Genomic DNA, 115,343 nt, shown 5'->3' with positions numbered 1-115,343 from the left:
ATTCTCAGCGATTCCTTTTTCTGCACTGCAGCGGGCAGAATTGCCGTGTGACAGCGCTGCAACACCGCAGAACTGCCAGTGCCCCTAAATCACTGCAAAAATCCTTGATTTTGCACCGCCGCATTGATGAAAGCGGCTGCTGGCATCGGAACGACAACCGCCTCAACTCCTACATCTAGAAGCGTTCCAAAATGATGTCTTTTAATATTATTTACAATCACTTAACGCCCTGTGGATAGATTCTTTTTTGTAAATGCCTGAGTCAAGATCGAAGTTCAGTTGCTCGTTTGAGCGCCAAATTGCTAGGTTCTGTGAGCGATTCACTTCGCCTTGGGGGGGACAGACGCCGACACACTATGGCTAGGCCATAAGAGGCGACTGCATTGGCTGCACAACGATGTGGCCTTGTGGTTGTCTGAGTGTTTACCTGTTCCAACATATCTGCGCTTGCGCATTCTAATACACTCAACCGGGGAAAAGGGACCCCCGGACCAGTTGAGTTTTGCGGAATTTGTAGCGGATCGACCCCTTTGGTGATGTGACTATGGGACAAATTATCGACCGGGCTTAGCTCGGCAAGACTAGACGTTTGAAGGAATACGGGGACAAATGACCGACGAAAAATGGGGCGACATTCGGCAAGATATTTTGAAGACGGTGGGCCAGAACAATTTTAAGACCTGGATAGAGCCCGTCGATTTTTCTGATTTGAAAGGTGGCGTCGCGACGTTTCACGTGCCGACCAACTTTATTGGAAACTACGTTTCACAGAACTACGGCGACCTGATCATGCATCAGTTTAATCAGGCTGGCGCCTCAGTTCAGAGAGTGCAATTCAAAGTTGCTTCGACCCCACACCGCGCAGCACCAACACCCGCTGCCGCACCACAGACCCCTGTGCGTCAAGACAACACCGCCTCGGCAACCGAGACCGAAATGACCGGTGCGCCGTTGGATGCGCGTTTCACCTTTGACAGCTTTGTCGTCGGCAAACCCAACGAACTGGCAAATGCCGCCGCGCGTCGTGTGGCCGAAGGCGGGCCAGTGACGTTTAATCCACTGTTCTTGTATGGTGGCGTGGGCTTGGGCAAAACCCACCTCATGCACGCCATCGCTTGGGAGCTTCAGGCCCAACGCCCTGACCTGAATGTGCTCTACCTTTCCGCTGAACAGTTTATGTATCGGTTTGTTCAAGCTCTGCGAGACCGTAAGATGATGGACTTCAAGGAATTGTTCCGTTCTGTCGACGTGCTGATGGTCGACGATGTACAGTTCATCGCAGGCAAAGACAGCACGCAGGAGGAGTTCTTTCACACCTTCAACGCACTGGTCGATCAGAACAAACAAATCATCATTTCCGCGGATCGCGCGCCCGGTGAAATCAAAGACTTGGAAGACCGCATCAAAAGCCGCTTGCAATGTGGTCTGGTCGTGGATCTGCACCCAACCGACTATGAACTGCGTCTGGGTATCTTGCAGAACAAAGTGGACACCTATCGTCAACAGTACCCGGAGCTACAGCTCGCTGACGGCGTTCTGGAGTTCCTTGCACATCGCATTTCCACCAACGTGCGTGTGCTTGAAGGGGCGCTGACCCGCCTGTTTGCCTTCGCATCATTGGTCGGACGCGAAATCACTATGGAACTGACACAGGATTGCCTGTCGGACGTTCTGCGCGCATCTGAGCGTAAGATTTCAGTTGAAGAAATTCAGCGCAAAGTCGCAGAGCACTACAACATTCGCTTGTCTGACATGATCGGCCCAAAACGTGTGCGCACTTTTGCACGTCCACGTCAGGTGGCGATGTATCTCTGCAAACAGCTGACCTCGCGCAGCCTGCCCGAGATTGGCCGCCGCTTTGGTGGACGGGACCACACCACGGTGATGCATGGCGTGAGACGCATTGAAGAACTGCGCAGCTCTGATGGTCAGATTGCAGAAGATCTGGAGATGCTGCGCCGCGCGCTTGAAGCCTAAAACAGGTAAGGCACGGGGCAAAATCGCAAAAATCGTGACCAAAACGCCGCGTCGCACGGATGCGGTGTTTTCAATTGGGCGCTTGGCGCTTGACGCTCCTTGCGAAGTAATCGACAAACCTATGAAAAGACTTGTGCTGGTGCGGCGAATGGCTAACGTGGCTGTCCCGGCTATCGGAGGGTGATGGGATGAAAATCAGTATCGAACGCGCCGTGCTGCTCAAAGCGGTCAGCCAAGCGCAATCCGTTGTGGAACGCCGCAACACCATTCCAATCCTCGCCAATGTGCTGATTGAAGCCGAAGGTGACACGGTTCAGTTTCGAGCCACAGACCTCGACATTGAAGTCGTCGATAAGGCCAACGCCATGGTCGAGCGTGCCGGAGCCACCACCGTGGCCGCCACAACACTACATGAGATTGTGCGAAAGCTGCCAGATGGTGCGCTGGTCACATTGACAGACGACAGCACCGCAGGGCGTTTGACCGTCGAAGCGGGCCGCTCAAACTTCTCGCTGGCCACCCTGCCACGCGAAGACTTTCCGGTGATGGCCTCCTCCGAATACTCGTCAAATTTCGCAGCTCCGGCCCCGGCCTTGCGCCGGCTGTTTGACAAGTCCAAGTTTGCGATCTCCACTGAGGAAACCCGCTACTATCTGAATGGCGTCTATCTGCATGTGTCAGATGGAGAGGACGGCAAAGTTCTGCGTGCGGTGGCCACCGATGGGCACCGTTTGGCGCGCATTGACACCGACCTGCCAGAGGGCGCCGCAGATATGCCCGGCGTGATTGTCCCCCGTAAGACCGTGGGCGAGCTGCGCAAGCTTCTGGATGATGATGAGATGGAAATCGCCGTTTCGGTGAGTGAGACCAAAGTGCGCTTTGCGACCCCAGACATCACACTGACCTCCAAAGTGATCGACGGCACCTTCCCTGACTACACACGTGTTATTCCACAAGGCAACACCCGCAAGCTGGAAGTGGACGCCGCAGAATTCGCCAAAGCGGTGGACCGTGTGGCCACAGTGTCATCAGAACGCTCGCGCGCTGTAAAGCTGCAGCTGGATGAAGACCGCTTGGTCTTGTCAGTGAATTCCCCCGATAGCGGTGCCGCCGAAGAAGAAGTGGTTGTGGCATATAATGACGAGCGTCTTGAGATTGGCTTTAACGCCAAATATCTGCTGGAGATCGCCAGTCAGGTGGACCGCGAAAACGCGGTGTTTATGTTCAACTCTGCAGGTGACCCGACATTGATGCGCGAAGGCAGCGACACCAGTGCTGTGTATGTTGTCATGCCGATGCGGGTCTGATCGGCTGTCGCCGATGCCTGCGGCGCAGGTATTTTGCCCAGTAAGAAGACGGGCGCATGTCTGAGCTGTTTCTAGAGTCTTTGAGCTTGTCACATTTCAGGTCCCACATACGGGGATCGCTGACATGTGATGGGCGCCCTGTTGCCTTGTTTGGACCCAATGGCGCGGGCAAGACCAATGTCCTTGAAGCTGTGTCGTTGTTCTCGCCCGGCCGTGGAATTCGCCGCGCCAGTGCAGAAGATATGACACGTCGCCCTGAAGCGATTGGATGGAAACTGTCGGGCCTGCTGCACTCCGGGCAGACGGCCTATGAAATCGACATCCGCTCTGAGGCGGGGGCTGCGCGTCAAGTGCACATCGACAGCAAGGCGGCGGCACAGGTGCAGCTTGGGCGTTTGGCCCGGGTGTTGTGGTTGGTCCCGGCAATGGATCGGCTGTGGATTGAAGGTGCCGAAGGACGGCGGCGATTTCTGGATCGCATGACGCTGAGCTTTTATCCCGAACATGCTGAGGCATCTCTGACCTATGAAAAGGCCATGCGCGAGCGCAATCGCTTGCTCAAGGAGCAGATCAGCGACAGCCATTGGTATGGCGCGCTGGAGCGGCAGATGGCGGAGCACGGAGCGCGCATTCACAAGGCGCGCGAAACCACTGTCGAACGACTTTTGGATGCGCAGGCTGCCGCCGAAACCGCCTTTCCCGTGGCGGAACTGGAGCTGATGCAAACGGAAGGCAGCATGCCAAATACCGAGAGTGACCTGCTCGAAGCTTTGGCCGAGAGCCGGTTTCGCGATATTGCCGCCGGGCGCAGCCTTGTGGGCCCACATCGCACCGATATGATTGGCACCTTTCGCGCCAAAGGCATCCCGGCCAAAGACTGCTCCACCGGCGAGCAAAAGGCGCTGTTGGTGTCTTTGATCCTCGCCAATGCGCGCGCGCTCAAAGAGGATCTGGGAGCGGCGCCGATCCTGCTGCTGGATGAGGTTGCCGCACATCTTGATCCAGACCGCCGCGCCGCGCTTTATGATGAGATTTGTGCGCTTGGGGCGCAAGCTTGGATGACTGGCACTGAGGCCAGCCTGTTTGATGCCATTGGCACGCGCGCGCAATATGTCGAAGTGACCGAGGAAAGCGGCATTTCCGCGCTGTCGGCGCGGGGCTAAGCCCCTTTTCTTCAATCGCAAAAATCCGCCTCATTTGCGTGACATCCCCGGCCAAACCCGATATAAAATTCGGAAATGAAAAAGGGCGACATGAATGTCTGACAACGCGCAGAACACCGAGCAATATGGCGCGGATTCCATTAAAGTTCTCAAAGGCTTAGAAGCGGTCCGGAAACGTCCGGGCATGTACATCGGTGACACCGATGACGGGTCTGGTCTGCATCATATGGTGTACGAGGTCGTAGACAACGGTATTGACGAGGCCCTGGCCAACCACGCCGACCACGTGCGCGTGAAAATTCACGCCGACAGTTCCGTGTCTGTTTTTGACAACGGCCGCGGTATTCCGGTCGATATTCACCCCGAAGAGGGCGTGTCTGCGGCCGAGGTCATCATGACCCAACTGCATGCCGGCGGCAAGTTTGACAGCAACTCCTACAAAGTGTCCGGCGGTCTGCATGGTGTGGGTGTGTCGGTTGTGAACGCCCTGTCTGTCTGGCTGGAGCTGCGAATCTGGCGCAACGGCAAAGAGCACTATGCCAAGTTTGAGCACGGCGATTGCACCGAGCATTTGCGTGTGGTGCAAGAGTGCCCCGAAGATGAGACCGGCACCGAGGTGCGGTTCATGGCCTCCACCGAGACGTTTTCCAATCTCGAATACTCGTTTGAGACACTGGAAAAACGCCTGCGTGAGCTTGCCTTCCTGAACTCTGGCGTGCGCATTATTCTTGAGGATGAGCGCCCCGCAGAGGCCTTGCGCACCGAGCTTTTCTACGACGGTGGTGTGAACGAATTTGTGAAATACATCGACCGTCATAAGACCCCTCTGATGGAGGCGCCGATCTATGTGAAAGGCGAAAAAGATGACATCGGGGTCGAGGTTGGCATGTGGTGGAACGACAGTTACCACGAAAATGTGCTGCCATTTACCAACAACATCCCACAGCGCGACGGCGGCACACATATTGCTGGTTTCCGGGGTGCGCTGACCCGTGCGTTGCAGAAATACGCACAGGAGAGTGGTGTTGCCAAAAAGGAGAAGATCACCTTCACCGGGGATGATGCGCGCGAGGGTTTGACCTGTGTGCTTTCGGTGAAAGTGCCCGATCCAAAGTTCTCCTCTCAGACCAAAGACAAGCTGGTGAGTTCAGAGGTGCGTCCGGCGGTCGAAAGCCTGATGAACGAAAAACTGACCGAGTGGTTTGGCGAGAACCCACAGACCGCCAAAATGATTGTCTCCAAGATTCTCGAAGCCGCTCATGCGCGCGAAGCAGCGCGCAAAGCACGTGAATTGACCCGCCGCAAAACCGCGATGGATGTGAATTTCTTGGCAGGCAAACTCAAAGACTGTGCCGAGAAAGACCCGTCCAAAACCGAAGTCTTCTTGGTGGAGGGGGATTCCGCTGGAGGATCCGCTCAGACAGGGCGCAACCGGATGACACAGGCCATTTTGCCCCTGCGTGGTAAAATCCTGAACGTGGAGCGTGCCCGTTTCGACCGGATGCTGGGCTCCCAAGAGATCGGCAACCTTGTGATGGCGCTTGGCACCGGCATTGGCCGCGACGAGTTCAACCTCGACAAGTTGCGCTACCACAAAGTGGTGATCATGACTGATGCGGACGTCGATGGCGCCCACATCCGTACCCTGCTGTTGACATTCTTCTATCGTCAGATGCCTGAACTGATCGAAATGGGGCACCTCTATATTGCACAGCCACCACTGTACAAAGTGGCGCGCGGCAAGTCTGAGGTCTATCTGAAGGATCAGGCGGCTCTGGATGATTACCTGATCAATCAGGGCATCGATGGCGCGGTGCTGAAACTGGGCAACGGCATGGAAATGACCGGTCAGGATCTGGCGCGTGTTGTGAACGAAGCACGCCAGCTGAAGCAGGTTCTGGACGCCTTCCCGACCCATTACCCGCGCCACATTCTGGAACAAGCCGCCATTGCCGGTGCCTTTGTGCCCGGCGCAGTGGACAGCGACCTGCAAGGCGTGGCCGACAAGGTTGCGGCGCGCCTGAACCTGATTGCGCTAGAATATGAGCAAGGCTGGGCCGGTCGCATCACGCAAGACCACGGCATTCGTTTGGCGCGTATTCTGCGCGGTGTTGAGGAAGTGCGCACATTGGATGGCCCCATGCTGCGCTCTGGCGAAGCGCGCAAATCAGGCAGCTTTACCGAGAGCCTGCAAGAGGTCTACGGCGAGACCGCCACCTTGATCCGCAAAGACCGCACGCAGCTCATCCATGGCCCGCTCGATCTGTTGACCGCCATCCTGTCAGAAGGCGAAAAGGGGCTGTCACTTCAGCGCTACAAAGGTTTGGGCGAAATGAACCCAGATCAGCTTTGGGAAACCACCTTGGACCCAGATGCCCGCACGCTTTTGCAGGTGAAGGTCGAAGACATGGCCGGCGCCGATGATCTCTTCACCAAGCTCATGGGGGATGTTGTCGAACCGCGTCGCGACTTTATTCAGAAAAACGCGCTCAGCGTGGAAAATCTCGACTTCTAGGGACAACACCGAATTGAAGACCTCAAAAGCCCGGTCCGTTTTGGCCGGGCTTTTTGCTGGCAGCTCTCAAAAATCAAACGTCATCTGCAAATGTGCCGTGCGGCCAGTGATGGCCTCCACGGTTTTGGCCAGACGTGCCTCCGCCTTCACAACCACTTCGGCTGCGGCCCGGGCATCTTCGCCTGCATCATGGTGGTGAAACTCAAGCCCCAGCGCCGATTTGAGATGCGCCAACCCATGCCCGCCATTGCCCTTAAATTCCGGCCAAGCTTTGCGCGCAATCTTCACACTGTCCGCCCAAATCAGGCGCGACGAGGGCAACCCCGCCACCTGACAGGCTGCGTTGATCGCCTTCTCATCAAACCCACTGTGTTGCACAATCAACTGTCCCGACAACAATGGCTCCAAGACCCGCCAGGCTTGCGAAAATGTGGGCGCGCCCCGCACCGTTGATGCGCTGATCCCAGTGAGCTCTGTGTTGAACGGAGCAAACGCTTCTTGCGGATCAATGAAGGTCGCAAAGGTCTCCATGGTGTCATCCATCCGCACGCAGGCCAGACCAATCTGGCTGATGCTGCTACGGTTGGCGTTGGCGGTTTCCACATCCAGCGCGATGAACCGGAACAATCCGGTCGGCAAAGGGGCGTCAGGCAGAAACATTTTGGCCTCCAAGTGCAGGCAGGCCATTGAAGAAAGCAGTTGTCGTCATGAGATCCTTGGCGTCAGTCGAGTGTTCAATTTAGGCGAAGACTGCCACAGATAACAGAGACAAACCGCGGGCATTTGGCGGCCTGAGAGACGATCACGTCAAACATATTGACCGTTGCCTCACCGCTTGGGATACATCCTGCGTGACACAGCTCTCCACATTCCATAGCGGCATTGCGCTGCGTCTGTTCTCAGCGTTTCTGATGACCGCCATGTCCGCAGTGGTACACGCCGCCGCTGACAGCGCGTCATTGGCGCAACTGGTCTTTTTTCGCTCGGCGGTCGCCCTGTTGCCCATTGTGCTCTACATGCTTTGGCAAAGTGATTTCCCGCGCGCGCTCACCACCAAACACCCCGGCCTGCATGTCACCCGCAGCCTATTTGGCGTGTTCTCAATGGCCATGTCGTTCCTGTCGCTGACTTATTTGTCGGTTTCAAACGCACAGGCACTGGCCTATTTGACTCCAGTTTTGGTTCTCCCTCTGGCCGCCATCCTGTTGGGGGAGCGCCTGACCCGGATCACCTTTGTCGCGATTGGTCTTGGGTTTGGCGGAGCAATGCTTTTGATGTGGGATGCGCTGTCCGTGCCAACCGAGCTGGGCTATATCGGCGTCGCTGCCGGGTTGGCCTATGCGGGCACCATGGCCTTTGTCCGCGTCCACACAAAAACCATGACCAAAACCGAAAGTGCCACAACAATCGCGTTTTACTTCGCCGTTGTGGCGGCTTTTGTGGGTTTGGTCTGCTTGCCATTCAACTGGCAACCACTGGATCTGGCCACACTCTCTTGGTTGATACTTGCAGGTCTCATCGGCGGTGTTGGCCACATCGTGTCAAACGAAGCTGTGGCCCGTGCCCCTGTCAGCACCCTGGCCCCGTTTGACTACACCGGGCTGATTTGGGCCCTGGGTTTTGATGTGATCCTCTTTGCGGTCTGGCCCGGTGCTTTGGGTCTCTGGGGTATCTGCGCCATCACCAGCGCGGCGTTGATCGTGGCCTTTTCGGGCGCACCAAGACGCCCCCCCAAAAAGGAAAAAAGCCGCCTCAAATCCTGAGACGGCTTTTCTCGTTTCATTCTCTGTTGCTTAGGCTGGAGCGGCCACGGCTGCGGCCTTTTCCCGGCGCTCTTGGCCGGCAAAAAAGACCAGATAGAACACCGGCGCTGCAATCAACGTCAGCACCGTCGCAAAAGCCAGCCCCCCCATGATGGTGATCGCCATCGACACAAAGAACGCATCACTCAACAGCGGTGCCATCCCAAGAATCGTGGTCACCGCCGCCAGCAGAACCGGACGCAAACGCGACACGCTCGCCGTGACAATCGCCTCACGCAGCGGCAGACCCTCTTTGCGCACAAAGTCGATCTCCTCCACCAAAACAATGCCGTTCTTGATCAACATGCCTGACAAGCTGAGCAAACCCAGCAGCGCGGTAAAGGTGAACGGCATATCGGTGGCCAACAGACCAAGCGCCACGCCGTTGACCGACATCGGCACCAGCAACCAGATGATGATTGGCTGACGCACTGCATTAAACAGCAGCACCGAAATCAGCACCATGATCAACAGGCTAAGCGGCAACTGCGCACCAAGACTGGCCTGCGCGTCACCGGAGGTCTCAAGCTCGCCGCCCCATTCCATCGTATAGCCGACCGGAATTGGCATCGCCTCAATCGCAGCGGTCACCTCTGCTTGCACCTGCGCGGCCGTCAGATTGGGGTTAATGTCCGCCCCCACGGAGATCGTTGCGACGCGATCCCGGCGGTGCAACAGCGTGTTTTGCGTTTCATGCACAAACCCATCCACCATCTGTTCGACAGGCAGAAAGCTGTTGGCCGTTGAGGAATAGACCAGTTGATCAAGCAAGCCGTATTCACCCTCTGCCGGGCGACGAATGATGATCGGAATCAAACGCTCGTTTTCACGGAACACCCCAGTTGGGCTGCCATCTGTCGAGAACTGCAGCATCGCTGCCAAGTCCTCACGGTTGACCCCCGCCGTCTGCGCTCTCTCCGTGGCATACAGCGGTTTGATCACCACTTCTTGCTCACGCCAATCTGTGCGCACACTGATGATGTTATCAGAGGCTTCTTTCAGCAAACGCTCTGTCTGAGACGCAAGCTGGCGCAGCACCACCGGATCAACACCGGAAAGCCGCACTTGGATCGGATCGCCACCGCCGGGGCCAAAGACCAGCCGTTTGGTGCGAAACTCCCCTTCCGGCAACTGCGCCGCAGCAAAGGCCTCTAGGTCAGCCTGAAGCGGCGGAATGAGGTCCAAGTTTTCCGTCCGGATGATCATATGACCATAGCTGGGATTGGCTGGCTCCGCATTGTACGTCAACAAGAACCGTGTCGCACCTTGTCCCACTACGGTGGCGTAATCGACCACATCGTCGCGCTTCGCCAACCACTCTTCGATCACTTCTAAATGTGCCGAAGTTGTTGTGATTGGCGTGCCTTGTGGCAGTTTGTAGTTCACAAAGAACAGCGGCGTGTTGCTGTTTGGGAAGAACTGTTGCTTCACCATGCCAAAGCCTGCGTAACAGGCGACAGTCACGGCCAGAAGCCCCGGGATCACCAGCCACCGCATCTTCAGCGCCAACCGCAAGGTTCCTCCATACATTCGGAAGATCAAGCCGCCATACGCGTCAGCGCCATCGCCATCCCCCTGTTTAAACAGATAGTGGCCCAACAACGGGGTCACTGTAAGCGCCAGAACCCAACTCAACAGCAGCGAAATGCCAATCACGGCAAACAGCGAGAATAAGAATTCGCCGGTTGCATCTGGGCTCAACCCGATCCCGGCAAACGCCATAATCCCAATGATGGTCGCCCCCAAAAGCGGGATCTGCGTCTTGCCTGCAGCCTCATCAGCGGCATCCCGTGAGGTTTTTCCGCGATGCATGGAAATTTGCATGCCCTCCGCGACAACAATCGCGTTGTCCACCAACATGCCCATCGCAATGATCAAAGCGCCTAGAGAGATCCGCTCCATTTCAATGGAGAACATGCCCATAAATAGGAACGTGCCCACCACCGTCAGAAAAAGAGTCGTTCCCACAACCACGGCGGCACGCCACCCCATGAACACGGCCAACACAGCCACCACAATGGCCACTGACATTGCAAGGTTGACCAAGAAATCGTTGGACGCTTTGTCCACCACAAGGTGCTGTTGATAAATTGGCAGCAGCTCAACGCCCGCAGGAATGTCCCCTTGCATTGATGCCAGCTTGGCGTCGACGCGATTGCCCACTTCCACGATGTTTTCGGTGGCAATCCCTGCCACCCCCAGTGTGAAGGCCTCATCACCATTGAACCGGATGATCTGACGGGGATCACGCACACGTTCACGAACGACATTTGCCATATCGATAAGGTTCACAACGTGGCCGCTTTGCCCCAATGACAGCCCCGCAATCTCATTGACCGAGTTTGATCCGTCCGGGCGCATGATGCGGGTTTTGTATCCCTCTGCGGTGATTGAACCGGCGGAGGACACTGAGTCTGCATTGGCAATCGCATTGGCAATCGCGGTGAGCGAGATGTTTTGGTTCACCGACAAAGCCAAATCAGGTTCTACAAAAATCGCTTCTTCCGGCAGACCTTGGATTTCTACATCCGCCACCCCGTCGACCGTCAGGAACTCTCGCCGCAGGAATGTGGCCAGCTCATGCTTTTCAGCGTCCGAATATCCTTCGGCAGTCACCGCAAAAAAGATGCCAAACACATCACCAAAGGTGTCATTCACCTGAGGCGCATCGACGCCAGATGGCAAGTTACGCGCCGCATCACCGACCCGGGCCCGCAACCGCGTCCAGATATCTTTCAACTCGTCACCGCCGTAGGTCGACTTGATGTGCACATTGATCCGGGACCGGCCTGGTTGATTGGTGGAGGTGATAAAGTCGATCTCCTCCATCTTTTGGATGGCAGATTCCAACGGTTCGGAGACCTCAATCGCCACCTGCGCAGCCGTGGCCCCGGGGTAGCTGGTGGTCACAACCGCCTGTTTGATGGTGAAGGCTGGATCTTCCAGCCGCCCCAAGTTTAAGAAACTGATCGCTCCGCCAAACAGAAAGATCAGAACAATCAACCAAGTGTAAATTGGTCGATCAATCGACCCGCGCGCAATATTGGGCATTGTTTTCGACCTCAGTTTCCAAAGCCAACAAAGCGGCGCACTGTCTGACCGTCAGTCAGCGTGCCTCCACCCGTCAACACCACTTCGTCACCATCGTTTAGACCAGATGTGACACGCAGCTTTCCAGCCAATGCAGGTTCGGTGGCGACGGGAACCCATGTAACCGCCCCCTCTGTGCCGCCAACCGGATCAAAGCGCATCACGCCGATGGCGCCAGCGTCGTTGATCACAATCGCCGTGGCTGGCAACAAAATGCCCGTTGAAGGTTCTGATGCCTTGACCGAAACGGTGACCGACGACCCCGGAAGGATCACACGGTCTTCTGGCGGCGCCATCCAAAAGGTGATCCGAAAGGTCTGACCAATACTGGATGTCTCAGCATCAAATTCACGCACCTTCAGCACATGCTCTTCATCACTGCCCGGGAACTTGGCCGTGATGGTCACGTTTGGATCCCGATCCGCCCGCTGAAACAGGATTTCTGGCACATCGACTTCGATGTGCAATTCGCTCAAATCATGAATACGCACCACAGGTGTACCGCTGGAAACCGTGGAGAAAATCTCGACGTTTCGGCTGGACACCAGCGCATCAAACGGCGCAGTCAACGTGGCATGGTGCAGTGACCATTCCGCGTTACGCACTGCGATCTCTGCCAAAGACGCCGCGGTCTCCGCATCATCTAAAGTCACTTGGCTGACTGTGTTGCCGCGCAGCTTCTCCAACCGAAGCACCGTGCGATCCGCCTGGCCTTTTTGCAGACGCGCCTGATCCAATTGGAGCTCAAAAATCTCCTGATCAAGCTCGGCGATTGTATCGCCTTTCTTGATGTCATTGCCTTCAGTTACCCCAAACGCAATGATCTGTCCGGCCACTTGAAAGGCGAGATCAACGCTTTGCCGTGCTTTCACCTGTCCAAAAAACTGTCGCGAAAAAGCAACCGGGGCTTCTGTCACCTGCATCAGCTTAACCGGCTTGATGCTTGTGCCCTCAGTTTGCGCCGCAGCGGCGACGGCAAAGGTCATCATCGCCGCAAATGCACCAAAAAATCCAGCTCGTTTCATATTTACTCGTCCTCCATCAACCCGGCCTCTACGGCACCGGGCATGGCTTTGATTGCCAGATTGGCAAATTGGGGAATCTCTTCGGCATTCATGCCAGAAAAGCATCGAAATCGTGTGACCACTTCTGACATCACATACTCTCGCGCGGCTTCGCCTTCCGGGGTCAACTCCAAAAGCCAAGCACGTCGATCTAGGGGATCACGGGTGCGGCTAACAATGCCGCGGGTTTCCAAAACATCCGCAACAGGTGTCACCGCGGATGGCACACAAAACGTGTCATCAGCCAAAGCGCCCATACGTTTGGGCCGATCCAAAAACACCAACATCCGCTTCTCCATTTTGGAAAGCGGTGGATCAATATTGACATCTTCCAGCTCAGCTTCGATCTGGTTGAACAGTGCAAACACACCAATAATGGCTTTGAACTCTGGCGGCAGGTCCGTATTCGCAAACAGATCTTCAGACACAAGCGACTCCCTAAATTACTTCATCTTTAGAAACATCCATTTATAGAAGCATTTCGACACTGCAAGAGTTGACTGGAAAAAAATACGTCCAAGTGCAGGTAAAAATTTAACTTTTGCCCGCCCCACAGCCAATCGAGACCGATCCGATTTCGTTTAAAACCAGTGTTTATGATCTTTTTTCTTCGAATCTGACCAAAGCTTCCGCAAGGTCTTACCTATAAACTCTCGGCACAAATCTTTAATTAACGGCGGAGCGTTACGAGTCTCTTCTGAACTTAGAGAGTTGCGGCACCAATGACGGCAGTTTCCAATCATCAGCTCTTGCGTTGCAAAGACATCGAACGTGAAGAGTGCGATCTCCTGACGCAATACGCCAATGAGCGCCTGGCTGCCTTGTGGCGCCGGGTCGCGATCTATGCTTTGGGGTGGCTGCTGATCGTCGGACACACATCGTTGTTGTTTGGCACTTTGGCCACGGCCATCTTGTTGTTTGGGGAAGCCGTCGATTGTTTTGTGCTACGCCAAGTTCAACCCCGCCTGAATCGCGGTGATGACCTTGGGAAAGTGCGGCGTCTGGCTTACTTCTCCGGCATCCTTCAGGGTCTATCGATGGTGGGGACCTCAGTCTTCTATGTCCTGACCTTTGGAGAAGACAGCTCGATACTCGGCATTACGGCCGTGCTTGCGATGGGCGTCGTGAATGCCGCTTTGATACTGCCCACCAATCCTACCATAGCGATTTTCAAGCTTGTTCTTTTTGTCAGCACACCTGTGACTTTGCTGGTCTACAAACAAATCCGGTATAGCGCCACATCGGAGATCCAATACCCCGAGCTGATGGTGGTGCTCAGCATGGGTTTCATGTCGTTCTCGTTTGCCAAAGCGGCCCTTGAAAATTTCAGGCGAAATCGAGAGCTCAAACGCAGCCAGGTGGATTTATGCCTGGCGAACAAGAAGCTTGAGTCCCAGCAGAGGGAGCTGCAAAAACTCTCGATGGTGGCGCGCAAAACCAGCGATGCAGTCATATTGATGGACGCCGAACAAAACATCGAATGGGTCAACGACTCGTTCAGCAACCTGACGCAGATATCGGCAGACTGGGCGCTCGGACGCCCGTTCCATGAATTGTTGGCCTTGTCCAATGGCTGGAAAGGGTTTCAGGCATTGGTGGAAGAAGCTCTAAAACAGGGCGAGGCGCAGCGCGCCGAACTGCGCAACGAGGAGCCCAATGGCACTGTGCGTTGGGCTGATGTGCATCTGGTGCCCGTAAAGAGCGACGAAGGTATCGTCGATTTCTTTGTGACCATCGGCCGTGACACCTCTGCGATCAAAGAACACAGTGAAACCATGAAAGCAGCGCGGCTCTCAGCCGAAGACGCTGCAAAAACCAAAGCCGATTTTCTGGCCAGCATGAGCCATGAGATCCGCACGCCATTGACCGGTATCATTGGTATGGCGGATTTGTTGTCCGAAACTGAGCAAACGCCGGATCAAGTTGATTTCACGCAAACCATCTTGGGCTCTTCTCGCAGCCTGCTGACCATTTTGAACGACATTCTTGATCTGTCCAAAATGGAAGCTGGAAAGTTGGAAATAAATGCGACCGCGTTTGACACGCGTGCTTGCTTTGACGACACCATCCGCCTCCTGCAGCCGGCAGCCTTGGACAAAGGACTGTCACTCAACCTCACCTTTGATGCGCAGCTTTCGGATCAGCTGGTGGCCGACGATATCCGCCTACGTCAGATTCTCACCAACATCATTGGCAACGCCACAAAATTCACAGAACACGGGTCAATTGATGTTGATGTGTGGTGTACGCAAAAACAGCAAAAAGCCGGGGAGGCCCAGACACTTCTGCATTTTAGCGTGGAGGACACAGGTATCGGCATCCCCGAGAACAAGCTGTCGACCATTTTTGACGGGTTCTCACAGGCCGAAACATCCACCACGCGCCGGTTCGGGGGAACGGGACTGGGACTAACCATCTGTCAGGTGCTTGCACAAATGATGGGTGGCGGCATTGAGGTGGAGTCCACCTACGGAGCAGGGTCACGGTTCACGGTGTCTCTCCCTGTTGACGTGCCTGATAAAGACACGGTGGCTGCGGGCACCGGCGACCAAAATGGCGCGCCTGAGTACGACGCCATTGATCTTGTGGGGCTGGATGTTTTGGTCGCAGAGGACAATAAGACAAACCGGCTGTTGATCCGAAAATTCCTGGAACCGCTGCCTATTTCATTGCGGTTTGCCAATGATGGCTATGACGCGGTCGAAGCCACAATGACGACCCCGCCCGATGTAATTTTCATGGACATGTCCATGCCGAACATGAGCGGCATCGAAGCAACAGAGGCCATCCGTGCCAGCGACGTTGTACAACCTGCCATCATTGCTTTGACTGCCAATGCGTTTGAAAGCGAACGGCAGCTCTGCCTTGCCGCTGGTATGGATGATTTTCTGACCAAGCCAATCCGTCGGGCGGATCTGGTGATCAGTTTGCAGAAACAGGCCGCACGACGCATCCGTCAGACGTCGGCGGAAAAGTCTGCGCTGGAGGCCTGAAAGCGTCTCACCACAGGTCAGAGCCACGCCGTCATAAAGCCATCTGAGCGAGAGCTGAGCGCGTCTAACAACCCATGATCCGCACCGGGGTCAGGTTTTCAAAACAGTGTTGCAGAGTAAAACGGCGGAGATTCCCACCGTCCCCATCGTGGGAATGGGACTGAGTTGCTCACGTCCTCACCTGTTTCAGGATTGTCGTAAGAGGTCTTCGCAAAACAGCCACCAGCGCGAAAAGAAAAAAGGCGATGTGCCATCACACACCGCCTCATATTTCGTCGCGAACTGTCTAATTGCGGGCCGCTTACCGTACCAAGAACTCCGCATGTAATGCGCCCGCAGCCTTTATGCTCTTCAGGATGTCGATCATGTCTCGCGGCGCGACACCCAGCGCATTCAAGCCCTCAATCACCTCGCTTAACGAGGTGCCAGATGGCACCTCAGCCAATGCAATGCCGGGGTCTTCATCAATCTCCGCATCGGTGCGTGGCACCACCACGGTCTCACCATCGGCGAAGGGGTTGGGCTGCACGACCAGAGGCGTTTCGGTCACACGAAGGGTCAATCCACCTTGGGAGACTGCAACGCGCGAAATCCGTACATCTTCCCCCATCACGATGGTGCCGGACCGCTGATCCACCACCACCCGCGCTTTGCGTTCTGGCTGCACAGTGATGTTCTCGATCTGGCTCAAAGCATGCGCAGGAGAGATTTGATTGGTGCTGTCGATATCAACCTGCACCGTGCCTGCATCCAACATCAACGCAACACGGCGGCCGTAGCTGCGGTTGATCGCCTGTTCAATGCGGCCAGCTGTTGTGAAGTCCGGTTCCCGCAACGCCAGACGCATATTGGTCAGCGATGAAAAATCAAATTCGATCTCTCGTTCTACGCGGGCTCCAGACGGGATCACACCCGACGTGGGCACACCCTTGACGACGCCGCCGGCGTCCCCTTCGGCGGCCACGCCCCCTGCGATCACTGTGCCCTGCGCGACTGCGTAGATCTCACCATCTGCGGCGTTCATCGGTGTCATCACCAACGTTCCGCCCAACAGGCTTTTGGCATCGCCAATTGCCGAAATGGTCACATCTACCGTGCCACCAGCACGGGCAAAGGGCGGCAAGGTCGCTGTTACAAAGACCGCCGCCACATTTTTGGGACGCATCTGTTCGCCGGTGATGTTCACACCCAGACGTTCCAGAATATTGCCCATAATTTCTTCGGTGAAAGGCGCGTTGCGCAACCCATCACCAGTGCCGTTCAGGCCAACCACCAAACCGTAGCCGACCAGATCGTTTCCTCGTACACCGTCAAATTCCACAAGATCTTTGATCCGGATTTGACTTGCTGAGGCCATCGCGGGCAACAGCAGCAGGAGGCATAGCATTCTTGCTAAGCTCATAAATTTCATCATCTTACATAGTTCGCCAATGTGAGTTGCGAGAGCCGTGCAGTGATCGTGTAGACCATTTCTAGCTGCACCTGCACGGCTTGCAGCTGCCCGGCCACCTCTGTCTCATCGACACCCAGAAGATCGCTTTGCGTCATCAAAAGCGCGCTACGTTGTGCCGCATTGTTGGTGACCGCACTGTCAATGCGCTCTTGGTTAAAACCGACATCTGCACGCGTTTCGATCAGCGCATCTTGATCAAGGAGCAAGCGCTCACCAGCAACCGCAATCAGATCTTTCTTTTGCTCAAGATCAAACCCAAGACCCGGATCGATCGCCATGGCAGCCAATGCAGAATCGCGCATGGCCTCCCGAATTTCCGGGTCATCAGCGCGAACGTCGAAATTTGCCACTTCGTTGTCACTCAAGCGAAACGGCGCCAGATCGGTGTTGCTTCCCAAGTAAGCGTTGGTCTCAAAACCGCCGCCTGGGGACATGAAATAATCATCAACGGCCGCCACAACATCTGCAACCGTGGTCAATCCCAGCACAGCCGCCGAAAGTTGTGTCATCATGTCTTGGGAGGAAATCAGGGCCGCACCATCGGTCGCAGTCCCCGCAAATACGGTGCGATCACCGGCACGCGTATTCAAGGCATTGACGATGGCATCAAAGTCATTGGCCGCATTCTGTGAAACACTGTTCACCGAAGCAGACAGCCCCGAATTCACTGCGGAAAACAAGTCACGTCCCAAACCACCGGCGGTGTCCTGCACTTGTTGCAACACGGCCTGCCCGACATCTGTGAAGAATTCGGCATCGGTGGTCGCAACTTCATAGCCTTGCAACACGGTCAGTTCGCGCTCCACGCCCGCCAGAAGGTTGAAATCGCCTTTTAGTGATTGGGCCACATCTGATTTGCGCCCCGAGCTGAGCTCATAGGCCAGTCTATCAAGGTTGTTTCGAACCTCGGTGTTGCGGCGCGACATCATCATGTGCTGCGCCATGTCTCCAATTGACGTGATCGGCATGTTTAGATCCTCAACAGGGCTTGCATCATTTCATCAGCGGCTTGAATCAGGCGTGCATTGGCCGCATAGGCCTGCTCCACCAACATCAAACGTTGCAATTCTTGGTCGGTGTCCACGCCATCCAACAGCTCCAGCTCTTCGATGCTGACAAGCTGCGCGGTGGCAAAAGTCAGGTCCTGATCGCTTTGAACGCGGTCACTTGCGACGTTGGACAGAAATTTGCCGCTCAACTCACTCATCGACACGGCTTTGGTGCCAAAATTACCGGAAACCGGAACCACCTGCGCTTGCATGGTGTCGAGCAACCGGTTCAGCTGAGTGGCATCACCGGAATCGCCCGGAGCGGCCGCTCCAAGCCCATCGCGCAAACGCCATGTTTCGGCGGCACCATCAAGTGACACGGAGTTGTGCAACTCCAGTCGGCCAGCAAGACCGGTTTCATCAGCCGCGTTGAAGGCCAAGCCCGCATCTGTGAACAATCCAGCGTCGCCAACAGCCAACGTCGGATCCGCCGCCGGATCTTGGAACCGTTCAACCAGGTTGCGCGCTGCAGAGTCCAAATCGGCCTGCGCATCAACGCCATATTCATCGCGGATGGCAAATTGTGCACCAATGGCACCACCGGCGAGCGCGCCTTTTTCAGAGTCAATTCGAACCGCATATCCATTGATTGTGAGGCCAGACAACATGCCGTTGCCTGCGGTCATATGAGGCATCACAGTCCCGGCTTCGGTGAATTCGATTTCCGAAGCTTTCCCATCCAACAGAACGGCGCCTGACGTTGTTACAATCGCAACACCGCCACGATCCCGTGCAATGGTGCGGATGGGAACCATCTCACCAATTTGATCCAGCAAAGCATGCCGCGCATCTTTCAATGCGGCGGTTTCCAAACCTTGGTTGATCGCAAGAGAAATCTTGCGATTGATCTCTTGCGTCTGTCCCAACATGTTATTGAGACCATCAACCATATTGGAAATCGTACTGTCCGCTTCCGACCGCATGGTCTGAATGCCATCAGATGCCGTTTTGAAGGCATCCACGATCCGTTCAGCATCCAAAGACGCGTTCTTGAGGCGAATGTCACTGTCCGGTGCACCGGTTGCCGCAGCAAGGGTGCTTTCAAAGCTCGCCATAACACCAGACAGGCTCTTTGAGTCTTCTGGCGTGCCGACCAACCGCTCCAACCGACTGTAAAAGTCGCTGGTCCCGGTTGCCAACTGTTGTCCGGCATCCGCCAGACGACGTTCCGCGATTGTCACCGGGTTCACGTTGCGGGTTACGCCGTTGACCGAGACCCCGCCCGAATACCCGTATAGGCTGGCCGACTGACCCAAAGTCCGACGCCCATAGCCTTCCGTGGTGGCGTTGGAGATGTTGGATGACAACACCTCCGCACTTCGTGCCGAAGCCGTTAGTCCGCTCATCGCATTGGATAGCGCGCTTCCGATACTCATAGCTTTTCCTTTCGGGCCTTAGGCCTCGGTCCTATTATCAGCGCTTGATGTTGGTGGTTTCCTGCAGCATCTCATCCACGGTCTGAATGACCTTGGCGTTGGTGCTGTAGGCGCGCTGTGTCTGGATCATATCGGTGAGTTCCGCCGCAACATCGGTTGCCGATTCTTCGCGGACATAAGAGAGAAGTTCACCAGATGGCCCTGTGCCAGCATCCCACATAAAATAGGGTCCGCTCTCGTTGGAAGGGACATACGTTTGGAAATCAAGCGAGATGCCGAGGCCGTTCGGGTTCGGCACATCTACCAGCGGGATCTGCGCAATTGTCCGTGTGATGCCTGTGTTGAAAAAGGCGTGTACGTAACCGTTGCCATCCACCTCAATTGACGTCATGGAGCCAACCGGCGCACCATCTTTGTCAATTTTAAGCGGTGCGTAGGCGTCGCCAAGCTGGCTCATACCGCCTTCTTCACCAAGGATACCAAGGTTGATTTCCATCGGTCCGCCCGCGACGTTCAAGATCGCTGACCCATCTGTCGCGTTGTAGGCGCCACCCACGTTTGTCACGACGTTGTTCAACAGACCCCCTGTCGTCCGACCATCGTCAAACGTCAGCGTGTAGTCGCCAATCACCGCGCCACCAGACGCAGAATCGCGGATCACAACGTTCCATTCATTGGACGCACCAGCACCCGGAACAGTTGGCGTAAATTCAATGTTCAGTGTTTCAGCTTGGCCAAGGTTGCCGTAGTACTCAATGCTGAGCGTTTCCACATCACCTGCGGCACCTGCCACAGTCGAAGTCGCTGGAAGGTTCACACCCAAGTCCACCGACGTGGTTGGGGACCCAACCAACTGCGTGGTCAAAAGACGGATCGGCTCCAACGCGGTGTCGGTGTCACGCGCCACGTTTGGAATTGTCCCATCTGGGTTAGCTGGCCAACCCATCAGTCCGAGCCCCCCGCCTGAAACCAAATATCCATCTTCATCAGGACGGAACGACCCAGTGGTCGCCAACATCATTTGAGGGTTCTGCGACCCAGCTTTGACAGCGTTGATGGACGTAACCGGAATAAATCCGCGACCCCGCACCGCCAAATCGGTCGGGTTAGTGGTAGGCGTGAGCGACCCACCTTCGCTGATCAAGCGAAAGCTTCGGGCCTGAACACCACCAGCGGAATATTTCCCGCCGGAGGAGCCTGTGATCATAGACTGAAAATCCGTTTCAACGCGACGGTAGCCATAGGTGGCAGAGTTCGCGATGTTGTCGGAAATGGTCGCCAGTCGGGTGGCATTGGAGGAGAGCCCGGCCACACCGGCATTGAGCGAGGAGGAAATCGACATGATACGCCTTTCTGCTGTAACAATCTGTTCGAACAAACTGTTACGACGTGGGCGCTTAACAGCCTCCTAACGGTTAAAATTTTTCCCAATTCTCATCGATCTGACCTCAGCAATATGATCTCCAAACGGTTGTTTCTAAGGTCACGCGGGATATTTGACACCATTTCCCGGTCCGCGTGTCCTGTCACCCGCGCAATCCGATCCGTCTCCAACCCGTAGATTTCCAACAGCTGACGCATGGTATCCGCGCGATTCGCAGACAAAGGCCATGCTTGTGTTTCACGCACGGTGATCAATTCAGAGCGCACATGACCTTCGACCGCCACACGATTGCTCACCAAATTGGACACTTCCGACATCAGTTCTGCCAAATCCAGAAGTATCGGCATCGGATCCGCAGCGCCTTCTACAAAGAGACGGGCCGTTTCGGAGTCAAAGATCTCAATCACCAAGCCTTCATCGGTCACTCGCGTGACCACGTGTTTCATCAAGTTGTCAGACAGGAGGCTTTCACCCCCACCGCCAATCAGGAGGTCTTTGATTTCTGCGAGACCCTCTTCCAGACCATCGTCTGTTCCTTGGCCGGGCTGCTGAAATTCGACAGGCTCTGGCTGACCTTTCAACGAAGTGGGCAAACCACCTGCTCCCGAATAGGCCAGAATCTGCTCTTCCAACACGCTGTCGCCACCAAACATTGCGCTGCCGCCGCCGGAAATTTTGTTCAACGGAACCGTCGGGTTGAAGAACTCCGCGATTCCTAACCGTTGCTGTTCTGTTGTGGCATTGATCAGCCACATCAAAAGAAAGAACGCCATCATTGCTGTCACAAAGTCAGCATAGGCGATCTTCCACGCCCCACCATGATGCCCACCACCCGCGATCACTTTCTTGCGTTTAATGATCACCGGCGCGTTGGAATTATCTGCCATCGCACGTCACCCTTTTTTCACCCTAGGATGAGACTTACCGCGCAGCTGTTACCCTGACCTTAACATATGGTATTTTAAGGATTTTGCCCGCAGGATCACCGGGCGATCACGTCTCATCCTGCAGCATTTTGGTTAACGCAGACATAAAGCTGCGCCGGTCCATTGCTGCCGGAAACGGTGGGCCAATCTCAACCTTGATGACTCCTGGATATTTGACAAATGTGCCGTGTGGCCAGCAGGCGCCACTGTTGATACGCACCGGCACCGCCGCCACATTTGCCAATTGATAGAGCACCCCAACCCCCGCCTGCATCTGACCAGCATCCGCAACTCGCCGTGTGCCGCTTGGAAAGATCACCAATGAGCGCCCGTCTTTCACAGCAGCCGCACCGGCGCGAAACCCGGCGCGCATCGCATCTCCCGTGGCGCTGCTTTCCACCGGCACATGGCCAAGCTTTCGCATCACAGGCCCAAACACCGGATAGGTGAATATCGGCTTTTTGGCATACATCACCGGTCGACCCAGTAAGACCTGATAGAACAACGTCTCCCACGTGCTTTCATGCTGAGACGCGATCAAAACCGGTTCATCTGGCATGTGGTGCTGCCCCGAAACGGTGTATCTGATTCCGCAGACAACGCGCAGAAGCCACAGCTGCACCCACAAATAGCGGTCGGTGATGGCATAGACCACGTCGCGCGACAACAAGATCGCTGGCCAGAGCACTAGGAACGGCACCACTGCCAGACCGGCCAGCGCATAAAACGTCAGACTTCGGATCACAAGAACCGGATAACTGCGGCTTAGCCTCTTCATTCTGTGTCTCTTGGCCCGTTTCTGTCTGTAAACGCGCGCGCCCTCACCGGGCCTGCGCACTTGATTTTGCCCAACGTCATTTGCGCTGTAGTCAGCGAGTCCCGCTTGGGCTACTCTACCGGTATCGAGCGGCCAAAATGGCTAAGCGGATTTAATTTTTTGAAGTGTTGTTTTAGCGCATGAGGAACAGGTTGCGAACACGCGCACGAAAGCTCCGCTCGGTCGGTTCCACCCTTTTAGTGTCAGCATTGCTCGTTGCAACTGGCCTCGTGCCAGCTGAGGCTTTTGAGGTCTCCTTCAAAACCAATGGTGGTGATGAAACCTTACAGGAGCGGCTCAGCGGCGCCTCACTTCTTACAGCTGCGAAAGAAGACGGCACAACAGGCGGACAAGACATCGTTGCCGCCGCCCAGTCTGACTACAAACGCATGGTCAGCGTTCTTTATGGTCAGGGCTATTTCAGTCCCGAAATTTCCATTCGCGTGAACGGACAGGAAGCCGCCGATATCTCCCCCTTTGCGGAGATCAAAACCGTGTCACAGGTGGTGGTGGACATCACACCCGGGCGACGGTTTTTGTTTGGCAAAACACAGATTGCACCGCTTGCGCCAGAAACGGAGATACCCGAAGAGTTTGCCCCAAAGGCCCCAGCCAAGTTGAGCGCCATCGAAGACGCGGCGCGCGCCGGCATTGATGGATGGCGCAACCAAGGCCACGCAAAGGCAAATGTAGCTGACCAATCCATCACTGCGGATCATCGCAATGCTGCCCTGAACGTAGATGTTGAACTGAACCCCGGCCCCAAACTGACCTTTGGCGAATTGAAGTACCGCGACCAATCCAAAGTGCGCCCGGAGCGGGTTGCTGAAATCGCGGATCTGCCCACGGGCACCGAGTTTTCTCCACAAACCGTCAGCCAAGTGTCCGCCCGACTGCGGCGGACAGAAACCTTCCGCACGGTGGATTTGCGCGAAGCAGCCGAGCCCAACCCCGATGGGTCTTTGGATATGGAGCTGGCTCTGGTGGACAATGCCCCTCGCCGCTTTGGCTTTGGGGCAGAACTGGAAAGCCGTGATGGCCTCAGCTTGTCAGCCTTCTGGATGCATCGAAATCTACGCGGTGGTGCGGAGAACCTCCGCTTTGACGCCTCCGTCGAAAACCTCGGAGCGCAAACCAGCGGTGTGAACTATCGCTTCGGCACGCTCTATACCCGTCCAGCAACTTTCAGTTCCAACACAGCGCTGATCATCGGGGCAGAACTGAAACAAGAAGACGAAGACCTCTATTTCCTGCGCCAGCTTGGGGGAACCATTGGCTTCAAACGCATCCACTCGGACCGCTTTGAAACCAGCCTGTCTTTGGCCGGGTTCATTTCTGACGTCGACGACAACTTTGGCGAACGGCACTTCAAAGCCATCGGCCTGACCAGCACCACCAAACTGGACCGGCGCGACAACATCTCCAACCCGACGCGTGGCTACTATGTTGAGGCAACAGCCTTCCCCTATGCGGGCGGCGGTGACGCGCAAAGCGCACTGTATCTTGAGGGTGACCTCCGCGGTTATCGTGGCTTTGGCAACGACAACGGTGTGATCGCCGCCGGACGATTCCAAGTGGGCAGCATCATCGGCCCCTCTCTGAGTTCAACCCCGCCAGACCTGCTGTTTTACACTGGCGGCGGTGGCACCGTGCGTGGCCAGCCTTATCAATCCAACTTTGTGAATGTGAACGGCATCGACAGCGGCGGTCTGTCCTATCTTGCGCTCTCCGGTGAACTGCGTGTGAAAATCAACGATCTGTTTTCAACAGTCGCCTTCTATGACGCAGGCTTTGTTGGCGAGACCGCCGATTTTACCAGTGACGGAAATTGGCACGCAGGCGCTGGTCTTGGTGTGCGCTACAACACCGGCTTCGGTCCGCTGCGCTTGGATTTGGGCTTGCCCGTTTCCGGCAGCACCGGAGAAGGGGTCCAGCTCTATATCGGCATAGGACACACTTACTGATGCGCTGGGGTCTGATCCTTATTTTGGCACTGCTGCCGTTTGCCGCCACTGCCCAAGACGCGGAGGATGCCAGCGACGAAGACAAAGGCAGGCTGACCCGCTTTCTGGAAAGCTCTCTGTCCGGTGCCGGACGCGAGGTTGAGGTGATCGGCCTGCGCGGCGCCATCAGCGCCAACGCCACCATAGAGTCCCTGCGCATTTCCGATGCAGACGGACTTTGGCTCACCGTCAACGGCGTCACACTGAACTGGAACCGCCTCGCGGTGCTGCGTGGCAACATCAATGTCAACGAACTCAGCGCCAAGGAAATCATCTTAGCGCGCACGCCCAAAACCGAACCCGCCCCAACAACGGTGGAAGCAAAACCCTTTGCACTGCCGGAGCTACCAGTCAGCATCAACATCCAATCGCTTAAGGCTGATCTGATTTCTCTAGGTGCACCGATACTGGGCGAACAAGTTGATCTGTCCTTAAACGCCCGCCTCATTTTGGAAAGTGGCGCAGGCGAGACCCTGTTCAACGCTGCGCGTATCAACGGCCCTGCTGGTCGCTTTGCCCTCGATGGGGCCTATTCCAACGAGACCGGCCAGCTGCGCGTCGACCTCCAGGTGCATGAAGACCCCGGTGGACTGGTGGCCACGTTGGCCAAACTGCCCGGCGCGCCTCAGGTTGGCTTGACGGTTCTGGGCGAAGGCCCACTTGATGACTTCACGGCCGATCTGCGTCTGACCAGCGACGGCGAAGTGCGACTGGGGGGGACCGTGGAGCTGTCATCAGAGCCCGGCCCAACTGAGGAAGTCGATCCCACCCAAGTGATCCGCGCAGACATCAGCGGCAACATGGCGCCCCTGTTTGCCCCTGAGTATCAGGATTTCTTCGGCGACAGCATCGCGCTGAACACCCTGCTGCGCCGCTTTGGCGACGGGCGCACGGAACTGGAAAACCTCGCTCTGAGCTCCAGTGCTCTAAACATGAACGGCAGCTTGGCACTCACTGCAAGCAACCTGCCGGACCGTTTTGCACTGGACATCGACCTACGTGATCAGGATGGCGACCCGGTGCTTTTGCCAGTCAGCGGTCCCAAAAACTATATCCAAAGCGCCGCCCTTCGCGCCCAGTTTGATGCCACAGCTGGCGATGCTTGGTCCCTTGCCGGGGACATCATTGGCATCGACTCTGAGGCGGTCAAACTGGCCCAACTTTCCCTTGATGGTGCCGGCACCATTGCCTCCGCGCCGCAGCAGGCTGTGACCGCTCAATTGGCGCTTGATATGCAAGGGTTGGCGCTGACCGATCCAACGCTGTCGCAAACCGTGGGCGACACTGGCAGCTTTGTCGCCACCATCGACTGGCAAGAAGGCGCGGGTGTCAAAATCACCGATCTCCTGCTGCAAGCCGCCCAATTGGTGGCCAAAGGCGATCTGCATATCACCGGCACTGGTCAGGACATGAATGTCGCCGCAACCGCCGCTTTGGATGTGCCCGATCTTTCGCCTTTCGCAGGTCTCGCCAACCGCGCCATTTCCGGTGCACTCACCGCCAAGCTGACAGGGGACATTGCCCCCTTGAGTGGTGGTTTTGATCTTGAGATGACCGCATCCGGCCAAGACCTCACCATCGATGATCCCCGCGCCGACACCTTGCTGGCGGGCCAAAGCGCTGTGGACCTCTCCGCCAAACGTGACGACACTGGCCTGACCCTGCGCACGGGCAAAGTCACCACCGATCATCTCACCGCATCAGGCTCAGGCACGCTTGCCAGCGAAAACAGCGATCTGCGCTTTGAGGCGGCGCTGGATGAGGTGGCCCTGCTGGTGGATATCGACGGTTTAAGCGGCCCTGCCACTGTCAGCGGCACAGCCAAACAAACCGGCGCAGATTGGGCCTTTGATGTGGACGCCACCGCACCCGCAGACACAACCGCAAGCGTTCAGGCCACCTTGCCACAACAGGGCAACAGCACGGCCAATGTCGACCTCACCATGGGCCAAGTCGAAGTGTTCGTGCCCTCTCTGCCGGGGGCCGTGCAAGTACAGGCCACCGCCGAGCAAGTCACCGACGGCTGGCAAGTGGGTTTTGATGCCACGGGTCCCGTCAACACCTCGGCCACTGGCAAGGGTCTGATAGATCCCACTGGCACCGCCAACAATCTGACCCTCGCAGGCGCGGTGCCTTTGGCCGCAGCCAACCCGTTCCTCACCCCAAACTCCATGCAGGGCACCGCCAACTTTGACCTGAAAGTGCAAGGCGCGCTCAAACCCGAGGATGTGTCCGGGACCGTGTCCCTGAGTGATGGCCGGTTTGCCATGCCAGATCTGCGCATCGCCTTAGAAAACATCGGTGGCAGCGTGACCTTAGCCAGCAACGCCGCCCAACTCGCCATCACAAGCCAATTCTCCGGTGGCGGCGACATCGGTGTAAACGGCTCTGTCAATCTGGCGCCACCATTTTCAGGCAACATCCCCGTCACCCTACGGGGCATCCAGTATCAACAGGGCCAGCTGTTCAAAACCATCGTGGACGGTGACATCACCCTCTCCGGACCACTCACCGGCGGCGGCAATATCGCGGGCGACATCCGCGTGGGGCGCACCGATGTCCATGTCAGCCCCGTGGCGCTTGCCGGCGCTGGACCGGTGCCAGACATCAACCACATCAACGAACCCTCCGGCGTCCACAGGACCCGGGACCGCGCCGGATTGGTGGCACGCGAGGCAAAATCCGGCGGCGCAGCCCCCCCTTTTGGTCTGGATGTCACGATTTCTATCGTAGAACGCATTGCGGTGCGCGGCCTTGGCATAAATGCCGACTTCAACGGTGGCATGAAGATCACCGGGAACACCAATTCACCAGAACCCAATGGCGAGCTGGATCTCATTCGCGGGCGCTTGGATTTCCTTGCCAAGACCTTTGAAATCGACGAAGGCCGCATCTCTATGCTGGGGGATTTTGTGCCCACCATGCGGGTTGTCGCCATATCCGAGCAACCCGATGCCACAATCTACGTGATCCTTGACGGCCGGCTTGATGACCCACAGATCGTTTTGGAAAGCGACCCGGAACTGCCCGAGGACGAGGTGCTCTCCCAATTGCTGTTTGGCCGCGACCTCTCCAGCATCTCCGCGCTTCAGGCGGCACAACTGGCGCGCGCGCTGGCCAGCCTATCCGGGCAAGGGCCCAGCGGGCCGCGTCTTGGTGAAAACTCAGGTCTGGATGATCTTGGTCTAACCTTTGACGAATCCGGCACACCGGGCTTACGCGCTGGCAAATACATCAATGAAAACGTCTACACCGAAATTGGGGTGGACAGCGAAGGCCAAAGCTCGATCAGCCTCAATCTGGACGTCACCGACAATTTGACCGTCAAAGGCAAGGTTGGCTCTGATGACGACAGCGGCATTGGACTGTTCTTTCAACGCGACTACTGACCGGGCTCCGCGACACGCACACTGCGCAGGCACATCTCGCGCAACAGCATCCGCGTGTCTTCGGTCAAAGGGTCACCCAGTGCACGCTGCCATTTTAAGGTGTTCCGAATGGCCCCACCAATGAACCCACCGATCACCCCAACATTTCCCTCTGCGGCCCAACCTGCGTCTTGCAGCCCCCGCACCAGTTCCGCAATAAAGTCTGTTGTCCGCTGGAAACTGTCGAGCACCTCAGAACCCGGCAACAATGGCACGTTGGACAGGTACTCAAACAACACCGCCCGATCTGCATCTTCCCAAATGAATTCAATGTGGTTGTCTATATAGAGCGCCAACCGCTCCGGCGCGGTCAGGCTGGGATCATCACCTTCAACCAAAGCGACTTCGATATCGCGTGCCAGTTTGTCATACACTGCCCGGATCAAAACCTCTTTGTTTTCAAAGTGGTTGTAGAGCGATCCGGTCGCCACGCCTGCGCGCTGCGCAATCTTTGACATAGAGGCCTGTGTGCCATGTGCTACCAACATTGCCGCCGTGGCCCTAAGGATTTTCTCACGCATCCATCTTTTGCCTTGCTGCCTATCTTTGCTGCAGAGTGAACATCGGTTCAGCCCGCCCGAACTCTACGCATTCTGCCCCCGCCAAACAAGCGGTCTGATATTTTCCTTTGAAATCATTAGCAGTTTGGGTTTTGTCGGCCCATGACGGATTTCATCGAAACGCCCCTGACAGGTGGCAACATCAATACGGTTGTTCGCGTTGGCAACACCGTGCGACGCCACATGTCGCGCCACAGCCTCACCCATCACAGGCTGCTGTCTCACCTGCACGCCAATGGGTTTGGCGCCGCACCACAGGTCTTAGGTATTGATTCTAAAGGGCGTGAGACGTTGACCTTCATCGAGGGTCAGACCACGTTCCCCTCAGATATGTGGCAAAGCAACGCTGCGCTTGTGGCGTCCGCCCAGATGCTGCGCGGCTTCCATGATGCCACCGCAGGGTTTGACACCAAAGGTGCCTCTTGGGCGCTTGTCCATCCCGACATCTCTCAACACGAGGTCATCTGCCACAACGACTTTGCGCCTTATAACATGGTGTTCACCCAAGGCGTGCCAACCGCCATTTTGGACTTTGACCTCTGCGGCCCGGGTCCCCGCCTGCGTGATCTGGCCTATTTGGCCTATTGGATGGCACCTCTATCCTTTGCCGATGAAACGCTGGCACCCGTCACACGCACACAAGCCGCACAGGACTACCCCCGCCTGCGCGCACTCTGTGCGGCCTATGGTGAAACGGACATGCAAAATCTTCTGACTTGGGTGCACACGGTGCTCCAACACATGGGAGACTTTGCGGCTATGGAGCACGTTTTGGGCAAAGACATTGCGAAACGGCTGGTCACGGAAGGGCATCTCACACATTGGCAAACGGAAGCCGCAGCGTTTGAAACTGCTTTGCCCCAACTGCGCATCGATTTGAATTAATCCCACAGGTCCGTGGACAGATATTTCAGCCCGCTGTCACAAATCACCACCGCCACAACGCCGCCTTTTTCGGGCCCGGCCAACAGTTCCAGCGCAGCTGCCACATTGGCCCCGGCGGAAAACCCACCAAAAATCCCCTCCTCCCGCGCCAAAGCCCGTGCGATGTCACGTGAGACCTCGCCGGTCACCGACAGATAACCATCCACAGGGGTGTCCCTCAGAAAATCTAAGGTTGCCATACTGTAGCCGCCGCCTTGGATTGGGTGATCTGCATGTGTCACGTCTTTGCCAGACAACGCCGCCGCACCCTCTGGCTCCACGACATAGCCGCGCACCTGCGCTTTTTTGGCCCGCAGCCCAGCCACAGTGCCTCCAAAGGTGCCGCCTGATCCGGCGAAATCCGCAAAGGCCGTCACCGTGCCCGCGCTGTCTGCCCAAATCTCCGCAGCCGTGGTCTCAAAATGCGCCTGCGCGTTGCCCACATGGTGAAACTGATCTGCGCGAAACGCACCGCGCTCTGCCACAATCTGCTGCGCCACCCGATCAACCTCAGCCAAATCCGCGCCTGACACCTGCCCCGGCACAGATCCCGCAATCTGATCCACCAAAATCACCTCTGCGCCCAGCGCTATCATCATCCGCGCCCGCTCCACCGAATTGCCGCGACTCATCACCGCCACAAACGGATAGCCTTTTTGCCCACAAACGATGGCCAAACCCGTGCCCATATTACCGCTGGTTAATTCCACCACTGTCTGGCCCGGGTGCAGCGCGCCTTGCGTTTCGGCCAGTTCAATAATGCCAAGCGCCGCACGGTCTTTCTTAGAAAACCCAGGGTTCAGATAGTCCAATTTGGCCAGAATCCGCCCGTCCAGACCGCGCGCGGCGACCATGCGGTCAAGCCAGACCGCTGGTGTTCCACCGATCACATCCAAAATGGAGTGTCCCGTCATAAATCGCTCCTTGGTTTTGAACCCGTCCCAAATACCTTGAGGGTGACTTGTCCTGTGACAAAGGGACAACGCCTCAACACCGTGTGCTAGAGACGTCCCATCCAACAGGTGCGTGGATCAACATCGCAATCCGGTCCCAAGAGACGTTGAAACCCCATGCGCCCCCAGAAAGCGATCCCGCCTGTGTTGCCCGGATTGGCTCCGATGTGCACGGGCCCAACGCCAACACCCCGCGCCGCGTCCATCCAATGATCAAACAGCCGCCGTCCCAACCCGCAGCCGCGCGCCTCTGATGTAAGGTTCATGTGCATATGCGCTGGAAACGCCTCGGCCACATAGGCCGGCGCTGATTGGGGATGATGGATAAAGTGACAACGACTTTCATCTTTCGTCCATGCATCACGCCGCGTGGGATCCGGGTCTTGGTACTGAGCGCGCAACGCGGGCCACCAATCAGCTTCCATCTGCGCCTCAAAACGGCGCGTGTCCGCAACCCCACAAACATAGCCAACCACTTGCGCGCCGAGCGTGGCCACAAATGCCAACTCCGGTGCCAATGCAACATAGGGCGCGGTGTAGATATGGCCGAGCATTTTGGGATCTTGGTAGAGTGCCGTGGCATCGCCGCCGGACAAACCTGTCTTCAGCACAATATCGTATAGCGCATCCTGATCAGCGTCACACGCCGCGCGGATGTCGATCTCTGTCTCTGCTGTGGGTATCTGCGGCATGCGGTGTCCTTTGTGTGTCACCGCCACAGTGGCAAGCTATGGTTGCCTAAGCAACCACCGCCGCGCGCACCCGGTCTCTTACACCGAGCAACAAACCCACACCTGCGCCAAGCCCAAAGGCCACCAAACCTCCCAGCTCAATGCGGCTATCGGCCAACAGGCCATTGGAGGCAAACCAAAACAATCCGCACATCTGAACTACAGCGAACATCAGCAGCACGAAGCCGGGTGTCGGATCCTTCAGAGCTAGATTTCTCGAAACAATCTGTGCCCCCACTCCTGCCGGGAGCGCGATCATCATCGCAACATACAAAGCGTACAGCATAACAAATCTCGTAGTGTTCGGTGGCGGGAGGTCTCTCTTTGACCTCTCGGAGGTACAGCTGCACAAGGGCCGCTGCCTCGTATCTTAAATGGGGTCTCTGCTTTAGGGCTTCAACCGTCCATTTGTTAAACTTCTATCTAACCAGCTGGATTTTGCCTTGGTCCGGAACCGGTCAGTTTTGGGGCGGTGATCTCAGCGGGCTTGAATTTAGTTCGATATCGCACTATATGATCCGATATCGAACCAAATGGAGCACCCAAAAATGACCTTGTCTCGCAGAAAGTCGCTGGCCATCATTGGCGGGGGGGTCATCACCGCCGCCACAGCCGCCGCAGGATTTGCGGTCACCCGATCACCACGCGTTGCACTGCATCCATGGGATCTGGCCGGCACGTACGTAGATCCGCGCCAAAACGCACTCTCTTTTGCTTTGTTGGCGCCAAATCCTCACAACCGACAGCCGTGGCTTGTAGATCTCTCCACAGACAACGAAGTCACCCTCTTTGCGGACCAGCAAAAACTCTTGCCCGAAACCGACCCTTTCAATCGACAAATCACCATTGGCCTTGGCTGCTTTCTGGAAGTCATGCGCATGGCCGCCTTGCAAGATGGCTATCGCGTCGATCTTTCGGTGTTTCCGGATGGCGAAGACCCCAATCGTCTTGACACCCGCCCGGTTGCTCACGCGCGCTTTGTCAAAGATAGCGCACGCGCAGCTGACCCGTTGTTTGGCCACGTGCATGCGCGCCGATCCGTCAAAGAGCCGTTTGACACAAATCACCCGATTGACGCCGCCATCCTCGACCAACTGGCCCGGCACATCCGCGGGGACACTCTGTTTGGCGGCTCCACTGACCCGGCGGACGTCGCCGCATTTCGCAGCTTGTCCCATGAAGCTCTGCGCATAGAAATCGAAACCCCACGCACCTACCAAGAAAGTGTCGATCTCTTCCGAATTGGCCACCGCGAGGTTGATGCCAACCCGGACGGCATAGACTTCACCGGGCCCCTGTTTGAAACCTTACGCCTTGCCGGGCTGTTCTCACGTGAGACCGCAACCGACACGTCCTCCGTGGCCTACACCTCCGGCTTGGACGCCGTGTTTGCCAACACAGACACCGCCATGGGCCATGTCTGGCTGGTGTCACCGACAAACCACCGCCACGATCAGATCGAGATCGGCCGCAACTGGGTGCGTCTCAATCTGGCGACAACCGCTCTTGGCCTCGGGATGCAACCACTCAGCCAAGCCTTGCAGGAATACCCCGAAATGGCAGCGCTCTATGCCGACATCCACAACCGCCTTGCACCAGACGGGGGCACGGTTCAAATGTTTGCGCGTATCGGATACGGTCCGGAGGTGGCACCCAGTCCACGCTGGCCGCTGGAGGCAAAGATTGCCAAAACCTGAACAAACGATCCCGACCGTTTTTCGATTTTTTAATGAAGTCGGGATCATCCACCAACTCTCCAGCCGCCTGTTTGAGGCCCGCCTGCCGGATGGCTTTCTGATCTCCCACTTTACCGTGCTCAACCACCTGACACGCATGGGAGACAGACGCACACCTTTGGAGATCGCAAACGCCCTGCAAGTGCCCAAAACATCGCTGACACATACCCTATCCGGATTGAAAAAGGCGGGTTTGATCACCTTTGAACCAAACCCCAAAGATGCCCGATCCAAATGTGTCCTGATTACAGAGGCGGGAACTCACTTCCGCCAAGACGCCATTGCCGCGCTCGGCCCCGATTTGGTGGCCCTGCTCGAACATGTGGCCTTTGACAACATCCAAGCGGCTTTGCCTCTGCTCGAACAGGTCCGCAGCTATCTGGACAAACAACGCGACGGCTGATTTGGCCGCGCACCCCAGGTGCACAAAACCTAGTCCCGCCGAATAATCCCGGTGATCGCCGCCGCACCCAGCGCCGTCACCAACCAGCCGCAAAGCGACAAAACCCAGCGTGCCCACCAAGCGATGAAGCCCCAGTCGGTCTGTCCTTCAACACCGCGTGTGGTCGAAGGCGCCCAAGCCCCTTCTTGCCCAAGGTTAATAATTGGGATCACAATATCCGCAGCATAAGCGAAGCGATTAAAGGTCTCATAATCCTGACCAGCCGCTCCCTTACGAGACCAGACTTCCGCTGGGTTGGTCACACATACCTCCGCCTCTTCGTCAGACTTCTCATCAACGCAGCGCGGCAACTCAGCCACCGACCGCCAGTCATGAGACATCAGAATCACACCAGAATTGGGTGCGAAATATCCGCTCTCATAAGCACGGTGAAACACAAAGGTCGCCACACTCAGCAAAAGTGCCAGGATCACCACAGACCGCTGCGGGAAATACCCATAACCAACCGTGATATCGACAACCTTGTCCCAGCACCAAAGCACAGTCCGCACCAGCCAGTGAAACGGCAGACCGCCCTCACCTCCGTTGAACGCTTCCGAATCCGGCTTTAACAGACGTCGACGTTCCTGAGCGCCGCGCCGTTCTTTGGCCACGAGGGCGACACGTGCTTGTGCTTCATGTCCCATATCGCGCAACACTTTGGCCAAATGTGACAAAGGTTGCGGCGAAAACTCTCCATCTCGAGCCACAGACTTATCTGCCCATTCCATCCGCTTCTTCATCTGGCCAACTCGGGCCAAATGCTCGTAAACAAAACCATCAAGGTTATACGTCGCAGCGCGAGTCCACGTTTTGAGCTCCCAGCTATCAAGCTTGTCGTTGAGTGTGTCGCAAATTGCTCCGCTGAACGAAACGTTTCCCTTCGCAGAATCCACTTTCCAATGGATGCTTTGGGCTTTCACACGGCCTGCCTCAAAAGCGGCTCGGTCTGTTTGCTCGTTTGGCCGGCTCAACCCCTCGAGACGACAATCGACGATTTCAAGTTTGCCACTGATATCGGCGCCGGAAAGCCGAATTCCGCCAATCACCTGAGTTTCGCTCCCGATCAAAATGTTCCCAGACACCTCCAAGCTCTGAGCATTCAGGCCCCAACCGCTGCGATCCATTTGCACCTGAGCGCTGGAAATGTGAGCGTTCTTGATCCAAAGGTTGCCAACTTTTGCTCCTTCGAAATTGACTTCGCCTTTCGCCAAGAATGACTCTGTCAAAAAAACTGGACCGTTAACGACACAGCTCTGGCCATGCAATGCCACCCCTGTCTCGTTGAGAAACTGCCCACCGCTCGCTGCAAACTGGCCATTGATATTTGCCCCAATCAACTTCAAGCCATTGTGGCATTCAAAGGCTGGCCGATTGACAGACGAGGTGAGGTATATCCCTCCGCTAACGGTTGCCCCGGTCAGGTTTGCGCCCGAACGCAGCAGACTGCCCCGCAGATTCAACTGCACCATGGTGGCCTGTACGGCTTCAAAGACCTCATCCAACACACATTCCGAAAGCAGGATCACTCCGCGCGTCTCACACATGCTCAAATCAAGCTTTTCTTTGATGTAGGCCCCTTTTAGTTGGACCCCGAGTTCATCCACCCGACACACATCACAGCCCCCCAAAATCAGATAGCGCAACAGCTCCGCTTGGACTGACACCTTCGGCGAAGGCTTTTCTGGCCGATCACCGTTCAAAGTGGTGGGCCGACCTGCCTTACAATTCTCAATCAGCAGCCATTCCACATTGCTGATCTCGCCCGCGTCACGCATTTTTTTGATCTGCGCAAAAGAGGTTATCCGGCTCATCGCACCCGCCTTGGTTGTTCGGCCCCAACCATGCGACAGCATTTGCCACCGCTCAAGTCATACCTTCCGCGCCAAAGCGTCTTTTGTCTCTGGGGGCTCTGGGGGCGTCGCATCGATGATGTGAGGCGGGCCAAGCCCGCAATCCCTAACGCCAGTCCAACACCACCTTGCCGGATTTGCCCGATTTCATCGCCGCAAACCCCGTTTTGAAATCCCCAACCGGCAGTTCATGGGTGATCACACGCGACACATCCAACCCGTTCTGCAGCATGGCAATCATCTTGTACCAGGTCTCAAACATCTCCCGGCCATAGACGCCTTTGATGGTGATCGCCTTAAACACAATCCGGCTCCAGTCCACCGGCGATTTGCCCGGAGGAATGCCCAAAAGCGCAATCTTGCCGCCCATCACCAAGGCCTCCACCATCTGATCCAGCGCCGCTTGGTTGCCGCTCATCTCCAGCCCCACATCAAAGCCTTCCTTCAGGCCCAGCGCGTGCATGACATCGTGCAAATCTTCGCTGGCCACATTCACCGCCCGCGCGTTGGGCACCACATGCTCTGCCAAAGCCAACCGATCCGGGTTGATATCAGTGATCACCACATGCCGCGCGCCCGCGTGCTTGCACACCGCCGCCGCCATGATCCCAATCGGCCCAGCGCCTGTGATCAGCACATCCTCTCCCAGCAAATCAAAGCTCAGCGCGGTGTGCACCGCATTGCCCAACGGGTCCAAAATTGCGCCGATCTCATCGGGGATTTCATTCGGCAATGGCACAACGTTGAACGCCGGAAGCCGCAAATATTGCGCAAACGCGCCTTGGATGTTCACCCCAATGCCGCGCGTGCCCGGGTCCAGATGAAATTTCCCGGCCCGCGCCTGTCGGCTCTCATGGCCAATGACATGCCCTTCTCCAGAGCAGCGCTGCCCAATCGAAAGCCCATCCACATTGCGGCCGATCTCGACAATCTCTCCGGCAAACTCATGCCCGGTGATCATCGGCACCGGCACCGTCGCGCTGGCCCAATCGTCCCAGTTCCAGATGTGGATGTCTGTGCCGCAAATCCCGGTCTTGTTGACCTTGATCAGCACCTCGTCGGCGCCAATCTCCGGCACCGGCGCCTGCACCATCCACAGCCCTTCCTCAGGTTTGGATTTTTCAAGCGCCGTCATTGTGTTGGGTTTTGTCATGAAATCACGCCCAGCGCTTTGCCAACTTTGCCAAAGGCCGCCAGCGCCCGATCCAACTCATCACGTGTCAGCGCTGCATTCATCTGAGTGCGAATGCGCGCCTGTCCACGGGGCACCACCGGAAAGAAGAAGCCTGACACATAGACCCCCTCTTCAAATAACCCCGCCGCCATATCCTGCGCCAATTGCGCCTCACCCAGCATCACCGGAATGATCGGATGCTCACCCGGCAGTATGTCAAAGCCAAGCGTCTCCAACCCCGCCCGCCAATAGGCCGCATTCTCAAACAACCGCGCCCGCATCTCTGCGCCCTCTTCAACCAGCCGGATCGCTTCGATCCCGGCGGCCACAATGCTGGGCGGCAGCGAATTGGAGAACAGATAGGGCCGCGCCCGCTGCCGCAGCAGGTCGATCACTGGCTGCGGCCCCGCGATGTAACCGCCAATCGCCCCCCCAAGGGCTTTGCCCAATGTCCCGGTGAGAATATCAACGTCCACGCCAAAATGATCCGGCGTGCCCGCGCCGTTTGGCCCCATAAACCCGGTGGCATGGCAATCATCCACCATCACCACGGCGTCATACTGCTTCGCCAACCGCGTGATCTCCGGCAGGTTCGCCAGATAGCCGTCCATGGAAAACACCCCATCGGTGGCAATCATAATGTGCCGCGCGCCTTCGTTGCGCGCATGCTGCAGCATCGCCTCCAGGTCACCCATATCGTTGTTGGCATACCGATAGCGTTTCGCCTTGCACAGCCGGATACCATCAATGATCGACGCGTGGTTCAGACTGTCAGACACAATCGCGTCTTCCGCCGTCAACAGCGGCTCAAACAGGCCTCCGTTGGCATCAAAACAGGCCGCAAACAGGATCGAATCGTCCTTGCCCAGAAACGCCGCCAGCGTTTTCTCAAGCTCCCGGTGAATGTCCTGTGTGCCGCAGATAAACCGCACAGACGCCATGCCAAACCCGCGCGGCTCCATCGCACCTTTAGCCGCATCAATCAGCGCCGGATTATCCGCCAGTCCCAGATAGTTGTTGGCGCACAGGTTGATGACCTCACGATCCCCCACCGCAATCTCCCCGCCCTGAGGCGAGGTGATCATGCGTTCCTTTTTCATCAGCCCTTCGGCCTCAATCGTGGTCAGCGTGTCACGGATATTGGACAGGAATGCATCAGACATCAGGGAATCTCCATTATGATAGACATGCATCTACCATAACGGATATACCTCCGTGAAGAGGGAATTTCCTCTATCATAGCGGAATTTTGAACTAAGAGACCATTCGCTCCCACCCCATCAAAAAAATCTTTCGTTTGGGTCTGGGAAACCGCACTTTTCGCGAAGCACTGACCTCGCATACTCTCCCCTAGAGTGTAGTCACTCAAGAATTTTGACGTTTTCCATAAATCGATTAAACGAGACCAAAATCATGTATGTTAATTCGTTCGGCGCAGCTTTTGTTTGCGTTTCAATCGGCCTTTCCAATGCTGTCTTTGCCGCTGACCTCCCAATTGAAAAAATTGGCAATCTTGGAGCCTGCAACGACGGCCAACGTCACATTACCTTTGAAGAGGCGTCTACTGGCAAAAAACGCTCAACCGACCCTAATGATCCCGGGTATGTTGGAGATCCGGGCATTTGCAGCCACCTTGCAACTTGGGACATTGCCAGACTGGCGGGTGGTGGTTCCATGGGCGGGCCTGGCTACCAGTGCTCAACTTTTCAGGACGACAGCCGCGGCATGGGCGCGGCGCTTTGCACGAAAATTGACATCGCACTCACAGATGTAAAAGTCGTGGACAACAATAGTGGAGACTGTGCGGAAGGCCAACGGCTTCTAACCTATAATGAGGCCCAAGATTTACTCAAAAAAGGAAACGGACTTTGCGATATGTTGGCAAACAATGCCGTAGCGCGTTTACACGGCGAAAAGTCAGATGCGTCTCTCTCCGGCAAAGACCATAACTGTCATTTTCAGGAAGCTTCAACACAAACGTCTCTTGGGTTCGGAGCCGCGCTCTGCGTAAACCTCAACTAAGATGTCTGGCAAACACTTGAGACGATGTGTGAGGACAGACGTCTCAAGTGTTATGATGCCTACTTGTCCAGTTTACCCCAGCGGCGCGCAGTTATCTCAAGCATTCTTCACAATCAAAAACACCCGCGCAGCCTCGGACGCCTCAATGCTGTGCGCCACATCCGCCGCATAGCGCGCGGTGTCACCCTCCGCCAACGTCTGCACCGCAGCCCCGCTGCTGACCTTCACCGCGCCCTCAAGCACGGTCAACTGTTCGGTGGCCCCGCGTTTGTGCGGCGCACTCTTCAGGCTGCCCCCCGCTTCAAAGGCAATGTCATAGACCTCATGACCCCCAACATCCTCTGGCGGCGACAAGATCCGAATGAGACAAAGATGTCCCATATTGTCAAAGCGCGGCACATCACTGGCGCGTAAAACTTCCACCTTATCGGTGGCCTCTGCATCCAGCAGCCCGGCAAAATCCACCTGAAGCGCACGGGTTAGATTCCACAAGGTCGCAATCGTCGGGCTGCTTTCACCACGCTCAATCTGGCTCACCATAGAGCGGCTGACACCAGACAGCTTGGCGACAGCATCCAGCGACAGCCCTTGGCTGCGGCGCGCCTCACGCAGGCGCGTGGGCAAAAGATCGAGGATGGGCAAGTCGTTATCCATGCTCCACAAATGCGGTGATCCTCCGTGCTTTGTCAATCAGGACACCTGTGTCATTCTCCGTAGGACTACGGGAACACACACTGTGACGCGCCGTTCCTGCTGACTCCGCCATGCTGCGCCTGCATACTACCCCCAACACGATTTCATGAGGAGACGACACATGTCGGACATCGTAATTCTCGGCGGCGCACGCACCGCCATTGGCACCTTTGGCGGCTCTTTGGCTAACACCGCCCCGATTGATCTGGGCGCAACCGTTGCCAAAGCGGCCATGGAAACCGCAGGTGTCGAAGGCGGCCAAATCGGCCAAGTTGTCTTTGGACACGTGATCAATACTGAGCCGCGCGACATGTATATGTCGCGTGTTGCGGCAATGCAGGCCGGCATTCCAGACACAACGCCTGCGATGAACGTGAACCGCCTCTGCGGCTCCGGCGCGCAGGCCATTGTGTCGGCCACCCAATCCCTGATGCTGGGTGATGCGGATTTCGCCCTCGCTGGTGGTGCGGAAAACATGTCCCGCTCGCCTTACATCATGCAGTCCCAGCGCTGGGGCCAGAAGATGGGCGACGTGAAAACGCTGGACATGATGCTTGGCGCGCTGAACTGCCCGTTTGGCACCGGCCACATGGGTGTCACCGCTGAGAATGTCGCGGATGAGCACAACGTGACCCGCGAAGATATGGATGCCTTTGCACTGGCCAGCCAAGAGCGCGCCGCGGCTGCCATCGAGGCCGGATATTTTGATGATCAAATCGTGCCGATTGATGTCAAAGTGAAACGGGACATGGTGCCATTTGCGCGTGACGAGCACCCAACCGCCTCCACCATGGAAAGCCTGGGCAAGCTGCGCACCGTATTTAAGAAAGACGGTCGCGTCACGGCTGGCAATGCGTCCGGCATCAACGACGGTGCTGGCGCCATTGTTCTGGCCCGCGCAGAAGCCGCAGAGAAAGCAGGCCTGACACCGAAGTTCCGCGTGTTGGGATATGCGCACGCTGGCGTCCGTCCGGAGGTCATGGGCATTGGCCCGGTGCCTGCGGTACAGAATCTGCTTACCAAAACCGGTCTGTCGATCACCGATTTTGACGTGATTGAATCCAACGAAGCTTTCGCCGCCCAAGCGATTGCCGTGAACAAGGGCCTTGGTCTGGACCCCGCCAAAGTCAATCCAAACGGCGGCGCCATTGCACTTGGCCACCCTGTGGGTGCAACCGGCGCGATCATCACCGTGAAGGCGATGTATGAACTGGATCGCACGGGTGGCTCCAAAGGTCTGATCACCATGTGCATCGGCGGCGGTCAGGGCATCGCAATCGCAATCGAGCGCATCTAAATCGCGCACAAATACGTGCAAAAGACATCAGTGCGACCAAAGGTTAACGCCTTGGCCGCACTGTTTTGCGCCACCTCCGCAAAACAGTCGTGATACCGACGCAATACCGACGTTGCCAAATTTGGTTAATCCACCCAGAACGTCACCCGATCAGAGCGCCCCTTAGCGTCGATCACCGTGACTGTTGCGCTGCCCTTTCCATCCATAGGTAAGATCACATCCGTCGCCCGCGCGTCTGTGATCACCGGCGCGCCATTGGCCAGAAAGGTCAGCGGTAGAACGGCGTTTTTGACTTTGATCGTCACGCCATCTTCAACACCAGACAGCCGCGCGCCTTCTGGCGGAAACGCCAATTCCAAGGCATCTTTCGGGGCTGCAAAGACTGCATTTCGGCCCCGAAATCTCTTAAGTGGTTCAGGCAGTTGACCGTTGCCAACCATCAGCGTTTCAGGCGGTGGTGGCGGCAAAACATCAAGCTTTGGCTTCAGCCGTTGAAACACCTCAAACAGCACCGGCGCTGCAACCTCAGCGCCAAATGCGCCGGGCACCGGCGTGCCATCTGGCCGCCCAATCCAAACCCCTGCAACGTGCTTACCGTCAAAGCCAATCGCCCACGTGTCGCGATGCCCATAAGACGTTCCGGTCTTATACGCCAACCCATTGCGCGGAGCCCCTTTTGGTGGCGCAATCCCTGACAGGATATGTCCCAAATGCCACGCCGCTGATCGACTGATAACCTGCTGTCTTACATCGACTTTTTCTCCCATCCGCCAATGTAGCGGCCGTTCCACTCCGCCTTGCGGGATCATCGCATAGAGCGTCACCAGTTCTTCCAGAGACACCCCCACTCCGCCCAACGCAACCGCCAACCCAGCCGCACCGCCGGGCACATCCGGCGCCATGCCAGCCCGTCGCATTGCCGCCATCAAATTGGCCGGTCCAAGCTCCTCAGTGAGCATCACAACCGGAATATTCAACGATTGTTCCAACGCGTCTCTAACCCTCAATTCACCTCGGAATCGCCCATCAAAGTTTTGCGGCACATACCGTCCAAACCGCACTGGCGTATCGGAAATCAAGCTCTCTGGATGAACCAAGCCTTGGTCAAAAGAAAGACCGTAAACCAACGGCTTAAGCGTTGACCCGGGTGAACGTTTTGCCTGCGTCATGTCAATGAAACCGTGCCGATCATCCGCGGCCGAGAAGCCCGCAGATCCCACTGAGGCGAGAATCTCACCGGTCTGGTGGTCCGCAACGACAACCGCCACAGACAGCCGCCTCCCCAACCCGCGCACCACGTCCACGGACAAGCGCTCCAATGCCTTTTGCACGTCTAAGTCCACAGTCAACTTGTGCCATACAGCTCCGGGCGCAGCGCGCACCGCACGATCTGACAAATGTGGTGCCAGCGCCGGAAATCCCTGACGCGCGCCCGGAAGAGGTGTCATCTGTGCTGACAAGACCTCTTCTGGGGTTAAAACTCCCTGCTTTTCAGCAACATACAACACCCGGTCTCGTGCAATCTCTGCCGCTTTCGGGTGCCGATCTGGCCGTCGCGCATTTGGGCTCTGGGGCAATGCCACCAACAACGCCGCCTCCGCCGAGGTCAATCGATGCGGCTCCTTACCAAACCATGACAACGTCGCCGCGCGGACCCCCTCGAGATTCCCGCCAAACGGCGCATGTGTCAGATAAATCTGCAGAATCTCTTGTTTGGACAACCGGCGTTCCAACGCCAAGGCCACGCGGATTTGGCGCAGCTTACCTTGCCATGCCCCTGTCCCAGAATCCTCCAAAAGGCGTGCCGCCTGCATCGTCAGCGTGGAGCCCCCAGACACCACTCGCCCGTGCAAAATCGCTTGACCTGCAGCACGGACAAAGGCTCTTAAATCAATACCTTTGTGCCGCCAAAACCGTCTATCCTCATAGGCCACCAGCATGTTGATGTATCGTGCCTCAACAGCATCCTGCCCCGCCCCCAAACGCCATAGTCCGTTATCAACCGTATAGGCGCGCAACAAACGTCCGTCTCGATCGACCACCTCCACGGACGTGTCAGCCATCAATACTGGCAGCTCAGTGCGGTCTACCCATCGATCCAGCCAATCTCTTCCGGCAGCAGCCACAAGTAGGCCACCAACCAAAAGAAAGAGCCAAATCCGCACCTTACTCGCCTACGACAAGACGCGTAGCCGAGGTATTGGCGCGATATTGCGGGCGATACATGTCCTCCACGGACGCAGCGGGGTGGTGATAGTCTCCAGGGCTCACAGCCCGCACCATATAGGCAAGCTGAAACGATTTATCGGAGCGCCAATCCACTGCCGCCAAAAAACGGTCAGCGCGGAACTCACTATGATCAGCAGTGGTCAAGTTAAGCCAGTCCAAAGCCTGTACGTCCCCGCTGCCCAATAAGTTTGGATTGTCGATCTCAAATCCAGCTGGAAGGGGGTCATTGACCATAAGGCGCGCGCCAACTGCGCTACTTGGATCGACCGTCAAAACCGCAACCAAACGCGTTCCCGCCGTAACCGAACCCGCATCAACCAATTGACCTTCCAACGTGTAATATTCACGCGTCAGTCGGTATCCGTAGCCACTTTCCACAATTGGGAATAGCGGCACACCAACCGTGGTCACGGTAATTCTGTCCGGTGAGTTCCCCTCGTTGCGCAGGGCGATATCCTCAGCAAAATCGCGATCCGAAAATTGTTGTAGAAGCGGGCCGTCAAGCGCCCTCCCATTCAGGCTCAAGTTGTTGCGCGTGTCATCCTCAATCAACGCATGCGCCGCCATCAATGACCACGCAGACTCCTGTGTCGATAGGACCCGATCTGGTCCCGACACGCGCTGCAACAGCGTCTCGACGTCCAAGGCTTCACTTCCGGCCTCAAGAGCGAGCGCCAATGCACCTGCCGTATCCCGCAGAGAGGTGCCGTAATCCGCGCGCCACAACGGCTTTTCGTCGGCCTCAAGCGCCGTGATCTTACGCGCTGCGATGCGGAACATGTCATCAGCCCGCGTTTGGTCGCCATAGAGCGCCAAAGCCGCACCGAGTTGCGCTGCAGCCAACGGTGTCGCGAACGCCTCGCCTTTGGTATCTGCATAGTACCGCAGATCACCCATCGCGGCAGCCCCCTCACGGGCCAAGACCAAAAGCGCATATGCTAAATCCTCACCGCCATTGTCAAAGTCCGGCGCATAATTCACTCGATTGCGCAGATTGTTCATGGCCTGCTTAAACGCCACCTCCGGCACCAAATGCCCTTGCACCCTCGCACGGGACAGAAAGTCGCTCACGTAGGCATCCAGCCAAAAATCCCCGGACGCGGCACGCCATAACCCAAAAGCTCCGTTGCTGGACTGACGGGTCAACACCCGGTCTATGGATTCTGCAATACGTTGATCAATGTCCCCAGCTGGCACGATATCCAATGCCTCTGCGACCTCCTCAAAATACAACAGAGGCAGCGTTTGCGATGTCACTTGCTCCGTGCAGCCGTAGGGATAGCGATCCAAGGCTTGCAACAATCCCGGCGCATCAAAACGGGCCAGAGCCCCAGAAGAAACCACAAGCTCTGCTGTGCCCGGGCGCAGGTCTGCAAACATATCTGCGACAAGGGTGAGCTGCTCGCCAACACCAAGCGACACCTGTCGTGTTTCACTGATCTCCGGGTCGTTCAACCGCACGGGCAACGTAAGTGTTTTCACTAACTGTTTGCCATCAGGCGTGGTCAGAGCGATGCGCAGACTGTGATCGCCTATGTCATCCGCAACAATGGGAATAGAAAAACGGGCCGAGCCCAACTCTTCCAGATCCAAACCGGATGGAACACTGGCTGCGTCGATTGTTACACCTTGTGCCGCCACATCCAAACCCATCCGACCAGCGGACCCGTCGGCATGCACAAATTCCAACAGCAGGCGGCTTTCATCCCCTGGCGCCAAGAAACGAGGCACGCTTGCGGTGACCACCACTGGATCGCGGACCAAGACCTCAGCTTCGGCTTGACCGACAGCAGATGGCGACCACGCTACAGCCATCAAACGCACCGATCCGTTGAACTCTGGTAAATCAAAGCGCACCTGAGCAGTGCCATCCTCAGACACGGCAATTGGTCCTTGAAAGTAGGCCACGAGCTCTTCCGTAGGGGGCGGTGAGTCAAACCCAACACCAGCGTTGGCATCCCCCCCCGAGCGCAATGTGCCCATGTCGCCTGACAAACCGTTGATCAAACGCCCATATATGTCGCGAATTTCCATCCCGAGCCTACGCTGGCCAAAGTAGTGATCGGAGGGATCAGGACTGTCAAAGCGGGTCAGGTTGAGAATGCCGACGTCCACAGCGGCGAGCGTAACAAAAGCTGTTTCGCCCGAGGCGATTCCCTCCACTTGGATGCCAATATCCAAAGAGCCTCTTGGATCCGTAGTGACAGGAGCATCAAACGCCACCTCAAGCTGCTTTGCGCTTGGGTCGACTTGCGCATAACGCACACCCAGTGCGCGGCTTGGGTTTTGCCCTGCCTCTACATCGCTAGGCCGGATCACTGAAGCGGTCACATAGGCCCCAGCACCCCAATCGTCGGTGACCTCCAATTCAATGAGATTTTCACCTGCAATCACATCAACGGCTTTCATCGAAATCAGGCGATTGGACATCACAGAAATCAGCGCTTTTCCGGCAAACCGAGGCACCAAACGCAATTGCGCAAGATCGCCACTGCGATAGATCTCCGAGTTCAGTGACAGCTCAACGGTATCTGGCGTTTCGGTAGCATCGGCAGGAGCATACCACCCCGCAAAAAACTCCACGGCACTTGAAACATAGGCCCCGCCTTCTTGCGTCACAACAATCTCATACCGCCCCCAATCAACATCTGCGCCCAGTGTCAAAACGTCACCTGACAAGGTGGCTGCGCCCTGCGCAACAGCTTTGCGGCTTGTTGTTGGCTCCCACTCCCAACGCCCGCCCAGTTGATACCATTGATACCGGGTCTCAACCCGGTTCACCGTCCAGCGCACAGGCATGTTGGCAGCCGTCAAATCTGGGTTCAGTCCAACAACTTCAAAGTCCACACGACTGCCTTCACTCACAACGTCGCCTTTAAAGAGTGGCTTTATCCCAATGAGTGGCGTCTTCGCGGCTACCGGGTGGCTGATTTTCCGCTCGACAGGCCGCCCAGACCCTTCCAGCACCCGAACGGTCACCTCTGCCGACAAAGGACGCCCCTGCGCATCTTGATCTGGCAGCGGGACAAAGAGATCCGCATGCCCATCGCGGTCCGTTACCTCACCATAAAAATACTCGGTTTTCCCATAGAATGGCGTGTCGTAGCGACCAAAACGGAAGCCATCAAAACCGATAATGTCATCTCTCACCTGTAGCGTCACCTGACCTTCGGCGTTCAGATTTGCCGCAGGCGCGCCAAACAAATACCGAGCATCCAGAGCCAGAGTCGTTTCCGCATCCGGATCAAAAGGTGTCTCAGGCGCTGTCAGCTCAAAGTCGATTCGCTCCGGCAAGAAATCTTCAACGAGCACTTTGGCAGTCGCCAGCGCTGGCGCATCCAAGTCTGACTTAAAATCAATCGTCCAGCGCCCTCTGGGAACTGTCGCCCCCAAAGGCAGCTCAAAAACATGGCCTCCTGCTGCGCCATCAACCGACGCAATTCGGCTGTACTCCACGCCATCGGGCCGCGTCAAAATCGCTGTAATCGGCAATCCGGGTAGAGCTTGCGCGAACGCGCCTCGCGCAAGCGCGGTGGCGAAGATTGTTTCACCTGCCCGATAAGCGCCTCGGTCAGTGGTGACAAACACATCCACAGGCGGAGCAGCTGGACGCCCTTCCACACCGCGGTCCGACAAATCAAAGGCGGGATCTGTTAACGATAGGAAAGAAAAATCATCATCAGATTGGACCATCACAAGCGCAGGTGCGGATGATCCTTGGCCCCGGCTCAACCCAGCGTCGAACATGGCGTAGCCTTCGCCATTGGTCTCCAATTCTCCAAGCACGCGATTGGCCCGCGAAAGCAAAGTCACCTTGGCATCACCCCAAGCAGAAGCATCTGCGAGGTGACGTACAAAAACATGCAGCCCGTCCGTACCTGATAGCGTGGTGACACCCACATCTGACAGCAAGAACCATTGCGTTGCGGAAGTTTCATCGTATTTGTCAGCCCCAGGCACATCCGCAGTCAGCGCATACACCCCTGCCGGTTGACCCTGCACAATCTCCGCCATCGGCAGGCGCGTTGTCATGGTTTGGTTTAGTGCGTTCTCAACCTGGCCAGAACCAGTCCAGATTGTTTCCGCAACATCCTGAGCGAAGTCGTCGATCTGCCAATAACTCAACGGTTGCCCAAAATAGCTGTCTTGTATGGCGCGCAATAGATTTCGGTCATTCACTCGCTGTAGCGTAAGGGTGATCTCATCCAGATTGACCGTTTCAACGGGTACGCCGACGTCAGAATTTCTGGGCAGAACATAAGCTCGGCCCGCAAAAGCAACCTTAGGACTCCGGTCACGGACGTAGGCTCGCACAGTTGTGTCTTTGATCAACGTCTCACCACTTTGAGCAGGCAAGCCTTCCCTAAAGGTTACTTCAATCTGTTGGCCGTGGGTCAGGCCCTCAACACAGATTTGCTGCTCTTCCACCTGGATGGCCAAACGGCTGTCCGCCACCTTCACAAACGGCGCATAGTCTTGGCCAACTTTGATAAGTGGCTCGTTGAACTCAGCACAAAACCGCGGTGCTTCCAAATCACTTGAGACCTGATGATCTGAAACACGGAAACCATATTTGGCAATTGCATCTGAGAGCCGTGTCGTCACTTCGTCACGTTGAGACATTGTCTCTGCCAAACGCAAACTCTTGAGAACCGATTTGCCACGCTCTTGCGTTTCAAGTTGATCCGACAGGAGAAGCAACGCGTTCACACGAGCGTTTGCTGAATCCGAGCGTAGATAGGCGTTAATAGCACTGAGGAAAGCTCGTTCGCGATACGTACGTGTCTCAGAAGCTTTCTCGCTTTTTAATTCAGCGTTGAGTCGAGCATATTCTGCCCATAGGTCGCTTCGCTCCGACTTACCAAGCGCACCGCCGGTCCAACGCATCGCGCTTAGCAGGTTGCCCTCGCTCCGGCGATCCTTTGCAGCCGCTACCATTTCTTCAACCGTCCAAGGCCCACCCGCATGATAGCGTCCAATATTTGCAGCCAGATCCTTTGCACGTTCGAGCTCGGTGGTTCTTAGAAACGACAGTTCTGCGGCACGCTCAAAGGCGGCATCGACCATCAAAGCAGGTGGGGTCATCACTTCAGCGGACAAAGCCCCGTCATATGGTTGTTTGTCGCTAATTGCAGATTTGGGAAAACAAGCTTTTGATTTTTGGTTGAAAGTGAAAGCCACGCAGTTTGATCTGCTCAAACAATTCGAAACACAGGCCTCATAGGTGGTATCAAAAATGTTCTGCAGATCGGATCCGTAGAAATCCACGTCACGGCTGACAACGATTCTGCGATCAGGGATATAGCTGTCTTGAGCACTGGCAAAACTACCAGTCACGACAAGCGCACATGCGGCGAAAATCCGAAACATTTTATTCTCCCTCAACCAATACCTTGATGGTGCCACGGCCCGGCTGAGCAATGCAATGCTGATAACTCACTGCGCGAGTTAAGCAGATATTCATCGACTCTAAGCAATATGCCTGAGAAGATTATGACCACTGGGGATCCGCGAATGTCGCTGGCGCAGAAACTTGCTGACGAACGGCGGGCTCGCTTAGCTGCCGAGCGGTTGTTGGAGCTAAAAAAGCACGAGCTTTATGCGGCGAACCGCAAGCTCGGCAAACATGCTGCAAAACTATCGAACGAAATTGTCGAGGCCCGCGCTGAATTTCAAACAGTCATCAAGGAAAACAAGAAATACCGCACCGACTTAGAATCAGCCAAGGATCGGGCTGACCAGGCGGAGCGGCGTCTTTGGCACTCCATTGCCACTATCCGCGATGGTTTTGCTTTTTTCGATGACCAAGGCAAAATGATCGCTGCCAATCCAACGTATCTGGCGATCTTTGAAGGTGCTGATCACATCAAGCCTGGCATCAGTTACAAAGAAATCATGGAGTTTGCGGCTCACGAAGGGCTGTTTATTCTCGAAGATACATCGCCTGATGACTGGTGTGCCATGATGGAGCAACGCTGGACTGTCGACGAACCGGAACCCGTCATTGTTCAGCTTTGGAACGAAGAATTTCTGAAACTCGTCGACCAATGTGACAAAGGCAAAGACCGAACAAGTCTGGCATTGAACATAACCGAATCCGTGCAACGTGAAGCGGAGCTTCATCAAGCCAAACAAGAGGCGGAGGCAGCGAGCCAGGCGAAATCCGCGTTCCTTGCCAACATGAGCCATGAATTGCGCACACCTATGAATGGGGTGGTGGGCATGGCAAATCTCTTGATGGACACTTCGCTGAGCGACGAACAGCGCTTGTTCGCCTCGACAATCAAGAACTCTGGCGAAGCCTTGTTGTCCATTATCAACGATGTTTTGGACTACTCCAAACTGGGTGCCGAGAACGTTGACCTGCGCGCAGAGAGCTTTGACTTTGAACGGTGCATTCACGAGGTCATGACCTTGCATCAGGTCTCTGCCCGCGAGAAAGGGGTGGAGCTGTTGGTGGACTACGACCTGTTCTTGCCCACCATGTTCGTCGGGGACGTGGGGCGCTTGCGTCAAATCTTAACGCACTTGGTCGGAAACGGAATAAAATTCACCCACTGCGGTCATGTGTTGGTTCAGGTTGTCGGCGTGATCACAAATGACGGATCGCAAGCGGTGGTACATGTCACTGTCCAAGACACTGGAATCGGTATTCCGCCTGATCAAATCGACCATGTATTTGGTGAATTCCACCAAGTTGACACCAGTCAAAATCGTGAATTCGAGGGCACAGGCTTGGGGCTGGCGCTGACAAAGCAATTGGTCAATTTGATGTCCGGGGAGCTTTGGGTGGATTCTATTGAGGCTGAAGGCACATCTTTCGGGTTCCGCCTAACGCTGCCTATCGAAGAAAATTGCGACCAACTCCCCATTCCGTTGCCAAACAAAGTTCAGCACGTGCTTGTGGCCTCGGACATGGAGGCCAACAGTGATCTCCTTAAGAAGCAATTGGAGCAGATGGGGGCAAACGTGACGTTGTGCACAGAGCAATCCCAAGTAATGTTGCTGGCACCTCATGTCGATTTGATCCTTGCCGATCATTCGCAATCAGGTATCGACGCCATTCAGCTGCACACGGACTTACAAACAGCGTCTCTTCAGACACCTATTCTCGCACTGACCAGCGAAGTGCAGGACTTTGCGGGACTGGAACCCCCCTCTATTGCTGCCGTACTTCAAAAGCCTGGATCTCGCGCTGAACTGAGTGTGGCAATCGCTAAGGCAGCGGCCACAAACCCCAACGCCCCTGAGATTGGTGGGCAACAGAAACGCCGCATGCGCGTACTGTCCGCCGAGGATAACAAGACCAACCGGCTGGTTCTAGAAAAGTTGCTGAAACCGCTCGATATCGAATTGCAATTCGCACACGATGGGGTCGAAGCAGTCGAGAAATTCAAAACCTATGCACCTGACTTGGTTTTCATGGACATTTCCATGCCGCGTATGGACGGCACGCAAGCCACACAGGAAATCCGGGAAATGGAAGCTAAAATCGGAAAACACACACCAATTGTTGCTCTCACAGCTTTGGCAAACGAGGGCGATGAAGAACATGTCCTCAGCCATGGTTTGGACCGCTACCTCACCAAGCCTCTGAGGAAATCTGAGATTTTCAAGGTGATCTCAGAAACCCATACACAAGAGACAGTAGATCCGTTTGAGACTCAGTCTGATGGAGTGTGAACCTAATTTACTTTTCCGGGTAGTCGCGTAAAAACACCCAGCGATCCCCATCCGAGAGATCCGGGTCAAACCGGTAACCGCCATAGTCGAAGTCTTTGATACCATCAGGGTGCGACAGTCGGTTGTCGATCACAAACCGCGCCATAGAACCACGCGCTTTTTTGGCGAAGAACGAAACAATCTTGGCTTGCCCGTTTCGCTCCTCCATGAAAACTGGCGTGACCACGCGCAGTTTCAAAGCCTTCAGGTCAACCGCGCCAAAGTACTCCTGGCTGGCACAGTTGATCAAAGTATCGGATTGCAGTGTTTCAGCCTGCCTGTTGAGTGCGTGTGACAGTGCTGAACGCCAATAGTCATACAGGTTACCCCCCCGCCGGGTTTTTAGGCGGCTGCCCATTTCCAAACGGTAAGGCTGGATCAAGTCCAAAGGGCGCAGAACGCCATATAGGCCGGACAGAATGCGCAAATGCTCCTGTGCCCATGCCATTTCGTCTGTAGCCAAACTGCCTGCATCCAATCCGATGTAGGTATCACCCGCAAACGCATGCACCGCCGGACGGGTGGCGTCAGGTTCAGGCGCGTCTGCAAAAGCCCGGAACCGATCTCTGTTCAGCCGTGCCAAATCCGGGCTGAGATCCATCAGCTTGCGCAAATCACCAAGTGTTAGGTTGCGCGCCGTTTTTGCCAAACGAACCGCATCTTCCTGAAAATCCGGCGAGGTGGTTGGTCCAGAAACGGCCTCCCAATTCAGGCGTTTTGCTGGGGAAATGACAACAAGCATCTATGCGCTCCCTTTGGTTAAATCCCGGTCTACTCGGACTGCTGCAGAACGTCCAGAAAAGCCGCGCCAAATCGGTCGGCCCGGCGTTCTCCCAATAGCCGCACCATGTCTTGTTCCGTACGCGGTTTTTGACTGGCCACTTTTGCCAAAAGCGCTGCAGAGCAACTCATGGGCTTACCAATGCCGTCCGGCCCGCGCATCAGTTCAGACTGTGCCTCCAAAAGAAGATCGTACAAGCCAGCATCTTGTCGACCCGCAATCTTGCGACGGCTTGGGTGCAATTGCTCTGCTTCCCCGTTGATCACTTCCAAAAATGCATCGCCATAATTGGCCAGTTTCTTGGCTCCGACGCCGTTGATACGCGCCATTTCGTCCAAATTGGCAGGACGGTTCTCCGCCATTTCCGCCAAGGTACGATCAGGAAAAATCACGTATGCTGGTACTTTCGCCGTTTCGGCCAAGCTGCGCCGCTTGGCTTTCAAAGCAGACATCAAAGGGGTGTTCTCTTCGCTGACCAACGTCTTGGCAGCTGGACGACGGGATGTGGTACGAATGGTGTCACGTCGCAATTGAACCGTTTCTTCATCACGCAATACAGGGCGCGCTCGGTCCGTCATACTCAGAGCCCCGTGGCGTTCTGGATTTGGACGCACCAAATCGTGGCCCATCATTTGTCGAAACACAGCCTGCCACTCGCGTTTGTCATACTCACCACCCACACCAAAGGTGGGCAGCGCATCATGGCCGCGCTCGCGCACTTTGTCGGTCTCCTGACCCAACAAGATATCAATCAAATGCCCAGTCCCAAACCACTCACCGGTGCGCAAAATAGCGGACAGCGCTTTTCGGACTGCAACCGTGCCGTCAAACACGTCTGGTGGATTGTCGCACAGATCACATCTACCGCACGTGACATCCTCTTCACCGAAGTATTTCAGCAACTGAGCGCGGCGACATTTCAACGCCTCTGCCAACCCCAACAGAGCATTCAAACGCGCATGATCAGCCGCACGGCGGTCAGGCGGCGCCAACCCTTCATCAATTTGCGATCTCCGCAGACGTATGTCATCCGGACCAAACAAAGTCAGCGTTTCAGCAGGCGCACCGTCACGTCCGGCACGACCAATTTCTTGATAGTAGGCTTCGATGGATTTGGGTAAATCCGCATGGGCCACCCAGCGGATATCCGGCTTATCTACGCCCATACCAAACGCAACAGTCGCGACCACAATAAGTCCGTCTTCACGTTGAAAGCTTGCTTCGGTGTTGCGTCGTTCCTGAGAGTCCATGCCACCGTGATAGTGCAGCGCTTGATGTCCCTCTTCGCGCAGCGCCTTGGCCAGTGTTTCCGTTTTGGCGCGAGTGCCGCAATAGACAATTCCAGACTGCCCTTTGCGCGCGGCGGCAAACTGCAAAATTTGGCGTCTTGGATTGTCCTTTGCCGCAAATGCCAAATGTAAATTTGGTCGATCAAACCCATGCAAAAACACTTTGGGCGCGTGGCCGCCAAACAATCGTTCTACAATTTCGTCTCTGGTTTCTGCATCCGCTGTCGCAGTAAAAGCCGCAATCGGAACGTTTAATGCGTTCTGAAGCTCTCCAATACGCAAATAGTCTGGTCGGAAATCATGCCCCCATTGGCTGACGCAGTGCGCCTCATCGACAGCTATGAGGCCAACATTGATTTGTCGCAAAATGCCAATCGCGGCGCCAGACGCCAGCCGTTCAGGGGCAATGTAGAGGAGCTTTAAGCGGCCTGAATCTAACGCTTCCCAAACTTGAGCAGTCTCTTCTTCGGTGTTTCCGGAAGTCAGCGCACCCGCCTCTACACCAGCTTCGCGCAATGCACGCACCTGATCGCGCATCAAAGCAATCAGAGGGGAGATGACAACCGTCACCCCCTCGCGCAACAAAGCAGGCAACTGAAAACACAGAGATTTGCCACCACCCGTTGGCATGATGGCCAGTACGTTTTCTCCGTCAGCGACCGCGCTGACAATTTCTTCTTGCCCCGGTCGAAACGCATCAAAGCCAAAAACGTCACTCAGAACGGTGCTCGCGACCTGCATTTCTCACCTTGCGTGTTGGATTGGTCTGCTCCGCGCCAATGTCCCACAGGCAACCTGCAGCCTCAACCCAGAAGGTTCAATTTAGCCCAAGAGGATGGCTGGCAAAATATAGTCACGTAAAGAAATGATGATCACGAACACCACGAGCGGCGCGAGATCCAGCGGGCGCGTGTCAGGCAACACTCGGCGCACAGGTTCGTAAACCGGTTCAAGTAAGCGATTCAGACCCGCCCAGATTTGCGCAACAATGGGCTGCCGCAGATTCAGAACCTGAAAATTGATCAGCCAGCTCATGATGATATGCGCCAGCATGAAAAAGAAGGCGATGTCCAAGATCAACTTTAGCGGGCCGTAAATTGCCATCATGAGAGGCTCCTTTGATGCGATTGGCTCACAGTTAAGCACCACAAGCAAAAAGCACAAGCCTGACGCAGGAAACACGGTTGACGAACCCTTTCGCGCATCGTTGAAGGGCCCTCAAAGGAGACCACCATGTATCCAGTCATGCGTATGATCAAAGAGATGATCAAATACCGGAACGCGCCATCTTTACCAGTTACTGGCACACACATTTCGGAGCACCGATGCTGGCCCTCTGATATTGACCTTTGGATGGAACTCAACAACGGGCGCACACTCACACTCTTTGATCTGGGCCGCATACCTCTAGCCAACCGGATCGGTCTCGTTAGTGTGTTGCGCAAAGAAAAGTGGAGCTTAACCATGGCGGGGGCTTCCGTGCGCTATCGCCGTCGCATCCGCACCTTCGAAAAAATCGAGATGCGCAGCAGAGCCGTTTTCTGGGACGACAAGTTCGTTTACCTTGAACAATCGATGTGGAAACTCAACGGCGAATGCGCCAACCATGCACTATACCGCTCTGCTATCACTGACAAAAATGGCATCGTTTCACCAGCGCGCGTCATGAAAGCAATGGATCTTGAAATACCCTCTCCACAAGCGCCTGAATGGGTCAATGCGTGGATTGAAGCTGAGACCGAAAGGCCTTGGCCACCAATGCAGGAATAGCTTGCTAAGTTTGCAACTTCCCGTCTATCTGTTTGGAAAGTCCGGGGGGATGCGGATGTCAGAAATTTCTACGCGCAAGCGTATTTGGGGTTGGTTCTTCTTTGACTGGGCGAGCCAGCCTTATCATACGCTGCTTGTCACATTTATCTTCGGCCCGTTTTTTGCGGCGATCGCCGGGGAGCACTTTCTAGCGTCAGGTCAAACGCAAGAAGCCGCCAAGGCCAGTGCGCAGGCGTTATGGGCCTGGAATATGGGTTTGGCCGGGCTTGTGATAGGTATCGGTGCGCCGTTTCTAGGTGCCTTGGCCGACACCCGCGGGCGCAAACGGCCGTGGATTCTAGGTTTCTCTGTTCTCTATCTGATCGGTTCAGGTGCGCTTTGGTTCGCAGCTCCAGATGGATCAAATCTGTATTTGACACTTTTGTTCTTCTCGATTGGGTTTATCGGCGCGGAATATGCTCTGATTTTCACCAACTCCCAACTGCCAGATTTGGGAACAGAAGAAGAGATCGGGCAAATTTCTGGCTCTGGATTTGCTTTCGGCTACTTTGGCGGTCTTTTGGCACTGATCCTCGTATTGGTTTTCTTTGCAGAACAAGGAGATGGCCGCACGGTTGCAGGGCTGTCTCCTGGATTCGGCCTGCTTGACCCAGAAGCTCGAGAAGGCACGCGCGCTGTAGGACCCTTTACGGCCATATGGTTTGCCATTTTTATGATCCCTTACTTTAGGTGGGTACACGAACCTTTGGTCGCGAAGGCGCGCGGGACCGTGCGCGACGCGCTTGACACACTCAAGAAATCTATCGGAAACCTGTCACACAGGCGCAGCCTGCTCAATCTTCTGATTGGGTCAATGTTGTATCGGGATGCACTCAACGGCATCTACGCATTTGGCGGAATATATGCCTTTAGCGTACTTGATTGGACCGTTCCCCAAGTTGGGCTTTTTGGCATCATTGGCGCGGCTTCAGCCACATTCTGTTGTTGGATTGGCGGCAAAATTGACAGCCGCATTGGACCAAAACCGGTCGTAATATTCGCAATTTGGATGTTGATTTTGTTGTGTTTGGTTCTGGTCAACATGTCCCGAGACGCCTTGTTTGGCGTAGCATTGCCACAAGGAAGTAAGCTGCCCGACATAGTCATGCTGATAGCTGGGGTATTCATTGGAGGCATGGGCGGGGTACTGCAAGCGGCGAGCAGATCTCTAATGGTGCGTCACACTGATCCGGAAGTCCCGACCGAAAGCTTTGGACTTTATGGGTTGTCCGGTCGCGCCACAGCGTTCATCGCTCCAATTCTTATCGGAATTGCCACCACAACCACCGGATCGGCGCGATTGGGCGTTTCTCCTGTTATCGCTCTTTTCCTATTGGGGCTGATCCTGCTACGCTGGGTCAACCCAAAGGGAGATCGCGAAACATGGGGCAGCGCTTCTTAGTCTTGTTTGCAATGATTGGGCTTGCGTCATGTCAAACAGACGCACCTCAGAAAACTGTTGCTTTATCCACTCAACAAGAAGTCCCAGCCACAATGCAGGGCGTCAAAGCAAAGCAGTTGTTTGGCTCCAAGCCAGCAGCCTCTCTGCAAACAAGCGCCTCTCACGGTGGCTATGCAAAAGGCTGCCTTGCAGGTGGAGAGATGTTGGCGGAAAGCGGCCCTACATGGCAGGCGATGCGCCTCTCACGCAATAGAAATTGGGGACACCCGACCACTGTTGACTACATCCAAGACCTGTCTCGCAAAGCCGCGCAGCAACCAGGCTGGAGTGGGCTCTACATCGGAGACATCAGCCAACCCCGAGGCGGCCCGATGCTGTCTGGCCATCGCAGCCACCAGTTAGGTCTAGATGTCGATATATGGATGCGTCCTGCAGACAATCTTGGACTAAGCACGTCACAACGTGAAAACATTTCATCAATTTCTATGCGCCGTAACAACGGCGCCTACGTCAATTCGAGTTGGACAAAACAGCACCACAACATTTTAAAAGCCGCGGCAAGCGATCCGCGAGTGGCCCGCATTTTTGTGTTCCCAGGTGCAAAGGTGCAAATGTGCAACGACGAAACAGGGAACCGCGCTTGGTTAAACAAGATACGGCCTTGGTGGGGCCACCACTATCACTTCCACGTTCGCCTGAACTGTCCTGAAGGCGCGCAAGACTGTGTAGATCAAGCCCCGCCACCAGCAGGAGACGGCTGCAAAGACGCAGAAAAATGGGTTCAAGATATCCTGTTTCCGCCACCACCTGACCCAAACGCGCCGCCACCTAAACCCCGCCGAGACCTCCAAATGACGGATCTACCACGCCAATGCGTCGCCGTTTTACAATCCCCCTGATTGCCTGCGCTACCTTGTTAGGTATTCATACTCTTTGGGCAAATACCGCAAAGACCGACAGATATGCTGCGCAACATCTGGCGACATACCGATGGCAGATAGCAGAGGGGTGGTTTGGTGGGTTTTCTGGATTGGAGATCAGCAGAGACGGACACAGTTTACTAAGTGTCTCTGACCGCGGCCAGTTTGTGCAAGCAGAGCTTGTGAGAGAAAATGGCGTGATTACAAATGTCGAGCAAATCCGCCACGCGCGCGTTTTGCTGTCTGATGGCCGTTTCGCCAAACGCGCAGGCCTTAGAGACACCGAAGGCATCACTCTTTTGCCAGACGGGTCGATTGCTGTCGTGTTTGAAGGCGACCATAGGCTTGAGAGATTTGCCAAGCCAGGAAGCACACCCTCTCCGATGCCATGGCACCGAGATTTCGACCAGATGGCACTCAACGCAGGATTTGAAGCGTTGGCCTCAACCGATGCTGGAACCATATATGCTTTGCCAGAGAAGGCCATCAGCCGCGAAAATGTCATCCAAGTATTTGTTTTGGAGGGGAGTACGTGGCGCAAGGCATTTAACCTGAAACGCGATAAACAGTTTCAGCCAGTTGGTGCCGACTTTGGTCCCGATGGGCGCCTTTATGTGCTGGAACGTGGCTTTAATGGCTTTGGGTTTCGTACCCGGGCGCGCAGTTTTGTCCTCACCGATAACGGCGTATCCGACGAAAAACTGTTGTTCCAAAAGGCGATAGCAGTGCACGATAACCTTGAAGGCCTGTCGGTCTGGAGAGACCCAAACGGGCGCATTCGACTAACCATGATTTCTGACGACAATTTCCGTTTGATACAACGTACCGAAATTGTTGAATATGTGCTGAATCAATAAGCCTTGCCTTAACGCGCAACCACTTGTAGACGCCTTCCGTCCCGTGAGTCGCGCGGGGCCAAGTCGCCGCTACCTTGTTAAAACGGGCTCAAACAAATGAAAACGACCTATATTCCTGGCATTATTGCCATGGCTGCCATTGTGGTAGCTTCAAACATCCTTGTTCAGTTCCTGTTTGGAAATTGGCTGACATGGGGTGCTTTCACCTATCCGCTAGCCTTCCTTGTCACTGACGTAATGAATCGAGTGTATGGCGTAGCTGCTGCACGCCGTGTTGTGTTGGCTGGCTTCATCGTTGGTGTGATCTGTTCCTTCATCGGTACTAAGATCATGCTGCAAGGCGATGGCTTCACCTATCCTGCCGTTACTTTGCGTATTGCAATCGGCTCTGGACTGGCTTTCTTAACTGCGCAACTGCTTGATGTGACGATCTTTGACCGACTGCGCGATGGCGCTTGGTGGCGCGCGCCGTTGGCTTCGACGTTGATCGGCTCTTCGGTGGATACCGCGATCTTCTTCACCATTGCCTTCAGTGGCGCACTTAGCTTTGTGGAACCTGGCAATGACGTCAGCTGGGCTGGCGAAATGCTGCCTCTTTTGGGGGCAGGACCGGTTGTACCCTTGTGGGTAAGCCTTGGTGTGGCGGACTGGATGGTAAAACTGGCGCTTGCATTGCTTGCTCTTGTACCATTCCGCATCATCGTGGGGTCTTTGGCCCCCCGCACCACATGATTTTGTTTGACATATCTTTCGTCTGTGGCAGGCTGAAGGTACGCGAAACAATTGAAAGGAGGTGCCCATTGTCTAGAGAAGCTATGGAGAACGAGGTCGGAACAGCTAGGAGGACGTGCAGCTGAGGCAGCCCTTGGCTGACATCAAATCCGAGTTGGTGTGTACCTAACCGGCGCACCTCCAATCATCTCGAAGGGCTGTTTCACCGCGTGAGACAGCCCTTTTCGTTGCGCCGTTCCTGCGCAAAGAGACACCAAAATGTCACGTCGGTATTGCGTCTGTATCGCGGCTGTATTGCGGAGGTGGCGTTTTTGCGGTGAAACCTTATCAAAATCGACACCAGCGCCCCTTTTAGGCGACGTGTTTGACAGCGTAAAACGCCCCGGATGGCGAGAGAAGCGACATGTTGCGTGTAAACGAAGACATCACCCTTGAAGACTGGGAACTGACCGAGCAATTCATGCGCGCAAGTGGCCCCGGCGGGCAGAATGTGAACAAAGTTTCCTCCGCGGTCGAACTGCGGTTTGAAGCCGCGCGGTCCCCAGCACTTTCCCCGGCTGTGAAAGCGCGTCTGAAACGTCTGGCAGGACGACGTTGGACCAAAGACGGCGCGGTGGTTTTGCAGTGTGATGAAACCCGCAGCCAGGCCCGCAACCGAGATCTCGCGCGAGAGCGGCTGGTTCTATTGATCCGACAAGCGCTCGTTGCGCCCAAACGTCGGATCAAAACCAAACCCACCTACGGCAGTCAGCAGCGTCGCTTAAAGTCCAAAAAGGTGCGCGGCGAAGTCAAAGCCATGCGCGGCAAAATTGGGCGCGAGGACTGAGACAAAGGGTTGCGACCAGCCTCGTGAGCGCGCAGACATGCACCGGAGCGGATTGAGGGAGCAATGCATGTCAGACGTATTGGCGCGGCGCGCGCGGCTGTTAGGGCCGCAAATGACCACCTTTTACAGAGAGCCCGTGCATCTGGTACGCGGCAAAGGCGTGCACGTATGGGATGCGGACGGGCGCCAATATCTGGATTGTTACAACAACGTGCCACATGTCGGTCATTGCCATCCACGTGTGGTCGAGGCGATCGCAACGCAAGCCGCCACGTTAAACACCCACACCCGATATGTTCATGACGGCATATTGGACTATGGTGAGGCGCTGACCGCAAGATTTGATCATAATTTGGACAGTATGGTCATGGTCTGCTCAGGCTCTGAGGCCAACGACGTCGCCCTGCGCATGGCGCAGGCGGTCACGGGCAAAACCGGTGTGATCACCACGGACAACACGTACCATGGAAACACCGCTGCTGTGAGCCAATTGAACAGTGCCAAAATCCCAATTGGTGGGTTTCAGGCGCATGTCCAGCGCGCGCCGGCACCTGACAATTTGATGCCACCAAGTGGCACGCGTGCGGGACAGGCTGCGGCCTTCACGGAAGGTGTCAAACAGGCCATTTCTGCTTTGGAGGCAAATGGCGCGGGTGTCTCTGCGCTGATTGTGTGCCCCTATTTTGCCAATGAAGGCTTCCCAACCGTGGAGGCAGGTTTCTTAGATGAGGCAATCGCATTGGTGCACGCCGCCGGCGGGCTGGTGATTGCAGATGAGGTCCAGCCGGGGTTTGGTCGGATTGGCAGCCATTGGTGGGGACACCAGAAACTGGCGTTTGCGCCAGACATTGTGACGCTTGGAAAGCCCATGGCCAACGGGCATCCGGTGGCCGCTGCGATCACACAGCCCGAAATTTTGGCGTGTTTCCAAGAGGGCTTCAAATATTTCAACACCTTTGGTGGAAACCCGGTCAGCGCTGCGGCGGCGATGGCGGTATTGAATGTGATTGAAGACGAAGCGTTGGTTTCAAATGCGCAAGAGGTTGGTGCCTATGCGCTAAACCTTCTCAGTGAAATTCAAGCAAGATTTGATGTTGTGGCCGATGTGCGCGGGTCAGGGCTGTTCTTCGGGGCGGAGCTGTGGCGAGACGGCGCACCCGCAACCACATTGTGTGACGCGCTTGTTGAAGAGATGCGTCAGCGCGGTGTGTTGCTGCATACAGAAGGTCGATTTGACAATACGCTTAAGATCCGCCCGCCCTGTGTGTTCAGCCGACAAGATGCGGATCGGTTGATTGAGACGCTAGATACAGCCCTTGGAGCAGTGGTATGACCGATGCGCAGGCCTTAGCGGCGGCACAGGCGGCATTGGCCCACTGGGGCGTCACCATGACGCCCCGTTTGATCAAGAATCGCGAGAATATAGTGTTTGACGCCCAGGGGCCCGACGGGCAACGGGCGGCATTGCGATTGCATCGCCCCGGATATCAGAGCGACAACGCCATTCGCTCCGAGCTATGGTGGGCCGAAGCCTTGGGGGCGGCAGGCATGGTGGTGCCGCAACCGATCCGCACGGCGTCAGGGGACGTTTTGGCCACGGGCGGCGCACGTGTCGCATCTTTGGTCACGTGGCTTGAAGGGAAACCCTTGGGCGAAAGCGGCATACCATTGGCGATGCCAGCACACGAACAAGAAGTCCTGCATACCGCCTTAGGCGCGGAACTGGCCCGACTGCACGTTGCAAGTGACGCGATGACGCCTCCGGACGCCTTTGTCAGAGAGATTTTAGATTTAGAAGCTTTGTTGGGAGAATCGCCCGCTTGGGGACAGTTTTGGAAGAACCCCAGCCTAAGTGACCAAGACCGAGACCTGCTGTTGGCCTGTCGGCAGCGGTTGCTCGAGTTGATCGGCGCACATGCGAGATCTGGAGGGGACTTTGGCCTGATCCATGCGGATGCATTGCGCGAAAACGTGTTGGTTCAATCCGGCGGAGTGAGGTTGATTGATTTCGACGACGGGGTGTTTGGATTTCGCCTCTATGAGCTTGGCGTGGCCATGTCGCAAAATTGGGACCAACCCAATGAGACCGCTTTGGGCGCCGCGCTGTTGGCTGGATATGAACTCGAGCGTGCCTTGCCGGAAAATGCCGCAGACCTGCTGGAAGCCTTCACTGTGATGCGTGCCTTGGCTTCATGTGGGTGGGTCATCGGGCGGTACCACGATGATCATCCGGCGGTGCGAGAATACGCCAAGCGAGCCGTTTTCATGGCCCGGCGCCTTTTGCGCTAGTCCTTGTTCGTTTCGACCCACACGGAAGACGCCGTGATCGATTTGCCGGTGTTTGAGTCGATAACCTTGGGGGCAATTGGCGCACGGGACTCACGATCAAGCACACGATAAGGCGCAGGCTTATCCGTGGGCATATGTGCATCCACCCAACCTGTCATCGCCTGCATCACGGGCACAAAGCCTTTGCCGGCCTGTGTCGGATGATACTCAAACCGGGGGGGGCGCTCTTGATATTGACGTCGCTCCAGAAGCCCATGGGCCTCAAGCCGTTTGAGCCGGTCTGACAGCACGTGGCGTGTGATTCCAAGCCGTTTCTGGATGTCATCAAAGCGACGGACGCCAAACAAGGTGTCACGCAAGATCAGCAAGGTCCAACGATCACCGATCACTGACATTGCACGGGCCACCGGACAGGCCTCTTCAGATAAGTCATTCCACTTCATGGCCAAAACATAGCATCACAGCTTGTGATTCCCAATAGGTTCCAAATCAGAACTTGACTCCGTTCCATTTTAGAACTTAATTTGAAAGCAAGTTCTATTTTGGAACGATAATGCCAGTGCCCTTGGAGATCACGATGAGTGACAGCAGCCTTTCCGCCATTCCCTTGCGCAAACAGCCCCTGCCCCAGCTGAAGCAGTTGGCGGCTTTGGCAACGCTTCGGGGCCACATGTGGGTGATGTCGCGCACCGCGCCGGACAGGGCGGCCGCGCGGTTGGCGACACTGTTCACAACACCACCGCGCCCACAGGTCCGACCTTGGGAACGCGCCGCCATGGCACAGGCCCGCTATACACGGGTCCGGTTTGAGGCCTTTGGGTTTTTATCAGTGTATCGTTGGGGCGCGACATCGCAGTCTCATCGACCCAAAGTTCTGCTGATGCACGGCTTTGGCGGTCGGGTCAGTCAATTGAGTGGCATCGCACAAGCTTTGGCGAGCGCCGGATATGAAGTGGTGGCGTTTGATGCGCCGGCACATGGTCAGTCCGGCACTGGGCAAGCTGCGTTGCCCGACTTTGTGGATGCCCTCGAAATTTTTGCGGCCCAAGAAGGGGCATTTGAGGCCGTGGTGGCTCACTCCATGGGCGCAGCGGCTGTCATGACCGCCCTGCGACGCGGTATGGCTGCGCGGCGGGCCGTGTTGATCGCCCCACCGTCCTACCCCGGCAGCTACCTTGGGCAAATCGGGCGCACATTGGGGGCAACAGAGCAGGTCATCGGGCGCACACAAGCCTTGATTGAAACACGGTATGGGCGGGCGTTTGATGAGTTTCGAACGCCGTTGAATGCGACGGCGCTCACACAGCCGGGCCTTATTCTGCATGATGTCGGCGACCGGCAGGTGCCCGTGGAAGATGGGCGTGCGATTGCTCAGGCCTGGCGAAACGCGCGGCTGGAGGTGACCGAAGGTTTGGGACACACTCGCATTTTGCGCGCAACCCACACCGTATCAGAAATTCAGAATTTTGTGATGACTGCCCTTTAGACAATCACGTCCATCTCGTCCTGTTGTCCCACGCCAAACACACGTTTGTAGCGTTCAATTTCGCTGGCCGGGCCCATTGCTTTCTTAGGGTTGTCCGACAGCTTCACTGTCGGCGCGCCGTTGGCCTTAATCGCTTTGCAAACCATAGAGAACGGCGCGAGCCCTTCATCTGTAGTCAACCCCCGGAAATCATTGGTCAGCAGCGTGCCCCACCCGAATGACACGCGCACACGACCGGCAAATTGCATGTGCAGTTCGGCGATTTTGGCAGTGTCCAACCCGTCCGAAAAGATGATCAGCTTCTTGGTGGGATCTTCGCCACGCTCTTGCCACCATCGAATCGCGGTCTCCGCGCCTTTGGCAGGATCACCGCTGTCGATGCGAATGCCGGTCCACCCAGCCAACCAATCTGGCGCCCGCTGCAAGAAACCCTCTGTGCCATAGGTATCCGGCAAAATGATGCGCAGATTTCCTTCGTGCTCGTCATGCCAATCTGCCAGCACTTTGTAGGGTGCCTCACGCAGCTCGGTGTCATTCTGTGCAAGAGCGGAGAACACCATGGGCAACTCATGCGCGTTGGTGCCGATTGCCTCTAGGTCTCGCTTCATCGCGATCAGACAATTGGATGTCCCAACGAATTTCTCGCCCAACCCTTCCACCATGGCTTGCACACACCAGTCCTGCCAAAGGTAGCTGTGGCGCCGGCGGGTGCCAAAATCCGCAATGCGCAGATCAGGCAAGGTGCGCAGGTGATCAATTTTTTCCCACAGCTTGGTCATGGCACGGGCATAGAGCACCTGAAGTTCAAACTTGCGCATGTCATGCAACACGGCGCGGCCGCGCAGTTCCATCAACACCGCCAGTGCCGGAATCTCCCAGAGCATCACTTCGTGCCACTTGCCTTCAAATGTCAGCTCATATTGCCCGTCGCGTTTTTCCAGATGGTAGTCTGGAAGTCGCATGTTTTCGAACCACTCCATAAAGTCCGGCCGGAACATTTGACGTTTGCCATAGAAGGTGTTCCCGCGCAGGAATGTGCTTTCCCCACGGCTTAGGGAAAGAGACTGAATATGATCCAACTGTTCACGCAATTCCCCCTCATCAATCAGCTCTGCAAGCTGGATTTTGGAAGAACGGTTGATCAGGCTGAAGGTCACATGCGCATCGGGGCGATTGCGAAAAATGGACTGGCACATCAACAACTTGTAGAAGTCATTGTCGATCAAAGATCTCACAATCGGATCAATTTTCCATTTGTGGTTCCAGACGCGTGTGGCGATATCGACCATAGTTAACTGGCCCCCAATTTCTAGGTTTCGCCGTTGATACCCAGAATTGCGGACGCCTCCAAGCCCTTAGGCCATTATATGTCAATATTGACGAGAGACTTGTGGTCTCCAAGTGCTCTGGTCAACGCTTGGATCAGCTCCGCGCGGCGCACAGGTTTGCTTAGAAACCCATCCATGCCCGCCGCCAGACAGGCTTCGCGGTCACTGAGATAGGCATTTGCCGTGATCGCGATGATATTGGGCTGTCGCATTGAAAGGGCGCGAATCTCTCGTGTGGCATCCAAGCCATCCAAGACCGGCATGGACATATCCATCAACACCACCTCAGGCTCAAGTTCCTGTGCTTTGAGCACAGCCTCTGCGCCATCTTCTGCAGACACCAACGTCAATGGCAGGCCTTTCAACATCTTCTCGACCAGAAGCCGGTTGGTGCGATTGTCCTCTGCCAAAAGGACTGTGACATTTTCAAACAGTGCCTGTGGAGGGGACTCCATCGCGTCCGGTTCTTCGGGAGAATGCGCATCAGCTGCCAAAAACGGCACCTGAATGGAGAAACAGGAGCCCTGTCCCGGAGTGCTTGTTACGCTCACGTCACCGCCCATCAATCGAGCCAACTGACGCGCAATCGCCAAACCGAGACCCGTGCCACCGAACTGGCGCGTTGTCGCCGCGTCGGCCTGCTCGAACTGTTCAAAGATATTGGTCAGTCGGTGCGGTGGGATACCCACACCTGTGTCTATCACGTCTATCAAAATCCCACTGCCGGATGGTGGCACCGCCACTTTGATGTGCACGCCACCGATTTCGGTAAACTTCACAGCGTTGCCAATCACGTTTACCAAGATTTGACGCAAACGACCTTCATCGCCCCAAGGTGTTTCAGGCAAATCTGGGGATGTTGCCAACGTTAGAGCTATGCCTTTCGCATCGGCTTGTGGCCGCATCAAATTCATGACTTCGGTCAGACACTCATGCAGATCAAAGCGCGCTGGCGTAATCTTGATATGGCCGTCCTTGAGTTTGGAGTAGTCTAAAATGTCATTGATGATGGTGAGAAGCGCTTCTGAGGAGTGTCGGATGGTTTGCACATAGAGAGACTCTTCTTCTCCCAATTTGGCATCGCTCAACAACTCCGCCATACCGATGATGCCGTTCATTGGTGTCCGAATTTCATGGCTCATGTTGGCCAGGAAGATGGATTTGGCGCGCTCCCCCATCTCCGCGGCTTGCTTGGCTGCTGCAAGCTCCCTTGCCTGCTGCTTTTTCTCAGAAATATTGCGTTCTATCGCAATACAGGTTTCCAAATCACCATTCTCGTCAAAGACGGGTGCCACACTTGTTTCCACCCAAAAAGACGTTCCATCTTTTGTGTAGTTGATGTTCTCACGATGTGACGGCTTGCCCTGCAGCACTTCTTTGAGCAATGCGTCTTGCGCCCTTCGGTCAGAATGCGGACCATACAGCAAGTCAGCTGGCTGTTGACCAACCACCTCAGGCAAAGTGTATCCGGTCTGTGTTGTGAAGGCTGGGTTGGCCCACAAAATCCGCGCGTCTTTGTCCAACATAAAAATACTGTCGACCGCATTTTCAGGGATCGACGCAAGACGCCGACCTTCGCGTTCGCGCGCCAAGAGCGTCGCATTCACTCTGGCGAGTTCTAGAGCCTGCTCGATTTGCCGCCTCTGTTGCTGCAAGTCCCGCATCCTGCCGTTTGTCACGTAGTGCACAAAAGGCAGAAGCGTATAGACCACCATAAGGGTGACAGCTGCGTTGTAGAAAAACTGGATGCGATCATACTGTGACACAAAGTAGTCCGTCACAAACAACGAGACGAGCGCTACACCAAAGACCAACAAGCGTGCCGTTGCTGCTGCCTTGTGAAAGCCAAGAGTCATGACGGCATTTATGGCCGCCGTCACGAGAAATGCGATGGTGAGCATCAGCCCCGCTTCTCGAGGAACATAGTACCAAATAGTTGCGACAAACAAAGACAAACCGATGGCCTGAAGCGTAGCGCTCAACGTGCTTTTGACACGCAGGTTGCGCAGAGATTCGCCTTGATGGATTTTCTCGGGGATTGGTCGCAAAACGCAAAAATCAACGATCTCACCGATAACAACAAAGGAAAGAGCAAGAGCGCCCACGGCCGGCGACACCACAAAGGCCAAAACAAATGCACCCAGTCCCACAAACAACTGGCGGGACATGGCATGACGCAACCGACCTCGTGCGTATCGCTCCAAACGTCCCGCAGCCGTATTACGCGCATCAAATTCCTTTAATGCCCGATTTAGTTCATGGATTTCGGCTGCCATAGCTGGCCTACTCTAAATAGTTTCGTTTCGTGCATGCCAACAAATGGTTAACAATACCTCGACACAGAGGCGTCACAGATGCCGAACTCCGGCCGCGTCCATCGCAGCCCAAGCTGCATCCAGCGACCCATCAAGATCAATGCCCCGGCACAGGTTGGCCTCGACGGACACCGAAAATCCCAAACGCGCTGCATCCTGAGCCGAGAAGTTGACGCAGAAATCTGTGGCCAAGCCTACAATTACCAGATCAGTGATCTGACGCGTCCGCAGAAACCCCTCTAGCCCGGTTGGTGTGGTATGGTCGTTCTCAAAGAACGCAGAGTAACTGTCGATGTCAGGGTTGAGCCCTTTGCGAATGATCAGAGCCGCAGGATCAGTCTTCAGCGCAGGGTGAAACGCGGCGCCCTTGCTGCCCTGAACGCAATGATCCGGCCAGAGAACCTGTGCGCCGTAAGGCATCTCGACGATATCATAAGGCGCTTTGTCGTCGTGACTGCTTGCAAATGACGAATGCCCTGCGGGGTGCCAATCCTGCGTCAGGACCACTGTGTCGAACGCAGCCATACGGTCATTGATCCCCGAAACAACTGCGTCCCCTTCAGGCACTGCGAGAGCACCGCCACGGCAAAAATCGTTTTGCACATCGATCACAATTAGCGCTTGGGACATGGATAGTCTCCCCGTTAGTTTGGCTCAGCCTTTACCAAGCCCGAACCACAGGTCAATGGAGCTTAGGAAAATTTGCCCTATTAGTACTCAAACGCTCTCAAAAACATCAAGCTTTGAGTTCTAGCGACCTCAGGTACCTGTCCGTGAGACTCAAATCAACCGAAACGGGAGCGCGGCGCAAATGCTCTGTTGTGTCATTCGGCGGCCACGTCCTGCTGGCGCGGCACGCCAATTTCGGCAATCTGAGCAACCACCTCACGCAGGCGCGATTTGAAATCGTTGAAATCACTACGGGGAGTGATGCGGGCCTCATCCATATAAAGCGATCGATCAATCTCGATCTGGACGGCATGCTGACGGCGCTGTGGGCGGCCATAGTGTTGGGTCACGTAGGCCCCCGCAAAGGGCGCATTGCGTGACACCTCAAATCCCGCTCGTACAAACGCCGCCTCAATCTGGTCAACAATCTCTACAGCCGCAGCAGCGCCAAAACGATCTCCCAGCACAATCTCCGGCCGCTTGCCTTTGCGACGGGCCATCCCTTCGACGGCCTCACGCGGCATGGAATGGCAATCCACCAGAATTGCTTCATTGAACCTGTCGAGCGATGTCTTCACCAACTGCCCCAAGGCTGCATGGTATGGCCGCCAGTATGTGTCGATGCGATGATCCGCCTCCGCCCGAGTCATTTTGCCGTGATATATTGCCTTCCCATTCGCCACCACTCGGGGAATCACCCCAAGCCCAGATGCCACCCGGGGATTGTGCCCCACTTTGCGCACGCCCTGGATCAGCGCCGGGTCGAGTTCCTCTGCGGCGCGGTTCAGATCTAACAAGGCGCGTGGCGCACGAGCCACCAGAAACGGCGCGCCAAATAGCGGCGCATCTTCAAACAGCTGATCTACAAAAGCGTCTTCTGAGGACCGGATCGTATGCGCGTTCAAAAGAGAGCGACGCACAAACCATTCAGGGTAGTCACACCCGCTGTGTGGCGAGGCAAATACCACCGATGAGCGGCACCTTTGTGGCGCAAAAATTGCGTAAGCTGAAGTTTGCATCATCTCTCCCATTCCCTCAGACTATAAACGCAAAAATTACTGCGCCAAAAGCCCTTGATCCCCCCCGCGACTCCTTTTATAGAGACCGCCACCGGCGCGGGATTCCGCGCCCCCTTTTATTGGGGGGTATGGGTTTCAGCTGGTGACAGGGCGATTAGCTCAGCGGTAGAGCACTTCGTTGACATCGAAGGGGTCACTGGTTCGATCCCAGTATCGCCCACCATGAATTCATCGCCTCTCACGGCTTGAGAGGTCCCGTAACCCCAGGCGCATGCCGCGCCGCGAAATGAGGATAAGACCCATGAAGGTTAAAAACTCGCTCCGCTCGCTCAAGAACCGGCACCGCGATTGCCGTGTTGTGCGCCGCAAGGGCCGCGTTTACGTGATCAACAAGACACAGCGTCGCTTCAAAGCACGCCAGGGCTAAACCCCGGTCTTGAACGTACAAATTGAAGAAGCCGCCCTTAGGGCGGCTTTTTGCGCTTGGGGCACGCCAAGAGATCGACACCTTGCCAGGCTCACATCAATTGAAAGTATAAGCGTATCCAATAAATGGACCAGACGAATATAGGTCGGTCCCAAAAGGTCCGCCCGCGCGCGCCGTAGAAAAATCGATGTCATAGTGACGCCACCCAAAGACCAAAGAGGATCTCTCATTGAACCGGCGCGCCAAACCCAGAGTCGCGCTCCATGCAAGCTCGTTGCCGTTTGTGTCAAAGCCACTGGCATCCACCATAAAAGCGCCATCCCAGCCGTCCGCAATACCCCAAGAATACCGCGCGCCAATCACCGGTTCCCACCAGCGTTCTGTACCGCCAACGTTGAGCACCCCACCAGACCCCACGATCTCCTGTGTCAGCCTGTTGTAACGCGCGCCTCCTTGGACATCGAAGGAATAAGGCCGACCATTGGCGAATTGCCCATCCGTGACTTGGTAGCCCACCAGAAAGCTCATCCAGCTTTGTGTGGATTCCACGTTCACAGTTGCGCCTGCAGCGGGCCCCGACGTTGCTCTGGCGCTTGCACTAAAGCCGATGTAGTGCCCTTCAGCGATCAAGCCCAGCCTGCCATTCCACGCCTCAACTCTGCCAGTCCCGGTGAAATCAAGATGGTCCAATGCATCGCGCAAATTGAGATCAACATCAGCGGAGTTCCCATTCACCGTGGTGGTCCCTTTGGTCGTGGTTGCCGCGAACAAGGCAACGGAACCATGGAAATTCCAACTCCCGTCAGTGTTCAGTCTCAGCGGATTCGCATGGGCACCACAGCCCCAAGCCACTGACATCATGAAACTAAATAATAATTTGAGACGCATAGTTCCGCATGCCCTTCTACCAATTAACTCCTAAACTATAGGCCCTTTTGGTGTCAGGAGAGACAAAAACAAAAAAAGGCCCCGCAGGAAGTCCTGCGAGGCCCTTTCTATTGAGTATCAAAGCGTATCAGACTTCGAATTTTTTGCCTTTGACCGGCGCCCAGAGCTTTTTGTTGGTCAGATAGAGCAACACACTCAGGACCGCGAGGAACAGCACCCCAGTCAGGCCCGCTTGCTTGCGCGCCATCATTTTGGGCTCCGCTGTCCACATCAGGAAGGCAGAGACGTCTTCAGCCACATGATGAACATCGTTGGAGTGACCATCCGCGAATTCAAGCTGGTCTTCAAACAAGGGCGGCGCCATTGCGATCCAACCACCGGGGAAAGCGGTGTTTTCATAAAAGGTGGTGCCCGCTTCCTCTTTTTCCTCACCGGTGTAACCGGTCAGGATCGAGGTGATGTACTCTGGACCACCCATGCCCTTGAAGAACTGGTTGATACCAGTGCCGTATGGGCCGTGAAAACCCGCCCGCGCCTTTGCCATCAGGCTCAGGTCAGGTGCGTTTTCCAGACCGCTTTCTGGAAAGTGGTCGGTGACAATACGAGAGCGATCGTCATCAATGGCAGGGTCATAGATATCAAACTGCGCGGCGTAAGCCCGCACCTGATCTTCTGGTAGGTGTGGGCCACCTTCATCCGCCAACGTGCGCAGTGGCACGTAGCGCAGGCCGTGACAGGCTGCACAGACTTCGGTGTAGACCTGAAGGCCCCGCTGAAGCTGGTTCTGGTCAAACTTGCCAAACGGGCCTTCAAAGGAGAAGTCCACATCATGCACGTGGCCTTCGCCACCTGCGGCCATTGCGCCTCCTGCCGAAAAGGTCAGGGCGGCCAAAGCAGCAATGCTAAGTTTCTTAAGCATAATCCTGTGTCCTCTTATTCAGCAGGTTTGCCGTAGTGGGCGTTAAAGTCTTCTTCGATAGTGGCCGGTGGTGTTGTCGGCTTCTCGATCACACCCAAGAGAGGCAGGATCACGAGGAAGTATGCGAACCAATAGGCCGATGCGATCAGCGAGAAGGTTGCATAGGGCTCTTCTGCAGGCATGGCACCGAGCCACATCAGCGCGATGAAGTCGACAACCAGCAGAGCGAACCACCACTTGAACATCGGGCGATAGCGACCAGAGCGAACACGTGATGTGTCCAGCCAAGGCACAAGCGCCATAACAATGATCGCGGCAAACATCGCCAGAACACCGAAGAATTTGGCGTCAATGATGCCACCGGTGATCCAGCTTGCAAACATCACGACCCAGACCTCAGACGTAAAGGCACGCAGGATCGCGTAGAACGGCAGGAAGTACCATTCCGGCACGATGTGTGCAGGCGTCGCCAGAGCGTTTGCTTCGATGTAGTTGTCCGGGTGACCCAGATAGTTCGGCATGAAGCCAACAACCGCAAAGAAGATTACCAGGATCAGAGACAGCGCAAACAGGTCCTTGATCACGAAGTAAGGCCAGAACGGCAGGGTGTCTTTCTTGGCTTCTGCTTTGGAGTCGCGACGCACGTCAACACCGGTGGGGTTGTTGTTGCCCGTGGTGTGGAACGCCCAGATGTGCACGATAACCAGAGCGGCAATCACAAATGGCAGCAGGTAGTGCAGCGAGAAGAAGCGGTTCAGGGTGGCGTTGTCCACCGCAGGGCCGCCAAGCAGGAATGTCTGCAGAGCGTCGCCCACAAACGGGATGGCGCCAAACAGGCCGGTGATCACTGTTGCGCCCCAGAAGGACATCTGACCCCAAGGCAGAACGTAACCCATAAAGCCGGTTGCCATCATCAGCAGGTAGATGACCATGCCGACGATCCATGTGATCTCACGCGGAGCTTTGTAGGAACCGTAGTAGAGACCGCGGAAAATATGGAGGTAGACAGCAAAGAAGAACAGCGAGGCGCCATTCATATGCAGATAGCGCAGCATCGCACCACCGTTCACGTCACGCATGATGTGTTCGATCGAGGCAAACGCCATGTCGACATGCGGTGTGTAGTGCATCGCGAGCACAATGCCGGTCACAATTTGCAGCGCCAGACAGAATGCGAGAACAATACCCCAGATCCACATCCAGTTCAGGTTCTTCGGAGTGGGGATCATGAGCGTGTCATAGATCAGGCCAATCACCGGCAAGCGGGTTTCGACCCATTTTTCGCCCTTTGATTTGGGCTCGTAATGATCGTGAGGAATTCCGGACATGAGCGCTTTCCTTATCCGAGGACCAGTTCGCTGCCCTCAAAGCGGGCAATCGGAACGTGGAGGTTTTCAGGCGCCGGACCTTTGCGGATACGGCCGGATGTGTCGTAGTGGGACCCGTGGCATGGGCAGAACCAGCCACCAAAGTCGCCAGCACCGTCACCCAAAGGCACACAGCCAAGGTGTGTACACACACCCATCATCACCAACCATTCGCCGGTTTCATCCATGGCGCGGTTTTCGTCCATGGCATCGGTACCGGGTTTGTTGGCGTTTTCGCTGTCCTTATCAATGGTCAGCTCATCCAGGGTCACGGCGCGGGCTGCGTCGATCTCATCCTGAGTACGGCGGCGAATGAAAACTGGTTTACCCAACCATTTCACCGTCAACTGCGTGCCTGGCTCAATGCCAGAGGTATCAACGCGAATCGAGGACAGCGCGCGCACGTCTGCGGAGGGGTTCATCTGATTGACCAGCGGCCAGACGGCAGCACCAGTCGCCACGGCACCCGCGCCAGCGGTGGCGTAGTACAGGAAATCTCTGCGGGTGCCTTCGTGATCTTCTGCGTGGGACACGAGGTTCTCTCCATTTCTTAAGCCAAAAAGCGGCCCATGTCGGTTCAGGCCGCAGTCACCCGCAGCCTCTCCCCGCCGCTATTTAACGAAGGTGTTGCAACCCGTCCAGCGAACATTCGCTTATCTTGGGATGTCGCGTCCCTCTGTCGCGCTTAACAAATGGTTTTGAAGGCGGTCATCCAGCACCAGCACAGCAGAGATGCAGCCCGAAACAGCGTCGATTCAATGCGCCAAATTTGGCGCACTGCCACTATAGGCTCTGCGAAAGCTGTCCACCGGAGGTTTTTGGCCCCCGCAAAAAGGTGTTTTCTCAATGGTCGCAAAAATCTCGGGCGACGTTCGACTTGGCTGACGCAAGGGGCAGCGCCCAGTAACCGCAGCTTCATTCCATGGCGAATCGCGGTGGGCTGGCGCGCTCTCGGCAAACTGTCTAAGGATTTCAAGGCAACACATTGAAAGGTGCGGGCCGTGATCAGCCTGAAAGATCTGGAATTTTTGTCATCGCTTGCACGACACGGGCATTTTGCTCGCGCGGCGGAGGAGTGCGGCGTTTCACAACCCGCATTCAGCATGCGCATTCGAAAGCTGGAAGAACGCCTTGATGCGGCCATTGTAAAACGCGGCAACCGCTTTCAGGGCTTCACGCCCGAAGGTGCGGCCCTTGTACGCCATGCGCGCACGATCATGGACAGTGTAAAAGTGCTCGAAGAGGAATTTCGCTCAGCGGGCGGCGACATCACTGGGCAACTTGCCTTGGGCGTTGTGCCAACGGCTGTGAGTTTTGCCGCCGAAACAGTGCGGCGCCTGCGGGACGCACATCCCGGCATCACTGTGCGTTTGCAAACAGCATCCTCCTTAGCCATCCAACAGGGGTTGGAGAACGGGGTTTATGACGCAGGAATCAGCTATGGCGAGGGCGTGTCGCCGGAAATGATGCGGGTCGAGCACCTTTACGACGAACGTTACATGTTGCTTGCGCCAAGAGCACTGGCACCACGCCTCGCAGGCACTGCCACCTGGGCGGAGGCTGCCAAACTTCCCTTAAGCTTATTGGAACCGGGCATGCAGAATCGCCGCATTCTGGATTTGGTGTTTCGAGAGGCGGGGCTGTTCCCAACGGTCATTGCGGAAACCGGTGAATTCACATCATCGATGCTTCTGGCTGCCAATGGGAGTGCGGCCACAGTGATTCCCGAAGGGCTTGCCGACAGCCTTGGTGAGATGGGTGGCACCGTGACGTTGCCACTTTCTGATCCAACCGTCGAAAAAGATGTCAGCCTCATCTCTCCGTACCGCACCCCCGGTTTGTCGACGGTGGAAGCACTGCGGCGAATTTTGATGCCAGACGCATCATAATCGTTACTTATCACAAGTTAAAAATTACATATTTGATTATCACTTTACCTGATGCCACCCTAAGCCATCTGGTAGGGAGAATATCATGGTACCGCTGGACGACTCAAAAGGCGTTTGGAAGAAAAAAGGCACTGGTAAATCACGCCGGATGCCCAAAGGCCGACAGGTCACAGATGCGGCATTGGCCGACATACAGGCGCTGCTTGGGGATCGCCCGCGCCGCCGAGACCTACTGATTGAATTTTTGCACCTGATTCAAGATGCTTGCGGGCATTTGTCTGCCGCCCATATATGCGCGCTTGCCGAAGAATTGCGCATTGGGCAGGCGGAAGTGTATGAGGTTGCCACCTTCTATGCCCACTTTGATGTGGTGGCCGAAGATGAAACTCCACCGCCCGCTTTGACCATTCGTGTCTGTGATTCGCTGTCGTGTGAATTGGCTGGCTCAGAACAACTCCGCCACGCGCTGGAAAGCGGCATGGATGCAAGCCAAGTGCGTGTGTTGCGCGCGCCCTGCATGGGTCGGTGTGATACAGCCCCGACGCTGGAACTTGGCCACAAGCATATCGACCATGCCACCGTGGAGAAGGTCGAGGCTGCGATTGCGGCAGGCGATACCCACGCCCATGTCCCCGATTTCGAAAACCTCGACGCCTACCAAGCTGACGGAGGATATGAAGAGCTGACCAAGCTGCGCAACGGCGGCGATTGGGAAGCCGTACAGGATCAAATTCTGGCCAGCGGGTTGCGCGGTCTGGGAGGAGCCGGCTTCCCGTCCGGTAAAAAATGGGGCTTTGTGCGCGCAAATGAGGGCACACGATACCTTGCCGTAAACGGCGACGAAGGCGAGCCCGGAACATTCAAAGACCGCTACTATCTGGAGCGCCGTCCGCATCTGTTCCTAGAAGGCATGTTGATCGCGGCTTGGGCGGTAGAGGCAGAGACATGCTTTATCTATCTGCGGGATGAATATCCGGCTGTGCGCGAAATCCTGACGCGTGAGATTGCCGCGCTTGAAGCTGCGGGACTTGTCGCGCCTGGCTACATTGACCTGCGCCGCGGGGCGGGTGCGTATATCTGTGGTGAAGAGAGCGCGATGATCGAGTCCATTGAGGGCAAACGCGGCCTTCCACGCCATCGCCCACCATTTGTAGCCCAGGTCGGCATCTTCAATCGCCCCACTTTGGTGCACAACGTCGAGACACTTTATTGGGTGGCGCGTGTTGTGCGCGAAGGCCCGGAAACCATGTCGGCAACTGAGCTGAATGGCCGCAAGGGTCTGCGCAGCTATTCCGTGTCTGGCCGTGTCAAAGCGCCCGGCGTTTACGAGCTGCCTGCGGGCTCTACGATTTTGGACATCATTGATGCCGCTGGCGGTATGTTGGAGGGCCACACCTTCAAGGCCTATCAACCGGGCGGACCGTCCTCAGGTTTGTTGCCCGCGTCGATTGCGGATGTGCCGCTTGATTTTGACACTCTGCAACCCTTGGGCACCTTCATCGGGTCTGCTGCTGTTGTGGTACTGTCAGATCACGACAGTGCGCGGGATGCGGCTCTAAATATGCTGAAGTTCTTTGAAGATGAGAGCTGTGGACAGTGTACGCCGTGCCGGGCGGGTTGTGAGAAAGCTGTAAAACTGATGCAAGCGGATAACTGGGATCAACCACTGCTTGAGGACCTGTGTCAGGTAATGGGCGACGCCAGCATTTGTGGCCTTGGGCAGGCAGCTCCGAATCCGATCCGACTTGTAATGAAACACTTCGGAGAGGAAATATGATCTCTTCCGAAGGTGGCGCTTGGCTTTTTCTTACTGGAGCGGTTGCCGCTGCAGGTTTGCATCTGGCCCTGATTTTAGGGGCGCCGATTGGATACATGACCATGGGCGGGCGCAACCCAGGTGTTCTGCCTGCTTCGGCGCGCATAGCATCAGCGTTTCAAGGCGTGCTGGTTCTGGTTTTGGCGCTGATTGTGATGCAAGCCGCTGGAGTGATCTCTGTGGGGTTTGTGCCATGGGCGAAATGGTTGATTTGGGTGATTGTCGCAATTGGTGCGAGCTCTTTGGTGGCCAACACGATCACCCCCAGCAAACCCGAGCGTTGGTTTGGCATCCCGGTGGCGCTCGCGCTGCTTTTGGGCAGCTTGACAGTTGCTTTGAGCGTGTAAAGCGCGGAGGAGTGGAGTTATGACACAGATGGACTTGGGCGCGTTTTCCATGAGTTTGGCCGTGAAAGATCTGGCCGCCAGCCGCGCGTTTTATGAAAAACTGGGGTTTGAAATGTTTGGCACACAGCCTGCGGAAAACTGGTGCATTCTGAAGAATGGTGATCACATCATTGGTTTGTTTGAGGGCATGTTCGACTCCAACATTTTGACCTTCAATCCCGGCTGGGATCAAAACGCGCAGAACACCGAAAACTTCACCGACGTTCGCGCATTGCAAAAACAGCTGAAGGCCGAAGGGCTTGAGCTTATGAGCGAGGCAGACGAGGCCACAAGCGGGCCTGCGAGCCTGATGCTGAAAGATCCGGATGGCAACACCATCCTGATCGACCAACACCGATAGAAGGGGTCCGCTATGCTTGATGCCAGCCAGACCAACACCGTTACGTTTTCTCTCAACGGCAAGGATGTGACCGTTCCTGATGGCACCAGCATCTGGGACGCTGCCAATGGACGTGGGTTTGTAATCCCGCATCTGTGTCATAAACCGGCCAAAGGCTATCGCCCGGACGGCAACTGCCGCGCCTGTGTGGTTGAAGTCGAGGGAGAGCGCACGTTGGTGGCCTCCTGTATTCGCCCGGCCGCCGACGGCATGGTTGTGCACACCGAAAGTGCGCGCGCGCTCAAAGCCCGCGAGATGGTGATGGAGCTGTTGGTCGCAGATCAGCCCGATGTGAAACACGATGCGTCCAGCCATTTTGCCGATATGGCCGCGCAAGTTGGGGTGGAACAGTCTCGATTCCCTGCCAAAGAGGCGGACAGCATCCCGCTTTTGGATGCGTCTCACGTGGCGATGAATGTGAATCTGGATGCCTGTATCCACTGTAATCTTTGTGTACGCGCTTGCCGCGAAGTGCAGGTCAATGACGTGATCGGCATGGGCGGACGCGGCAATACGGCACAGATCATCTTTGACCAAAGTGATCTGATGGGAGAGTCCTCCTGTGTGGCCTGCGGCGAATGCGTACAAGCCTGCCCAACCGGTGCTTTGATGCCCGCGGCCGTGCTGGACGAAAACCAAGCCGGGGACAGCGCAGATTTTGACCGCGAAGTGGACAGCGTCTGCCCCTATTGTGGGGTCGGTTGCCAAATCAAGTTTAAGGTCAAAGACAACAAGATCAAATATGTTGAGGGCATTGATGGCCCGGCCAATGAAAACCGTCTCTGTGTCAAAGGCCGATTTGGCTTTGACTATATCGACCACCCGCACCGGCTCACCAAACCTCTGATCCGTCGCGAAGATGCGCCTGCCAAGGGGTTGAACGTTGATCCCGGCAATCTGATGACGCATTTCCGCGAAGCAAGCTGGGATGAGGCGTTGGATTTCGCGGCCGATGGTATGGCACGGTTGCGAGACGAAAAAGGCACTAACGTTGCTGGATTCGGCTCTGCGAAGTGTTCAAACGAAGAAGCCTACTTGTTCCAGAAACTGATCCGTCAGGGCTTTGGCCACAACAACGTGGACCACTGCACACGGCTCTGCCACGCCTCTTCTGTGGCGGCATTGATGGAAAACGTGGGATCCGGTGCGGTGACCGCAACCTTCAATGAGATCGAAAACGCCGACGTGGCGATCGTGATCGGCTGCAACCCGATGGAAAACCACCCGGTGGCTGCGACTTATTTCAAGCAATTTGTAAAGCGCGGCGGCAAGTTGATTGTCATGGACCCCCGCGGCCACGGCATGAAACGCTTTGCCAGCCACATGCTGCAATTCAAGCCCGGTGGCGATGTGTCGATGTTAAACGCGATCATGCATGTGATCGTGCAAGAAGGGCTTTATGATCAGCAGTACATCGAAGCCTACACCGAAAATTGGGACGCGATGAAGACCCATTTGGCAGACTATCCGCCAGAGAAAATGGCCCCGATCTGCGGCATCGCGCCTGAGATGCTGCGCGAGGTTGCGCGTACTTTTGCCGGTGCCAAAGCCGGGATGATTTTCTGGGGTATGGGGGTGAGCCAACACATCCACGGCACTGACAATGCACGCTGTTTGATCTCACTTGCCTTGATGAGCGGTCAGGTGGGCCGCCCCGGTGCAGGTCTTCACCCACTGCGCGGTCAAAACAACGTGCAAGGCGCCTCTGATGCGGGTTTGATCCCGATGTTTCTGCCAGACTATCAGTCTGTGATGGATGATGGTGTCCGTTCAGCCTTCACAGACGTTTGGGAGAGTGAAGACTTCTCCAACCAGAAGGGTCTGACCGTGGTGGAAATCATGGATGCGATCCATGAGGGCAACATCAAGAGCATGTACATTCTGGGCGAAAACCCAGCGATGAGCGACCCGGATGTGGACCACGCCCGCGCGGCATTGGCCAAGCTGGAGCATCTTGTGGTGCAGGACATCTTCTTAACAGAAACCGCAAACTATGCGGATGTGATCCTGCCCTCTTCTGCGTGGTACGAAAAGTCCGGCACCGTGACCAACACCAACCGTCAGGTGCAGATGGGCCGCCCAGTGACAGCCCCACCGGGTGAGGCCAAGCAAGACTGGTGGATCGAGGTGGAGCTGGCCAAACGGCTGGGCCTGAATTGGACCTACACGCACCCCAAAGAAGTGTTTGCCGAGATGAAGCTCAACATGGGCAGTTTGGACAACATCACGTGGGAACGTCTTGAAGGTGAAGCTGTGACCTACCCCTCACTCAGCCCCGAAGACCCCGGTCAGGCGATTGTGTTTGGTGACGGTTTCCCGCGGCCAGAGGGGCGTGCGAAATTCACCCCTGCCAAAGTGGTGTCACCTGACGAGACACCGGATGACGACTATCCAATGGTGCTGATCACCGGGCGTCAACTGGAGCATTGGCACACCGGCTCGATGACCCGCCGTGCGAGCACTTTGGACGCGCTGGAGCCGGAAGCAAACTGTTCACTGCACCCGCGTACTTTGGCAAAACTGGGCGTGGCGCCGGGTGACTATGTTCAACTCACCACGCGCCGTGGCACAATCACCGTCATGGCACGGGCCGATCGTGCGGTGGCCGAAGACAATGTCTTCCTGCCCTTCGCTTATGTCGAAGCGGCGGCCAACATTCTAACCAATGCAGCACTTGATCCCTACGGCAAAATTCCAGAGTTCAAGTTCTCCGCGCTGAGGGTTGAAAAGGCCGATACCCCTATCGCCGCTGAGTAACATTTCCCACGTACCAAAAAGGCCGCGCCTCTGTTTCAGGGCGCGGCTTTTTTATGTGTTTTGCTGTGTTAGAGACTAATCGTTTGGCACCGTGGCCAGCATGCTGTCACGCTTGGCAAACTCTGCATACCAGCCAGCAAGCCCTTCACGGCCTTGGCGCCAATCGCGCTCCCCATGGCGGAAATCCAGATAGCCCAGCGCGCATCCAATGGCGATTTGACCCATATCCAATGGACCATAAAGATGGCTCATCCAGCGTTCATTGAGCGCGTCCAACGCCCCTTCAACTTTACCCCATTGCGCTTCAAGCCAATCCTCAAACACGATCTCCGCAGGGCGCAGTCGCTTTTCATAAACCATCAACACGGCCGCTTCGAGCATACCATCTGCAGTGGCCTCCAGCGTCAGCACATCCCACAGGCGTTCTTCAGGATAGAGATCAGCCTCCGCGCGTGCGACCAGATAGCGGCAAATCACCCGGCTGTCGTAAATGGCGGGACCATCAGGGCGCACAAGGGCGGGAATTTTGCCAAGGGGATTGGCAGCAGCAGCAGCATCCGCAGTGGATAGCGCGGTGGTGTGCACGCGCGCCAGCTCAACGTCGTCAGTTTGACTGGTTTCCGCAAGCGTCACGCGGACCTTCCGTACAAACGGCGACGCTGGGGAATGGATCAACTTCAATTTGCTCATGTCTCTCACTCTGTTTCAGGGTCAGCAAAGGGGGATTGCATAAGCGCGGCCAATTCACGGGACTCGCTGCCGATGCCATAGGCCGCCATCTGTGCAGCCGCTGATTGGCGCACCGCGGCAGGTTTGTTTTGTCCAAGCTTCCACGTGCCCTGCACGTCCTGAACGGTCATACGGAAAGGCACGATCATGCGCAGCATCCGCTCAAAGCTGTCCCCTGACATCTTATCGCGCGTCCAGGGTTTTTTGGGCTCCAAATGGGTTTCAAAATGTGCGGACAAACGGTCGAGCACATTCGGTAGGTCCTCAGTAGGCAAAGGATGCAGATCACCGACCAAATGGACAGCCACATAGTTCCACGTTGGCACCTGATCCTGCACGCCATACCAATCCGGCGACACATAGCTGTCCGGTCCAGTGACCGCCAAACGTGCGGGGGTCGCGCCGCGCACCGCGCGCGCCATCGGATTGGAGCGCACCAGATGTAGATCAACGGTTTTGCCATCATCTGCGATCAGAAACGGCACATGGCTCATCAACGGAGGCCCATCAGGGTCAGAGATCGACAAGCTCCCAAACCCGCGCTCTTTGGCAAACTCCAGATTGTGCTCAATTTCGGTGCCCCGAAAGGCAGGATTGGGATGCATTTCTCGCGCCTCATCTCTGATGTGACGCGATGGTGCAGGGCTGGTTAGGGATTGGCAACCTCAATTGCGCCCGCAAAGATCAAAGGTGTATCCCCCTCACGCCACATCGCCAATTTTGGCATAATCGCCGCAAAAGTTTCAGAGGCCAAAAAGCTCTCCAACCAACGCGCGACATTGGGGCCAGCCTCTGCATCAAATCGGGGTTTGTCGATGAAGGCAAATTGGCGCACAAACGGCAAAATGGCCATATCGGCCAAACGCGGCGCATCATCAAACAGCCCGGTTTTATCTCCAATCTGTTGATCCAACCGGTTCAGAAAACCCATCGCTAAGGCGCGTTGCTCTTCAGCGTCACATTCTGGATACCGCGTGTCATATTTGGTGCGATCTAGTGCTGATTTGAAGGGGCCATCGCAGGCCTCGATCAGCCCCATACCCACCTCAGGCATGTCCAACCAGCCCAGCGGATCATGCTGACGGAGCGCCCAAATCATCACATCGAGACTTTCATCAATCACCACATCAGCTGCCTGCAAACAGGGCACTGTGCCACTTGGCGAGGTCGCCAAGAACGCTGGCGCTTTGTCGCGCAACAAAATCTCTCGCAGTTCCACAGCCACACCAGACGCCGCAACAGCAAGGCGCGCACGAATGGCGTACGGACAGCGACGAAAAGAATAGAGGATAGGCAAATCCATGAGTCTCACCTTGTCATTGGGCCGAAAATACCTCGCGAGCTTGGGTGCGCTGGCCCCTCGATGTGCTCACGCCACCAAGGTCTGATCCCGCACATCCAGAATCGGGGCTGTTACAATCGCACCTTCCACTTGGGGCGACTCAAAGCGCACCTCAGTGAATTGCTCGGTGCGTCCCATATGCCCGTTTTCCATCAGAATACGATGGGTTTTGCCCAACTGTGCTGCCAGATGATCAGCCACCTGCGCCGCTCCTGCGGCCCGCAATTTCGCGGCACGGGCTTTGATCACATTGCCATTCACTTGGTTGGGGATTTTCGCAGCCGGAGTACCGTCACGTTTGGAATAAGGAAAGACATGCAGCCAAGTGAGGTCACAGTCCTGCACAAGCTTCAATGAATTTTCAAAATGCGCGTCAGATTCAGTAGGGAAGCCCGCAATGATATCGGCGCCAAATGTCATGTCTGGTCGCAGCTTTTTGGACTCCTCACAGAACCGGATCGCATCGTCGCGCAAATGCCGCCGTGCCATCCGTTTGAGGATCAAGTCATCGCCATGCTGCAGCGACAAATGCAAATGCGGCATCAGACGCGGTTCTGTTGCAATCGCCTGCATCAGGTTGTCGTCCACCTCAATGGAATCAATTGAGCTGATCCGCAGACGCGGCAGATCGGGCACCAATTTGAGAATGCGCATCACCAGATCGCCAAGTTTGGGCTGCATCGGTTGATCCGCACCCCAACTGGTCAAATCCACACCCGTCAGCACAACCTCGTTGAAACCTTTGTCCACCAGCCGTTTGATTTGATCAACCACCACACCCGCAGGCACAGAGCGCGAATTGCCACGGCCATAGGGGATGATACAGAAGGTGCAGCGGTGGTCACACCCATTTTGCACCTGCACATAAGCCCGGCTGCGTGTGCCAAAGCCATCAATCAAATGTCCCGCAGTTTCTGTGACCGACATAATGTCATCCACCTGCACACGCTCAGTCTCGCCAATAAAATCTGCGGCCATACCCTGCCATGTGGCGGGGTTCATTTTTTCGGTGTTGCCGATGACTTTGTCGACTTCACCCATAGCGGCGAAGGTCTCCGGTTCTGTCTGCGCGGCACATCCTGTGACGATGATCTGCGCAGCCGGGTTTTCACGGCGCAGCCGGCGGATTTCCTGACGGCTTTTGCGCACGGCCTCAGCCGTCACGGCACAGGTATTCACAACCACAGCATTCTCAAGCCCTGCGGCCTGCGCCATGTCTTCCATCGCCTGCGATTCATAAGAATTCAGACGACACCCCAAGGTGGTGAACTTTGGTGGCAAGGCTGTCATCGGGATCGATCCAAAAACTCAGCGGTGAATGTGCCGGAAAATACGTGCTCGGTCGCGCCCGTCATCCAAACGCCGTCCGCTGCCCAGTCAATCCACAGCGTGCCGCCATCCAAATCGATTTGTACTTTTCGGCCAGTCAACCCGCGACGCGCAGCGGCAACTGCGGTGGCACAGCTGGAAGACCCAGAGGCCAATGTGATGCCCACGCCACGCTCCCAAACCCGCATGCGGATGTGATCCGGTCCGATAACCTGTGCGACCTGCACATTGGTACGCTCTGGATAAAGCGCGTGATGTTCGTGTGCCGCACCAAAGGCGGCCAGGTCGACAGCCTCAGCATCGTCTACGAAAAATGTGCAATGTGGATTGCCCATACCGGTTGCCGTGGGCGCGCCTGCGATAGCCAGTTCCAGTGTGTCCATCTCATACGCCAGCGGAATCTCATCCCATGACAGCTGTGGATGACCCATGTTAACCGAAACCAACCCCTCACCCGCTTCCTTTGCAAACAAAGTGCCACGGTCCGTGGTGAGGGTCAGGGTCTCTGAACCCGACTCGTTCATCAAATGGCGTGCGATACAGCGCGTCGCGTTGCCACAGGCCGCTGAGGTGGACCCATCAGAGTTGTAAAACGTCAGATGCGCATCAGCATTGTTGCCCTCTGCCCCATGGGCAATCACCGCAAGCTGATCAAATCCCACACCTTTTTGACGGTGCGCAATCGCTTTGATCTGCCCATCGGTCAAATCAAAAGAGCGCGCACGCGCATCCACAACAACAAAATCGTTGCCAAGCCCATGCATTTTCATAAAGGGCAAAAGTGTGTTCACTTGTGTATCCATTGGCCGCATATACGCCCCTTGGTCTTTAGTTTCCAGAGCCGCGAAATTTTTCTTGAGAATCGGCTTGACCGCCCTCTTCTCTCAGCATAGTAACCGCCCACCAGAGAGTGGGCCGTTAGCTCAGTTGGTAGAGCAACTGACTTTTAATCAGTGGGTCGTAGGTTCGAATCCTACACGGCTCACCACTTTCACCAAAACGCAAAATTGGATCGGGTCGTAGCAATTCGACGCGTCACAGTATTTTTTTGATACGAGCCCGGCACTTAGGATCGGGCAGTCGTCAAAACGCGCTTGAGCAATCGGATTCTCGATGAGCTGCTTAGCTCCAATGGAGATGTTTGCCGTTTCTGCCGAACCCCTCTTGCAACCTGTGGCACCCTTTAGGGGGTTTTCAGATAAACTCGCCCGTACAAAAGGGTACTCATGCTGCAACACACCATGTTCTCTATGGTGCCATAGCTGCGGGCAAACGGCAGTCGCCAACCGATACCCTAAGCCAACTGCGAAGATCATGCGCCCGGTGGGTTTTCACGGAAACTGTCTATTATCTGGTTTGATTGGTCGAGCATACTGTCGACAAAAAGCTGCACGACCATTGCTCGATGCTTTAGTCGCGCCTCAGTCAGGCGCTCCACGGTATGTACAAGGGATGTAAAGCCCAAACCGGTGTTTTCTTGGACCGGCGTAAACGCGCTTGGTACGCCAAGAAATATGTCGCTCTGAAGCAGATCTAAAATCAGCAAAGTCTCGGAAAAAAGATTGTGCTGATATTGAGCTGATCGGCTTTTTCCAATGAGAGCCGATTGCACCAAAGTACTGACAAAACGGGCTCTCAGAATCGAGTATTCAGACTTCGCCACATCTCCGAACTCCCCACCGTCATCATATCGCAATCGAATGTCTCGCGAGGGGCTCGCATCAAAGCTTGCCACCAAAGCCATTGTCGACGCAAAAAATATCGCGAGCCCAAGAAATGGACCGGCAGCTAAATGATCCGCCTCTCTATTGGCGCCAGACGTCCACATGTGAAGTGCTCTGAGCGCCATGGTATCTGCCACAGACTCTGCTTCAAACGACCTTCGCTTGTTGAGTTCTTTTTCGAAGATATGACAGGCTTCATGGGCCAAAGCGAATGAGAGCGCATAGCACGGCGAAAACGCCAATACCTCAGAGATTTTTCCTTTGAATTTTGGATGCCCAACCTTACTGATTGCGGTCAAGAATCCGCCAAAGACGTTGTCTATCAACGCATCATAGGGATGTTCCAGGAAATGGTGCAAAACCCACGATAACGTGCCGCCTTGAGAGGCAACGATCAAGTCGATGAGGCCATCAAGAGCACCGGGTGGTTCGCCGCCACGTGCGAACCAGTGGTTTATGATACGTTCATGGAAGAGGGAGTTGCCGGAGCCAATGGAGATGGTTTCGGCATATTCGGAGGTATCAGCGTCATACAAAGCATCGCCGAAACTGGTGCAAAAAAGCACAATGAAAGTCACGTACTCAGCTGAGGCTACAATGTAGGCGTAATGCTCGCCGTCCATGGCATAGATTTCGCACCGGCCTGATTTCGGTGCTCGGACACAAATTCGCGCAAACTGCTCAGGGTCAAATGTATTGTCGTCACTCACATAGAGCTGCACAAACAAGGCTTGCAGCCACGCCTCTGTCGAATTTCCGTATGATGAGGGGGAGAACATCCATTCGGTCTCAACGGAAAACAAATGGGGGTGTTTTTCTTTGGCCAAATAGATGAACCAGATCGCACCGAGTATTCCACCTGGGAGGTCGGCGTTCAATTCCGGAAGTTTGCTGGATAGGCGGGACAGAGCAAAATCAAGCTTCGGGCGCAATTTAAGCGCGACATCCCCAAGGGTTTCAGGCGGCCGCCACTCCGCGTTGGGGTGATGCCGCCCTTCATACAAGCGGTCAAACTCTTGTTTTGGACACACACCGGATATCATCGCCACTCAATCCCTTTGCGTGTCTCAATGCCATTGTGTTCGACAATAGTTTGAGATCCCAGATCGAAAAACCAACACTGCGAATGCAAACAGGTTTTCAATTCCGTTGCTTCCGATCACCTCAGAAGGGATTGCTGCGGCAATGGCCGCGATCAGGTCCAGATCTGAAGCATGATCTTCGTAGGCTTTTCTAACCAACGTACTTTGGCACACCGATTTCTGGCACTCTTTCATCGCCGCTTCTAATTTCAGCCGCAGCTCTCTGGTTTGATCCCGCAGGAAACCATGCTGGCCGGGTGGTAAGAACGCAGCTTCAAGTAACTCTTGCTCGTTCGCATCAATCAGAATTTCATGAGTCATTCTCTTGCTCCAAATTGTCTCTTTACCATGGAGATTCCCAGAATATTTGCAATGGATTGGGTCTGTGCAGCAGAGATAAGATACCTTTTCTTGAAGGTCTTCAGGAACTCTATTTGCTTGGTTTCACAGTCGTCCGATGTTTCATCAAAGAAACGGCTTCCCAATGCCACGTCACTCGGTCTCAGGATTGCCCTTACGGCCTAGACCATCATGAAGTCGCGGGCCGTATAAACGCGTGAAACGCACGGTGATCAACCATTGGTCCGGCAACGATACCCGTGTTTCGTCGCGCATCTTTCAGAGATGTTGCGGATCGCTCTGAAATGTCTTGCGTCAGGTCGGCACAAACACAACATCCGATGGCAACTGAGCGTTCGCGATCATGCGTGCGTTTCTCAGATCATTGCCCTCAGCGCGCTGTTCCGCCTTTTCTTGAGACAATCCATGCCTCAACCAGCGGTCTACCAATCGGCGGCGCAGCACTTCAGGGGACACATCAAGTGCAACAGAGATGTCCCAAAAACCCGGCAAGTCACGCCAAAGCGGTGCGTCAAATAGCAGATAGTTCCCTTCGACAATGACAGTGTCACACGACTTGGCAAGTGTGCCGCTTTCGGGAACAGTCACATCACGGGCGCGGTCAAACGTGGGGAAAAGGAGCTCTGCGGTATCGTGAAATTTGGAGACCAAATCCAAGAAACCTGGCACATCAAATGTCTCCGGAGCGCCCTTGCGGTCCAACAACCCGCGGTCAACCAAAGCCTGATTGGACAGGTGGAACCCGTCCATCGGGACAATTGTGGCATTGCATCCAAGAGCGCCTAAATGGCGGCCCAGAGAAATCGCCAAAGTAGACTTGCCACTCGCAGGTGGTCCGGACAATGCCACAACCCGGCGTAAACCGCGTCGTGGCACGGCCCAAACGGCCTGCGCCACGTCCTCAAGACTGCTGAGGGTGTGCGTCATGCGGCCTCTAGAGGGGCGGTTTTGGCGCCAGTCATAAAGGCCACGGCATCCGACATGGTGTAGTCTTTGGGATCAATCACACAGAGCCGTTTTCCGAGGCGGTGCACGTGGATACGGTCGGCCACCTCAAACACATGGGGCATGTTGTGGCTGATCAGGATGATGGGAATGCCGCGCGATTTCACATCTTGGATCAATTCGAGCACCTTGCGGCTTTCTTTGACACCTAAAGCTGCGGTGGGCTCGTCCAAGATAATGACTTTGGAGCCAAAGGCCGCCGCGCGGGCCACAGCCACACCTTGGCGCTGCCCACCTGAGAGTGTTTCCACGGCCTGATTGATGTTCTGAATGGTCATCAACCCTAACTCCGTGAGTTTGTCACGCGCAAACTTCTCCATCGCGGGGCGGTCCAGTTGACGCATGATCGAGCCTCGAAAACCGGGTTTGCGCAACTCTCGCCCCATAAACATATTGTCTGCAATCGAAAGTGCGGGTGACATGGCCAGCGTTTGATAAACTGTCTCAATACCGGCTTCCCGCGCCTCAATGGGGGAGGCAAAGGACACCTCGCGTCCCTCAAGCGTTACGGTGCCTTCGTCCGGCGTGATCGCACCTGATACGGCCTTAATCAACGAACTTTTGCCTGCTCCGTTGTCACCAATCACGGCAAGTATTTCGCCCGGCATCAAATCAAAATCACAGTGATCAAGAGCCGTCACACGACCATAACGTTTGACCAACCCGCGGCCTTTCAAAATCGGTTCCATTATGCGGCCACCTTTCTAATCCACTGATCCACGGCCACCGCCGCAATGATGAGCACCCCAATCAAGAGGTAAGTCCATTGAGCATCCGCCCCTGCCAAGCGCAGGCCAAGCGTGAACACACCCACGATCAACGCACCAAAGAAGGTGCCCAGAATGGAACCACGGCCGCCAAACAGCGAAATGCCTCCGATCACCACAGCCGTGATGCTCTCAATATTCAAAAGTTGCCCGGATGTTGGCGAGACGGAACCGATCCGCCCGATCAAAGCCCAGCCTGCAAATGCACAAATCAGACCTGCCAGAGCATAAACGGTGATCAACGTGCCTTTGACGTTCACACCTGAAAGTTCCGCAGCCTCGGGGTCATCCCCAACGGCGTAGACATGACGCCCCCAGGCCGTGTGTTTAAGCGCATAGGCCAGCACCACAACCAGCACGACTAAGAAGGCCACCCCTAGGGTAAATACGGCGTCCCCGACTTTGAATTTTGTGCCCAACAGCTGCAACAGCGGAGCATGCTCTGCGATGTCTTGTGAGCGGATGGTTTCGTTGGCGGAATACAGGAAATTGGCCGCCAGAACGATCTGCCACATCCCCAAAGTCACAATGAAAGGCGGCAGTTTCATACGCGCAACCAGCCAGCCATTCAAAGCACCTATTGCTGTGCCGAACGCCAACCCACAGGCCACAGCGACCACAGGAGGCAAACCATATCTGAAAGTGAACTGCCCCATGACAACAGAGGAAATCACGGCAATCGCCCCGACGCTGAGATCAATGCCCGCCGTCAGGATCACCAAGCTTTGCGCGGCGGCAACGATGCCAACAATCTGCACCTGTTGCAGGATCAGTGTCAGCGCAAAGGGCGAGAAGAATTTGCTGCCCAAAAGCAGACCAAACACAACCAGTGCAAGGACCAGTACAATCAAAGGAACAAGCGCAGGCGTCGTGTGCAAGGCGTGATGAAACCGCCCTACCAGACCTTTGCCATCATCCTCAAAAGACGCGATTTCAGAGGATGCATCAGCAACGACGGTTTCGTGTTCTGCGGTTTGGGGCATTATGTCCCTCATTTTGTTGGAAACATGTGTATTGGAAGAAATGGGCGAATATGCATTCGCCCATAAATTTGATGTTTTTCGATATCAAAAGGCTCTTAGCCCCAGCAAAGCTCAGTGCCTTTGGCCGTGTCAATGCTATCAACACCATCCACAGGGTTGTCAGTGATCAATGTCACGCCGGTATCAAAGAAATCCTTGCCTTCGCTGGCTTGCGGTTTGGTGCCATCTTTGGCCCATGCCGCAATCGCTTCGATGCCTTTGGAGGCCATAAGAAGCGGGTACTGCTGCGAGGTTGCGCCAATCACGCCATCTTTGACGTTTGCCACACCGGGACAACCGCCATCAACAGAGACAACCAGCACGTCGTTCTCACGACCGATGGATTTAAGCGCCTCATAGGCACCGGCAGCGGCCGGCTCGTTGATGGTGTAGACCACGTTGATCATAGGATCTTTGGCCAAGAGGTTTTCCATGGCTTTGCGGCCACCCTCTTCGTTGCCGGCAGTGACATCATTGCCAACGATGCGAGGATCGGTTTCATCCCCCCATTTGTTTGGGTCACCCAAATCGATGCCAAAACCTTGCAAGAACCCTTGGTCACGCAGAACACCCACTGTTGGCTGGCTTACGCCCAGATCCAACATGGCAATCTTGGCATTTTGGGCCTCATCACCCAATGCAGCAGCGGCCCATTGGCCGATTAGCTCGCCTGCAAGAAAGTTGTCGGTCGCAAAGGTCATATCCGCCGCGTCAATTGGCTCAAGCGGAGTGTCGAGCGCGATGACCAGAAGGCCCGCATCCCGTGCCTGCTGAACCGCTGGCACAATGGAGCTTGTGTCAGATGCAGTAAGCAAAATGCCGTTTGCGCCATTGGCAATGCAGGTTTCGATTGCGGCCACTTGTGTCTCATGGTCGCCATCCACTTTGCCTGCATAGCTGTTCAAAGTGATGCCCAGCTCTTCGGCTTTCGCGGTCGCGCCCTCGCGCATCTTTACGAAGAATGGGTTTGTGTCTGTCTTGGTGATCAAGCAGGCGCTGATGTCATCTGCTGATGCGGTGGACGCCAAGGCCGATACGACCAGCGCGGTTGTTGCTAAAAGTGCTTTCATAATTTCCTCCCTGGAAGCTGAAACAGCTTTGAGAACAGGTCCTCTTCCTGTCCGCCTGCACCACGATGGTGGGTACAGGTTGGCCTTAGGGAACTCCGATTCTGACCTGACTGTCAATAAATAAATTAACTTTATTAATTAATCGTCGCGCGCTATCTTTCTATCCCAACAGGAGATGCCTATGGTTGGCGATATGGAAGCCAGCAAAATCAGAAAGCTAAGCGGGGGGGTGAACCAAAGTGGTGTTCGCGCCCATAATGAGCGTTTGCTTTTGTCTTTGATTCAAAGACATGGCGGGATGTCTGGCGTGGAACTCGCAAGGCGTATGGGATTGTCGCCACCCGCAGTCTCCACCATTCTTAGGAAGCTGGAAACCGACGGGCTGCTCCGACGTGGCGCGCCAGTACGCGGCAAAGTGGGCAAACCCTCGATCCCAATGGAACTCAATCCAGAGGGCGTTTTCTCTTTCGGGCTGAAGATCGGACGCCGCAGCGCCGATCTACTGCTACTCGATTTTGTTGGACAGGTTCATGCGCGGCGACATGCCACCTATGATTACCCACTGCCCGAAACTGTGTTTGGGTTTCTGCGGACTGGTTTGGACGACTTGCTTGCTGACATGAGCGCGGCATCGCGCGCACGTTTGTGCGGTCTTGGAATTGGCGCACCTTTTGAGCTTTGGAAATGGAACGATCTGGTGGGCGCACCCGCAGAGAAATTCCGTTCATGGAAAAACGTCGATTTTGATCAAGAGGTTGCGAAATTCAGCGACCTTCCGGTGTTTATGGTCAACGATTCCACCTCAGCCTGTCGCGCCGAACATCTCTATGGGCGCGGCAAAGAGTTCCGAGACTATGCCTACTTCTTTGTGGGATCGTTTATTGGTGGCGGCATCGTGATGAATCACACCGTCTTTGAGGGCAATCAGGGCAATGCAGGAGCTCTGGGCTCAATGAGGGCCACCGGTCCATTGGGCGAGAGTCGTCAGCTGATTGACGTGGCCTCGATCCATGTATTGGAGTCCCGCATTGTTGAAGCGGGAATCAATCCTGATGTGCTTTGGAGTCACCCCCAGGATTGGAGCGCCCTGTCGCGCTACGTCGAGCCGTGGATCGGGCAAATTTCACAAGAACTGGCAAAGGCTTCGTTGTCGGTATGCTCGGTCCTAGACTTTGAGGCCATCCTGATTGATGGCGCCTTTCCAGCCGAAATCCGTGACGAATTGGTGGAGCGTGTGCGCCGTTACATCGTCAACCAAGACACGCGCGGTCTGATCTCTCCTCGGATCGAGGCAGGCAGCGTCGGTACCAATGCGCGCGAAATAGGCGCGGCCAGCAGCCCGGTGTTCCGTCAGTTTCTGCTGGATACCAATGCCGGTTTGGCGGCGATGTGATGTAGTCCGTGCGACTACACCGCGATGGGCACCAAATGATTGTCCCATTGCAAACGGTGTCGCATTGTCTTGCCCTCCGGCGTACCAACCAGCCCGGTTCCTGTTGTATAGACAAACCCAGCAGATGTAGATCCAAGACCACAGACATCCTCAGCCTCAAATGCCTTAAGAAACGCCGCGGTGTCCATATCAAACACATGTAGTGCTCCCCCGCGCGGAGAGGTGATTGCGACATGTCGCCCATCGCCGGACAAAGCCACACTGCCAGCATAACCTTTCAGGTGCCGATGATCGGCTTTGGGCGCGGCAAGAAGTTGGGCATGACCGCCGCGTTTGTGCAGTCCCAGAAGCGGGGGCACGTGAGCTTCGCTCCCCTGCCACTGCATCGCAAAGGCAGCGGTTCCATCACGATGCACCGCAAGGTGCCGGATTGAGTTTTTGTGCATCTCAGATGGCAACTCTACGCTCTCAAGCCGTGCACCGGTGAGGCTTAGATATGTCAGATTGGGGCGCATGGTGGGTAGATTGAGCTTGGCACGCCCCATATCCGGATGCGTTTCGATCCCACCATTGGCCACCAACAAGCTTGTGCCCTTGTGCACCAGCTTGATGTCATGTGGACCAACACCACCGGAGAAAAACTCGCCCAAACGCCGGTATGTCTGACCCGCCTCCCATACGCCGATCACACCTTCACCTGCCTCAAAGTTGTTTTCTGAGGTAAACAGCGTTTGGCCATCCGCAGAAAAGGCGCCGTGGCCGTAAAAGTGTCGTCCTGCAGGCGCAGATAGCTGCGCGAGCACTGAACCGTCGCGACAGTCCAGCACCACAGCAAACGTACCCGGTCGGCGGGCAAACGCCACCGCCTCCGCGCGTGTTGGATGCGCAGCAGCGGCATGTCCGCGCGCCGGCAGCGGGATGACAAATGTGATATCGCCGCTGGCCCTCAGACCAGCCAACACAAATTGCCCGTTGTGATCTCGCGCTGCCGATAGGAACTCTGGCGTTCCAACGCTGGCCCAACTTGTGGCGGGCAACAGCCCACTTGCTGCCAACCCTGCTAAGATGCGGCGGCGGCTGACCATATCAGTCGCCGTCCAACGCATTGAACCCGCCAGTCACACCAAGGGCGGGACCGAGCTCCAGCGTGGTGATTTCACGCACTCGGTTTAGGTATTGCTGTAGAATCTCGACCCGAAGTCTGCCTTGAATGTCTCTTACACCTGCAAATACCGGATCATCCTCAAGATCTGCGACCTGCCCATGCACAAGCCCAAAAGCCGCGCCATAAGCCTCATCTAGTGCCGGTGTCTGTGTGGCGAGGATGGAGGCCAACTCTTCCAAAGCGATGCTAGAGGCCGCGACATTTCGCAAACTGCGTTCAGAGCGGCGTGCTTCCGCGCGCGTTGGGCGTGGTTTGTCAAAAGTGCCCAGCGGTCGGCCAAGGCGCACATCCACGTCAAATTGCAGCCCCGCATCCAGCGTTTTAAAGATCGTCTGAAGCGCCTCTTTAGAGGTTTGGAAAGGACCATCCTCTGACGGAAAACTCATGGTGTCCCCGTACCCGCTTTGCCAGTCGATAAGAATGGCGTTTGCCTGCAACGCGATGTCCGCGGCAACCCGCTGCACCAAGGCGCACTGATAGACCGGCGTGCCCATTTGACGGATGCGATCATCAAATAGCAGGTATTCCAAACCAAAAAACCCGCGCCCCGCCACAGAGACATGCGCAAAATCCTCAGCAGTGTTGATCACAGGGTCTTCGGCAGCGATCAGGCGGCTTAGAGCTTTTGGTGTAAACCCCTTGGTGTCTGGCCAAAATGCCAGCGCAAAGCCGCGATCATCGACTTCGGAAGGACCAAACCGAAGATGGCTGACGCCCATCCAAGCATCAAAAGCATCGTGATAGGCCGCGCGCAGCGTGACCGAGGTGGAAAGACAATCTGCCTGCGCCGCCATATGCAGTGTTTCCGTGGCTGTCGCAAGACGCTCAAACCCCGGCACGATGTGCTCCTTAACGGCCGCTTGCACCAAGGCATGCTGATCTACCGGTTGCGCCTCTTGAGCCATCAAAGGCGGCGCGCACAAGGCAGCACACATAACAGCAAAGCGTTTGAACATCACAGGCTCTCCAGAAATCGGATCAATGCGGCGCGGTCTGCGGGCGGCATATCTATCACACGTGTTTTCATAACTTCCGCCTCGCCGCCATGCCAGAGCACAGCCTCCAGAAGGGAGCGTGCGCGACCATCGTGCAAGAAATGACTATGCCCGGACACCCGTTTGGTCAAACCGACACCCCACAAAGGTGGCGTGCGCCATTCCCGCCCTGTTGCGCGGGCTTCTGGTCGTCCATCAGCCAGACCTGCGCCCATGTCGTGCAACAACATATCGGTGTAGGGCCAGATCAGCTGAAAACTCTGCGCCGGTTGGTTCGGCAGGCGATGTGTCACAAAATTTGGGGTATGACAGCTTGCACAACCGGTGCTGTGAAACAGCTCTTTGCCACGCAACACCTGAGCGTCACCGACATTGCGCCGCGCCGGCACAGCCAAATTGGCGCTGTAAAACGTTGTTAGGGCCAAGCCTGCGTCATCCACTTCAAAGCTGCGCACATCCTTGTCCCCATGCGGCGCTGTCACGCAGGCTTCCTGACGAGATGAGCAATCGCCGTGCCCGGCGGGAAACAACGACGTCGAAATGCCGATGTCTGCCGCAAATGCACCTGCAGTTTGCTGGCGCAATGTGGGCGCACCCGCTTTGAGCCCAAACCGGCCCAGCATTGGACGCTGGTACTCTACCGACCACACGATATTGGCGCGCCCAGAGACGCCATCACCATCGACATCTTCCGGGTCCTCGCCTGCGAGAATATCCACGGCGGGTATGGCCTCCAACAAGCCAAGGCCAATCATCTGGGGCGCCACGCGCGGGCTGATCATGACCTCGGGATCAAGCGGACCGTACCCGAGATCTTTGACTTCAAAGATAGGACGGCGCAATTCTGCGGACTGTCCGCCCGAGAGGGCCACCTCAAACGTCTCATACCGGGTTTCGATACGGGCCTCTGCTGGGTGACCTGGCAGGCTGAAATCCTGCAACTGCGTGCCATACGTCGGCTCTGGTCGAGTCGCCAGAAACCCTTCGATCTCATAGATCTGTTCCGATTGTGTCCCGGGCACTGAGAGTTTTAGCGCAAATGAAATCGCATCATCTTCTGGCCCATCCGGGGCATGTCCGCGCCCACCGCGCAGGTGGCAACTCTGACAGGCCCGCGCGTTGTAGAGCGGGCCCAAGCCATCCGAGGCCAACGTAGATGATGGAGCGGAGACCCAGAGCTTTTCAAACATCGCTTCGCCCAAGCGGAAATCCAAACCGGAATCAGCATCTAAGTTGGCGGAGGGTTGTTTGAACGGCTGGTTGTCTGCACGCACCGGCACAGTGGCCGCCCCAGCAGTGCGGGCTTCATAGGCTTGTGGCTGCGAAAACTCTGTTGGTGGCGCGATGACGGCGCCAACACGGGCGGCCTCCGTCTCTGAGCGCGGTACAAAGTCTAGGTGTCGATCATCCAGCGCGCAAACCGAGGTGGCGCATAGGCCGAAAACTGCGGCAGAAGCTATTGATCGGTACGTTGGCATTGTCGCTACGATTGATAAGGGGCGGGACACTCCCGCCCCTTATATTGACTCTATTATTCGAACACTGCGTCCGGATTGTCGAGGCTGTCGGACCCCTCAAACGCCAGCTGATCGAGACCAAGCGCAACCACAGCGGCCTCAATGGATGCGGTTTGCGCAACCAGACCGTTGACGCCACCCATCACCAGCGCTTCGCCGTCGGCATTGCCACGTTCAAGCATCTGATCATAAGAAAAACCGGATTCGGCTGCGGTTTTGATACGACCCAAGTTCATCATGGTGGTGGAGAGTTTGCCTGTCAGCTCAGCATTGAGACCTGCGTCTGCTTCAGCGACCAAATCAGACAAGGACGCTCCAGACACCAAAGAACCGTCCACGCGTACATATTCGCCCAGATACACGTTCTGGATGCCCAGACCGTCGTAGTAGTGGCTGTTATGGGTGTTGTCAGAGAAGCAATCGTGCTCTTCTTCTGGATCATTCAACAACAGGCCAAGGCGCATACGTTCGCCCGCTTGCTCGCCATACGACAAAGAGCCCATGCCTGTCAGGATCGCAACAATGCCTGCGTCTTCATTGCTGGTCAGTGTGGAGCGTGCTTCGCCGCCATCAACCCATTGTGCGGCCATCCATTCCAGATCGCTGACCAACAGGTCAGTCGCGGCCTTCAGATAGGCCGCACGACGGTCACAATTGCCATGTGTGCAGTCATCACCTGAGGCGAAATCGGTCCAAGAGCGCGCGCCTGCCCCATGGGCATGACCGTTCAGGTCCTGACCCCAAAGTAGGAATTCGATGGCGTGATAGCCGGTGGCAACATTGCTTTCCACACCGTCAGCTTCGTGCAGCGAGCTTTCCAAAAACTCTGGGGTGATGTCTGTGGCATCCACTGATGTGCCAGAGATGTCCAACGTCGCGTTGGCCACAACATTCAAAGCAGCCAGTGGGTTCTCATCAGTTGCGCCGCCATAAGATGCATCCACATAGTCGATCAGACCTTCATCCAAAGGCCAAGCGTTCACTTTGCCTTCCCAATCATCCACGATCGCGTTGCCAAAGCGATAAACTTCGGTCTGCTGGTAGGGAACACGCGCGGCAAGCCAAGCCTCTTTTGCCTGCTGAAGTGCCTCAGCGGAGGGCGCTTCGATCAGTGCATCAACGGCTGCCTGAAGGGTTTTCGCCGTTGTTAGGCTGTCTTCGTATTTTGCAGCAGCGATGTCGGCATAGTTGGTCAAAACATCTGCTTTGGTGGCAGCAAACGCCGGTGCAGCAAGCGCCAAAATAGCGGCGGTGGTGGTCAGAAATGCACGTGTCATGGATCAAATCCCTGTGTTGAACTTTAGGGCATAACTGACCAATTTACTAAGGAACGTCAATCCTTATTGTTTCAGTCTGATTTTGATCCTGCCGGAAATAGCCACAACTCACCACAGCGATCAGCTGCAGTCTTTAATCTTCGAGTAGGGGCTCGTAGCGGGCGTCGGTTAAGGTCTTCAGAAAAGCCACAATCGCGTCTACACGCTGATCATCCAAAGCTGGACCATGGGTCAATTCTTCAGTCGCCAAAGTTGCAGACACAGCGGGCGCACGAAACGGCACACCTGTCTCTGGGTTGATCTGTCTCTTTGGGTTGGGCGTGTTGAATTGGTTATAAAACAACACAACCGTACGCAAATCCTCAAACACGCCGTTGTGCATGTAGGGTGCGGTAACCGCCACATTGCGCAGCGTGGGGGTCTTAAATTTGCCGCGTTGATTTGGATCACCTTCAACATCAGGGTTTGTGGCAAGACCCTCATCAATCACGCACAATTCAACCCCGTTCAACGCTCTTAGCGCCGTATTCTCCGGCACGCCAATGTTGTGAAACTCGTAGCTGGTGAAGGTCTCTTTGGGATTGATCGCGCTCTGGCCTAGCTGGTGACAAAGATTGCAATTGGTGAACTGCTGCGAAAAGAAAAGCACCCGACCAAGGTCTTCTTCACGTGTCAGGTCAACCTCGCCACGCAAAAACCGATCGTATTTGCTGTCAAACGGGGCAAACACCTCGGTGCGCTCAAACGCCGCAATCGCCTGTGTCATGGCGGCGTACCCCGTGGCGGGGTCTGCAAGCACGCCACCGTCAAAAAGAGCTTCAAACGCCTGTTGGTAAGTCACATCCTCGTTGAGACGCGCAACAACCGCCGCGGCATCTGCCATGCCCATCTCCATAGGGTTGAGCGGTGGCCCACCGGCCTGATCTTCCAGAAGCGGCGCCCGGCCATCCCAAAACTGGCCGCCGGCCCACAGACCTTCGGCAGTCTTGTGAAACACTGGTGTCAGTGCGGCATACGCCGCGCTAGGAGCATTCCGGTCCCCAATCGATTCGCCATCATCGCCTATGGATGCCATGCCCCTTGGATCGGCAAAACCATACTCTGGATCATGACAGGTCGCACATGATTGCGTGCGATTGACCGAAAGGTTCACATCAAAAAAAAGGCGCTCACCCAAAGCTTCCAAGGTATCTGGCACAGGCTGAGCAAACTCAGCAGCGGCGCGGACAGCGACCAAAAAAGCAATGGCCAGAGATATGGCGATAGGGCGCATCAAAAAAGCCTGTTAGCTGATCTATTTTGTCAGGTTTTGAACCGAGCCCAGTGGAAAGTCAATTTGTGCAGATTGTCACGTCCCCACAACTCTGAACGTCACCGGCACAGGAAGAAGTCTGTCCTGCGATTGGGTCTGCCACAAAAAAGGCCGCCCAAGATGAGGCGGCCTCTACAAAACTTGATGGTGGTAGATCAGCGGTCGCGAAACTGCGGTTCCCGCTTTTCGATAAAGGCCGCCATACCTTCTTTCTGATCTTCTGTTGCAAACAGCGAATGGAAGGCGCGACGCTCAAACAGCAGACCTTCACGCAGCGTGGTTTCAAAGCTGCGATTCACAGCTTCTTTGGCCGTCTGCGAGGCGATCAGCGATTTCTCGGCAATCTTCTGCGCGGCGCCCAGGGCCTCTTCCATCAGCTTTTTGGGTGGCACGACTCGGCTTACCAAGCCTGAACGCTCCGCCTCAGCTGCATCCATGAAACGCCCGGTCAGGTTCATGTCCATGGACTTTGATTTTCCAACAGCGCGCGTCAAACGTTGGCTGCCACCAATGCCAGCTATCACGCCAAGATTTATTTCTGGCTGCCCGAACTTTGCGCTCTCCGCGGCAATGATAAAGTCACATGCCATCGCCAGCTCACAACCACCGCCTAGCGCGTAGCCCGACACCGCCGCAATCACTGGCTTGCGGATCTCTTGGATACGGTCGCCAAACTCAGCAAAGTAGTTGGACAAGTTAACTTCCGCGAAGGACAACTCAGACATTTCTTTGATGTCAGCGCCAGCAGCGAAGGCTTTCTCTGAGCCCGTCAACACGATGCAGCGCACCTTGTCGTTTTTGTCAGCACTTTGCAGCGCCTCCTGAAGCTCCTTGACCAGCTGCAGGCTGAGCGCATTGAGCGCGTCAGGGCGGTTGAGCTTGATAAGGGCTACGTGATCTTCAATTTCGACGATGATCGTCTCAAAAGCCATGAGAGGTGCTTTCATTGTTCCGGTCAGAAGTGATTCCTTACCAAATGATGAACTTGGATCAAGTTATCTTTGGCATTGCGCACAGAAGAAAGACGACCGCCCCGACTGGGTGATTCGGTCAATTTTGCCTTTGCAATCTGGGGTTTTGCACGGTTCACCCTCCCGTCCATAGACGTCAAAGCTGTGTTGAAAATATCCCAGTTCTCCGTCGGCCTGACGAAAGTCCTTAAGCGAACTGCCCCCGGCAGCTATGGCCGCTTCCAGCACATCGCGTATGATGGGCACAAGATTCTGTATGTGTTCCTTGGAAAGCGCCCCAGCTTTGCGTGTCGGCGCTATCCCTGCTCGAAACAGCGCTTCGCAGACATAGATATTGCCAAGACCCGCAATGATGCGCTGATCCAGCAACGCCGTTTTTATTGGCGTATTGCGCGCGCTGAGGCGCTCCACCAGGTAGGCTTCATGAAAGTCATTGCCCAGAGGTTCTGGCCCCAACTTGGCCAAGAGCGGATGGCTGTCGCTGTTGTCAGAAGGCAGCAAATCCATTGCGCCAAAGCGACGTGGATCATTGAAAGTCACACGCGCCCCGTTGTCCATGTCAAAGACCACATGATCGTGTTTCGCAGCCGCTGGGTGGTTGTGCGCAAATTGCCCAAGGGGATCGCCTGACACGGTCATGCGCCCCGACATGCCCAAATGGATCAACAAAGACTCACCGGTGTCCAAATCTGCGAGAATGTACTTCGACCTCCGCCGAAGCTGCGTGACCTTGGCACCCGTCAGGCGCTCAGCCATCCGGTCCGGGAACGGCCACCGCAAATCCGGGCGATTGACCCGCGCCTGTGCAATCACTGCGCCCTCCATGGCTGGCTGCAATCCACGGCGCACGGTTTCAACTTCGGGCAATTCGGGCATTCTATGTCACGCTCACATTGGTTTCACGGACAATGCGCAAAGACCGACGGGATGCGCAAGGTTGCACCACACCAACCACCGCACAAGACATGCGCGCCCACATGCCAATTCAGCGCATTGTGCACCCCCCATACGACCTATATGTAATGAGACAATCAAGAGGATTGCACGCGATGGCGGATACCGACAACACCACCCATTTCGGCTTTGATACCGTGGCGGAAAGCGAAAAGGCTGGCCGTGTACAGGGTGTTTTTGGGTCGGTGGCTTCAAAATACGATGTGATGAATGACGTCATGTCCATGGGCATCCACCGCATCTGGAAAGATGCGATGATGGATTGGCTCGCCCCCCGTCCAGGTCAGAAACTTTTGGATGTGGCAGGCGGCACAGGCGACGTGTCATTTAAGTTTCTCAAGCGCGCAGGCCATGGCCATGCCACCGTGTGCGACCTGACCGAACCCATGTTGATTGAGGGCCGCAAACGCGCCGAAGCTGACCATATGTCAGACAGTCTGGAATGGGTTGTGGGCGACGCAATGGCGCTGCCGTTTGAAAGCAACACCTTTGACGTCTACACGATCAGTTTTGGCATTCGGAACGTGACGCGACCGCAAGAGGCTTTGAATGAAGCTTTTCGCGTGCTCAAACCCGGCGGCCGTTTGATGGTGCTGGAGTTTTCGCAGATTCCCAACGATCTGATGCAGAAGGTCTATGACCTATATTCGTTCAACGTCATTCCACGTATGGGTCAGGCCATCGCCAATGACCGAGACAGCTACCAATATCTGGTCGAGAGCATACGTCGCTTTCCCGATCAAGAGACGTTCTTGGATATGGTCAAAACAGCTGGATTTGAGAACGCCAAGTACCGCAACCTGACCATGGGCATTGCCGCGCTGCATTCGGGTTGGAAGTTGTGAGAGGCCCTCACAACATCATCCGCCTGATCCGCACGGGTGCGACGCTGGAGCGTACCGGTGCGATGAGTATCGTGCTTGAGGCTTTTGAAGCGCCGCGTCACGTGCGCATGGTTCTGCGCGGGTTGGTTTGGCCGTTTCAATGGTTGGGCATCAAAGGTGATCCGGAGGCGCCGCCGCTGCCGCGTGCCCTCACCGCCCTTGGCCCTGCTTATATTAAGTTTGGTCAGGTGCTCTCCACCCGCCCGGATGTTGTGGGGGCTGATCTGGCCACGCAGCTGCGGGTGTTGCAGGATAAATTGCCTGCGTTCTCGATCGCAGAGGCAAAAGCCGCGGTACATCAGGAATTGGGTGTGGATGCCGATACGGTGTTTTCAGAGTTCTCCGAACCTGTTGCCGCAGCGTCCATCGCACAGGTGCACCGCGCGCGCATTGCGGAAACGGGCGAAGAGGTCGCCGTAAAGGTCCTGCGCCCCGGCATTGAGAGAGCCTTTCGCAAAGACGTTGACGCCTTTTACCTCGCCGCAAACACAATTGCCGCCCTGTCGCCTGCCTCACGCCGGCTGCGCCCGATTGAGGTGATCGAACATTTTGACGGCGTTGTGACCGGTGAATTGGATCTGCGTCTTGAATCCGCCTCCGCCAGCGAGTTTTCCGCCAACACCCAAAATGATGCTGGATTTCAGGTGCCAACCATCAATTGGGAGTTTTCAGCCAAACGGGTGATGACCTTAGACTGGGCCGAAGGTGAGGCCATTGGTGACAATGACGCGCTTGATAGGGCCGGCCACAACCGCGCCCAACTGGGCTCGCGCGTGTTGGAATTGTTCCTAAACCACGCATTGCGCGATGGCTATTTCCACGCCGATATGCACCAAGGCAACATGAAAGTCGCCACCAATGGGGACATCATCGCATACGATTTTGGCATCATGGGCCACATCGATGAATACACCCGTCGAGTCTACGCCGAAATCCTGTTTGGCTTCATTCAGCGCGACTACAAACGTGTGGCGGAGGTGCATTTTGAGGCGGGATACGTGCCTGCTCATCAAGATGTAGATGAATTCGCCCGGGCGCTGCGCGCTGTTGGAGAACCGATTTTCGGCATGGACGCCACGCGCATCTCCATGGGACGTTTGCTCAACTACCTGTTTGAAGTGACAGAGCGCTTTGGCATGGAGACCCGCACTGAATTGATCCTTCTGCAACGCACCATGGTTGTGGTCGAAGGTGTGGCGCGGTCACTGGATCCGCATGTGAACATCTGGGATGTCGCAAAGCCCGTGGTCTCTGACTACATCCGCGACAGTATTGGCCCTCGCGCGGCGCTGAATGATCTGGCCAAAACAGCGCGTGTGCTAATGCGGTTTGGCCCGCGTTTACCAGGCCTTGTTGAGGCCAGCCTTATTTCGCAATCAGAACCAAAAGAAACGGCAAAGCCACGGGTTTGGCCTTGGGTGCTCGCCAGCGCTGTGGCTGGCTCATTTTTGACCAGCACAGCCTTTTTCCTTTTCTATGTGGTTTGGCACTGATCCCCCGTTGATGTTGAGAACAGGGTCCGGCTTCGCTTTGCAGTGCGCCAAATGCGCGCTGTAAACTCGAAAGCATCTGAGCTGCCCCCAAATGCAAAAAAGCGCCCCCTCGGGCGCTTCTCTTTTTTGGGGCAGCAGCCCTTCGTTTTTGACAGCCTTAGAGCAGACCAGCGTGGGCCATTGCCGCATCAATTTGCGCCTTTGTGGCATCCGACAAACCAGTCAGCGGCAAGCGCACTTCTTCGTTGCACAAACCCAAACGCGACATGGCATATTTGACGCCAACAAGGCCTGGCTCAACAAAGATCGCCTCATGCAATGGCATCAGCTTGTCCTGATAGCTGAGCGCTTGCGCATAGTCGCCGGCTAGCATCGCGGCTTGAAACTCCGCACATAGTTTTGGCGCAACATTGGCCGTCACTGAAATGCAGCCCACGCCGCCATGGGCGTTAAAACCAAGCGCAGTGGCGTCTTCCCCAGACAGCTGAACAAAGTCAGCACCACAACTTGCGCGTTGCTGGCTCACTCGAGCCAGATCACCAGTGGCATCTTTGACACCCACCACGCGTGACAACTTTGCCAGCTCACCCATGGTCTCTGGCGTCATATCGACAATCGAGCGACCGGGAATGTTGTAAATGATGATCGGCAATTCGCAGCAGTCATGCACCGCGGTGAAATGCGCGATCAAACCACGTTGGGTTGGCTTGTTGTAATAGGGCGTCACCACCAAAATCGCGTCTGCGCCAACTTTCTCGGCATGTTGTGCCAGCTGAATCGCTTCCAGTGTGTTGTTTGAGCCCGCGCCCGCAATGACCGGCACCCGTCCCGCAGAGGCGCGCACCACTTCTTCGACCACTGCGTGATGTTCCGCGTGGCTTAACGTTGGGCTTTCGCCGGTGGTGCCCACAGGCACAAACCCATTGGTGCCTTCACCAATGTGCCACTCAACCAGCTTCTTGAGCGCTTCCAAATCCAGCTCGCCGTTCGTAAACGGCGTGACGAGTGCGGGGTATGACCCTTTGAACATGGCACGCTCCTTTTTTATGCGCAGCTGGGCAGAATTGCCCGTCTCTTTGAAATCGCGCGGACCCTAGCGAGAAGTTGCTCTCTTGCCAAGATTGTGAGTTGAGGGCGTCGGGCGCGCGGCGTATCGTTTGGGTTCTATCCTGTCTGGCATAGGAAAATGCAAGCCATGTTACGTCTTTTTCTGACTATCTGTGTGGCCTTGCTGTTGGGCCTGCCCGCCACAGCCCAACATCGCGAAGAGCTGCGTGCGGCAATGTCAGCAGTGCGCGCCAAAGATTGGGATGGTGCCACGCGCGCCGTGCGCAACACCGATCAGGTCACCCGAGACATCATTGAATGGCACCGTTTGCGCGCTGGAAAGGGTTCTGCCGATCAAGTGTTGACCTTTCTCGACCGGCGCAGCAACTGGCCTGGGTTGCCTTACCTGCGCAAGCAATCAGAAGCGGCCTTTGCAGATGTAAGTCATGAAATGGCCTTGTCTTTCTTTGTACATGGAAATGCACAGACCGCCGAAGGGGCCTTGGCACAGGCCCGCGTTTTGGAGCAGGCAGACGAAGCAGGCGCCGCACAGGCAACCATTGTTTTGGCTTGGCGCACCTTGCCAATGAACGCGCCCACAAAATCTGACTATCTCAGCCGATATGGCGACCTGCTTGCCCCACACCACACCGCGCGACTGGACGCGATGCTTTGGAAGGATTGGAAGAGTAACGCTGAGGCAATGTATCCCCATGTCTCCGATGGGTGGGTCAAACTGGCCAAAGCACGCCTTGGGCTACGCGCCATGGCCAAAGGGGTTGATGGGCTGATTTCAGCTGTGCCCGCTACCTTACAAGACGATCCCGGACTGGCGCATGAACGGTTTGTCTGGCGCCATAGAAAAGATCGAAACGACAGCGCGATTGAATTGATACTCATGCGCAGTCAGGCTGGCACGTTGGGCGAACCCGCAGAGTGGGCCCCTCGCCGCCGCTCTTTGATCCGCAATCAATTGCGCGCGGGCAACTACCAGACCGCTTATGCGCTGGCAGCGACACACAAACTTACTCCGGAGGCAGGGTATGCCTATTCTGACTGTGAGTGGCTGGCAGGGTATGTCGCCCTAAGGTATCTGAACAAACCCCAAGAAGCTGCCGCACATTTTTTGCGCTTTGCCCAAAGTGTGGAGACCCCGATATCCTTGGGCCGCGCCGGGTATTGGATGGGCCGTGCCTATGATGCAATGGGCGATGCAGACACCGCACAACAGGCCTATGTGGCCGGCGGCGCCCATCAGACAAGTTTCTACGGACTTTTGGCCGCGGAGAAGGCAGGCATAGCGGATGATCCTGCACTTTCTGGAACCGAAAAATTTCCCAATTGGCGCCAAGCCTCCTGGACCACCTCCAGCGTGCACAAAGCCGCCGAGCGGCTTCTGGCCGCAGGAGAACTGGATTTGGCAGAACGGTTTTGGGTACATCTGAGCGAAACTCAGGACCGGACGGCCTTAGGGCAAATGGGTGAAATGGCACTCGACAAAGGCCAGCCCCATGTGGCGGTGATGTTGGGAAAACAAATGGTCCGAATGGGAGTGACCTTGCCGGGCCCATATTACCCGCTTCATGCACTGGTAGATCAGAAACTGCCGGTTCCCGAAGAGTTGTCGCTCGCCATTGCCCGCCGTGAGAGTGAATTTGATCCTGTGGTGGTCAGCCATGCAGGCGCGCGCGGCTTGATGCAGCTGATGCCGGGAACCGCGCGCGATGTGTCCAAAAAAATTGGAGAGGTTTATGTACTTGGCAACCTCACCGCAGACCCGCGCTACAACGCCCGTCTGGGCAGCGCGTACCTAGCCGGTCTCGCGGAGCAATTTGACGGTAACATCATCATGATTTCTGCGGGCTACAATGCCGGTCCACATAGGCCCACGCGTTGGATGGCGGCCAATGGCGATCCACGGGGCGGCTCTGTTGAGGCGATGATCGATTGGATTGAAATGATCCCATTCAACGAGACGCGAAACTACGTCATGCGCGTCGCCGAAAGTCTGCCGGTATACCGCGCGCGACTTGGAAAAGCGCCGCATCCGGTACCGTTTAGCTCAGAAATCACGGGCGGCACGATCACAACGCGTTGACCCAGACCTCTAGCGCGCTTGGCGCTCTCGCCACCAGGTGAAAAGCCCCGCTGCAAGCACAATCACGGCCCCGACGGCCACGTTGGTGCGGAGCGTTTCGCCAAAGGTCACCATGCCCAGCGCTGCGGCGAACGGTAGCTGCAGATAGGCAAAGGGTTGAACTGCGCTCGCTTCCGCCACCTCATAGGTGCGGATGAGCAGCCAATGCCCCAACACGCCCATGCAGCACAATAGGCTCATCCATATCCAGTTGGGTCCCGAAATTGGCTCCCAGAAAAACACCCCGATCGCCGTCATCACCACACATCCCACGATCCCCGTGTAGAAAAAGCTGGTCTGTGCGGTGTCACCGCGCGCGACATAGCGGGTCATCAAACCATAGACGGCAAACATCAGTGCCCCCACCAGCGGGACAACGGCGACAGGGCTGAACACGCCCGTGCCGGGTTGCAGAATGATCATCACACCAACCGCCCCAACACCGATGGCCAGCCACCGCCTCCACCCCACCGTTTCCCCCAAAACAGGGCCAGACAGCGCCGCAATCATCAACGGATAACAGATAAAGATTGCATGGGTTTCGGTCAGCCCCAGAAGCGTAAAGGAGACAACCGTGACACAAATTTCAAACGCCAAAAGTGCGCCGCGCCCAATTTGCAGCCACAGATGTTCGGTACGGGCGACTTTGCGCAAACCACCACTGTGCCGCGCTGACAAAGCAATCACAAACAGCGCAAAGAACCAGTATCGGATCATCACAACAAGATAGGTGTTATATTGACTGGCCAGATGCCGCGAAATGCCATCCTGCAAAGCAAACACCAGCGTGGTCAGCACCATCAAAAGAATACCGAGACGGTTGTTGGAGGCCTTCATGTTGCGACTTTCCAACACCGTGTCATATGACGTTTGCGACCAAAGCCAGACACACGGGACACCTCAAAACCAGCATCCGCCAGGTTGCGCCTTACAAAACCCGCCGCAGTATAGGTTGCCGCGCTGCCACCGGGCTTGGTGTGTATGCCCACCTGTTTGATCAAGTCTCCATCCCATAGTTCTGGGTTTTTGGCCGGCGAGAATCCGTCCAAGAACCAAGCATCAGCCTCAAAATCCATCATCTTCAAGGTCTGGCGGGCATCACCACTCACCATTTGTGCATTCACACCTTCCAGTGTCGCCAAACTTGGATCCTCGGCATAGGCCGCCACAAGGCGCTTGGCATATCGCTCAAGTTCCGGAAAAGCCTTGAGCGCCAGCTCCATATCCGCAGCAGCCATTGGAAAAGCCTCAAAGGACGTGAATCGCAACTGCCCTTCGGAGGCCGCTTCATCCCATGCCATCCAAGCTGTCAGTAAGTTTAAGCCCGTGCCAAAACCCAGTTCAGCGATATGAAAATCCGGTACAAATCGCGCAGGAAGATCGTTGCCTGCAAGAAAAACGTGCTGCGTCTCGGCCAACCCATTGTCGAGGCTGAAATATGGGTCGTCAAAACGTGTTGAGACTGGAATGCCCCCATCGCGCCACGTAAGGTCAGGCTGATGTTCGCTCATTTCTTTTGTCCTATGGAGATGCGCGGGGAAGCTTTGTACAATCTGTCGCTGTTTGGCAATGGGAGTTACCGATCTTGGATGTGACCGTTTTGGGGGCTGGCGCCTTTGGGTTGTCCGTGGCCTGGTGTTGCGCAAAGCGGGGCGCAAAGGTGCGCGTGATTGATCCCCAAGGGGTTGGGGCTGGCGCAAGCGGCGGTTTGGTCGGGGCTTTGGCCCCCCACACACCCGAAAACTGGAACGCAAAAAAAGCCTTTCAGTTTGAAAGCCTGATCATGGCCGAAGATTGGTGGGCAGAAGCAGAAGAAGCCGGTGGTGTGACGTCTGGCTATGGGCGCACAGGTCGTTTGCAACCAATCCGCGATGAACACGCTCTGGACTTTGCTCACGCCCGCACGATCAGTGCCAAACAACTGTGGCAAGGCAAAGCACGCTGGCAGGTGGTGGGGCAGAACACTCTGGGCGCGTGGGCCCCGAAAAGCCCAACCGGCTTTCTGATCTTTGACACGCTCAGTGCCCGCATGTTTCCGCGCCGTGCCTGTGCCTCTCTGGCAGCTGGTATTCTGGCAAAAGGCGGGGAAATCGTCAAAAGCGGCGCGCATGATGGCAAGGTTGTATGGGCCACCGGATGGCTGGGCCTGATTGATATCTCAAAAGAGATGGGTGTGCCGTTTGGCAATGGGGTTAAGGGGCAGGCAGCCCTGCTGCGGTTGGACCAATCCACATCGCCACAGATCTACGCTGATGCGCTGCATATCGTGCCTCACGCAGATGGCACCGTCGCTATTGGATCCACCAGCGAGCGCGATTTTGACAACCCCGAAACCCCGGACGAGCAGCTCGATGCCGTGCTAGAGCGTGCGTATGTCGCCCTGCCAGCATTGCGCGATGCGGAGGTCATAGAGCGCTGGGCAGGCGTGCGCCCCCGAGCCAAAAGCCGCGCACCGATGATGGGACCGCATCCAACACGGCGCGGCGAATTTATCGCCAACGGCGGCTTCAAAATTGGGTTCGGCATGGGCCCAAAGGTTGGTGAGGTCATGGCAGATCTGCTGTTAGACGGCGTCGACGCCATCCCTGACGACTTCCGCCCACAGGCCTCCCTTTGACACATCTCAGGGGTCACAAATTCCTCGGCGCGGACACCGTTTTCGGCAAAGGCGACAGGACCGCTTAGCGCATTGCAATGTTGGCCGACACGTCCGCCTTGAGGACGTCCATCAGCGTCTCGACCGATGCCTGATATCGCTCACTGACCAGCTGGCCATTGGCATCAAAGGCCTTCCCGCTCTCAGCAATGCCGACCTCCGGTGCCAGAGCCAAGCGTGGACGGAATGCAACCAAACAACTGCGCAACATCGTTTGCGCGCGCACGCCGCCAGCACGCCCTGCAGCCGCGCTCATCAGGGCTGTGGGTTTGCCGACCATTGGTTTGTCTGAATGGCGACTGATCCAATCCAACGCATTCTTCAAGACGCCCGTGATGGCCCCATTATATTCCGGTGTGGCGATCAACACCGCATCCGCCGCAGCAATCTGCGCCACCAACGTGTTTACAGCATCAGGCAAGCCCTGCGCGCTTTCCAAATCACCATCATACAAGGGCAAATTGAGATTGGCCTCTGTATACTCCACCGCACCATACAGGCGCGCAGCTTCCCGCAAGAGTGTGCTGTTGGTGGACCCAGACCGCAAAGCGCCTGATATGCCGAGCAGTTTGTGAGGCATTCTCTCTCTCCTTGTTGGTTGCGAACCACCCTAAGACAAAAGGCGCCGCACACAAGCGACGCCCCCCGAACAGTTCATGTGCGTTGATGCAAAATCAAGCGTTGGGCAGGATCACAATCTCAACCCGCCGGTTCTGACGGCGCCCGGCTTCATCCAAGTTAGAAGCAATTGGCTGATCTTCCCCGCGACCAATCGCATCAATCCGCCCAAAAGACACCCCGTTGTTCATCAAGACATCCGCCACGGCGTTGGCCCGACGTTCTGACAATGTTTGGTTGTAACTCGCGGCACCTGTGTTGTCGGTGTGGCCCAAAACCTGCACCGTCGTGTCCGTATAGGCTTCAAGGCTACTGGCCACTTTCGCCAGATCATCTTGCAAGCTGAAGTTCACGTCAAAGCTATCAACATCAAACAGAATATCCTGCGGCATGGTGACAATCAGGCGATCTCCTGTGTTCTCGATGCGCACATCATCGTCCAGCTGCGCCCGCAGTTCCGCTTCCTGCGCATCCAGAGAGTTCCCAATCAAGGCCCCGACACCGGCACCCACCGCGGCTCCAGCAAGTGCATTGTTGTCTGTGGCAGCCGCCAGGCCTGCGCCCAGAATACCACCAATGATCGCGCCACTTTTGGTTTGGCGATGTTGATCGCGGTCATCCGCGGAGCCAGTCACGTAAGCCGGGTCCGTACAGGCCGCCAAAGCCAACATGGAAACAGCGCAAAGGGACAGGGTGATCTTTTTCATTTCGATGCCTCAATAGTGTCGCCGGTGGTCCGGCTTTTGACATCTATATATGGCAAACCACGTTGGGTCCCAAGCTTTGGCGAGTCACTTGTCGGCGATTTGATGCCGAAAATTGATCCCATTCTCTGGTTTCAAACCTCTGCACGCGCTGACTCGTAGGCCAACAGCGCGCGTTTTACTGGCACACCCCAATGGTAGCCGCCAAGGCCTCCGGACTTGCGCATGGCGCGGTGACACGGGATCAGCCAGCTGACAGGATTGCGCCCCACCGCGGTCGCCACTGCCCGCACCGCCTTCGGATTTCCAATCGCGCGGGCAATCTCTGAGTATGTCGTGACCTCCCCCGACGGAATGCGCATCAGTGCCTCCCAGACTTTGATCTGCAGCGCGGAGCCGATCATATAGACCGGGACTTTGGAGTGATCGACTTGCTCCGCCTGATATGCCGCCATCACCCACGGTCGCAGAAACATCGGATCTTCGACAAAGGTCGCTGCGGGCCAACGTGACATCAGGTCTTCCATGGCCTCTTCTGCGCCTGTTTCTGCCGCAAATCCAATGCCGCAAATCCCTTTCTCTGTGCCGGTCACGAGCGACAAGCCAAATGGGCTGTCAAACCAACCCCAATAAATTGTGAGCCCTGCGCCACGCTTGGCATAATCCCCGGGGCTCATGGCCTCCCATCGCAAAAACAAATCATGCAATCGTCCTGAGCCTGACAGCCCGACAGCGTTGGCAGTATCAAGTGTTGTGAAATGTTCGCGCAGCAAGACCTTCGCGTGGCCCAAGGTCAAATACTGCTGAAACCGCTTTGGCGACACACCCGCCCAACGTGTAAACATGCGTTGAAAATGTGCAGGACTCATATCCATCGCTTTCGCCAGCGCCTCCAATGACAGAACCTCATCGCCCTCATCAATCAGCGCGATGGCGCGGCGCATGACGTTATAGTGATAGCCTTCGGTCATGTCATTCATGGGTCACTCTCCTGTGTTGCCCTCACACTAGGTCGCCCACCTCAATGCTGCGACCCGAATTTTGCGCATTGACCAACCCTTGACATTTTTCACAGATGAGACATCTATGTCTCATGATGAAAAAAACCGAAACCACCATTCTTGAGGCGGGGTTCACCGTCTTCTCCGCAAATCCCACAGCCACCTTATTGGATGTTGCCCAAGAGGCGGGCATCGGCCGTGCCACGCTGCATCGGTATTTCAAAGGCCGCGAAGATCTGATGGCTGCCTTGGCCATGGCTGCCATGAAAGAACTCGATGCGGCTGTGGAGCAGGCAACCCGCAATGCACAAAGCCACACAGAAGCGTTGCGGCTCAGTCTCGACGCCATGATCCCTCTGGCTGACCGGCAAATGTTTTTGGCCAATGAGCCTTTGGATCATGTGCCTCAGGTTCTAGAGGCCTACAATCGCCAACTTGAGGAATTGGCTGAAGCTGTGGATGCCGCCAAAGACGAAGGTGGGTTTGACCGCGCCGTACCGACATCATGGATTGTACAGGCCTATGAAACGCTGACCTACGCCGCCTGGGCCGTGGTGCAAGATGAACACGTGTCCCCAGAAGAAGCCGCAGAGTTGATGTGGCGCACACTCCAGTCTGGCATAGGTGGGTCCAAACGATGATACCCGAAAGGTTCATTTCTCTCGCAACGCAAGTGGACGAGGTGTTTTTTCTGATCGGTGTCGCGATCCTTGTGATTGAGATTGCGGAGGCATGGTTCAAAGGCAATCTAAAAGGCAAAACCTGGCTTGACATGTTTGCAAGCGCCTCCACGCAAATTCCGTTCCTGCTGCTTGAAACCACAATGATGACAGCGCTCTATTTTGGGCTGTATCTGTTCAGCTCCGAGATTGTGACATGGCATTTGCCCACGACCTTGCCTTGGATTTTGCTGGCTGTCTTGTTGGCAGACGTTACGTACTATTGGGAACACCGCATCGCGCATCGCGTGCGTATATTGTGGACACAACACGCCGTGCACCACTCCAGTCGGGACTATAACATCGTCACAGCGGTGCGCTTTGGCCCGTTGGAATCGCTTTGGTCATTTGTTGCCCATATTCCCATGGTTCTGGTGGGGTTCAGCCCGGACATTGTTTTTGGGTCGGTTATCCTGGTGCAGGCCTATCAGACCTGGCTACATACAGAATTGATCGGCAAACTTGGGCCGCTAGAGTGGGTGTTAAACACGCCGTCCCATCACCGTGTGCACCATGGATGTGACGACAAATATATCGACAAGAACTATGCGGGCATCCTGATCATTTGGGACCGGGTGTTTGGCAGCTTCCAAGTGGAGGAAGAACGCCCCCGCTACGGGCTGACCACGGACTTTGACAGCCACAACCCAGTAAAGGTCTGGTTCTCCGAACTCCCCGCACTCTGGCGGGATATCAAACGATCAAAATCCGGGCGTGAGCTGCGGGGACGCCTGTTTGGGCCACCCGGCTGGAAACCCTAAGAGGCGCAACGAGGGGCGTGGGTTGCGAAACCCCGCGTCTCTCCCATATGAAAGCGCGAGACTGATCCATTCACGCGCAACCGCGAGACATCCATCTATGAGCCTTCGGGACCAAATTGGGGCGTTCATCGACCGTCCAGCTTTCCGCAACACAATTCTTGGCGTGATTCTGTTCAACGCCATCATTCTGGGTCTGGAAACCTCCAAACCCATCATGGAGGCGATCGGGCCTATCCTCATTGCGCTCGACAGCTTGTGCCTTGCGATTTTTGTGGCGGAAATTGTCGCGAAACTGTTTGTAAAGCGCGGCAAATTTTTCTCCGATGGTTGGAACATCTTTGATTTTGTCATTGTCGGTGTTGCGCTTGTGCCCGCCGCCCAAGGCTTGGCCGTGCTGCGCGCGCTGCGCATTTTGCGCCTGTTGCGTGTGGTCTCGGTGGCACCATCGCTGCGTCGTGTCATCGAAGGGCTTATCAATGCCTTGCCCGGCATGGGTTCGGTCTTCCTGTTAATGGCTTTGATTTTCTACATCGGCGCCGTCATGGCCACAAAACTCTTTGGCGCCGCATTCCCGGCTTGGTTCGGCACTTTGGGCAAGTCCGGCTACTCCTTGTTCCAGATTATGACCTTGGAAAGCTGGTCAATGGGCATCGTGCGTCCGGTGATGGAGGTCTACCCCTACGCTTGGATGTTCTTTGTACCGTTTATCTTGCTGACCACATTTGTCGTACTGAACCTGGTTGTCGGTCTGGTGGTAAACTCAATGCAGGATGCACATCACGTTGAGGCAGAGGCTGAAACCGGCAGCTATCGCGACGAGGTGCTCGCGCGTCTGAGCGACATCGAGAAGGCGCTCAAAGAGCAACACAAGCCATAAGGTGTGGGTCGAAAATCCGCGCGCGCTCTTCCTGCCTGTAGATGTTTCACTCAGGTCAGGCGACGTGAAGCCGACGCCTGATCGGATGCGTGAGGGCGATCAACACGCTGTACTTCACATCAACACAACACGTCTTTAAGGCGCGTTTGACACGCACTTGAACATCGGCAAGCCGCTGTGAGTTCAAACTTTGGCAGCCGCACACTCAGATCTTAAGATTGCGCGCAGAATCTTTGATGGCATCGTACTGACCTGACGGGCGGAACCGCCACAAATACTCGGCCATAACCGCCTCAGGTGCCACGGGCTTGATGCCAAGATCGGCCAGCCCCTGTGCGCCTTCGCTGACCACATTGTCACTTTTCAGCAGGACCAACTGGTCGCCGGTGATCACCGAATTATGCCACAGCCCAAACGTCAGTTTCTGCAAAAGGCCAAACCCAAACGCCATAAGCTTGCCCGCAAAAAACGGCAAATTCACAACGATCTTTTTGCGATGGATCACCACCAACATCTCATCAATCCAAGCGCGCAGGCTCTGCGCCTCGGGGCCACCCAACTCATAGGTGCCAGACGCCTCGCCTTTGATGCCCAGAACAGCAGCTTGCGCCACATCATCCACAAACACCGGCTGAAACTTGGTCTCACCACCGACGATCGGCAACACTGGCCCCAAACGCGCCATGCTCGCAAAGCGGTTAAAGAACTCATCGTCCTGACCGAAAATCACGGAGGGGCGCAAAATCATCGCATCTGGCATATGCGCCAGCACACCTTCTTCACCGAGCGCTTTGGATTGCGCATAATCGCTATCGCTGTCCTTGTCCGCACCGATCGCAGAGATATGCACCATCGTTGCGACACCTTCGGCGGCAGCGATACGCGCAATGCGCTCGGCACCCTCGTGTTGCACAGCGTCAAAGGTATTCTTGCCGCGATCTGACAGAATGCCAACACAGTTTACCACCGCATCAGACCCCTTCATCGTCGCTTGTACAGAGGCGTCATCTCGGATGTTGCAGAACACAGGCTCTACCTGTCCCACAGCACCATAAGGTTTGACAAACATCGCTTCGTTCGGGCGACGCACGGCAACACGCACCAACCAGCCTTCTTTCGCCATGCGACGGGCAATGTGCCGCCCCACAAAACCGGAGCCGCCAAAGATGGTGACGAGTTTGGACATGGGAAGCCTCCGCTGTTGCCTAGTCTTTGCTGAGATACCGCCCGGCGGGCCGCAGAACAAGCATCAAAGCCGCTCCCGCGGCAAGAATCCCCAGACAAATTTGCAGATTAGGTGTTTCCCTCGCTGTTCCGGGTCTCGCCATCCTCGTTTTTTTCGAGAAAAAAGAACCAGAATCGCGTTGACACCCCCTGCCCACAGGTCTAAACGCCTGCCTCACCAACCCGTGCCCAGATGGCGGAATTGGTAGACGCGCTAGCTTCAGGTGCTAGTGTCCGTATGGACGTGGAGGTTCGAGTCCTCTTCTGGGCACCATTGGAATTTCCCTTCAGACCTCTGTTTATTAACAAAAGCTTACGCCGGTCTTGTGACTGAAACACGGGGGCCACTCCCGTATTGGTCAGCGGGGCTCTGCACACACCAACCCTTTCAGATCGCCAGACGGCCCCGCACGTATGCGCGCAAATCGGCTGCGCGCCATGATGGCACCAGATGCCAATCCTCGCTTGGTTGGACAAAAATGCCGTTGCGTGCTATGAAACAGCCATTGTTTTGATTTATTTTAAGTGGTGTTGCGATGACAAATGTCGCGGGTAAGGCGTATGCAATGAATGTGCTCACGCCAAGCAATCGGAAATTTACCTGGATCAATCGGTTGCTGTTTATGATAGCGCGCGGATTGCCGGACCGCCTTCAAGGGCTTCTGGGCTTATCGCTCATTCATTTCGCACGTTGGGTGATTATCAAACCGAACCAATGGCCAGACCTTGGGCAAGGCAAGCAAAATTTGAGCCACGACTACATGCTGTTTTGCTCAAACTTCAATGGCACTTGGGATCAATACATCGATGCATTTTCAGACGGCATTCCCAACGGTCTGAATCTGTTTTGGTTCTCCGCCACAAAGTACCCGCTTTCTGTGCCAATCACTCCCTTCAAAACCTACATCACCCACAATCAGGTCACGACGGACTACTACTACAACGCAACGCCCGGCGCCGCGCAAAGAGACATCAAGACATCCGTGAAGATCTACGCCGCTCTGCTCGAGCTTGAGAGCGCGCACAAAACCCAAACGCCTGAAGAGTTTGCCAAAACCTACACCGCAGCTCTTGGAGATGTTCAAATGGGGTTGGGGGATGCAGGATTTGGCCCCGTCGCAAGCCTCAGCACCGAGCGCGCCGATATCAACCGCATCGCCTACTTTAAATAAGCGAGGTTCTCTATGCCTGATCTGGACAGTGGTCATATTTTCCTGACAACGTTCGCCCCCATTTTGGACAGCGGAGCGCAGGCCGCACAACCTGTCTCCTTCACACAAGCGGCGCGCATTGCTTTGGCAAAAATGCCGACGGCCATGCAGTCCCCCGCCACGCAAAAATCCGGCACAACCAGCCCATTTGCCGCAAGCAAACGCACACATCTGGCGCGGATGTTTGTCCTCAACGACACGATCTACAACGGGCGCGAAAGCAAAAACGCCCTATTGAGCATACTTTCCAGAGACGATCCTGCCGTCAGCAAACCTGTGGACCGGCTGAACACCTCCTACCTTGTGTTTTGCGCCGAGATTGACGCCGTGACCGAAGATGGCGCCGCACTGCCAGACCAACTCAATGCACAAGAGCAGCGAGACGTGCGCCGCTCTTATGCATGCTCTCTCTGGGAGACGATGGAAGCGGATTTGCGCGCTGTCTATGTCAATTGCGTGGGGTTTGACACCGTACGCACAGCGGATGATTTTGCCGACTATTTAGATCGATGCCACGTGCCCACAACGATGCCATTTCACGACTACTATCTGGAGCCACCAGCATTTAACAAATTGCCATGGATCTGGCTTCTGACCTTGGTCGTGGTGCCACTGCTCTTTACGCTGATTGCCTTTGCGCTTCGGATTTTTGGCGTTGGATCGATGCCCTTGATTGGTATGAACACGCTCACCGCATTCCTTTTGGGGTTGGCTTTGACCGTTGGAGCCGGAGCGCTGGCTGC

Annotated in this window: 96 protein-coding genes and 3 tRNA genes (1 of these 99 cut by a window edge); 42 read left to right on the top strand and 57 right to left on the bottom strand. The window is 55.8% G+C overall.

Annotated features, from left to right (window positions below; all coding sequences use genetic code 11):
• Nucleotides 1–609: 609 nt before the first annotated feature.
• The 4 genes from dnaA (at nt 610) to gyrB (ending at nt 6,962) form a co-directional block, all read left to right on the top strand.
• On the top strand, nt 610–1,977 hold the full coding sequence (gene dnaA, locus ABWV47_RS11825) for a chromosomal replication initiator protein DnaA (protein WP_353311959.1): 1,368 nt from the start codon (nt 610–612) through the stop codon (nt 1,975–1,977).
• Between the two features lie 188 nt (nt 1,978–2,165).
• Nucleotides 2,166–3,284: a DNA polymerase III subunit beta gene (gene dnaN / locus ABWV47_RS11820; RefSeq protein ID WP_353311957.1), complete on the top strand. Its 1,119-nt coding sequence runs from the start codon at nt 2,166–2,168 to the stop codon at nt 3,282–3,284.
• A 56-nt stretch (nt 3,285–3,340) separates the two neighbouring features.
• Nucleotides 3,341–4,447, top strand: coding sequence for a DNA replication/repair protein RecF (gene recF / locus ABWV47_RS11815; RefSeq protein ID WP_353311955.1), 1,107 nt, complete (start codon nt 3,341–3,343; stop codon nt 4,445–4,447).
• A 94-nt stretch (nt 4,448–4,541) separates the two neighbouring features.
• Nucleotides 4,542–6,962, top strand: coding sequence for a DNA topoisomerase (ATP-hydrolyzing) subunit B (gyrB, locus tag ABWV47_RS11810; RefSeq protein ID WP_353311953.1), 2,421 nt, complete (start codon nt 4,542–4,544; stop codon nt 6,960–6,962).
• 66 nt (nt 6,963–7,028) lie between these two features.
• Here gyrB and ABWV47_RS11805 read toward each other — a convergent pair whose 3' ends face one another.
• On the bottom strand, nt 7,029–7,622 hold the full coding sequence (locus ABWV47_RS11805; RefSeq protein ID WP_353311951.1) for a 3'-5' exonuclease: 594 nt from the start codon (nt 7,620–7,622) through the stop codon (nt 7,029–7,031).
• Between the two features lie 191 nt (nt 7,623–7,813).
• Here ABWV47_RS11805 and ABWV47_RS11800 point away from each other — a divergent pair, with 191 nt between their 5' ends.
• Nucleotides 7,814–8,725: a DMT family transporter gene (locus ABWV47_RS11800; protein WP_353311949.1), complete on the top strand. Its 912-nt coding sequence runs from the start codon at nt 7,814–7,816 to the stop codon at nt 8,723–8,725.
• A gap of 30 nt (nt 8,726–8,755) precedes the next feature.
• Here the strand turns inward: ABWV47_RS11800 and ABWV47_RS11795 are convergent, their stop codons facing one another.
• From ABWV47_RS11795 to ABWV47_RS11785, 3 genes are read right to left on the bottom strand one after another with little or no spacing between them, the layout of a single operon-like run.
• Nucleotides 8,756–11,815: an efflux RND transporter permease subunit gene (locus ABWV47_RS11795; protein ID WP_353311947.1), complete on the bottom strand. Its 3,060-nt coding sequence runs from the start codon at nt 11,813–11,815 to the stop codon at nt 8,756–8,758.
• An 11-nt stretch (nt 11,816–11,826) separates the two neighbouring features.
• A complete protein-coding gene (locus ABWV47_RS11790) occupies nt 11,827–12,879 on the bottom strand; it encodes an efflux RND transporter periplasmic adaptor subunit (RefSeq protein WP_422062534.1) in 1,053 nt (350 codons plus the stop codon).
• A gap of 2 nt (nt 12,880–12,881) precedes the next feature.
• A complete protein-coding gene (locus tag ABWV47_RS11785) occupies nt 12,882–13,346 on the bottom strand; it encodes a MarR family winged helix-turn-helix transcriptional regulator (RefSeq protein WP_353311945.1) in 465 nt (154 codons plus the stop codon).
• Between the two features lie 294 nt (nt 13,347–13,640).
• Between ABWV47_RS11785 and ABWV47_RS11780 the strand changes: the two genes are divergently transcribed.
• Nucleotides 13,641–15,911 (top strand): PAS domain-containing hybrid sensor histidine kinase/response regulator, encoded by a 2,271-nt coding sequence (locus tag ABWV47_RS11780; RefSeq protein ID WP_353311943.1) that lies wholly within the window; start codon nt 13,641–13,643, stop codon nt 15,909–15,911.
• Nucleotides 15,912–16,212: 301 nt separating this feature from the next.
• On the opposite strand, the gene ABWV47_RS11775 is transcribed toward ABWV47_RS11780, so the two are convergent.
• The 6 genes from ABWV47_RS11775 to ABWV47_RS11750 all read right to left on the bottom strand — a co-directional run bounded on the left by ABWV47_RS11775 (nt 16,213) and on the right by ABWV47_RS11750 (nt 22,877).
• A complete protein-coding gene (locus ABWV47_RS11775; protein ID WP_353311941.1) occupies nt 16,213–17,313 on the bottom strand; it encodes a flagellar basal body P-ring protein FlgI in 1,101 nt (366 codons plus the stop codon).
• An 8-nt stretch (nt 17,314–17,321) separates the two neighbouring features.
• Entirely contained in the window at nt 17,322–18,332 is a 1,011-nt protein-coding gene (locus ABWV47_RS11770) for a flagellin (RefSeq protein ID WP_353311939.1), read from the bottom strand.
• A gap of 2 nt (nt 18,333–18,334) precedes the next feature.
• On the bottom strand, nt 18,335–19,789 hold the full coding sequence (gene flgK, locus ABWV47_RS11765; protein WP_353311937.1) for a flagellar hook-associated protein FlgK: 1,455 nt from the start codon (nt 19,787–19,789) through the stop codon (nt 18,335–18,337).
• Nucleotides 19,790–19,826: 37 nt separating this feature from the next.
• Complete coding sequence (locus tag ABWV47_RS11760; protein ID WP_353311935.1) at nt 19,827–21,131, bottom strand: flagellar hook protein FlgE; 1,305 nt, start codon at nt 21,129–21,131, stop codon at nt 19,827–19,829.
• Nucleotides 21,132–21,223: 92 nt separating this feature from the next.
• Complete coding sequence (locus ABWV47_RS11755) at nt 21,224–22,060, bottom strand: flagellar motor protein MotB (RefSeq protein ID WP_353311933.1); 837 nt, start codon at nt 22,058–22,060, stop codon at nt 21,224–21,226.
• Between the two features lie 106 nt (nt 22,061–22,166).
• Nucleotides 22,167–22,877 (bottom strand): lysophospholipid acyltransferase family protein, encoded by a 711-nt coding sequence (locus ABWV47_RS11750; RefSeq protein ID WP_353311931.1) that lies wholly within the window; start codon nt 22,875–22,877, stop codon nt 22,167–22,169.
• Between the two features lie 239 nt (nt 22,878–23,116).
• On the opposite strand from ABWV47_RS11750, the gene ABWV47_RS11745 reads away from it, so the two are divergent.
• Both ABWV47_RS11745 and ABWV47_RS11740 read left to right on the top strand, forming a co-directional pair.
• Nucleotides 23,117–24,880, top strand: a complete 1,764-nt coding sequence (locus ABWV47_RS11745) for an autotransporter assembly complex protein TamA (RefSeq protein WP_353311929.1) — start codon at nt 23,117–23,119, stop codon at nt 24,878–24,880.
• Nucleotides 24,880–28,308 carry a translocation/assembly module TamB domain-containing protein gene (locus ABWV47_RS11740; protein ID WP_353311927.1) on the top strand — a complete coding sequence of 1,143 codons (3,429 nt, stop codon included), beginning with the start codon at nt 24,880–24,882 and terminating at the stop codon, nt 28,306–28,308. The genes ABWV47_RS11745 and ABWV47_RS11740 overlap by 1 nt, the downstream gene beginning before the upstream one ends.
• On the opposite strand, the gene ABWV47_RS11735 is transcribed toward ABWV47_RS11740, so the two are convergent.
• The gene (locus ABWV47_RS11735) at nt 28,302–28,868 is read right to left on the bottom strand and encodes a TetR/AcrR family transcriptional regulator (RefSeq protein ID WP_353311925.1); all 567 of its coding nucleotides are present in this window, start codon (nt 28,866–28,868) and stop codon (nt 28,302–28,304) included. The genes ABWV47_RS11740 and ABWV47_RS11735 overlap by 7 nt on opposite strands.
• Nucleotides 28,869–29,009: 141 nt before the next feature.
• Between ABWV47_RS11735 and ABWV47_RS11730 the strand changes: the two genes are divergently transcribed.
• The gene (locus tag ABWV47_RS11730) at nt 29,010–29,792 is read left to right on the top strand and encodes an aminoglycoside phosphotransferase family protein (protein ID WP_353311923.1); all 783 of its coding nucleotides are present in this window, start codon (nt 29,010–29,012) and stop codon (nt 29,790–29,792) included.
• On the opposite strand, the gene ABWV47_RS11725 is transcribed toward ABWV47_RS11730, so the two are convergent.
• The 3 genes from ABWV47_RS11725 to ABWV47_RS11715 all read right to left on the bottom strand — a co-directional run bounded on the left by ABWV47_RS11725 (nt 29,789) and on the right by ABWV47_RS11715 (nt 31,801).
• A complete protein-coding gene (locus tag ABWV47_RS11725) occupies nt 29,789–30,745 on the bottom strand; it encodes a PLP-dependent cysteine synthase family protein (RefSeq protein WP_353311921.1) in 957 nt (318 codons plus the stop codon). The genes ABWV47_RS11730 and ABWV47_RS11725 overlap by 4 nt on opposite strands.
• Nucleotides 30,746–30,831: 86 nt before the next feature.
• Nucleotides 30,832–31,476, bottom strand: a complete 645-nt coding sequence (locus ABWV47_RS11720; RefSeq protein WP_353311919.1) for a GNAT family N-acetyltransferase — start codon at nt 31,474–31,476, stop codon at nt 30,832–30,834.
• A 46-nt stretch (nt 31,477–31,522) separates the two neighbouring features.
• Nucleotides 31,523–31,801 carry a hypothetical protein gene (locus ABWV47_RS11715; RefSeq protein ID WP_353311917.1) on the bottom strand — a complete coding sequence of 93 codons (279 nt, stop codon included), beginning with the start codon at nt 31,799–31,801 and terminating at the stop codon, nt 31,523–31,525.
• Nucleotides 31,802–32,063: 262 nt separating this feature from the next.
• Between ABWV47_RS11715 and ABWV47_RS11710 the strand changes: the two genes are divergently transcribed.
• Complete coding sequence (locus ABWV47_RS11710; RefSeq protein WP_353311915.1) at nt 32,064–33,212, top strand: Acg family FMN-binding oxidoreductase; 1,149 nt, start codon at nt 32,064–32,066, stop codon at nt 33,210–33,212.
• Nucleotides 33,199–33,654, top strand: coding sequence for a MarR family winged helix-turn-helix transcriptional regulator (locus tag ABWV47_RS11705; protein WP_353311913.1), 456 nt, complete (start codon nt 33,199–33,201; stop codon nt 33,652–33,654). The genes ABWV47_RS11710 and ABWV47_RS11705 overlap by 14 nt, the downstream gene beginning before the upstream one ends.
• 29 nt (nt 33,655–33,683) lie before the next feature.
• Here ABWV47_RS11705 and ABWV47_RS11700 read toward each other — a convergent pair whose 3' ends face one another.
• The 3 genes from ABWV47_RS11700 to ABWV47_RS11690 form a co-directional block, all read right to left on the bottom strand.
• Nucleotides 33,684–35,507, bottom strand: coding sequence for a hypothetical protein (locus ABWV47_RS11700; protein WP_353311911.1), 1,824 nt, complete (start codon nt 35,505–35,507; stop codon nt 33,684–33,686).
• Nucleotides 35,508–35,652: 145 nt separating this feature from the next.
• Nucleotides 35,653–36,681, bottom strand: a complete 1,029-nt coding sequence (tdh, locus tag ABWV47_RS11695) for an L-threonine 3-dehydrogenase (protein ID WP_353312106.1) — start codon at nt 36,679–36,681, stop codon at nt 35,653–35,655.
• 14 nt (nt 36,682–36,695) lie between these two features.
• On the bottom strand, nt 36,696–37,883 hold the full coding sequence (locus ABWV47_RS11690) for a glycine C-acetyltransferase (protein WP_353311909.1): 1,188 nt from the start codon (nt 37,881–37,883) through the stop codon (nt 36,696–36,698).
• A 211-nt stretch (nt 37,884–38,094) separates the two neighbouring features.
• Here ABWV47_RS11690 and ABWV47_RS11685 point away from each other — a divergent pair, with 211 nt between their 5' ends.
• On the top strand, nt 38,095–38,742 hold the full coding sequence (locus tag ABWV47_RS11685) for a hypothetical protein (RefSeq protein WP_353311907.1): 648 nt from the start codon (nt 38,095–38,097) through the stop codon (nt 38,740–38,742).
• Nucleotides 38,743–38,838: 96 nt separating this feature from the next.
• Here ABWV47_RS11685 and ABWV47_RS11680 read toward each other — a convergent pair whose 3' ends face one another.
• Nucleotides 38,839–39,396, bottom strand: coding sequence for a helix-turn-helix domain-containing protein (locus ABWV47_RS11680; protein WP_353311905.1), 558 nt, complete (start codon nt 39,394–39,396; stop codon nt 38,839–38,841).
• Nucleotides 39,397–39,556: 160 nt separating this feature from the next.
• Here ABWV47_RS11680 and ABWV47_RS11675 point away from each other — a divergent pair, with 160 nt between their 5' ends.
• On the top strand, nt 39,557–40,732 hold the full coding sequence (locus ABWV47_RS11675) for an acetyl-CoA C-acyltransferase family protein (protein WP_353311903.1): 1,176 nt from the start codon (nt 39,557–39,559) through the stop codon (nt 40,730–40,732).
• A 125-nt stretch (nt 40,733–40,857) separates the two neighbouring features.
• On the opposite strand, the gene pbpC is transcribed toward ABWV47_RS11675, so the two are convergent.
• Nucleotides 40,858–42,897, bottom strand: coding sequence for a penicillin-binding protein 1C (gene pbpC / locus ABWV47_RS11670; protein WP_353311901.1), 2,040 nt, complete (start codon nt 42,895–42,897; stop codon nt 40,858–40,860).
• Between the two features lies 1 nt (nt 42,898).
• Nucleotides 42,899–48,331 (bottom strand): alpha-2-macroglobulin family protein, encoded by a 5,433-nt coding sequence (locus tag ABWV47_RS11665; RefSeq protein ID WP_353311899.1) that lies wholly within the window; start codon nt 48,329–48,331, stop codon nt 42,899–42,901.
• Nucleotides 48,332–48,439: 108 nt separating this feature from the next.
• On the opposite strand from ABWV47_RS11665, the gene ABWV47_RS11660 reads away from it, so the two are divergent.
• Entirely contained in the window at nt 48,440–50,644 is a 2,205-nt protein-coding gene (locus ABWV47_RS11660; RefSeq protein ID WP_353311897.1) for a response regulator, read from the top strand.
• 7 nt (nt 50,645–50,651) lie between these two features.
• Here the strand turns inward: ABWV47_RS11660 and yaaA are convergent, their stop codons facing one another.
• The 3 genes from yaaA to ABWV47_RS11645 form a co-directional block, all read right to left on the bottom strand.
• Nucleotides 50,652–51,425, bottom strand: coding sequence for a peroxide stress protein YaaA (yaaA, locus tag ABWV47_RS11655; protein ID WP_353311895.1), 774 nt, complete (start codon nt 51,423–51,425; stop codon nt 50,652–50,654).
• A 29-nt stretch (nt 51,426–51,454) separates the two neighbouring features.
• On the bottom strand, nt 51,455–53,494 hold the full coding sequence (gene recQ / locus ABWV47_RS11650) for a DNA helicase RecQ (RefSeq protein WP_353311893.1): 2,040 nt from the start codon (nt 53,492–53,494) through the stop codon (nt 51,455–51,457).
• A gap of 81 nt (nt 53,495–53,575) precedes the next feature.
• On the bottom strand, nt 53,576–53,860 hold the full coding sequence (locus ABWV47_RS11645; protein WP_353311891.1) for a YggT family protein: 285 nt from the start codon (nt 53,858–53,860) through the stop codon (nt 53,576–53,578).
• A gap of 126 nt (nt 53,861–53,986) precedes the next feature.
• On the opposite strand from ABWV47_RS11645, the gene ABWV47_RS11640 reads away from it, so the two are divergent.
• From ABWV47_RS11640 to ABWV47_RS11605, 8 genes are all read left to right on the top strand, one after another.
• On the top strand, nt 53,987–54,523 hold the full coding sequence (locus ABWV47_RS11640) for an acyl-CoA thioesterase (RefSeq protein WP_353311889.1): 537 nt from the start codon (nt 53,987–53,989) through the stop codon (nt 54,521–54,523).
• A gap of 55 nt (nt 54,524–54,578) precedes the next feature.
• Complete coding sequence (locus tag ABWV47_RS11635) at nt 54,579–55,964, top strand: MFS transporter (protein WP_353311887.1); 1,386 nt, start codon at nt 54,579–54,581, stop codon at nt 55,962–55,964.
• Nucleotides 55,946–56,863 (top strand): penicillin-insensitive murein endopeptidase, encoded by a 918-nt coding sequence (gene mepA, locus ABWV47_RS11630; protein WP_353311885.1) that lies wholly within the window; start codon nt 55,946–55,948, stop codon nt 56,861–56,863. Before ABWV47_RS11635 ends, mepA begins: the two co-directional genes overlap by 19 nt.
• Nucleotides 56,864–56,877: 14 nt before the next feature.
• On the top strand, nt 56,878–57,741 hold the full coding sequence (locus ABWV47_RS11625; RefSeq protein ID WP_353311883.1) for an esterase-like activity of phytase family protein: 864 nt from the start codon (nt 56,878–56,880) through the stop codon (nt 57,739–57,741).
• A 96-nt stretch (nt 57,742–57,837) separates the two neighbouring features.
• A complete protein-coding gene (locus tag ABWV47_RS11620) occupies nt 57,838–58,473 on the top strand; it encodes a queuosine precursor transporter (protein ID WP_353311881.1) in 636 nt (211 codons plus the stop codon).
• Nucleotides 58,474–58,876: 403 nt separating this feature from the next.
• A complete protein-coding gene (gene arfB / locus ABWV47_RS11615) occupies nt 58,877–59,299 on the top strand; it encodes an alternative ribosome rescue aminoacyl-tRNA hydrolase ArfB (protein ID WP_353311879.1) in 423 nt (140 codons plus the stop codon).
• Between the two features lie 193 nt (nt 59,300–59,492).
• Nucleotides 59,493–60,632, top strand: a complete 1,140-nt coding sequence (locus tag ABWV47_RS11610; protein ID WP_502959701.1) for an aminotransferase class III-fold pyridoxal phosphate-dependent enzyme — start codon at nt 59,493–59,495, stop codon at nt 60,630–60,632.
• Complete coding sequence (locus tag ABWV47_RS11605) at nt 60,629–61,588, top strand: phosphotransferase enzyme family protein (protein ID WP_353311875.1); 960 nt, start codon at nt 60,629–60,631, stop codon at nt 61,586–61,588. The genes ABWV47_RS11610 and ABWV47_RS11605 overlap by 4 nt, the downstream gene beginning before the upstream one ends.
• Here ABWV47_RS11605 and ABWV47_RS11600 read toward each other — a convergent pair.
• Nucleotides 61,585–62,031, bottom strand: a complete 447-nt coding sequence (locus ABWV47_RS11600; protein WP_353311873.1) for a winged helix-turn-helix transcriptional regulator — start codon at nt 62,029–62,031, stop codon at nt 61,585–61,587. The two genes, ABWV47_RS11605 and ABWV47_RS11600, sit on opposite strands and share 4 nt — an antisense overlap.
• A gap of 134 nt (nt 62,032–62,165) precedes the next feature.
• Between ABWV47_RS11600 and ABWV47_RS11595 the strand changes: the two genes are divergently transcribed.
• A complete protein-coding gene (locus ABWV47_RS11595) occupies nt 62,166–63,074 on the top strand; it encodes an alpha/beta hydrolase (RefSeq protein ID WP_353311871.1) in 909 nt (302 codons plus the stop codon).
• On the opposite strand, the gene pncB is transcribed toward ABWV47_RS11595, so the two are convergent.
• The 4 genes from pncB to ABWV47_RS11575 form a co-directional block, all read right to left on the bottom strand.
• Entirely contained in the window at nt 63,071–64,363 is a 1,293-nt protein-coding gene (pncB, locus tag ABWV47_RS11590; RefSeq protein WP_353311869.1) for a nicotinate phosphoribosyltransferase, read from the bottom strand. The genes ABWV47_RS11595 and pncB overlap by 4 nt on opposite strands.
• Nucleotides 64,364–64,437: 74 nt before the next feature.
• Nucleotides 64,438–66,678, bottom strand: coding sequence for a PAS domain-containing hybrid sensor histidine kinase/response regulator (locus ABWV47_RS11585; protein WP_353311867.1), 2,241 nt, complete (start codon nt 66,676–66,678; stop codon nt 64,438–64,440).
• Between the two features lie 72 nt (nt 66,679–66,750).
• Nucleotides 66,751–67,347 (bottom strand): bifunctional nicotinamidase/pyrazinamidase, encoded by a 597-nt coding sequence (gene pncA / locus ABWV47_RS11580; RefSeq protein ID WP_353311865.1) that lies wholly within the window; start codon nt 67,345–67,347, stop codon nt 66,751–66,753.
• 194 nt (nt 67,348–67,541) lie between these two features.
• Nucleotides 67,542–68,405 carry an N-formylglutamate amidohydrolase gene (locus ABWV47_RS11575; RefSeq protein ID WP_353312104.1) on the bottom strand — a complete coding sequence of 288 codons (864 nt, stop codon included), beginning with the start codon at nt 68,403–68,405 and terminating at the stop codon, nt 67,542–67,544.
• A gap of 148 nt (nt 68,406–68,553) precedes the next feature.
• Between ABWV47_RS11575 and ABWV47_RS11570 the strand changes: the two genes are divergently transcribed.
• Together ABWV47_RS11570 and ykgO are read left to right on the top strand one after the other, a co-directional pair.
• Nucleotides 68,554–68,628, top strand: a tRNA-Val gene (locus ABWV47_RS11570).
• A gap of 78 nt (nt 68,629–68,706) precedes the next feature.
• A complete protein-coding gene (ykgO, locus tag ABWV47_RS11565; RefSeq protein WP_008562923.1) occupies nt 68,707–68,832 on the top strand; it encodes a type B 50S ribosomal protein L36 in 126 nt (41 codons plus the stop codon).
• Between the two features lie 96 nt (nt 68,833–68,928).
• Here ykgO and ABWV47_RS11560 read toward each other — a convergent pair whose 3' ends face one another.
• From ABWV47_RS11560 to petA, 4 genes are all read right to left on the bottom strand, one after another.
• Entirely contained in the window at nt 68,929–69,720 is a 792-nt protein-coding gene (locus ABWV47_RS11560; RefSeq protein ID WP_353311863.1) for a hypothetical protein, read from the bottom strand.
• A gap of 127 nt (nt 69,721–69,847) precedes the next feature.
• A complete protein-coding gene (locus tag ABWV47_RS11555) occupies nt 69,848–70,639 on the bottom strand; it encodes a cytochrome c1 (RefSeq protein WP_353311861.1) in 792 nt (263 codons plus the stop codon).
• A gap of 14 nt (nt 70,640–70,653) precedes the next feature.
• The gene (gene petB, locus ABWV47_RS11550) at nt 70,654–71,967 is read right to left on the bottom strand and encodes a cytochrome b (RefSeq protein ID WP_353311859.1); all 1,314 of its coding nucleotides are present in this window, start codon (nt 71,965–71,967) and stop codon (nt 70,654–70,656) included.
• Between the two features lie 11 nt (nt 71,968–71,978).
• Entirely contained in the window at nt 71,979–72,539 is a 561-nt protein-coding gene (petA, locus tag ABWV47_RS11545; RefSeq protein ID WP_353311857.1) for a ubiquinol-cytochrome c reductase iron-sulfur subunit, read from the bottom strand.
• Nucleotides 72,540–73,007: 468 nt separating this feature from the next.
• Between petA and ABWV47_RS11540 the strand changes: the two genes are divergently transcribed.
• The 5 genes from ABWV47_RS11540 to fdhF all read left to right on the top strand — a co-directional run bounded on the left by ABWV47_RS11540 (nt 73,008) and on the right by fdhF (nt 79,254).
• Complete coding sequence (locus ABWV47_RS11540) at nt 73,008–73,895, top strand: LysR family transcriptional regulator (protein ID WP_353311855.1); 888 nt, start codon at nt 73,008–73,010, stop codon at nt 73,893–73,895.
• Between the two features lie 85 nt (nt 73,896–73,980).
• A complete protein-coding gene (locus ABWV47_RS11535) occupies nt 73,981–75,672 on the top strand; it encodes an NAD(P)H-dependent oxidoreductase subunit E (protein ID WP_353311853.1) in 1,692 nt (563 codons plus the stop codon).
• On the top strand, nt 75,669–76,058 hold the full coding sequence (locus ABWV47_RS11530) for a hypothetical protein (protein WP_353311851.1): 390 nt from the start codon (nt 75,669–75,671) through the stop codon (nt 76,056–76,058). The genes ABWV47_RS11535 and ABWV47_RS11530 overlap by 4 nt, the downstream gene beginning before the upstream one ends.
• A gap of 19 nt (nt 76,059–76,077) precedes the next feature.
• Nucleotides 76,078–76,458 (top strand): VOC family protein, encoded by a 381-nt coding sequence (locus tag ABWV47_RS11525; RefSeq protein ID WP_353311849.1) that lies wholly within the window; start codon nt 76,078–76,080, stop codon nt 76,456–76,458.
• A gap of 12 nt (nt 76,459–76,470) precedes the next feature.
• Nucleotides 76,471–79,254, top strand: a complete 2,784-nt coding sequence (gene fdhF / locus ABWV47_RS11520) for a formate dehydrogenase subunit alpha (protein ID WP_353311847.1) — start codon at nt 76,471–76,473, stop codon at nt 79,252–79,254.
• Between the two features lie 75 nt (nt 79,255–79,329).
• On the opposite strand, the gene ABWV47_RS11515 is transcribed toward fdhF, so the two are convergent.
• From ABWV47_RS11515 to dapF, 5 genes are all read right to left on the bottom strand, one after another.
• Nucleotides 79,330–79,935 (bottom strand): glutathione S-transferase, encoded by a 606-nt coding sequence (locus ABWV47_RS11515; protein ID WP_353312102.1) that lies wholly within the window; start codon nt 79,933–79,935, stop codon nt 79,330–79,332.
• Between the two features lie 14 nt (nt 79,936–79,949).
• A complete protein-coding gene (locus ABWV47_RS11510; protein WP_353311845.1) occupies nt 79,950–80,588 on the bottom strand; it encodes an FMN-binding negative transcriptional regulator in 639 nt (212 codons plus the stop codon).
• Between the two features lie 44 nt (nt 80,589–80,632).
• Nucleotides 80,633–81,286 (bottom strand): glutathione S-transferase, encoded by a 654-nt coding sequence (locus ABWV47_RS11505; RefSeq protein WP_353311843.1) that lies wholly within the window; start codon nt 81,284–81,286, stop codon nt 80,633–80,635.
• A gap of 66 nt (nt 81,287–81,352) precedes the next feature.
• On the bottom strand, nt 81,353–82,615 hold the full coding sequence (mtaB, locus tag ABWV47_RS11500; protein ID WP_353311841.1) for a tRNA (N(6)-L-threonylcarbamoyladenosine(37)-C(2))-methylthiotransferase MtaB: 1,263 nt from the start codon (nt 82,613–82,615) through the stop codon (nt 81,353–81,355).
• Nucleotides 82,612–83,466, bottom strand: a complete 855-nt coding sequence (gene dapF / locus ABWV47_RS11495; protein ID WP_353311839.1) for a diaminopimelate epimerase — start codon at nt 83,464–83,466, stop codon at nt 82,612–82,614. The genes mtaB and dapF overlap by 4 nt, the downstream gene beginning before the upstream one ends.
• Nucleotides 83,467–83,566: 100 nt before the next feature.
• Between dapF and ABWV47_RS11490 the strand changes: the two genes are divergently transcribed.
• Nucleotides 83,567–83,642: transfer RNA gene (locus tag ABWV47_RS11490), tRNA-Lys, on the top strand.
• Between the two features lie 324 nt (nt 83,643–83,966).
• Here the strand turns inward: ABWV47_RS11490 and ABWV47_RS11485 are convergent.
• From ABWV47_RS11485 to ABWV47_RS11460, 6 genes are all read right to left on the bottom strand, one after another.
• The gene (locus ABWV47_RS11485) at nt 83,967–85,427 is read right to left on the bottom strand and encodes a hypothetical protein (protein ID WP_353311837.1); all 1,461 of its coding nucleotides are present in this window, start codon (nt 85,425–85,427) and stop codon (nt 83,967–83,969) included.
• Nucleotides 85,428–85,445: 18 nt separating this feature from the next.
• A complete protein-coding gene (locus ABWV47_RS11480; RefSeq protein WP_353311835.1) occupies nt 85,446–85,781 on the bottom strand; it encodes a hypothetical protein in 336 nt (111 codons plus the stop codon).
• A gap of 333 nt (nt 85,782–86,114) precedes the next feature.
• Nucleotides 86,115–86,747: an AAA family ATPase gene (locus ABWV47_RS11475; protein WP_353311834.1), complete on the bottom strand. Its 633-nt coding sequence runs from the start codon at nt 86,745–86,747 to the stop codon at nt 86,115–86,117.
• Nucleotides 86,744–87,514, bottom strand: coding sequence for an ATP-binding cassette domain-containing protein (locus ABWV47_RS11470; protein WP_353311832.1), 771 nt, complete (start codon nt 87,512–87,514; stop codon nt 86,744–86,746). Before ABWV47_RS11470 ends, ABWV47_RS11475 begins: the two co-directional genes overlap by 4 nt.
• A complete protein-coding gene (locus tag ABWV47_RS11465) occupies nt 87,514–88,575 on the bottom strand; it encodes an ABC transporter permease (RefSeq protein WP_422062580.1) in 1,062 nt (353 codons plus the stop codon). Before ABWV47_RS11465 ends, ABWV47_RS11470 begins: the two co-directional genes overlap by 1 nt.
• Nucleotides 88,576–88,670: 95 nt before the next feature.
• A complete protein-coding gene (locus ABWV47_RS11460; RefSeq protein WP_353311828.1) occupies nt 88,671–89,684 on the bottom strand; it encodes a sugar ABC transporter substrate-binding protein in 1,014 nt (337 codons plus the stop codon).
• A gap of 193 nt (nt 89,685–89,877) precedes the next feature.
• Here ABWV47_RS11460 and ABWV47_RS11455 point away from each other — a divergent pair, with 193 nt between their 5' ends.
• Entirely contained in the window at nt 89,878–91,077 is a 1,200-nt protein-coding gene (locus ABWV47_RS11455; RefSeq protein WP_353312100.1) for an ROK family transcriptional regulator, read from the top strand.
• A gap of 14 nt (nt 91,078–91,091) precedes the next feature.
• Here the strand turns inward: ABWV47_RS11455 and ABWV47_RS11450 are convergent, their stop codons facing one another.
• The 7 genes from ABWV47_RS11450 to mutM all read right to left on the bottom strand — a co-directional run bounded on the left by ABWV47_RS11450 (nt 91,092) and on the right by mutM (nt 99,190).
• Nucleotides 91,092–92,183: a DUF1513 domain-containing protein gene (locus ABWV47_RS11450; protein ID WP_353311826.1), complete on the bottom strand. Its 1,092-nt coding sequence runs from the start codon at nt 92,181–92,183 to the stop codon at nt 91,092–91,094.
• Nucleotides 92,164–93,198: an imelysin family protein gene (locus ABWV47_RS11445; RefSeq protein WP_353311825.1), complete on the bottom strand. Its 1,035-nt coding sequence runs from the start codon at nt 93,196–93,198 to the stop codon at nt 92,164–92,166. The genes ABWV47_RS11450 and ABWV47_RS11445 overlap by 20 nt, the downstream gene beginning before the upstream one ends.
• On the bottom strand, nt 93,198–94,715 hold the full coding sequence (locus ABWV47_RS11440) for a di-heme oxidoreductase family protein (RefSeq protein WP_502959700.1): 1,518 nt from the start codon (nt 94,713–94,715) through the stop codon (nt 93,198–93,200). The genes ABWV47_RS11445 and ABWV47_RS11440 overlap by 1 nt, the downstream gene beginning before the upstream one ends.
• Before the next feature lie 53 nt (nt 94,716–94,768).
• Nucleotides 94,769–96,031, bottom strand: coding sequence for an imelysin family protein (locus tag ABWV47_RS11435; RefSeq protein ID WP_353311823.1), 1,263 nt, complete (start codon nt 96,029–96,031; stop codon nt 94,769–94,771).
• Between the two features lie 133 nt (nt 96,032–96,164).
• Entirely contained in the window at nt 96,165–97,304 is a 1,140-nt protein-coding gene (locus ABWV47_RS11430) for a cytochrome-c peroxidase (RefSeq protein ID WP_353311821.1), read from the bottom strand.
• Between the two features lie 194 nt (nt 97,305–97,498).
• The gene (locus tag ABWV47_RS11425) at nt 97,499–98,275 is read right to left on the bottom strand and encodes an enoyl-CoA hydratase (protein WP_353312098.1); all 777 of its coding nucleotides are present in this window, start codon (nt 98,273–98,275) and stop codon (nt 97,499–97,501) included.
• A 63-nt stretch (nt 98,276–98,338) separates the two neighbouring features.
• A complete protein-coding gene (mutM, locus tag ABWV47_RS11420) occupies nt 98,339–99,190 on the bottom strand; it encodes a bifunctional DNA-formamidopyrimidine glycosylase/DNA-(apurinic or apyrimidinic site) lyase (protein ID WP_353311819.1) in 852 nt (283 codons plus the stop codon).
• 173 nt (nt 99,191–99,363) lie between these two features.
• Between mutM and ubiE the strand changes: the two genes are divergently transcribed.
• Both ubiE and ubiB read left to right on the top strand, forming a co-directional pair.
• A complete protein-coding gene (gene ubiE / locus ABWV47_RS11415; protein ID WP_353311817.1) occupies nt 99,364–100,113 on the top strand; it encodes a bifunctional demethylmenaquinone methyltransferase/2-methoxy-6-polyprenyl-1,4-benzoquinol methylase UbiE in 750 nt (249 codons plus the stop codon).
• A complete protein-coding gene (gene ubiB, locus ABWV47_RS11410; protein ID WP_353311815.1) occupies nt 100,110–101,645 on the top strand; it encodes a 2-polyprenylphenol 6-hydroxylase in 1,536 nt (511 codons plus the stop codon). The genes ubiE and ubiB overlap by 4 nt, the downstream gene beginning before the upstream one ends.
• 157 nt (nt 101,646–101,802) lie before the next feature.
• On the opposite strand, the gene dapA is transcribed toward ubiB, so the two are convergent.
• Entirely contained in the window at nt 101,803–102,675 is an 873-nt protein-coding gene (gene dapA, locus ABWV47_RS11405; RefSeq protein ID WP_353311813.1) for a 4-hydroxy-tetrahydrodipicolinate synthase, read from the bottom strand.
• Between the two features lie 165 nt (nt 102,676–102,840).
• Here dapA and ABWV47_RS11400 point away from each other — a divergent pair, with 165 nt between their 5' ends.
• On the top strand, nt 102,841–104,790 hold the full coding sequence (locus tag ABWV47_RS11400) for a lytic transglycosylase domain-containing protein (protein ID WP_353311811.1): 1,950 nt from the start codon (nt 102,841–102,843) through the stop codon (nt 104,788–104,790).
• A 9-nt stretch (nt 104,791–104,799) separates the two neighbouring features.
• Here the strand turns inward: ABWV47_RS11400 and ABWV47_RS11395 are convergent, their stop codons facing one another.
• Together ABWV47_RS11395 and mnmC2 are read right to left on the bottom strand one after the other, a co-directional pair.
• Nucleotides 104,800–105,666: a DMT family transporter gene (locus ABWV47_RS11395; RefSeq protein WP_353311809.1), complete on the bottom strand. Its 867-nt coding sequence runs from the start codon at nt 105,664–105,666 to the stop codon at nt 104,800–104,802.
• Nucleotides 105,663–106,340 (bottom strand): tRNA (5-methylaminomethyl-2-thiouridine)(34)-methyltransferase MnmC2, encoded by a 678-nt coding sequence (gene mnmC2 / locus ABWV47_RS11390; RefSeq protein WP_353311807.1) that lies wholly within the window; start codon nt 106,338–106,340, stop codon nt 105,663–105,665. The genes ABWV47_RS11395 and mnmC2 overlap by 4 nt, the downstream gene beginning before the upstream one ends.
• Before the next feature lie 71 nt (nt 106,341–106,411).
• Between mnmC2 and ABWV47_RS11385 the strand changes: the two genes are divergently transcribed.
• Nucleotides 106,412–107,446 carry an NAD(P)/FAD-dependent oxidoreductase gene (locus tag ABWV47_RS11385; RefSeq protein WP_353312096.1) on the top strand — a complete coding sequence of 345 codons (1,035 nt, stop codon included), beginning with the start codon at nt 106,412–106,414 and terminating at the stop codon, nt 107,444–107,446.
• Nucleotides 107,447–107,510: 64 nt separating this feature from the next.
• On the opposite strand, the gene ABWV47_RS11380 is transcribed toward ABWV47_RS11385, so the two are convergent.
• The 3 genes from ABWV47_RS11380 to ABWV47_RS11370 all read right to left on the bottom strand — a co-directional run bounded on the left by ABWV47_RS11380 (nt 107,511) and on the right by ABWV47_RS11370 (nt 109,787).
• Complete coding sequence (locus ABWV47_RS11380; protein ID WP_353311805.1) at nt 107,511–108,065, bottom strand: NADPH-dependent FMN reductase; 555 nt, start codon at nt 108,063–108,065, stop codon at nt 107,511–107,513.
• Between the two features lie 94 nt (nt 108,066–108,159).
• Nucleotides 108,160–108,810, bottom strand: a complete 651-nt coding sequence (locus tag ABWV47_RS11375; protein WP_353311803.1) for a YiaD family glycine zipper/OmpA-like lipoprotein — start codon at nt 108,808–108,810, stop codon at nt 108,160–108,162.
• A gap of 131 nt (nt 108,811–108,941) precedes the next feature.
• On the bottom strand, nt 108,942–109,787 hold the full coding sequence (locus ABWV47_RS11370) for a methylated-DNA--[protein]-cysteine S-methyltransferase (protein WP_353311801.1): 846 nt from the start codon (nt 109,785–109,787) through the stop codon (nt 108,942–108,944).
• 113 nt (nt 109,788–109,900) lie between these two features.
• On the opposite strand from ABWV47_RS11370, the gene ABWV47_RS11365 reads away from it, so the two are divergent.
• The 3 genes from ABWV47_RS11365 (at nt 109,901) to ABWV47_RS11355 (ending at nt 112,165) form a co-directional block, all read left to right on the top strand.
• Nucleotides 109,901–110,449 carry a TetR/AcrR family transcriptional regulator gene (locus ABWV47_RS11365; RefSeq protein WP_353311799.1) on the top strand — a complete coding sequence of 183 codons (549 nt, stop codon included), beginning with the start codon at nt 109,901–109,903 and terminating at the stop codon, nt 110,447–110,449.
• Complete coding sequence (locus tag ABWV47_RS11360) at nt 110,446–111,288, top strand: sterol desaturase family protein (protein ID WP_353311797.1); 843 nt, start codon at nt 110,446–110,448, stop codon at nt 111,286–111,288. Before ABWV47_RS11365 ends, ABWV47_RS11360 begins: the two co-directional genes overlap by 4 nt.
• A gap of 97 nt (nt 111,289–111,385) precedes the next feature.
• Entirely contained in the window at nt 111,386–112,165 is a 780-nt protein-coding gene (locus ABWV47_RS11355; RefSeq protein ID WP_353311795.1) for an ion transporter, read from the top strand.
• Between the two features lie 205 nt (nt 112,166–112,370).
• On the opposite strand, the gene ABWV47_RS11350 is transcribed toward ABWV47_RS11355, so the two are convergent.
• On the bottom strand, nt 112,371–113,351 hold the full coding sequence (locus ABWV47_RS11350; RefSeq protein ID WP_353311793.1) for a complex I NDUFA9 subunit family protein: 981 nt from the start codon (nt 113,349–113,351) through the stop codon (nt 112,371–112,373).
• A gap of 225 nt (nt 113,352–113,576) precedes the next feature.
• Between ABWV47_RS11350 and ABWV47_RS11345 the strand changes: the two genes are divergently transcribed.
• The 3 genes from ABWV47_RS11345 to ABWV47_RS11335 form a co-directional block, all read left to right on the top strand.
• A tRNA-Leu gene (locus ABWV47_RS11345) sits at nt 113,577–113,663 on the top strand.
• A 262-nt stretch (nt 113,664–113,925) separates the two neighbouring features.
• Nucleotides 113,926–114,561, top strand: a complete 636-nt coding sequence (locus ABWV47_RS11340; protein ID WP_353311791.1) for a hypothetical protein — start codon at nt 113,926–113,928, stop codon at nt 114,559–114,561.
• Between the two features lie 12 nt (nt 114,562–114,573).
• Nucleotides 114,574–115,343, top strand: partial view of a hypothetical protein gene (locus tag ABWV47_RS11335; protein ID WP_353311789.1) — the 5' portion only. 238 nt of this gene lie beyond the right edge of the window; the window shows 770 of its 1,008 coding nt (coding positions 1–770); it begins with the start codon at nt 114,574–114,576; the stop codon falls past the right edge of the window.

The organism is Shimia sp. NS0008-38b (assembly GCF_040370365.1).
Taxonomy (GTDB): Bacteria; Pseudomonadota; Alphaproteobacteria; order Rhodobacterales; family Rhodobacteraceae; genus Shimia.
The sequence above is the reverse complement of the archived record's forward strand: the minus strand, read 5'-3'. Positions and strand labels throughout refer to the sequence as shown.

Coding starts and splice junctions, on each gene's coding strand:
- dnaA (WP_353311959.1), top strand. CDS start 610: ATGACCGACGAAAAATGGGGCGACATTCGGCAAGATATTTTGAAGACG.
- dnaN (WP_353311957.1), top strand. CDS start 2,166: ATGAAAATCAGTATCGAACGCGCCGTGCTGCTCAAAGCGGTCAGCCAA.
- recF (WP_353311955.1), top strand. CDS start 3,341: ATGTCTGAGCTGTTTCTAGAGTCTTTGAGCTTGTCACATTTCAGGTCC.
- gyrB (WP_353311953.1), top strand. CDS start 4,542: ATGTCTGACAACGCGCAGAACACCGAGCAATATGGCGCGGATTCCATT.
- ABWV47_RS11805 (WP_353311951.1), bottom strand. CDS start 7,622: ATGTTTCTGCCTGACGCCCCTTTGCCGACCGGATTGTTCCGGTTCATC.
- ABWV47_RS11795 (WP_353311947.1), bottom strand. CDS start 11,815: ATGCCCAATATTGCGCGCGGGTCGATTGATCGACCAATTTACACTTGG.
- ABWV47_RS11790 (WP_422062534.1), bottom strand. CDS start 12,879: ATGAAACGAGCTGGATTTTTTGGTGCATTTGCGGCGATGATGACCTTT.
- ABWV47_RS11780 (WP_353311943.1), top strand. CDS start 13,641: ATGACGGCAGTTTCCAATCATCAGCTCTTGCGTTGCAAAGACATCGAA.
- ABWV47_RS11775 (WP_353311941.1), bottom strand. CDS start 17,313: ATGAGCTTAGCAAGAATGCTATGCCTCCTGCTGCTGTTGCCCGCGATG.
- ABWV47_RS11770 (WP_353311939.1), bottom strand. CDS start 18,332: ATGCCGATCACGTCAATTGGAGACATGGCGCAGCACATGATGATGTCG.
- flgK (WP_353311937.1), bottom strand. CDS start 19,789: ATGAGTATCGGAAGCGCGCTATCCAATGCGATGAGCGGACTAACGGCT.
- ABWV47_RS11760 (WP_353311935.1), bottom strand. CDS start 21,131: ATGTCGATTTCCTCCTCGCTCAATGCCGGTGTGGCCGGGCTCTCCTCC.
- ABWV47_RS11755 (WP_353311933.1), bottom strand. CDS start 22,060: ATGGCAGATAATTCCAACGCGCCGGTGATCATTAAACGCAAGAAAGTG.
- ABWV47_RS11750 (WP_353311931.1), bottom strand. CDS start 22,877: ATGAAGAGGCTAAGCCGCAGTTATCCGGTTCTTGTGATCCGAAGTCTG.
- ABWV47_RS11740 (WP_353311927.1), top strand. CDS start 24,880: ATGCGCTGGGGTCTGATCCTTATTTTGGCACTGCTGCCGTTTGCCGCC.
- ABWV47_RS11735 (WP_353311925.1), bottom strand. CDS start 28,868: ATGCGTGAGAAAATCCTTAGGGCCACGGCGGCAATGTTGGTAGCACAT.
- ABWV47_RS11730 (WP_353311923.1), top strand. CDS start 29,010: ATGACGGATTTCATCGAAACGCCCCTGACAGGTGGCAACATCAATACG.
- ABWV47_RS11725 (WP_353311921.1), bottom strand. CDS start 30,745: ATGACGGGACACTCCATTTTGGATGTGATCGGTGGAACACCAGCGGTC.
- ABWV47_RS11720 (WP_353311919.1), bottom strand. CDS start 31,476: ATGCCGCAGATACCCACAGCAGAGACAGAGATCGACATCCGCGCGGCG.
- ABWV47_RS11715 (WP_353311917.1), bottom strand. CDS start 31,801: ATGCTGTACGCTTTGTATGTTGCGATGATGATCGCGCTCCCGGCAGGA.
- ABWV47_RS11710 (WP_353311915.1), top strand. CDS start 32,064: ATGACCTTGTCTCGCAGAAAGTCGCTGGCCATCATTGGCGGGGGGGTC.
- ABWV47_RS11700 (WP_353311911.1), bottom strand. CDS start 35,507: ATGAGCCGGATAACCTCTTTTGCGCAGATCAAAAAAATGCGTGACGCG.
- tdh (WP_353312106.1), bottom strand. CDS start 36,681: ATGACGGCGCTTGAAAAATCCAAACCTGAGGAAGGGCTGTGGATGGTG.
- ABWV47_RS11690 (WP_353311909.1), bottom strand. CDS start 37,883: ATGTCTGATGCATTCCTGTCCAATATCCGTGACACGCTGACCACGATT.
- ABWV47_RS11680 (WP_353311905.1), bottom strand. CDS start 39,396: ATGGATAACGACTTGCCCATCCTCGATCTTTTGCCCACGCGCCTGCGT.
- ABWV47_RS11675 (WP_353311903.1), top strand. CDS start 39,557: ATGTCGGACATCGTAATTCTCGGCGGCGCACGCACCGCCATTGGCACC.
- ABWV47_RS11665 (WP_353311899.1), bottom strand. CDS start 48,331: ATGTTTCGGATTTTCGCCGCATGTGCGCTTGTCGTGACTGGTAGTTTT.
- ABWV47_RS11660 (WP_353311897.1), top strand. CDS start 48,440: ATGCCTGAGAAGATTATGACCACTGGGGATCCGCGAATGTCGCTGGCG.
- yaaA (WP_353311895.1), bottom strand. CDS start 51,425: ATGCTTGTTGTCATTTCCCCAGCAAAACGCCTGAATTGGGAGGCCGTT.
- recQ (WP_353311893.1), bottom strand. CDS start 53,494: ATGCAGGTCGCGAGCACCGTTCTGAGTGACGTTTTTGGCTTTGATGCG.
- ABWV47_RS11645 (WP_353311891.1), bottom strand. CDS start 53,860: ATGATGGCAATTTACGGCCCGCTAAAGTTGATCTTGGACATCGCCTTC.
- ABWV47_RS11640 (WP_353311889.1), top strand. CDS start 53,987: ATGTATCCAGTCATGCGTATGATCAAAGAGATGATCAAATACCGGAAC.
- ABWV47_RS11635 (WP_353311887.1), top strand. CDS start 54,579: ATGTCAGAAATTTCTACGCGCAAGCGTATTTGGGGTTGGTTCTTCTTT.
- mepA (WP_353311885.1), top strand. CDS start 55,946: ATGGGGCAGCGCTTCTTAGTCTTGTTTGCAATGATTGGGCTTGCGTCA.
- ABWV47_RS11620 (WP_353311881.1), top strand. CDS start 57,838: ATGAAAACGACCTATATTCCTGGCATTATTGCCATGGCTGCCATTGTG.
- arfB (WP_353311879.1), top strand. CDS start 58,877: ATGTTGCGTGTAAACGAAGACATCACCCTTGAAGACTGGGAACTGACC.
- ABWV47_RS11605 (WP_353311875.1), top strand. CDS start 60,629: ATGACCGATGCGCAGGCCTTAGCGGCGGCACAGGCGGCATTGGCCCAC.
- ABWV47_RS11600 (WP_353311873.1), bottom strand. CDS start 62,031: ATGAAGTGGAATGACTTATCTGAAGAGGCCTGTCCGGTGGCCCGTGCA.
- ABWV47_RS11595 (WP_353311871.1), top strand. CDS start 62,166: ATGAGTGACAGCAGCCTTTCCGCCATTCCCTTGCGCAAACAGCCCCTG.
- pncB (WP_353311869.1), bottom strand. CDS start 64,363: ATGGTCGATATCGCCACACGCGTCTGGAACCACAAATGGAAAATTGAT.
- ABWV47_RS11585 (WP_353311867.1), bottom strand. CDS start 66,678: ATGGCAGCCGAAATCCATGAACTAAATCGGGCATTAAAGGAATTTGAT.
- pncA (WP_353311865.1), bottom strand. CDS start 67,347: ATGTCCCAAGCGCTAATTGTGATCGATGTGCAAAACGATTTTTGCCGT.
- ABWV47_RS11575 (WP_353312104.1), bottom strand. CDS start 68,405: ATGCAAACTTCAGCTTACGCAATTTTTGCGCCACAAAGGTGCCGCTCA.
- ykgO (WP_008562923.1), top strand. CDS start 68,707: ATGAAGGTTAAAAACTCGCTCCGCTCGCTCAAGAACCGGCACCGCGAT.
- ABWV47_RS11560 (WP_353311863.1), bottom strand. CDS start 69,720: ATGCGTCTCAAATTATTATTTAGTTTCATGATGTCAGTGGCTTGGGGC.
- ABWV47_RS11555 (WP_353311861.1), bottom strand. CDS start 70,639: ATGCTTAAGAAACTTAGCATTGCTGCTTTGGCCGCCCTGACCTTTTCG.
- petB (WP_353311859.1), bottom strand. CDS start 71,967: ATGTCCGGAATTCCTCACGATCATTACGAGCCCAAATCAAAGGGCGAA.
- ABWV47_RS11535 (WP_353311853.1), top strand. CDS start 73,981: ATGGTACCGCTGGACGACTCAAAAGGCGTTTGGAAGAAAAAAGGCACT.
- ABWV47_RS11530 (WP_353311851.1), top strand. CDS start 75,669: ATGATCTCTTCCGAAGGTGGCGCTTGGCTTTTTCTTACTGGAGCGGTT.
- ABWV47_RS11525 (WP_353311849.1), top strand. CDS start 76,078: ATGACACAGATGGACTTGGGCGCGTTTTCCATGAGTTTGGCCGTGAAA.
- fdhF (WP_353311847.1), top strand. CDS start 76,471: ATGCTTGATGCCAGCCAGACCAACACCGTTACGTTTTCTCTCAACGGC.
- ABWV47_RS11510 (WP_353311845.1), bottom strand. CDS start 80,588: ATGCATCCCAATCCTGCCTTTCGGGGCACCGAAATTGAGCACAATCTG.
- ABWV47_RS11505 (WP_353311843.1), bottom strand. CDS start 81,286: ATGGATTTGCCTATCCTCTATTCTTTTCGTCGCTGTCCGTACGCCATT.
- mtaB (WP_353311841.1), bottom strand. CDS start 82,615: ATGACAGCCTTGCCACCAAAGTTCACCACCTTGGGGTGTCGTCTGAAT.
- dapF (WP_353311839.1), bottom strand. CDS start 83,466: ATGCGGCCAATGGATACACAAGTGAACACACTTTTGCCCTTTATGAAA.
- ABWV47_RS11480 (WP_353311835.1), bottom strand. CDS start 85,781: ATGACTCATGAAATTCTGATTGATGCGAACGAGCAAGAGTTACTTGAA.
- ABWV47_RS11475 (WP_353311834.1), bottom strand. CDS start 86,747: ATGACGCACACCCTCAGCAGTCTTGAGGACGTGGCGCAGGCCGTTTGG.
- ABWV47_RS11470 (WP_353311832.1), bottom strand. CDS start 87,514: ATGGAACCGATTTTGAAAGGCCGCGGGTTGGTCAAACGTTATGGTCGT.
- ABWV47_RS11465 (WP_422062580.1), bottom strand. CDS start 88,575: ATGCCCCAAACCGCAGAACACGAAACCGTCGTTGCTGATGCATCCTCT.
- ABWV47_RS11460 (WP_353311828.1), bottom strand. CDS start 89,684: ATGAAAGCACTTTTAGCAACAACCGCGCTGGTCGTATCGGCCTTGGCG.
- ABWV47_RS11455 (WP_353312100.1), top strand. CDS start 89,878: ATGGAAGCCAGCAAAATCAGAAAGCTAAGCGGGGGGGTGAACCAAAGT.
- ABWV47_RS11450 (WP_353311826.1), bottom strand. CDS start 92,183: ATGCGTTGGACGGCGACTGATATGGTCAGCCGCCGCCGCATCTTAGCA.
- ABWV47_RS11445 (WP_353311825.1), bottom strand. CDS start 93,198: ATGTTCAAACGCTTTGCTGTTATGTGTGCTGCCTTGTGCGCGCCGCCT.
- ABWV47_RS11440 (WP_502959700.1), bottom strand. CDS start 94,715: ATGCCAACGTACCGATCAATAGCTTCTGCCGCAGTTTTCGGCCTATGC.
- ABWV47_RS11435 (WP_353311823.1), bottom strand. CDS start 96,031: ATGACACGTGCATTTCTGACCACCACCGCCGCTATTTTGGCGCTTGCT.
- ABWV47_RS11430 (WP_353311821.1), bottom strand. CDS start 97,304: ATGCGCCCTATCGCCATATCTCTGGCCATTGCTTTTTTGGTCGCTGTC.
- ABWV47_RS11425 (WP_353312098.1), bottom strand. CDS start 98,275: ATGGCTTTTGAGACGATCATCGTCGAAATTGAAGATCACGTAGCCCTT.
- mutM (WP_353311819.1), bottom strand. CDS start 99,190: ATGCCCGAATTGCCCGAAGTTGAAACCGTGCGCCGTGGATTGCAGCCA.
- ubiE (WP_353311817.1), top strand. CDS start 99,364: ATGGCGGATACCGACAACACCACCCATTTCGGCTTTGATACCGTGGCG.
- dapA (WP_353311813.1), bottom strand. CDS start 102,675: ATGTTCAAAGGGTCATACCCCGCACTCGTCACGCCGTTTACGAACGGC.
- ABWV47_RS11400 (WP_353311811.1), top strand. CDS start 102,841: ATGTTACGTCTTTTTCTGACTATCTGTGTGGCCTTGCTGTTGGGCCTG.
- ABWV47_RS11395 (WP_353311809.1), bottom strand. CDS start 105,666: ATGAAGGCCTCCAACAACCGTCTCGGTATTCTTTTGATGGTGCTGACC.
- mnmC2 (WP_353311807.1), bottom strand. CDS start 106,340: ATGAGCGAACATCAGCCTGACCTTACGTGGCGCGATGGGGGCATTCCA.
- ABWV47_RS11380 (WP_353311805.1), bottom strand. CDS start 108,065: ATGCCTCACAAACTGCTCGGCATATCAGGCGCTTTGCGGTCTGGGTCC.
- ABWV47_RS11375 (WP_353311803.1), bottom strand. CDS start 108,810: ATGAAAAAGATCACCCTGTCCCTTTGCGCTGTTTCCATGTTGGCTTTG.
- ABWV47_RS11370 (WP_353311801.1), bottom strand. CDS start 109,787: ATGAATGACATGACCGAAGGCTATCACTATAACGTCATGCGCCGCGCC.
- ABWV47_RS11365 (WP_353311799.1), top strand. CDS start 109,901: ATGATGAAAAAAACCGAAACCACCATTCTTGAGGCGGGGTTCACCGTC.
- ABWV47_RS11360 (WP_353311797.1), top strand. CDS start 110,446: ATGATACCCGAAAGGTTCATTTCTCTCGCAACGCAAGTGGACGAGGTG.
- ABWV47_RS11355 (WP_353311795.1), top strand. CDS start 111,386: ATGAGCCTTCGGGACCAAATTGGGGCGTTCATCGACCGTCCAGCTTTC.
- ABWV47_RS11350 (WP_353311793.1), bottom strand. CDS start 113,351: ATGTCCAAACTCGTCACCATCTTTGGCGGCTCCGGTTTTGTGGGGCGG.
- ABWV47_RS11340 (WP_353311791.1), top strand. CDS start 113,926: ATGACAAATGTCGCGGGTAAGGCGTATGCAATGAATGTGCTCACGCCA.